Annotated in this window: 92 protein-coding genes and 5 tRNA genes (2 of these 97 cut by a window edge); 89 read left to right on the forward strand and 8 right to left on the reverse strand. The window is 58.1% G+C overall.

The window, feature by feature from the left end:
- The 30 genes from IPH10_01635 to meaB form a co-directional block, all read left to right on the forward strand.
- On the forward strand, positions 1-366 hold the 3' portion of the coding sequence (locus IPH10_01635) for a hypothetical protein (protein ID MBK6909629.1). The gene continues 156 nt to the left of window position 1, outside the view; the window shows 366 of its 522 coding nt (coding positions 157-522); its start codon lies beyond the left edge, outside the window; its stop codon occupies positions 364-366.
- 261 nt (positions 367-627) lie between these two features.
- Entirely contained in the window at positions 628-1,359 is a 732-nt protein-coding gene (locus IPH10_01640) for a hypothetical protein (protein ID MBK6909630.1), read from the forward strand.
- A gap of 64 nt (positions 1,360-1,423) precedes the next feature.
- On the forward strand, positions 1,424-2,242 hold the full coding sequence (mazG, locus tag IPH10_01645) for a nucleoside triphosphate pyrophosphohydrolase (protein MBK6909631.1): 819 nt from the start codon (positions 1,424-1,426) through the stop codon (positions 2,240-2,242).
- Between the two features lie 29 nt (positions 2,243-2,271).
- Positions 2,272-3,624 (forward strand): GTPase HflX, encoded by a 1,353-nt coding sequence (hflX, locus tag IPH10_01650; protein ID MBK6909632.1) that lies wholly within the window; start codon positions 2,272-2,274, stop codon positions 3,622-3,624.
- Positions 3,625-3,980: 356 nt separating this feature from the next.
- Entirely contained in the window at positions 3,981-4,517 is a 537-nt protein-coding gene (locus IPH10_01655; protein MBK6909633.1) for a helix-turn-helix transcriptional regulator, read from the forward strand.
- Positions 4,518-4,566: 49 nt separating this feature from the next.
- On the forward strand, positions 4,567-4,977 hold the full coding sequence (gene speD, locus IPH10_01660; protein MBK6909634.1) for an adenosylmethionine decarboxylase: 411 nt from the start codon (positions 4,567-4,569) through the stop codon (positions 4,975-4,977).
- On the forward strand, positions 4,977-5,444 hold the full coding sequence (locus IPH10_01665) for an arginine decarboxylase, pyruvoyl-dependent (GenBank protein MBK6909635.1): 468 nt from the start codon (positions 4,977-4,979) through the stop codon (positions 5,442-5,444). Before speD ends, IPH10_01665 begins: the two co-directional genes overlap by 1 nt.
- Before the next feature lie 158 nt (positions 5,445-5,602).
- Entirely contained in the window at positions 5,603-6,442 is an 840-nt protein-coding gene (gene speE, locus IPH10_01670; protein ID MBK6909636.1) for a polyamine aminopropyltransferase, read from the forward strand.
- A 58-nt stretch (positions 6,443-6,500) separates the two neighbouring features.
- On the forward strand, positions 6,501-7,325 hold the full coding sequence (gene speB / locus IPH10_01675; protein MBK6909637.1) for an agmatinase: 825 nt from the start codon (positions 6,501-6,503) through the stop codon (positions 7,323-7,325).
- A 575-nt stretch (positions 7,326-7,900) separates the two neighbouring features.
- Positions 7,901-31,120, forward strand: a complete 23,220-nt coding sequence (locus IPH10_01680; protein MBK6909638.1) for a proprotein convertase P-domain-containing protein — start codon at positions 7,901-7,903, stop codon at positions 31,118-31,120.
- Between the two features lie 106 nt (positions 31,121-31,226).
- Complete coding sequence (locus tag IPH10_01685; protein ID MBK6909639.1) at positions 31,227-32,672, forward strand: OmpA family protein; 1,446 nt, start codon at positions 31,227-31,229, stop codon at positions 32,670-32,672.
- A 99-nt stretch (positions 32,673-32,771) separates the two neighbouring features.
- Complete coding sequence (locus IPH10_01690; protein ID MBK6909640.1) at positions 32,772-34,121, forward strand: FG-GAP repeat protein; 1,350 nt, start codon at positions 32,772-32,774, stop codon at positions 34,119-34,121.
- 169 nt (positions 34,122-34,290) lie between these two features.
- Positions 34,291-34,671: a T9SS type A sorting domain-containing protein gene (locus tag IPH10_01695; GenBank protein MBK6909641.1), complete on the forward strand. Its 381-nt coding sequence runs from the start codon at positions 34,291-34,293 to the stop codon at positions 34,669-34,671.
- 331 nt (positions 34,672-35,002) lie between these two features.
- Positions 35,003-36,310: a nucleotide sugar dehydrogenase gene (locus tag IPH10_01700; protein ID MBK6909642.1), complete on the forward strand. Its 1,308-nt coding sequence runs from the start codon at positions 35,003-35,005 to the stop codon at positions 36,308-36,310.
- A gap of 12 nt (positions 36,311-36,322) precedes the next feature.
- Entirely contained in the window at positions 36,323-37,225 is a 903-nt protein-coding gene (locus IPH10_01705) for a decaprenyl-phosphate phosphoribosyltransferase (GenBank protein ID MBK6909643.1), read from the forward strand.
- A gap of 8 nt (positions 37,226-37,233) precedes the next feature.
- Positions 37,234-38,724 carry a hypothetical protein gene (locus IPH10_01710; protein MBK6909644.1) on the forward strand — a complete coding sequence of 497 codons (1,491 nt, stop codon included), beginning with the start codon at positions 37,234-37,236 and terminating at the stop codon, positions 38,722-38,724.
- A gap of 3 nt (positions 38,725-38,727) precedes the next feature.
- Positions 38,728-40,134, forward strand: a complete 1,407-nt coding sequence (locus tag IPH10_01715) for a hypothetical protein (protein ID MBK6909645.1) — start codon at positions 38,728-38,730, stop codon at positions 40,132-40,134.
- Between the two features lies 1 nt (position 40,135).
- Positions 40,136-41,083: an SDR family oxidoreductase gene (locus IPH10_01720; protein ID MBK6909646.1), complete on the forward strand. Its 948-nt coding sequence runs from the start codon at positions 40,136-40,138 to the stop codon at positions 41,081-41,083.
- Entirely contained in the window at positions 41,080-42,183 is a 1,104-nt protein-coding gene (locus IPH10_01725) for a DegT/DnrJ/EryC1/StrS family aminotransferase (GenBank protein ID MBK6909647.1), read from the forward strand. The genes IPH10_01720 and IPH10_01725 overlap by 4 nt, the downstream gene beginning before the upstream one ends.
- A 35-nt stretch (positions 42,184-42,218) precedes the next feature.
- Positions 42,219-43,649, forward strand: coding sequence for a sugar transferase (locus tag IPH10_01730; protein ID MBK6909648.1), 1,431 nt, complete (start codon positions 42,219-42,221; stop codon positions 43,647-43,649).
- A gap of 13 nt (positions 43,650-43,662) precedes the next feature.
- Positions 43,663-44,787, forward strand: coding sequence for an SDR family NAD(P)-dependent oxidoreductase (locus IPH10_01735; GenBank protein ID MBK6909649.1), 1,125 nt, complete (start codon positions 43,663-43,665; stop codon positions 44,785-44,787).
- Positions 44,787-45,731, forward strand: coding sequence for an NAD-dependent epimerase/dehydratase family protein (locus tag IPH10_01740; protein ID MBK6909650.1), 945 nt, complete (start codon positions 44,787-44,789; stop codon positions 45,729-45,731). The genes IPH10_01735 and IPH10_01740 overlap by 1 nt, the downstream gene beginning before the upstream one ends.
- Positions 45,728-46,423 carry a nucleotidyltransferase family protein gene (locus tag IPH10_01745; protein MBK6909651.1) on the forward strand — a complete coding sequence of 232 codons (696 nt, stop codon included), beginning with the start codon at positions 45,728-45,730 and terminating at the stop codon, positions 46,421-46,423. The genes IPH10_01740 and IPH10_01745 overlap by 4 nt, the downstream gene beginning before the upstream one ends.
- Positions 46,424-46,426: 3 nt before the next feature.
- Positions 46,427-47,416 (forward strand): GHMP kinase, encoded by a 990-nt coding sequence (locus IPH10_01750; GenBank protein ID MBK6909652.1) that lies wholly within the window; start codon positions 46,427-46,429, stop codon positions 47,414-47,416.
- Positions 47,413-47,988: an SIS domain-containing protein gene (locus IPH10_01755; protein ID MBK6909653.1), complete on the forward strand. Its 576-nt coding sequence runs from the start codon at positions 47,413-47,415 to the stop codon at positions 47,986-47,988. The genes IPH10_01750 and IPH10_01755 overlap by 4 nt, the downstream gene beginning before the upstream one ends.
- A 44-nt stretch (positions 47,989-48,032) precedes the next feature.
- Complete coding sequence (locus IPH10_01760; protein MBK6909654.1) at positions 48,033-49,334, forward strand: UDP-glucose/GDP-mannose dehydrogenase family protein; 1,302 nt, start codon at positions 48,033-48,035, stop codon at positions 49,332-49,334.
- A complete protein-coding gene (locus IPH10_01765) occupies positions 49,294-50,952 on the forward strand; it encodes an Ig-like domain-containing protein (protein MBK6909655.1) in 1,659 nt (552 codons plus the stop codon). The genes IPH10_01760 and IPH10_01765 overlap by 41 nt, the downstream gene beginning before the upstream one ends.
- Before the next feature lies 1 nt (position 50,953).
- Positions 50,954-52,024 carry a mannose-1-phosphate guanylyltransferase gene (locus tag IPH10_01770; protein MBK6909656.1) on the forward strand — a complete coding sequence of 357 codons (1,071 nt, stop codon included), beginning with the start codon at positions 50,954-50,956 and terminating at the stop codon, positions 52,022-52,024.
- Positions 52,024-52,329 carry a hypothetical protein gene (locus IPH10_01775; protein MBK6909657.1) on the forward strand — a complete coding sequence of 102 codons (306 nt, stop codon included), beginning with the start codon at positions 52,024-52,026 and terminating at the stop codon, positions 52,327-52,329. The genes IPH10_01770 and IPH10_01775 overlap by 1 nt, the downstream gene beginning before the upstream one ends.
- Positions 52,326-53,243 (forward strand): methylmalonyl Co-A mutase-associated GTPase MeaB, encoded by a 918-nt coding sequence (gene meaB / locus IPH10_01780; GenBank protein ID MBK6909658.1) that lies wholly within the window; start codon positions 52,326-52,328, stop codon positions 53,241-53,243. Before IPH10_01775 ends, meaB begins: the two co-directional genes overlap by 4 nt.
- Positions 53,244-53,245: 2 nt before the next feature.
- Here meaB and rlmN read toward each other — a convergent pair whose 3' ends face one another.
- The gene (gene rlmN, locus IPH10_01785) at positions 53,246-54,319 is read right to left on the reverse strand and encodes a 23S rRNA (adenine(2503)-C(2))-methyltransferase RlmN (GenBank protein MBK6909659.1); all 1,074 of its coding nucleotides are present in this window, start codon (positions 54,317-54,319) and stop codon (positions 53,246-53,248) included.
- Between the two features lie 78 nt (positions 54,320-54,397).
- On the opposite strand from rlmN, the gene IPH10_01790 reads away from it, so the two are divergent.
- The 8 genes from IPH10_01790 (at position 54,398) to IPH10_01825 (ending at position 63,614) form a co-directional block, all read left to right on the forward strand.
- Entirely contained in the window at positions 54,398-55,378 is a 981-nt protein-coding gene (locus tag IPH10_01790) for a MoxR family ATPase (GenBank protein MBK6909660.1), read from the forward strand.
- 58 nt (positions 55,379-55,436) lie between these two features.
- The gene (locus IPH10_01795; GenBank protein MBK6909661.1) at positions 55,437-56,276 is read left to right on the forward strand and encodes a DUF58 domain-containing protein; all 840 of its coding nucleotides are present in this window, start codon (positions 55,437-55,439) and stop codon (positions 56,274-56,276) included.
- 347 nt (positions 56,277-56,623) lie between these two features.
- Positions 56,624-57,337: a hypothetical protein gene (locus tag IPH10_01800; GenBank protein ID MBK6909662.1), complete on the forward strand. Its 714-nt coding sequence runs from the start codon at positions 56,624-56,626 to the stop codon at positions 57,335-57,337.
- A 23-nt stretch (positions 57,338-57,360) separates the two neighbouring features.
- Positions 57,361-58,071 (forward strand): hypothetical protein, encoded by a 711-nt coding sequence (locus IPH10_01805; GenBank protein MBK6909663.1) that lies wholly within the window; start codon positions 57,361-57,363, stop codon positions 58,069-58,071.
- A gap of 248 nt (positions 58,072-58,319) precedes the next feature.
- Positions 58,320-59,453: an aspartate--ammonia ligase gene (locus IPH10_01810; GenBank protein ID MBK6909664.1), complete on the forward strand. Its 1,134-nt coding sequence runs from the start codon at positions 58,320-58,322 to the stop codon at positions 59,451-59,453.
- A 184-nt stretch (positions 59,454-59,637) separates the two neighbouring features.
- A complete protein-coding gene (locus tag IPH10_01815) occupies positions 59,638-61,491 on the forward strand; it encodes a right-handed parallel beta-helix repeat-containing protein (GenBank protein MBK6909665.1) in 1,854 nt (617 codons plus the stop codon).
- A 54-nt stretch (positions 61,492-61,545) separates the two neighbouring features.
- A complete protein-coding gene (locus IPH10_01820) occupies positions 61,546-63,141 on the forward strand; it encodes a hypothetical protein (protein MBK6909666.1) in 1,596 nt (531 codons plus the stop codon).
- Positions 63,142-63,386: 245 nt separating this feature from the next.
- Complete coding sequence (locus IPH10_01825; protein MBK6909667.1) at positions 63,387-63,614, forward strand: helix-turn-helix transcriptional regulator; 228 nt, start codon at positions 63,387-63,389, stop codon at positions 63,612-63,614.
- Between the two features lie 49 nt (positions 63,615-63,663).
- Here IPH10_01825 and IPH10_01830 read toward each other — a convergent pair whose 3' ends face one another.
- Positions 63,664-63,942, reverse strand: a complete 279-nt coding sequence (locus tag IPH10_01830; GenBank protein MBK6909668.1) for a hypothetical protein — start codon at positions 63,940-63,942, stop codon at positions 63,664-63,666.
- A 546-nt stretch (positions 63,943-64,488) separates the two neighbouring features.
- On the opposite strand from IPH10_01830, the gene IPH10_01835 reads away from it, so the two are divergent.
- Both IPH10_01835 and mutM read left to right on the forward strand, forming a co-directional pair.
- Positions 64,489-65,772 carry a hypothetical protein gene (locus tag IPH10_01835; protein MBK6909669.1) on the forward strand — a complete coding sequence of 428 codons (1,284 nt, stop codon included), beginning with the start codon at positions 64,489-64,491 and terminating at the stop codon, positions 65,770-65,772.
- Positions 65,765-66,589 (forward strand): bifunctional DNA-formamidopyrimidine glycosylase/DNA-(apurinic or apyrimidinic site) lyase, encoded by an 825-nt coding sequence (gene mutM, locus IPH10_01840; GenBank protein ID MBK6909670.1) that lies wholly within the window; start codon positions 65,765-65,767, stop codon positions 66,587-66,589. The genes IPH10_01835 and mutM overlap by 8 nt, the downstream gene beginning before the upstream one ends.
- A 65-nt stretch (positions 66,590-66,654) precedes the next feature.
- On the opposite strand, the gene IPH10_01845 is transcribed toward mutM, so the two are convergent.
- Positions 66,655-69,564, reverse strand: coding sequence for a T9SS type A sorting domain-containing protein (locus IPH10_01845; protein MBK6909671.1), 2,910 nt, complete (start codon positions 69,562-69,564; stop codon positions 66,655-66,657).
- 14 nt (positions 69,565-69,578) lie between these two features.
- Positions 69,579-70,349 carry a hypothetical protein gene (locus IPH10_01850; protein MBK6909672.1) on the reverse strand — a complete coding sequence of 257 codons (771 nt, stop codon included), beginning with the start codon at positions 70,347-70,349 and terminating at the stop codon, positions 69,579-69,581.
- 303 nt (positions 70,350-70,652) lie between these two features.
- On the opposite strand from IPH10_01850, the gene IPH10_01855 reads away from it, so the two are divergent.
- From IPH10_01855 to IPH10_01870, 4 genes are all read left to right on the forward strand, one after another.
- Positions 70,653-73,754 (forward strand): hypothetical protein, encoded by a 3,102-nt coding sequence (locus IPH10_01855; GenBank protein ID MBK6909673.1) that lies wholly within the window; start codon positions 70,653-70,655, stop codon positions 73,752-73,754.
- A 162-nt stretch (positions 73,755-73,916) separates the two neighbouring features.
- Positions 73,917-74,150: a hypothetical protein gene (locus IPH10_01860; GenBank protein MBK6909674.1), complete on the forward strand. Its 234-nt coding sequence runs from the start codon at positions 73,917-73,919 to the stop codon at positions 74,148-74,150.
- Between the two features lie 10 nt (positions 74,151-74,160).
- The gene (locus IPH10_01865; GenBank protein MBK6909675.1) at positions 74,161-74,952 is read left to right on the forward strand and encodes a hypothetical protein; all 792 of its coding nucleotides are present in this window, start codon (positions 74,161-74,163) and stop codon (positions 74,950-74,952) included.
- Positions 74,953-75,014: 62 nt separating this feature from the next.
- Complete coding sequence (locus IPH10_01870; protein ID MBK6909676.1) at positions 75,015-75,866, forward strand: inositol monophosphatase; 852 nt, start codon at positions 75,015-75,017, stop codon at positions 75,864-75,866.
- Between the two features lie 69 nt (positions 75,867-75,935).
- Here the strand turns inward: IPH10_01870 and IPH10_01875 are convergent, their stop codons facing one another.
- The 4 genes from IPH10_01875 to IPH10_01890 form a co-directional block, all read right to left on the reverse strand.
- Positions 75,936-76,532, reverse strand: a complete 597-nt coding sequence (locus IPH10_01875) for a hypothetical protein (protein ID MBK6909677.1) — start codon at positions 76,530-76,532, stop codon at positions 75,936-75,938.
- A gap of 56 nt (positions 76,533-76,588) precedes the next feature.
- Positions 76,589-77,917 (reverse strand): MFS transporter, encoded by a 1,329-nt coding sequence (locus IPH10_01880; GenBank protein MBK6909678.1) that lies wholly within the window; start codon positions 77,915-77,917, stop codon positions 76,589-76,591.
- Position 77,918: 1 nt separating this feature from the next.
- Positions 77,919-80,570 (reverse strand): T9SS type A sorting domain-containing protein, encoded by a 2,652-nt coding sequence (locus tag IPH10_01885; protein MBK6909679.1) that lies wholly within the window; start codon positions 80,568-80,570, stop codon positions 77,919-77,921.
- Between the two features lie 112 nt (positions 80,571-80,682).
- A complete protein-coding gene (locus tag IPH10_01890; protein ID MBK6909680.1) occupies positions 80,683-81,726 on the reverse strand; it encodes an NAD(P)-dependent oxidoreductase in 1,044 nt (347 codons plus the stop codon).
- A gap of 180 nt (positions 81,727-81,906) precedes the next feature.
- Here IPH10_01890 and IPH10_01895 point away from each other — a divergent pair, with 180 nt between their 5' ends.
- The 45 genes from IPH10_01895 to map form a co-directional block, all read left to right on the forward strand.
- Positions 81,907-83,373: an amidophosphoribosyltransferase gene (locus IPH10_01895; protein MBK6909681.1), complete on the forward strand. Its 1,467-nt coding sequence runs from the start codon at positions 81,907-81,909 to the stop codon at positions 83,371-83,373.
- 3 nt (positions 83,374-83,376) lie between these two features.
- Positions 83,377-84,021, forward strand: coding sequence for a CDP-alcohol phosphatidyltransferase family protein (locus IPH10_01900; GenBank protein MBK6909682.1), 645 nt, complete (start codon positions 83,377-83,379; stop codon positions 84,019-84,021).
- Positions 84,022-84,104: 83 nt separating this feature from the next.
- Positions 84,105-85,508: a cysteine--tRNA ligase gene (locus IPH10_01905; protein MBK6909683.1), complete on the forward strand. Its 1,404-nt coding sequence runs from the start codon at positions 84,105-84,107 to the stop codon at positions 85,506-85,508.
- Between the two features lie 137 nt (positions 85,509-85,645).
- Positions 85,646-85,718: transfer RNA gene (locus IPH10_01910), tRNA-Thr, on the forward strand.
- A gap of 42 nt (positions 85,719-85,760) precedes the next feature.
- Positions 85,761-85,843: transfer RNA gene (locus IPH10_01915), tRNA-Tyr, on the forward strand.
- 113 nt (positions 85,844-85,956) lie between these two features.
- Positions 85,957-86,029 (forward strand) — tRNA-Gly (locus IPH10_01920).
- 74 nt (positions 86,030-86,103) lie between these two features.
- Positions 86,104-86,179 (forward strand) — tRNA-Thr (locus IPH10_01925).
- A gap of 83 nt (positions 86,180-86,262) precedes the next feature.
- Complete coding sequence (tuf, locus tag IPH10_01930) at positions 86,263-87,453, forward strand: elongation factor Tu (GenBank protein ID MBK6909684.1); 1,191 nt, start codon at positions 86,263-86,265, stop codon at positions 87,451-87,453.
- 95 nt (positions 87,454-87,548) lie between these two features.
- A tRNA-Trp gene (locus tag IPH10_01935) sits at positions 87,549-87,620 on the forward strand.
- Between the two features lie 33 nt (positions 87,621-87,653).
- Complete coding sequence (gene secE, locus IPH10_01940) at positions 87,654-87,836, forward strand: preprotein translocase subunit SecE (protein MBK6909685.1); 183 nt, start codon at positions 87,654-87,656, stop codon at positions 87,834-87,836.
- Between the two features lie 12 nt (positions 87,837-87,848).
- On the forward strand, positions 87,849-88,754 hold the full coding sequence (locus IPH10_01945; GenBank protein ID MBK6909686.1) for a class I SAM-dependent methyltransferase: 906 nt from the start codon (positions 87,849-87,851) through the stop codon (positions 88,752-88,754).
- 17 nt (positions 88,755-88,771) lie between these two features.
- Entirely contained in the window at positions 88,772-89,347 is a 576-nt protein-coding gene (gene nusG, locus IPH10_01950) for a transcription termination/antitermination factor NusG (protein ID MBK6909687.1), read from the forward strand.
- A gap of 109 nt (positions 89,348-89,456) precedes the next feature.
- The gene (gene rplK / locus IPH10_01955; protein MBK6909688.1) at positions 89,457-89,882 is read left to right on the forward strand and encodes a 50S ribosomal protein L11; all 426 of its coding nucleotides are present in this window, start codon (positions 89,457-89,459) and stop codon (positions 89,880-89,882) included.
- A 62-nt stretch (positions 89,883-89,944) separates the two neighbouring features.
- On the forward strand, positions 89,945-90,646 hold the full coding sequence (locus IPH10_01960) for a 50S ribosomal protein L1 (protein ID MBK6909689.1): 702 nt from the start codon (positions 89,945-89,947) through the stop codon (positions 90,644-90,646).
- 16 nt (positions 90,647-90,662) lie between these two features.
- Complete coding sequence (locus IPH10_01965) at positions 90,663-91,208, forward strand: 50S ribosomal protein L10 (GenBank protein MBK6909690.1); 546 nt, start codon at positions 90,663-90,665, stop codon at positions 91,206-91,208.
- 85 nt (positions 91,209-91,293) lie between these two features.
- Positions 91,294-91,635, forward strand: coding sequence for a 50S ribosomal protein L7/L12 (gene rplL / locus IPH10_01970; protein MBK6909691.1), 342 nt, complete (start codon positions 91,294-91,296; stop codon positions 91,633-91,635).
- Between the two features lie 254 nt (positions 91,636-91,889).
- Entirely contained in the window at positions 91,890-95,669 is a 3,780-nt protein-coding gene (rpoB, locus tag IPH10_01975) for a DNA-directed RNA polymerase subunit beta (GenBank protein ID MBK6909692.1), read from the forward strand.
- Between the two features lie 96 nt (positions 95,670-95,765).
- Positions 95,766-100,097, forward strand: coding sequence for a DNA-directed RNA polymerase subunit beta' (rpoC, locus tag IPH10_01980; protein ID MBK6909693.1), 4,332 nt, complete (start codon positions 95,766-95,768; stop codon positions 100,095-100,097).
- A gap of 146 nt (positions 100,098-100,243) precedes the next feature.
- Positions 100,244-100,645 carry a 30S ribosomal protein S12 gene (locus IPH10_01985; protein ID MBK6909694.1) on the forward strand — a complete coding sequence of 134 codons (402 nt, stop codon included), beginning with the start codon at positions 100,244-100,246 and terminating at the stop codon, positions 100,643-100,645.
- 17 nt (positions 100,646-100,662) lie between these two features.
- A complete protein-coding gene (rpsG, locus tag IPH10_01990; protein MBK6909695.1) occupies positions 100,663-101,133 on the forward strand; it encodes a 30S ribosomal protein S7 in 471 nt (156 codons plus the stop codon).
- A gap of 130 nt (positions 101,134-101,263) precedes the next feature.
- On the forward strand, positions 101,264-103,291 hold the full coding sequence (gene fusA, locus IPH10_01995) for an elongation factor G (GenBank protein ID MBK6909696.1): 2,028 nt from the start codon (positions 101,264-101,266) through the stop codon (positions 103,289-103,291).
- A gap of 36 nt (positions 103,292-103,327) precedes the next feature.
- Entirely contained in the window at positions 103,328-103,639 is a 312-nt protein-coding gene (rpsJ, locus tag IPH10_02000; GenBank protein MBK6909697.1) for a 30S ribosomal protein S10, read from the forward strand.
- Positions 103,636-104,262, forward strand: a complete 627-nt coding sequence (rplC, locus tag IPH10_02005; protein MBK6909698.1) for a 50S ribosomal protein L3 — start codon at positions 103,636-103,638, stop codon at positions 104,260-104,262. Before rpsJ ends, rplC begins: the two co-directional genes overlap by 4 nt.
- A complete protein-coding gene (gene rplD, locus IPH10_02010) occupies positions 104,259-104,894 on the forward strand; it encodes a 50S ribosomal protein L4 (GenBank protein ID MBK6909699.1) in 636 nt (211 codons plus the stop codon). The genes rplC and rplD overlap by 4 nt, the downstream gene beginning before the upstream one ends.
- Positions 104,887-105,174, forward strand: coding sequence for a 50S ribosomal protein L23 (locus tag IPH10_02015; GenBank protein MBK6909700.1), 288 nt, complete (start codon positions 104,887-104,889; stop codon positions 105,172-105,174). Before rplD ends, IPH10_02015 begins: the two co-directional genes overlap by 8 nt.
- Positions 105,175-105,189: 15 nt before the next feature.
- The gene (gene rplB / locus IPH10_02020; GenBank protein MBK6909701.1) at positions 105,190-106,035 is read left to right on the forward strand and encodes a 50S ribosomal protein L2; all 846 of its coding nucleotides are present in this window, start codon (positions 105,190-105,192) and stop codon (positions 106,033-106,035) included.
- 9 nt (positions 106,036-106,044) lie between these two features.
- Positions 106,045-106,332 carry a 30S ribosomal protein S19 gene (gene rpsS / locus IPH10_02025; GenBank protein ID MBK6909702.1) on the forward strand — a complete coding sequence of 96 codons (288 nt, stop codon included), beginning with the start codon at positions 106,045-106,047 and terminating at the stop codon, positions 106,330-106,332.
- Positions 106,333-106,341: 9 nt separating this feature from the next.
- Positions 106,342-106,806 (forward strand): 50S ribosomal protein L22, encoded by a 465-nt coding sequence (gene rplV / locus IPH10_02030; protein ID MBK6909703.1) that lies wholly within the window; start codon positions 106,342-106,344, stop codon positions 106,804-106,806.
- Between the two features lie 3 nt (positions 106,807-106,809).
- The gene (gene rpsC, locus IPH10_02035; GenBank protein MBK6909704.1) at positions 106,810-107,577 is read left to right on the forward strand and encodes a 30S ribosomal protein S3; all 768 of its coding nucleotides are present in this window, start codon (positions 106,810-106,812) and stop codon (positions 107,575-107,577) included.
- An 11-nt stretch (positions 107,578-107,588) separates the two neighbouring features.
- Positions 107,589-108,008: a 50S ribosomal protein L16 gene (rplP, locus tag IPH10_02040; protein MBK6909705.1), complete on the forward strand. Its 420-nt coding sequence runs from the start codon at positions 107,589-107,591 to the stop codon at positions 108,006-108,008.
- Between the two features lie 39 nt (positions 108,009-108,047).
- A complete protein-coding gene (rpmC, locus tag IPH10_02045; GenBank protein MBK6909706.1) occupies positions 108,048-108,257 on the forward strand; it encodes a 50S ribosomal protein L29 in 210 nt (69 codons plus the stop codon).
- Positions 108,257-108,541, forward strand: coding sequence for a 30S ribosomal protein S17 (rpsQ, locus tag IPH10_02050; GenBank protein MBK6909707.1), 285 nt, complete (start codon positions 108,257-108,259; stop codon positions 108,539-108,541). The genes rpmC and rpsQ overlap by 1 nt, the downstream gene beginning before the upstream one ends.
- A gap of 3 nt (positions 108,542-108,544) precedes the next feature.
- Positions 108,545-108,913, forward strand: coding sequence for a 50S ribosomal protein L14 (rplN, locus tag IPH10_02055; GenBank protein MBK6909708.1), 369 nt, complete (start codon positions 108,545-108,547; stop codon positions 108,911-108,913).
- A 9-nt stretch (positions 108,914-108,922) separates the two neighbouring features.
- Positions 108,923-109,246 carry a 50S ribosomal protein L24 gene (gene rplX, locus IPH10_02060; protein ID MBK6909709.1) on the forward strand — a complete coding sequence of 108 codons (324 nt, stop codon included), beginning with the start codon at positions 108,923-108,925 and terminating at the stop codon, positions 109,244-109,246.
- Complete coding sequence (gene rplE / locus IPH10_02065) at positions 109,246-109,947, forward strand: 50S ribosomal protein L5 (protein ID MBK6909710.1); 702 nt, start codon at positions 109,246-109,248, stop codon at positions 109,945-109,947. The genes rplX and rplE overlap by 1 nt, the downstream gene beginning before the upstream one ends.
- An 18-nt stretch (positions 109,948-109,965) precedes the next feature.
- On the forward strand, positions 109,966-110,151 hold the full coding sequence (locus tag IPH10_02070; GenBank protein MBK6909711.1) for a type Z 30S ribosomal protein S14: 186 nt from the start codon (positions 109,966-109,968) through the stop codon (positions 110,149-110,151).
- A gap of 12 nt (positions 110,152-110,163) precedes the next feature.
- Complete coding sequence (gene rpsH, locus IPH10_02075; protein MBK6909712.1) at positions 110,164-110,559, forward strand: 30S ribosomal protein S8; 396 nt, start codon at positions 110,164-110,166, stop codon at positions 110,557-110,559.
- 23 nt (positions 110,560-110,582) lie between these two features.
- Positions 110,583-111,119: a 50S ribosomal protein L6 gene (gene rplF / locus IPH10_02080; GenBank protein ID MBK6909713.1), complete on the forward strand. Its 537-nt coding sequence runs from the start codon at positions 110,583-110,585 to the stop codon at positions 111,117-111,119.
- Between the two features lie 3 nt (positions 111,120-111,122).
- Positions 111,123-111,494: a 50S ribosomal protein L18 gene (locus IPH10_02085; protein MBK6909714.1), complete on the forward strand. Its 372-nt coding sequence runs from the start codon at positions 111,123-111,125 to the stop codon at positions 111,492-111,494.
- 13 nt (positions 111,495-111,507) lie between these two features.
- Entirely contained in the window at positions 111,508-112,053 is a 546-nt protein-coding gene (gene rpsE / locus IPH10_02090) for a 30S ribosomal protein S5 (GenBank protein MBK6909715.1), read from the forward strand.
- Positions 111,995-112,309 (forward strand): 50S ribosomal protein L30, encoded by a 315-nt coding sequence (gene rpmD / locus IPH10_02095; protein ID MBK6909716.1) that lies wholly within the window; start codon positions 111,995-111,997, stop codon positions 112,307-112,309. Before rpsE ends, rpmD begins: the two co-directional genes overlap by 59 nt.
- Positions 112,309-112,746 (forward strand): 50S ribosomal protein L15, encoded by a 438-nt coding sequence (rplO, locus tag IPH10_02100; protein ID MBK6909717.1) that lies wholly within the window; start codon positions 112,309-112,311, stop codon positions 112,744-112,746. Before rpmD ends, rplO begins: the two co-directional genes overlap by 1 nt.
- The gene (gene secY, locus IPH10_02105; protein ID MBK6909718.1) at positions 112,746-114,074 is read left to right on the forward strand and encodes a preprotein translocase subunit SecY; all 1,329 of its coding nucleotides are present in this window, start codon (positions 112,746-112,748) and stop codon (positions 114,072-114,074) included. The genes rplO and secY overlap by 1 nt, the downstream gene beginning before the upstream one ends.
- A 7-nt stretch (positions 114,075-114,081) precedes the next feature.
- Entirely contained in the window at positions 114,082-114,774 is a 693-nt protein-coding gene (locus IPH10_02110; protein MBK6909719.1) for an adenylate kinase, read from the forward strand.
- Positions 114,771-115,343, forward strand: partial view of a type I methionyl aminopeptidase gene (gene map / locus IPH10_02115; GenBank protein ID MBK6909720.1) — the 5' portion only. 183 nt of this gene lie beyond the right edge of the window; only the first 573 of its 756 coding nucleotides appear in the window; its start codon is at positions 114,771-114,773; the stop codon falls past the right edge of the window. The genes IPH10_02110 and map overlap by 4 nt, the downstream gene beginning before the upstream one ends.

Consider the following 115,343-nt stretch of genomic DNA (forward strand, 5'->3'; position numbering starts at 1 on the left):
ATTCTGCCTGAGCTGCTGATCCGCCTGATTGACGCGAAGACGACGATCTGGGTGCGGGAAAATTTCCGCAGTTGGCTGATCATCAACGAATCGTGCACCGTGATCAACTATGATCCGGCCGATGCGACGCGGTTTGGTTTGCCGGACGCGGGGACGCTGCGGCATGCGCGGGCCCAGGAGTTCGATCTGTTGCTGGATTTATCGCTGACGCCGGACCTGTACGTCGCGGCGCTGGTCAACGAAGCGCGTGCGACGACTAAGGTCGCGCTGGCGCATCCGAACACGCAGAGCCTCTACAATCTGTTGGTCGAGAGCCAATCGGAAGACCGCGGGCGGCGAGTGCTGGCGCTGTTGAATTATTTGTAAGCAGGGGAGAGGGGGCACCCGCAGCGGGTGCCGCCGCGGGAAAACATGCGGTGCCTGTTTCGCATGCTGCGCTTATCATCTTGTTTTTGTTCGGTTTTCGGAAGATCCATGCGGTCTCTTCTTTGACGACGATTCCCAATGTTTGATCTCCTAAACTTGGCTGCCGGATTATCCAATTGGGTTCATGCCGCGACATCCACAAAAGCAAACTTTTGTTGACGCTTGTGTCGTGGGCTTCGTGATTTCGTTTACCCCTGTAAGTTGAGTACCATGGTTGGCTTAAACGATTCAATTGAAGTCCGCGCCCGCGTTGTCAACGCAAGTTCAAGCCCTCTCGTAATCACGAGTTTGAACATTGAGTCATGGTTCCGCTGTGCAGTTTTCGAAATTGGCGACAAGATTGAAACGTCCATTCCACTTGCGAGTGCGCCATTTGTCAATTGGCGCGTCCGTCGTTGGCAGGACATTGAAGGCGAATTGGGTCGCCCCGATACAATCAAAGCCGACCAAGAGTACATGATGATCCTCGACGTCTGGGACGTCCCCGAAGGAAAGTACCAACTCGGCATTCTCGGTACCGATTCGGTGCCGTCGTGGTTCGACGTCATGCCGTCGAGCGGATTCTATCATCTTTTGCCCGCGCAAGACCTCGCCGACTCGATCAATGCCTGGGCGACCATCGCCGAGCGCGTCATGGCGGATGGCAATCCCGGAGGTGCCGCGCAGTGGCTTGATTCGATCTTTACCCACGACAGCAAGTCACTGGTCGGCTACTACCAACAAGCGAAGTACTGTTGGGCCAAAGAGGACAGCGTCAACACCGTCGCCTCTTTTGATTCCGTGCTGCAACGCATCAAGAACTGGGACGACCCCGCGCTGCCAGACACAACCGACCCGATCTACGACAACATATATCTGAAGTGGAAACACTTCATGCACGACCTGACCACCCGCGAACGAGAGATCTACATCAATTGCCCGGAGTTGAGGTAGACGAGGCCGCCCTTCGTCCCCCTGATTCCGCAGCCGGACTTGGGGGATAGCAGAATAGAATGCAATGCACGACAAACTAAAACCATCACCGCTTTCTGACCAAGCCGCCGCGGAGTTCGCGCGGCTTGTGCGTATTATGGCGGCGCTGCGCGCACCCGACGGCTGTCCGTGGGATCGCGAGCAGACGCACGAATCGCTGCGGCCATATCTGATCGAAGAGACCTATGAGGTGCTCGATTCGATTGACCGGAAGGCCTATGCCGAACTCAAGAAGGAGCTGGGTGATCTGCTCTTGCATATTGTCTTTCATGCGCAGTTGGCCGACGAAGAGCAGCTGTTTAATGTTGCTGACGTGCTGCGGGAGATTTCCGAGAAGCTGATCCGGCGGCATCCGCACGTGTTCGGCGACGCGACGGTGAACTCGACAGACGACGTGAATAAGCAATGGGAGCAGATCAAGCTCAACGAAGACCATAAGCCAAACCTGCTGTCGGGCGTGCCGAAGCACCAGCCCGCGCTGAACCGGGCCTACCGGGTCCAGGAAAAGGCGGCGGCGGTGGGTTTTGACTGGCCGTCGGATGAACCGGTGTGGGCGAAACTGACCGAGGAGATTGCCGAACTCAAGCACGAACTTGAACAGGGCGATCGGGCAAAGGCGGAAGCCGAATTCGGAGACCTGTTGTTTACGATGGTCAATCTGGGCCGCAAGCTGAACATCCACCCGGAAGAAGCGCTGCGCGGCACGATTCAGAAATTTACCGACCGCTTCTTGCAAATCGAGTTACGATTGAGCGAAGCGGGTATCCCGGTTCACGAAGCCGGGTTGGAGAAGATGGACGACCTGTGGAATCAGGTCAAGGCCGAGGAGCACGCGCGCGCATGAGTCAAAGTAAGAAGAAGAGCGGACGGTCCATGGGGTTTGACCGGCTGAGCATCGAGGACGCATCGCAGGGCGCGGCTCAGGATGCGACGGCACCGAAACCCGAACGGGTGATGCTGATCGGAATCTGCAAGCCGGGCGAAAGCCCGGCGGTGGCCCAGGAGCATCTGGAAGAGCTGGCCATGCTGGCCGAAACGGCGGGGGCCGAGATCGTCGAGCGTGAACTCGTCAAACTGCGCCAGATTGACTCCGCGCTCTATATGGGGAAGGGCAAGGCCGCGGAACTGGCCGGGTATATTGCCGAATTGAATATCGAATTGGCCATTATTGACGAAGATCCGGCTCCCGCGCAGACGCGCAATCTGGAACGCGAAATGAAGTGCCGGCTGCTGGATCGGTCGGGGTTGATTCTTGACATCTTTGCCAAGCGGGCGCAGACCCGGGAAGCGCGGACACAGGTCGAGTTGGCGCAGCTTCAATATATGTTACCGCGGCTAACCGGCGCGTGGACGCACCTCGAACGGCAGCGCGGCGGTATCGGCATGCGCGGCCCCGGTGAAACGCAGATCGAAACCGACCGCCGGATTATTCGCACCCGCATCCGCAAACTGGAAGACGACTTGGGGCTGATCGAGAAGCAGCATAAGACGCAGCGCGGCAAGCGACAGGACGTATTCCGGTTTTCGCTGGCAGGGTATACGAATGTGGGCAAGTCCACGCTCATGAATGTGCTGACACAGGCCGGGGTCTACGAAGAAAACCTGCTCTTCGCGACGCTGGACTCGACGACGCGGATGCTGCCGTTAGGGCAAGGAATCCGCGCTGTGCTGTCCGACACCGTTGGGTTCATTCGTAAGCTGCCGCCGGGACTGGTCGCGAGTTTTCGCTCGACCTTGGCCGAGATTGCCGAAGCGGATTGCATTGTCCACGTTATTGATGTGGCCTCTGTCACCTATCGGGAGCAGATGGATACAGTGCAAAAGATTCTGACGGAGATGGGACTTTCTGACATACCCGTCATTGAAGTTTTTAACAAGGTGGATGCCCTCGATGATCCGTCCGTCCTGCGGTGGGTCAAGGAAGAGCGGCCCACTGCCGTGCTGATCAGCGCACGAACGGGGGTCGGTCTCGACCAATTGCGCGAGCGCATGCGGGAAGTAATGGAGCGGGGGAAGGTCGTGCTCGATATTTCGCTGGATCCGGCGGATGGCAAGCTGTGGCAGGAACTCTATAGGGTCGGGGAGGTCCAGAGTACCGAAGCAGATGGCGACCGGGTGCATGTGCGGGTCCAGCTTGACCGGGTGGATGCAGGACGGCTGGGTTTGCTGGAGCCTGCTAAGTCGGATCCGTGGCGCCGGGGTCAGGGACCGGAAGAGGGTGATTAGGGCGGACTTTGGGGGGATCTGAGTAGGCCGGTCGCGGCGCAAACCGGGTAGTTTTTCACGGTTCGCGACCCCATTCTGAGTAGTAAAAGAGGAGTTCGGCTCCTCTTTTTTTTCAAGGATTTGCGCGACGGTTTAGACCGGTAAGGTCGTTTGGAACGATTTCGTGTACCCGTTAACCTACCTAAATACCTTGATATATTAAACTTTCGCGTCCTAACATTTGATGATTAGGTGCTGGAAAGCCACGAGGTTAGCAAGTACGTGGGTTGGAACCGGTCTTGACAAGTCTTGGTTTTCTTGGTATATTTGCCACACTTTATTGAACAAGAAGTTTAATAAACTTGGAAGGCAGAGCCGTGGAAATCGGGGCAAAGATCAAGAACCTCCGACTGGCCCGGGATCTGACCCAAGAAGAGCTGGCTGAGCGCGCCGACCTCACGAAGGGGTTTATTTCACAATTAGAGCGCGACCAAACCAGTATTTCCGTGGATAGCTTGATGGCTATCCTCAAAGTCCTCGATGTCCGAATCGCGGACTTCTTCACAGAGACACAGACCGCGCAGGTCGTGTTCACGAAGGCCGAGCGGATTTCGCTCACCGATACCGGCGCTGAAAAGTTTGAGCTGCTGATACCCGGTGGAGCGGATCGCGAGATGGAAGCGGCGCTGGTGACTCTGGAAGAAGGCCAACAGACGTATCCGACCAAACCGTACCAAGGGGAAGCCTTCGGCTTCGTGTTGGCGGGAACGATCCAGATGACTTTCGGCAACGAGACCTTCTCGGCTCAGGCCGGTTCCAGTTTCTATTTTTCGGGAGACCGTGAGCACTTCATCCTGAACACAGGGAAGCGCACCGCGGAGTTTATCTGGGTTACAACGCCGCCCACGTTTTAAGTCGCGTTGGTTTTTTTACCTTTCACCCTTTTGGGTAGGAGAACCTGAATTGAAGTCTTTGGGACAGCAAATTGTGGTAGATTACCACAAGTGTAATCCTGAAATCCTCAATGACGTGGCCGCTGTCAAGCGGGCCATGCGCGAGGCAGCTCTCAAGGCCGGCGCGACGATTGTCACGGAAGCCTTCCACCTGTTCAACCCGCACGGTGTGTCGGGTGCGATCATCATTGCTGAATCGCACCTCGCCATTCACACGTGGCCCGAATTCGGCTATGCCGCGGTTGATCTGTTTACGTGCGGTGAAGATGTTGATCCGGCCGTGGCCTTTGAGCACCTGAAGCAGGCGCTGGGCGCGGACGAATTCACGGCGATGGAAATGAAGCGCGGGATCCTCGATTCGCACGGACTCCGCTTCAACTCTCACAAGCCCGTGCAGCATCTGGCGGCGGCTGTCGCCTGATGGTCATTAAGACCCCCGACAAGTATTTCCTCGTCAAAGGATTTGCCGAGGGCGACACGGAACTGAATGCCTTCGACAACGCGCTGTTGGCGGCCGGGGTCGGCAACTGCAACCTCGTGCGGATGAGTTCGATCTTGCCGCCGGCGGCACAGTTGATCGAGCCTGTCAAGCTGCCGTACGGAGCGCTGGTGCCGGTTGCCTATGCGGATGAATGCAGTTCTGTGCCGGGAACGCAGGTGTGTGCCGGAGTGGCCCTGGGTGTGCCGGATGATCCGACGCTGCCCGGAGTGATCATGGAGCACCACATGACCGGCAGTGAAGAAGAGTGTCGTAAAATCGTGATCGGCAAGGTCGAGTCGGCCTTCCGGGTCCGTGGCTGGAAACTGACCGACCTGAAGGTGGCGGTCATTTCCGGCAAAGTGGACAAGATCGGAGCCGCGTTTGCGGGCGTGATCCTCTGGACGTAGCGGTGTTATAGCGTTATAAGATTTTCGGCCTCCCGCTTGGGAGGCCGAAATCGTTTGGTTTAACACCTAAGTCTTTATTTTTTGACGAAACTCATAATAGACGGGTGTTGAGAATCTGAGAGCTGTTCAGTATCTTCTTCTTTCCCAATTGAAACATCATGGAACTCTGGCTAACAGAAACATACGGACCCATCCGGGGCGGCTGGAAGGCTGGCGGCGTGCTGTACTCGAAGCAGTCGCAGTATCAGCTCGTGGAGATCGTCGAGACTGAGCGGTGGGGCAAGACGCTCGTTCTGGACGGCTGCATGATGACCACCGAGCGCGATGAATTCGTTTACCATGAAATGCTGACCCATCCGGCGCTGGTGGCTCATCCGGAGCCGAAGAGCGTGTGCGTGGTGGGGGGGGGCGACGGCGGAACGGTGCGCGAAGTGCTGCGCCATCCGAGCGTCGAGCGGGTGGTGCTTGCGGAAATTGAGGGCGACGTGATTGACGTTTGCCGCAAATATTTTCCACATCACACGTCGAAACTTGATGATCCTCGCGTGGATATTCAGGTCGGAGACGGTTTCGCATATTTGCAGGCGCACGCCGGAGAATTCGACGTCATCTTGTCGGACTCGACGGATCCGATCGGTCCCGGTGAGGTGCTGTTCACGCAAGAATATTTTGCGCTCGCCAAGCGCGCGCTGCGCGCGGGCGGAGTGTTTGTAACGCAATCGCACAGTGCGTGGGATCCGGATTCGCGCCTCCGGCGGATTCGCGACGTCCTGCTGCAGAATTTTGTGCAGGCCTATTGGTATGGAGCCGTGATTCCGACGTACCCGTACGGGTGGTGGAGCTTCTTCTTCGCCTCGGATAAGGTGCATCCGCTCGAGTCGGCGGACCTGATGCGGCAGCAGGAGATTACACAGGGCGCGCAGTACTATACCCCTGCGGTTCACGAAGCGGCGTTCGCGGTGCCGGCCTTTCTGGCGCGCGAATTAGGCCTCTCCTGAACGGCACGAGAACGGTCAAGTGAGCCTCTCGCTACCGACGACGCGGACGCAAGTCTTCATGGGCGCGCAGACCTCCCTTGAGGGGGGAGCCAAGTTGGCACTGTTTGGATTGCCGTATGACGGGACGTGTTCGTTTAGGCCGGGGACGCGGTTTGGTCCGGCGGCGATCCGAAACGTCTCGGACGGCATCGAAACGTACTGCCCGGTGGCTGACCGGGACCTTGACGATGTGCGCTTTGCGGACCTGGGTGACCTCGTTTTGCCTCCGGGCGACAAGGACGAGGTCCTGGTGCGCATTGAAAGAGCCGCTGGCGAACTTTATAGCACCGGGGTGATTCCGGCGGCGCTCGGGGGCGAGCATTTGGTCAGCCTTCCGCTCCTTCGTGCGGCGGTAGCACGGCACCCAGACCTGGTGCTGGTGCAGTTCGATGCGCACTTGGACTTGCGTGAAGATTACCTCGGGACTCCACTTTCGCACGCGACGGTGATGCGCAGAATTATGGAATTCGTTGATCCGTCACGAATCTTGCAGGTAGGGCCTCGGTCTGGTCCTCGGGAGGAGTTCGAAATTGCTAAGAAATTTGGAACTTACCGTCCGGCGACCCTGACACCAGCCGATTTGGTCTCGTGGATTGCAAAACGGCCGGTGTACGTCACTTTGGACCTTGATGTCCTTGATCCGTCTGTACTTCCGGGTACGGGCACGCCGGAACCCGGGGGGGTCAGTTTTGCCACCTTGCAAGGCTGGATAGCGGCACTTTGTGACGTTGAGTGGGTCGGTTGGGATATGGTTGAGCTTTCGCCGGACTACGATTCAAGTCATGTATCTTCAATTGTTTCCGCTAAATTAGTCCGCTCGATGATTCTATCTTCCGTGCAATGACTTGCGAATTGGCTTGCATTTTGCCACGGCAAGCTCCATAGGCATGCAGTTTCAAGTGCTATAAGCTCTATAAGAAACATTGAGATAGACAGTTGGTAGCCCCTGAGGGTCTGTGTTCATTGCGAAGCGCTTGAGGAACAAAGACTTTCGTTTTGCCGGGGGTTGAGAATGTTAAAAATAGGCAAAACATTTTCCTTGACAAGTTGATTCTGAATGACTATATTTGGGGAACTTTGACCAGCATAAGACTTTTTTGAACTTAGGTCAGACCCAATTTTATAAGTTCTTGATTTCCAGCATAGCCAAAGCACAGCCGCTCCCGCAAGCAGATGCTATTGCATTCTGCAAAACGGGGAGCTTGTGTTTTTTTCCTCAAGCTGGTTTGATTAACGACGGATGCGTTCATGCCAGATTCTAATCCCCCTTTCGATTTGAACAATCAGTTCATGACCACGCAAGTTATCCACAATGCCCACAGGGTGAACAACCCGCTGAGTGGGCATTCGGCATGCGTATCCGACGCAGCCCCTTCCCCACGGACTAAGAAGATTTCCCATATTCAGGAGAATCACAGAATGAGGTCCAAGACTCTTTTTGTGTGGCTGGTGAGTTCCATCAGCTTGATGCTCTGCCTGCTGACGCCCCAAATGGCATCGGCGCAGATCAACGTTGACCCCGAGGTTAACGCCTTATGTATCGAAGATCCGGCCCTGCCGTCCAACGGTGTCGTTGACGAGCTGACGGATCGGTTGCAAATCACCGTCCGCGCAGCGTACTCCGATATCTATTGCGATTCGGTACGCGCCGGTTTGGATCCGAGCCCTCCGGGACTGCCGCCGGGTTTGGAAAACCTCGGTGAGCTGTTGCCGCTCGTCCCCGTCGCCATCTTTAGCTGCCCGTCCGGTGTGACGGACTTGCTCTATGAGATGACCGTCAACGTGACGCTCGGTCAAGGTCTCAATGGAGCAGCTCTTGATAGCTGCTTGGTCATTGCTACTCTTACCTTCTTCCCCGGCGGTGCCAATGTGGACGCGGGAGACGTGGTGGGTACCGGTGTGACCTGGCTCGGTTACGATGATGACGGCGAAGTCGCGATTCCAACGGTCTGTTTGGACTTCGGCTTCACGTTTATCGCGCCGTGTGACATTCGCTCCGGCTGCGCGCTGATCAACTACCGCGAAGGCGGCGGTATCGCGTTTGACGGTATTGTGGCGATCGGCGACACGGTGTGGATGGATTCGACCGTAGCCGCGTCCATTGATACGATGGCTGCCGGTGACACGCTCGTTTGGGACGGTTCGGCGCTGACCTGTGATATCGCCGACGTCAACCTGTTCTACAACGATACGATTATCGTTGCCGAATGCGCGTGGGAAAACGGATTAGTGAATGCTTGCCACAACGACACCATCTGGCTGTACTACGTGCAGTGGGATGCAGCCGGCGGCGACGACTTCTTTGACGGTACCGTGGTGGATTCGGTCCCCTGCGTGCGCCCGATTGACAACTCGCCCCCGACATTGGACCAAGCGTGCATTGACTCCTGTACGATTACTCAGAACAACTATCTCGATAACGACACCATCGCCGGCTGCGGCGACGTGTTTGTTATCTGGATGAGCACGATTCAGAACGGCTTCCCAACCCGTACCGATCCCGATTGGAACTGCGACGGTGACTCGGTGCTGGAAGACGTCTCCTTGGCGACTCCGTGGTATGTTGACTGCGATACCAATTCGCAGAACTTCGACGTATCGTGGATGGCTGTCCGCCTCCGTGACATCGTCCCGCTGGACAGCTTGTTCCCGATGAACGAAGATTCGATTGACCTGCTGTCGCTGGACAGCGTCTGGGTGTCTGCCCGATTTGGTACGACGGCTAACCCCGGTTCGGCCAACGACCTCATGTACATTGAAATTCCCATTGATACCGTTTGGTGGGATTATGTTCAAATGTGCGTTCTGGAAGGCTTGATTGACGGCGACACCATTTACGTGCACTCCATTGACGACGCCGGCAACGCCTCGAACGCGTCACCGTTTGGTGACTCGGTTGGTACCTTGGTCGGCTGTGACGCCTGTTTGGACAATGTGCCGCCGGACCTACCGGGCAGCGACATCTATTGGTCGTACGACGGCGTTGACAACTTCTGCAACCAGCGCTTCTCGCCGTACGACAGTGCGCTGGCTACGTTCTACATTAATCTGTCGCCCGACTCGATCCGCTGGTACTTGGACGCGGTGGATTCGGTCTATGACACCACGAACTATCTTGATGTCCTTGAAAACGTCTACCTGATCGGTTTTGACGTACGGCAGATTCCTGACGACGATCCGGACACCCCGACGGGCGCTCCGATCACATTGCTGGACTATTTCCACCCGATGGCCAAGCCGGATTCGATCAACTGGGATTGGCGTTCGCCGTACGTCCCGGGCATTGACTCGAGCGCCTGCTTCACCTGGTATGGTAAGGACGGTCCGGACAGTCTTGATCCTGATTTTGACTTCTTGTCTGACTACTGCCCGTGGGGTATGCTGGTCGGTATCACTGAAGCGCGTTATATGGACGCCGGTGGTTGTAACGCAGTCCTGGGCTCGGACCACGACGGCAGCACCAGCATCCTGGACGGCTACACGCAGCTGAATGCCCTGTATTCGGTTGTGGATTCCTGCTTCCCGACGACGACGATCACCTTTGATCTCGATACGCTGGAAGGCCCGGCGTTGGGCCTTGGCCCGGACTACGGTTCTGTTAATGATCCGTACCTGTGGACGAACGGCGAGAACTACCCGTTCTTGAAGTTCAAGGCGCGCCGCTTCTACACGCAGGGTATGATTGACACGTGCCTGGCTGAGCAGCTTTGCTACACCGTCAAGATTGACTCGCTGTACACGCAAGGCCCTTGGCCGTTCGCTGCGGACTCCTTCTATATTAATGAGGACGACGCGATCAATGGTGGATCGGATACCCGCACGTGCCGTCCGATCGAGTTCTTCTTTAATGACATCAACTCGGATACGATCAGCTTCGAATGGGAGTTTGACGGGCCGGGTGACACCGAGATTCCGGACGGTCTGTATTGCCTGTCGCTCGAACTTCAGGACAATGCCGGCAACGTCTTCGTCGGTGACACGATCTGCATCTGGAAGAACGGCCTGGGCCCGGCGATTGACTCCGTGGCCGTGGTCAACGACAATCTCGATTGCACAACGAACTTCTTCATTGGCGAGTCGCTGTGCGTCTGGATTCAGACGGACACGACGGCTACGGAAGTTCTGTTCGACTTCTCATGTATTCTGAACATTGACAGCGTGGCGCCGGATCAGGACACGGTCCTTGTGACGACCCCGTACGCGGCCACCAACACGTTTAAGCGTTGGTACGCTTGCCTGCTGATCCAGCCGGGTATGGTGGATTCGTCGAATACCGACCTGAACGACTACCGCATTAATCCGTACGAACCGGATTGCGAAGATGCGGGCGAGTACGGTATCATCAGTGTAATCGCCTATGACTCGGATGGCAATTCGACCGAAGCTACGCAAGATGACGGCACGTGCGTGATCGCCCTGCTCGGACCGAGCCGCTGCCCGCGCATTGTTGGCCCGATCGAGTTCTGGTACTACGATCCGGATACGGTGTTCTCGCTGGAAGCGGACATCAACGCCAACTACACCGATATTTTCAATTTCGACAATTTCGGCCCGATGCCTGATTGGAACGCATTCTCCCCGGGTTCGGTTGACTCGGCCGGTGCGTACAATTCGATGACCAATCCGGCTCATGATCAGGTCCATGACTCGATCTGGGTGCGTTTGCTGATTGACACCCTGTCCATCACGCAGGCTGACAACTTCGGCGACCCGTTCGACGATGACGTTTACCATGATACCCTGGTGGTCGAGTTCCGTAATCCGGACAACTCGCGTTCGCGTTACGTGCGCAAGCCGTTGTTCCGCCCGGGTCCGACGTGTACGAATTATGACGGCATCCCGCCCTGCCAGGATCCGCCGGACAACACGATCTACGACGGCCGTCTTGAACTGGACGAGCATGTCCAGGCCCTGGCCGAGTTCCGCTATATGTGGAACGGCACGTGGTTCGTGAATGCCGGTGCTGACAGCCAGATGCTGGTGCCGATCACTGGTCAGGACACAATCATTGTGGCCGCCTGGACGGTTGACGGCGACTCGATGGTGGATTCGATTTCGGTTGACTCGATCTTCTTCCTGGTCTGCGACACGACGTTTGCGGAGCTGGACGTTGACAACGAAAATCCGGAATTCCTCGAATGGACCGGCATTGCGGCCGGCGTTCGCGAAGAAGATACGCATAGCACAGCTACGGTAGATAATATCGGCTGGGACGGCGATTGCGGTTTCCGCTACGCAGAAGGCGACACCTTCCAGCTCGTTGTGCGTGCCAGTGAACAGGTTCACTACGATTCGTTGGCCTATCCAAATACTGACGGCTCCGACTATGGTGTCGGCGGTATCGGTGACTGGATTGAAACGGGTCAATGGCAGATCTCGCTTGTGGATAGCACGGCTGGTCTGCTGATTGAGAATCCCGACAATCCGGGTACCTACGTTACGGTCGAATTGCTCTCGGTGACGCCGGATAGTCTGGCCAACAACGAGTGGCAGTACACCTTGGTGGGTACGCTGTCGAATCTGCCGGTTGATACATTCATCTATAATGCATGTTTCGTGATCCGCGGCGCGTGGGACCAGGGTGGTAACCCGGGTCGCTACAACGAGCCGTCGTTCAGCGATGCATTTGAAGATGACAGCTTCGAAGATACAACCTTCTGTCTGCATTTGATTCCGTGTGATCCGTGGGCGGCCGGTTGTCCGGACGTCTATGGGCCGGACAATATCCTGGGTTGGATCGCGCCGGAAGATACGAACATCACGGTTTGCGCGACGATTATCGAAACGTGCGAACTGACGATGTGCACGCCGGGCGTGCGTGAGGATTCGCTGCGCGTGGTCGAAGGCGACTTCCAGCGTATCACGGACGACCCGAATCCGTGGATTCTCCCGGATTCAGTCGGCGACTGGTTCATCTACTATGGTCCGTTCGGCGACAGCCTCGGCTGGGCCCGTATGTACTATTGGCAGTTGCGCGCTGACTCCTCGGATCTGGCCACTATCTGGTGCGACGGCGACTTCCTCGACTTCGAGATTCGCTTCGTCAGCTGGGAAGGTGTTCGCGATTCGATGACGTTTGACGAATGCGTGCAGGTTGACGTGAACGAGCCGCGCTGGGTTGAGTGGAATCTGTATGACAGCACGGGCACGATCCTTGATGAATTGGACGGCGCGCTGCCGTGCGCTCAGCCTGACCAGACGATGACCCTGATGGGTTGCGTGTGGGATAGCGGTGTTGATTGCGAAGACGGTGAAGGTATCGGCGTTGACACGTCCATGATCTGGGCTGACCTGTCCCAGTTGCTGCAAGACGCGGCCGCTGACTCGGTCGAGCCGGATTGCGTGGTTGTCCAGGGTATCTACACAGGCGTCTATCCGTATGTCGGACCGCCGGTGCAGATTTTCGACAATAGCACGTCAACCGCGGAAATTAATGACCCAGATGCTGGTGACATTCTCGATGTCAATGTGACGATCGGCGATCTCCAGCATACCTACGTCGGTGACTTGGCCCTTATCCTTGAGAGCCCGAATGGAACGCAAGTAACCCTCGTGAACGATGAAGGTGGCGACGGCAATAACTTTGTCGGTGTGATCTTTGATGACGAAGCGGCTACTGATATTACGTCCATCAGCGCTTCGGATGATCCGTTTACTGGTTCGTACTATCCGGAAGGTTCGCTCAGTGACTTCGACGGTGAGAATCCCAACGGTGTTTGGACGCTCTATGTCAATGACGACACTGGTGTGGATGAAGGCTTCCTCAATAGCTGGTCGCTTGAGATCACCTATCAGAACGGACCGGAACTCAAGGTTCAGGCGTTCTGGACGTTCGTACCCGACTCGCAGTTCTTCTGTATCAATACGGTGGATCCGTGGTTCCGCTTCCATGCGGCCCATGACATCATCGGTCACCATGACCGTGAGCTGTACATGCAGGATACGCTGAACTTCTGCAGCGACTGCGTTCCGCCGTACATCTATAATGCCGAAGTCTACTGTGAATGCGACACGTTGCTCGCCGGTGTGGATCCGGAAGAGGAACAGGGCGACCTGCACTTCTTGAGCACGGGCTCAGATGTCCGCATGGTGGTCAACATCGCCGACGTGGACAGCGATTCGAGCCTCGGCTTGGCCTACGACTTCATGTGGGCAGACCTGTCGTCCATTGACACGACACTTAGCTGGGAGCAGGGTGCCTGCTTCTGGTCAACTGAGACCGAAGCTGGTGACACGACCGTCGTGATTTGGGGTGATGTGACTGACTGTGCCGCGCCGGGCTTCTGCGCGGGCAACACGCCGATCGAATTGAACGCGGTCTATAACAATGGCGAAACGATCTATGTCCGCTTTGCCTTGGCCGACAGTGCCGGCAATGTTGACACCGTGTTGTATGCGGTCGGTGTTTACGACTCGCTGCCGCCGATTGTTGACTTTATCTACACGATTGGTGATGACTCGATCCGCGGCTATGTGTCGCCGGGCGATGATCACATTCATGTCTTCGCAGACATCAACGGTTACGCCGCTGACCTCGTCAGTGCGCCGGAACATGTTTGGGCTGACTTCTCGCAGTTCCAGTGCGACTCGGCGTCGAAGTCCTGGTATGACACGGTCTATGCCAACTACGTCGAAGACCTCGGCGGCGGCAACTTCCGTGCATGGTGGGGCTGGTACCCGGGCAGCTGGACTGGCGATCCGTTCGATCTGACCTATTTGATCCCGGGCGACACGACGTCGCTGCCGTGGGATACGCTGTCGGCCTGCGAATCCTGCTCAACGTGGGAGATCGGCGCCGAAGGTACCTATGACTCGCTGTGGGTCTACGTAACTGACGCTGCTTGCAACGCCGGTCAGCACTTCAATGTCTGGGAAGCGTCGGGTTGCGACTCGACCACTCCGGGTCTGGACAGCGTCTGGGTTTGGGGTAACAACTGTGAAGTCGGCTGGATTTCGTCCACGCCGCTCGACAGTGGTCACATCGAAGTCTGGGCTTGGATGGACACAACGTTCAACGAGCTGATTGACACGTTGATGATTGACTCGCTCCAAGTAAATCTGATTCAGCTTGGTTCGCCGCGCTGGGATCACACCAACTGGTCCACGCCGGAGTTCTTCGGTGGTTGGCCGGTCTATGGCACGGATCCGACGCCGGACTCGACCAAGTGGGAGATCATTGAAGTTGACGGCCGCAACCGCCTGGTCGGGAAGTGGCTGTGGTTGACCGCGGACGGTATGGGCGACTGCGAGCAGGTTATCGTTCCGGTGAAGTCTATTCGCCAGACGGGCCTGGGCGGTTCGCACGGATATTATATGGATGTCGAATACGGCTACGCCCGTGTTGACACCACGCGTCCGGTCATCTATGATATGCGCGTCCACTCGAACACGACGACGATTGCCGAAACGACGTGGGTGACGCCGAACTATCCGCTGTGCGTGGAGTTCTGGGCTTACGATACCTCGTGCGATCCGGAAGAAACCGATCATATCGGCTTCGACCTGACGCATGGTGAAGGCGGCCCCGGACCGTGGATCTCTTTCCAGTGCGGTGGCATTCTGGATTCGCTGTGGACGTGGGACACGACCGCGTTCGAAGTGACCTGGTACAACGGCTGGAACGGCGTGGATCCGATCGACCTTGATTCGGCTTCGCGTGCGGACAGCATCTGCATTAAGTTCACGGGTCAGCCGGTCTATGACGACTCGTGCAACGCGATTGATTTGGATGATCTCGAAGGCTGCGTCACCGCGTACATCGAAGACTGTCTGTCGAACCCGGCCGTCCCGGTTACGAAGACTGTCACGACGGACGACCGTCCGCCGATGTTCGTCAACAGCTTGCCGTGGGGTGATTACACGATCGCGACGGGCTTCCCCGGCGATCCGGACATCAACGGCATTGACTCGGTGCTGGTTCTGCAGAATTCGAACTACGGTCTGGACTGGGATAGCACGATGTTCGTCTACGTCATCGTAGACAACGCTCCGGGCGACACGCTGATGTCGTGGGAGAAGACGTACATTGACTTCACGGGCTTCATGAATGACGCCCTGCAGTATCCGGACTCAATCTACTACAACATTGATGGCAACCACCGCGACTCGATCCTGTGGGTTATCCCGCTGTACGACGACATGGGCGGCGGAGCGCTGTTCAATACGAATATCGTCTCGGATCGCTACTGGTGGCATCTGTACCTGAGCGACTCGCTGTGCAACCGTGCATCGTTCTACTGCATGGACCTCGACAGCGCAGTCTCGTTCACGATCCAGAACTGGACGTCGCCGACGACCGGTATGCTGCTGCTGTGCGATTCGAATACGGTGGCCGGCTCGGACACGGACTTTGTTGACATGTTCAACATGGATCTGTGGAATAACGAAAAGGTCTCGCCGGACGAAGCGAAGGAAAATCTCTACAAGATCTGGTACAGCGATGACAGCGGCTTCTGGAACTGGTACTCGCATGAAGATGTGAACCAAACGCGCTTCTTCGTGTTTGTCGAAGACACGGTCCTCCAGAGCGACGACATTGACAACGACAACGACGGTCTCTTTGACGAAACAGGCGAAGGTGTGGACTTCTACACCGCCGACCTGCGCATCAACGAGTTCCCGCAAGTTGGCCACGTTGACTCGATGAACGTTGAAGGCGTGTGGATTAACTACCTGTGGTTCGCTGATAACTTCAGTGAAGGCCGCTATGATGTGAAGCTGTACATCAGCGACATCTATGGCCACCGCGACACGCTGGCGTGTGGCGACTTCGCACTGACGTTCTATGAAGACGAAACCTGCCCGTACGGTACCGATATCTATGCGTATGACGCGGACGAGACCGATACCAACCTCGTAACCTGGTGCTGGAACGGCGCGTTTACGGGAAGTGTGTCCCCGAATGGATTCACGGCAGACGACAGTATCTTCGTCGGTGACGACTTTGATTCGTTGGTCGTCTTCCTCTACGATCCGATAATTCTTGACCAATACGCGCGTGGTTCGGGTGTGGACTTTGACACCACGACCACCGTGGACAGCACGAACTGGAACGCCGGTCTGGCGTCTTCGGTCCGCTTGCTTGATCCGAATGGCGCAGAAGTGGCCTTCGTACAGGTCTATGACACGTCGGATGGTTTCGCTTACGACTCCAAGCCGATCTACCTGATTGACCCGACCGGCAACGCGTTGGAAGGTCATCCGGACGGCGAGTACACGATCAACGTGGTCGCCCTCGACAATATGGGCAACAGCTGCGAGTACAACTGGACATTCGTCCTTGATCGCACCTGCCCGGATATCGCCGACTTCTTTGTGACGCATCCTGGCCAGATCGTTCCGCAGGCTGACCTGTTCACTTCGTGGGACTATGTCGAGCTGCGCGCGAACGTCTTTGACTCTCTGGGCGTCTTTGAGAACGTCCGCTTTGACTATGCCTTCGACGCCAACCGTGACGGCGAGGTGGATGCCTACACCTACTGGCAGACGCGTAACATCTGGGTTAGCGGAAGCTCGTCGGAAGATGGTCATCCGGAATGGCCGTACGCGGCTTACTGGAATATCCGTAACCTGACATGGAACAGCGAAGACACGCTCGGCCTGCCGCCGGTCAATCCGGACAGCTGTCTGAACACGTGGTTCGTGCGCGTCCATGCGTGGGACAAGTTCGGTAACTACTGTGCTGACACGATTACGGTTCACATTACTGACGATATCGCCCCGCTGGCTTATATCAGCAATGTGGATGGTGACGATACTCCGCAGAGTGCATTGATTGAGTGCTTCGAGCCGAACGTTGATACCGATTCGCTCGTTGAACTGCGTGCCTTTGACTTCCAGGGTGGTCTCTATGATCCGCTGCCGGGCGACACGACGTTTGCCGTGTTCTCGTACAGCAACCCCGAAACCGACCTCTACTTTGACAGCAGTGATCCCTATGAAACGACGATTCAGGTCACCGAAGACTTCTCGCTGCTTGACGTAAACGTCGTCCTCGAGAACCTGGATGGTCCCTATCAGGGTTGCCTCTATGTCGAGTTGGAAAGCCCGAATGGTACCATTGTTACCCTGATGGACGATCAAGGTGAGTGGTACTGGGAATGGACGGAAGCTGACATCGTCCTCGACGACGAAGCGTTCATGGGTATGGAATTCTACGGCGATGAGTTTGCGGACAACGACGCATACTGGCCGTACGAAAACCTGTCTGTGTTCGATGGCGAAAGCTCCCTGGGTACGTGGACCCTCCGCGTTTGGGATGACTGTGGTTATTCGGGTGAGCTGGGTGGTTGGGGCCTTGTCCTGACCGAGCGCCCGATTGGTGGTTTGGCGACGTATCAGTGGTTCGATCTGGCCAAGGGTATGTTCCAGTTCAAGTACTTCGAAGCGCCGGGCGTTTATACGCCGGGCAATGCTGATCCGGCCACCGGCTGGGTGACCATCCAGACCCCGGGTCAGGATTCGGTGACCTACCGTCAACCGGGCAGCGAAGACTTCGTCGCGATGTGGAACATTGCCGGTCTGCAGAGCCATCAGTACAACCTGCGCTTCTTGTCCGCCGACGTTTGCGATAACGTCGACGCTCTGAACACGCCGGTGATCACGGTGCGCATCGAATGCGATACCACCGCGCCGCTTGCTCTGATTTGCTTCCCGACGCCTGATCTGTGTGTGACGAACATGCACTGTGACACCACTGCGTGGGTCCCGGTTCAGTCCACCGCCCCGATCATGTCGGATGTTGATTCGATTGCCTACTTCTTCGTCGACTCGCTTTCGGTTCCGGGCCTGGGTATCCACCAGTTCATCGGCGGAACGAATAGCGCGGACAGCGTCGTGAGCGGCTGGGCGTACTACCACTCGACGGCTTGGAACACCGACAACTTGTTGTCCGGTTGGTACTGGCTGTATGCAGTGGCCTATGATGACGCCGGCTTGTATGACACCGATCCGATTTGGACCCGCGTCTTCGTGGACAACACGGCGCCGATGGTTACCGAATGCTGGATTGGCGACTACAACAGTGGTGATATGTTCGCCTCGATTCAGACGGTGGGCGAAGGTAACTACTTCTATCTGCGCGCCAACGCTGAAGACAATATCGGCCTTGACCACAACTGTGGCATCTCGGGTGTTCAGTTCCAGTTCCTGGATCGCTTCGGCAACTGGAAGAACCTCGAATCTGCGAACGATTGGTACGAAGCTTGGGGTGCTGACGTCTATTGTGACTGGAACTACGGCTTCGTCTACGAGCCGAGCAGTAATGGTTACTACGAACTCGGCGTGTACTTCCAGGACTTCGGCAATAGCCCGCTGGACAGTGTTCGCTTCCGTGCCTACGCCATTGACAACATCGAAGGCGAAGGCTGGGGCCAGAACAATACGCAGGGTGATGCGAACCGTGACTGCAACCTGGATCGTGATCTGACCTGTGGCGAAGAAATCTGCTGCAGTGCCATCGAGATCCGTGACGCTCTGCCGGAAGGCACGAATCTGTGGTGCTTCAACCACGCGTGGTTCCAGTGGGGTCTGCCGCAGTACAGCGCGCCGACGACGCCGATCTTTGACGGCGACAAGTTCTCTGTCTGCAACTACCAGACGCCGCTTGACACGATGCTCTTCGTGGCCAATGTCCATGAAGATGTCGAAGACGAATGGCTGATGTACTTCAAGTACTGGCGTGCTGACGGCAGCACCGACACGTTCGACATCCCGAACGACTTCACCCTGAACCCGGCTCTGCCGCGCAACGCTGATGGCGCCGTCGTTCTGGAAAGCACGTGGGATAGCGTCTATGTCGTGTGGACCGGCGCGCGCGCCTGGTTGGATTCGGCTGACGCCGCTGACGGTCTTGAGTACGCGCGTTGGGACTTCGTCGCTTATGTCGAAGACCTGACGGGTAATCAGGAGCCGTGGTGGAGCCAGAACACTTGCTTCATCAACACCTTCTGCCCGCCGAACACGCCGATTACGGATGTTACCTACGTCACGAACGACGTGGCCGATCCGGAAAACCGGGTGCGCGTGACTGAAGAAGTCTCGTGGCAGGATGATGTGACGGATACGGTTGAGGTTCTCTACAACCGCACGACGGATTATGGTTCTAACGATCCAGAAGCGCTGGTCCAGTTCTATGTGGACGCCGACGCTATCCGTAACTGCCACGCTGACAGCTTCGATGTCTTCAACGTCGAACTCTGGCAGCTTGCCGACAACGGCGAACTCGAAGCGCTGTGCGATGAAGGCGAACTGGTTGACTTTGACTACTTCAGTTCCTTCAAGGCATGGGATCAGTTCCCGCCGGATATGGGTACCGAGCAGTATGAATTCGGAGTTTACTTCGACAATTCGTACGCGCCGGGCACGTATAACTTCGCGGTGGTTGTCAACTGGGTCGGCTACGACGGCGTTGAGCTTGACACGCTGAACGAAGGCGACACTGACTGCGACGGCAGCGTGGAAGAATCCGACTTCACGCGTATTGACCTTGTTGTCCGTATCGTGAACGTCAACGAGCCGCAGGTTGTGTTCTGTTACCCGAACTACGGCGATGTATGCGGTGCGCACAACACCGTTCCGCTGTCGGCTAACGACGTGTCCGATCCGAACTACTTCTCGGGCGACATTGACACCGTGTGGTTCCAGCGCTGGGATGGCGATTCGTGGGTGGCTGTCACCGACGCGATCACCGGCCGCTCGTACGACACGCAGCCGGGCACTGCCACCGTGCGCTTCGAACTCGATGAGAAGGAAGTGCCTGGTATGGCCGGCTGGTACTACAACATGAGCGGGAACAACACGGACCCGGTGTACTCATGGTACGCCGACCGCGACCTGTTCCCCGACGTGGCTGTGTATATTTGGGAACTCGACCAGTTCTTCCCGATGGCCGACGGCGGCGCGGGCTTCTGGACGGCCGACATCTACCTGAACCACGGCGACGACGCGTGTTACAACTACTCGTTCGTCATTGACGCCAACGACAATAACATCTGGGAAAATCCCGGCACCGACCGCTGGGTTGACGATCCGCGTAATCTCGATTGGGAAGACCAGGATCCGATTGCCTACGACCGCTGCTCCGATGACCAACTTGATTCGTACGAAAGCTACGAGACTGCATTCTCGACGCTGTGTCTGTGCGAATACGTTATTAACTTCAACAGTATCACCGTCGGCGACGGTCACCACGAGTTCCGCACTGTGGTCGGCTGGCACGACGATGTGGCCTACCATGTGATCGAAAACCCGGCGCCGGGCGACTCGCTGCACGTGTTCTTCGTGGATAACGATGAGCCGGGTGCGACGCACGACATCGAGTTCGATAACTTCTGGTTGAATGGTGGCCGCTGCGACACTGAAGACTTTGCCTACTTCGTGACCGACATTCAGCCGGTGGATGGCGACTACAGACTCGTGGTCGAAGACATCTGCGCGGTCATCTATCAGGTTTCGCTGACTTCGAATCCGCAGCAGGATTCGAGCTGGCGCAACGTGTACACGGTGTACTCGAATGACGACATGGGTTGGACCGAGGCTTGGCCGGGCGAATGGGAAGCCTACAACCCGCTCGAAGACGATATTGACAACGACGGCGACGGCCTCGTGGACGAAACCTACGACGTTCAGGCCGGTGATGGCCGCGGCGAAGAGAACACGCTGTTCTGGAGCCGTTCGATCGTAACCGACCATTGCGGCAACACGTACTGCACGAATGCCGAAAGTCTGTGGGTGGACGTCAGCGAGCCGCGTGCCTGCGTCGAATTGATCGGTGGTATTGAGCCCGGCGTGAACGGTAACGATGTCATCATCGTTCCGGACAGCCGTGATCTCGAAATCGTCGCGGTCAATCAGGATTATGCGGGCTTCGATCCGTCTATCCTGGGCGTCTTCCAGTACCGTACGCTGAACCCGATCGGCCCGTGGACGAACATCCAGGCTGACGAGGCGAGCAATGACACCACGCGTCACGACGGCGACACGCTGCGCGCGACGTGGGACCTGTTGACCTACTTTGAAGAGACCGGCAACGATCCGGAAGGCTGGTACCAGCTGCGCGTCATCGCCATTGACACGGTGAACAACACCGATATGTGCGATAACGACGTCTGCTACGTCACCATCCGCCTGAACGATAATCAGCCGGCTGCTCGCATCGCGATCCACCAGATCATCAGCGAAGGCGAGGAAGTAGCGAGCTCGTGCACGACTGATTCCTCTTACTACATGCAGACGGCGGATGACCCGTACTGTATCCAGGCCGTGTTCGCCCCGACGAACATTGATACCGGTTTGGCTTCGATTACCTTCCAGTATGCCGAAGTCAGCGGTGATGTGGTCTCGAACTGGCGCAACATCGAAACGATCTATGATCCGATCAATAACGGCCTTAACGGCGACACCACGCAGTGCGTGTACTTCCAGCCGCAGCCTGAAGACGTCGGTGATCAGGAGATCTTCTGGATCCGCGCCATCGTGGAAGACTACAATGGCAACGATACGTCCGACGCTGTGGTTCTGTACATTGACGCTCTGCCGCCGACCGGTGCCGGTACGGCCGTAACGACGGCTGAAGTGGCCACCGCTTGCGGCGACCGCTGCTGGCTCGACATTACGCCGGGCGCGGCCATGATCAACATGCTGTTCGACGCGGATGAACTGTCCGGCGAATTTAACGAAGACGAAGTCTGGCTGACCGCGGTACGCGAAGACAGCAACTACTGGTACAACTTCGGCGCGATGACTCGTTCCGACGACGACGAGTGGTACTTCGACTTTGGTGGTGACCTGTGTGATTACTGGCGCGACCGCCAGGGCGACGCTGGCCTTGACTACGGTTGCTACATCTTCACGGTGCACTTCACGGATTGCCAGGGCAACGAAGACAGCGTGCAAGTGTCTACGACCTGTGACGGTCAGACTACGAACCTCGTTTGCATCGATTGCTACCCGGCCGTTCCGGAGCACACTGATATTCAGTCGCTGTCCTTCCAAGGTTACGACTGTGTTGAGGAAGACTGGACGACGTTGTACGACAATATCCTTGACGGCACCACTGAAATCGGCGGCGAACAGGCTGTCTCGGTGGCCGGTGTGATTCCGTCCTACGAACAGGATATCTGGTACATGGTGCTGTATGTTGAATCGGAAGATGCCGGCGTGGCCGCCACTGCGGTGGACACGTTCTGGTGGAACCCGACCTACAACTCGCACGAATACCCGGGCTGGAATATCAGCTGGAACCTCGCTGATACGACGGATGAAGGCGCTGCCATGTACCCGAGCGGTTACTACCGTGTCTGGGCCCGTGCGCACGACGCCATCTGCCAGATCGAACCGATCGAAATGCTCGATGAATTCTGGGTGCACGTTGACCACGCTGAACCTGTGGCCGACATCACCGAAGTCAACGGCGAGCCGGTGACCGAAGAGAACACCTGGATCGAAATCAACGCCGGCGAAGACAACCCCGCCACGTTGTGGATCGAGTGGACCGATGGTCTCAACCCGGATGACTCGACGCAGACCAATAACATCGTCGAACTCTGGTGCAAGAATATCTGGCACCCGAACCAAGCTGACGCGTGGACGCAGTGCGGCACCATTCCGAGCCCGTGCAACCCGCATTATGCCGAGCTTGACCTGACCAACATCACTTGCGGCGATTCCCTGCACGTCATTGCGATTGCCCAGGATCGTTGGGAGAACGGTGACCTTGACGTCGAACGCGTCATGAGCGCCTTTGATGAAGGTCACGCGATTAATATCTACATCTTCGATACGACCCCGCCGTCCTCGATGGTTTGGTCGGTCGGTCTCACCGAAGAACCGTGGTGTGATGATGACCGCGACCAGGGCGTTAACGGCCTGTGGATCGTGGATCAGCAGACCAACACGGTCAGCGTCGGCGCACTGGGTGACATTCATGACATCTGGCTGCAGGCCTTCACGACGATCGGTGACGATTGGCCGAGCATCAACGGCGACGTCGAGCGCGTGTACTTCGAGTACAGCTTCGACGGGACGACGTGGTTTGAAATCGGTGTTGACGAGGAAGACAGCGAACCGTGCGCGTGGGAAGGCGAACAGCCGAACCCGTGGTGGGACGGTGTTGACCATGACATCTTCTGGTCTGTGGTCTGGGATGTTTCCGGCATGGCCGGCGACGTCTGGGTCCGCAGCTGGGCGCAGGACGAGTGCGGCAATTCGGAGGAAATGGAAAGCTACATCGTGTCGTTCGACGTGATGGCTCCGATGGCCCAAGTCTTCGTCTGGGAAAATGGCGTCAACGTTGATCAGCTGGAAACCTGTGATAACTGGACCGAGCCGCAGATTGGCGACAGCGTCGAACGCTTCACCATGCTGACGGTGGGTGCTTGTGCCGATGAAGTCGAAGGCGACGCCTACGGTGCGCATTGGTTCATCAAGCGCGCTGAAGATCACCCGCTCGAAATGTGGAGCTGGTGCTACTTCGGCGACGATTCGACCGGTCCGTTCTCGGTGAACAATGTTGACCTGTGGCACAACGACTGCCCGGCGCCGCAACCCGGCCTGTGGTATGACGTTGCAGTGCTGACAACCGATCAGGCCGGCAACGAGCTGACCTGGACGCAGTTCCTGAACTACGGTCAGGGCATGACGGTCGAAGAAAAGTGGGCGTGGTTGATGGCCAACGGTTATGTCAAGCGCTTCTATGTTGCTGACACGCAGGCCCCGACCGCTCACGACCTGCAGGCCACGCCGGATTGCACGCCTGATTCTTCGGTTATCTTCCTCCACGGCGACATTACGCTGACGGCGGAAGTGGATGACGAAGATGTCGAAGCCGTTACGTTTGCCTTCCTCGAAGTCGGTTCGAACGGCCCGTGGACGGTGATCGAACGCGCATCGCGTGAACATGGCATCCAGTCCATCCAAGGTCCGAACGGCGAGTTTGTACTGGCCGAAGGCACTTGGAATACGGAACTGCTGAATGGTACCTACTGGCTCGGCGCGTTCGCGGAAGACAACTTCGGTAACATGGACGGTGATCTGTCCATGGGTGCTGAAGGTCGCCCGGCGCAGGCCCTGTGGCAGGTGAACATTGATAACGAAGCTCCGGAAGCCCTGATCGTCGAAGTCTGGCGTGACGGCGTCCCGGTGACGAATATTGAACGCGGCGCTGAACACACCTTTGTGATCAACGCTTCCGATAACTTCGGTCTGCGTCAGGTCCAGCTCTACTACCGTGCACAAAACGGTGAACCTGCAGCTCTGGCCCTGATTGACACCGATGGAAACTTCCCGTACAGCTTCAACTGGACGGCGCCGACCACGATGGTGGTGACCTGGCAGTACGACTTCCTCGCCGTGGCGACTGACCTCTGCGAATGGACGGACATGTACGATGCCCAGGGCAGCTACCTGGTGGATTGGACCGCGACGGTGGTGGATGAAGAGGCTAACCTGTCGATCACCACGATCGGCGGCTACCCGGCCGAAGAAACCCCGCACGTCAACGGTGAAAATGTTTGCATCGAAGTGTCGAGCGAGCCGAACCTTGATTACGTTCGCTTCGTCTGGATCCGCGGTGGCGACACTACGGAAATCGAGACGATTCAAAACCCGGTTGGCACGATCTACTGGAACCTGTGCGGTTGGGATGTGACGACGATTGACGAAGGTCCTGCGCAGCTGTGCGCGATCGGTTCCGCCGACCTCGGCGGTGACCTGGTCACCATGGCCCAAGACTGCCGCAACATCGTCATTGATCACAGTCTGACCTGGACGTTGACGGACAATATGCCGGATTCGCATGGCTTGGTGGGCGGCTACTGCTCGCTTACCCGACCGCTGGCGATTGACGGTAATCCGGATGACATCTGGGTGCGTTTCAACAACCAGCTTACCGATGCTGGTCTTGACACGGTGTGGTTCGAATGGAAGAACGCTGCTGATCCGAACGACGATACGTTCTGGTCAGGAATCGGCTACGCCTATCAGGATGCCGGTGTGACAGGCAATTGGATCTACTCGTGGGATGCCTACGACTACTTCGAAGGTTCCTGCCTTACGATCAGCCTGCGCGCGGTCCTGAGCGACAACGCCGTCCCGACCTCGAACCTTGCCTACGTGCTGTTTGCTGACAGCGTCCGCGTAGATAACTGCCCGCCGGATGTCCAGTTCACCAACGTGAACGGTGACATGTCACCGGAAGGTACGGTTGTCCCGTGGGGCGAAATTGTCAACATGGTCGCTACGGCCCAAGACATCTTTGGTAACGGCGGCAACAGTGATGTGGACAGCGTCTGCTTCTACGGCGGCAATACCGTTGACGAAGTTGACCTGATTTCGTGCGACACGCAAGGCCCGCTGTGGTCGGCGCAAGTGGCGACGACCGATATCGGCCCGAACAACAACTACTACCTCCGTGTGGTGGCTTGGGACGAGGCCGGAAACTGCAGCGAACATGCGATCACGATCTATGTGGAAGACTCGCAGTTCCAGCGCGCTTGCATCGTTGGCTTCGACGCCGACAATGAATTCGCTTGCAACGACTACCTGTACGCCGTGACCGACGACTGCGATACGAACTGGACCGCTCAGGTGCAGTTCCAGATCTCGCTGAACCAGGGCGGATCGTGGATCCCGCTGGCTGACGCGGTGAACACCCGTGTTGACCAGTGCAACGAATGGCTCGGTTGGCACCTGTGGCAGATCACCCTCGAATTCGACGAATACCCGGCCAATGCATGGTTCCGTGCCGTCGCCTGGGATGAAAGCGGCAACGTGGATCCGAACGCGGCGATCTGGCGTCGTCAAGACGTCACCGTCACGGAAGAAGTCCAGATCTGGACGCCGGACTGGGTGCGTGTCCCGAGCAACGGTGAACAGCAGCCGTGGGTCCTGACCACGTTGGAAGACTATACCGAAAACTGCCTGATCGAGGCTGGTGTGGTGTGCATCGAGCCGGAGGCTGGTTCCAGCTTCTACGCCGGTGAACTGCCGCTGAACACCAGACCGTGCCAGCTGGAAGACGAAGATGGTCAAATCACGGTCTTCACCTCGAACAAGGTGCAGCAGGGTGATAACATCTTCACGCAGATCACGACCTACTCCATGGATATCCATGAAGCCAATTACCAGGGTGGTTCGAACGGCACGCTCGTCAGCGAAGACGGCGCCCTCGAAGTGACCATCCCGGCATGGGGCACCGGCTGGGCCGGCTCCCTGTGGTTCGAGTCGTATCTGCCGTCGCAGTCGCACAGCCTCGTGCCGGCTTACCAGTACTACTACACTCTGATCTCGAACGTTGTGGAAATCCAGAGCGACGACCTTGACGATCTGGATATCGTCCAGCCCGCGTCGTCCTTCCGTATGCACTTCGACAACAGCCTGCTTCCGGAAAATGCGGAAGAATGGCAGGTGGTCGTGGCCTACTGGAACTGGGATGATGAAGATGAATCCGGCCAGTACAACGGTATGTGGCAGGAGTGGGGCATCACCTACAACGACCGCGATCTTGAAAACGGCATCGTTGACTTCCAGTGGACGCCGGATTGGGATGTATCCGATCTGACGAGCGTTTGCCCGGATCGTGCGCGCTTTGCGGTGTTCATCACCTCGATTCGCCCGATCAGTGAAAACGTCCATCTGAACAACGGTGGCGACTGCGACCCGTCCTACGACGAATCCGGTCTCAACTACTACAACGGCGTGCCGGTCACTGACTGCAACCCGCAGTGGTGGGTGGTCCTCGGCCAGGGCGAATACCCGCCGACGCCGGACCGTGTGGACGTGTGGCTTGATGGTATCCGCATCGTGAACGATGGCGAGCCGGCGTACACGGAAGGCTGGTACGAAGAGAATCAGTGCGACGGCTATGACGTCTTCATCATCGACTACGACGAAATCACGGGCATCATGGCCGTGTCGTTCAACCCCGATGCGAATTCGTGCGGCCCGTGGTTCGGTTGCCTGACGCAAGGCACCCACACCATCCAGTACTACCTGGATGACCGCCCGACTAACGTGACGCCGTTCTACGTGGATCTTACGCCGCCGACCGCGCATACCGAACCGACCTACATTGGTGATGTCAGCATCACGCTGTGGGCCGACCTGGTGGACCGCGAATCCGGTATTGATACCGTGAGCGTTTACCTTGACCTCGCCAACTGCGGCGTCGAGAACAGCCAATACGTGCACGAAGTGACAGCTGAAGCCATGACCTTCGAGCCCATCTATGAAGACGAAGCCCTGATCGGTTACCGCGCCTCTGTGACTGTGCAGTGGGACGGCCTGATTGACAACATCTTCTACGATTGGTACGACGAAGAGACAGGCTACTACTTCGGTACGGATTGCCCGCTGACGCTGTGCGCTCACTGGCACGTCTACAACAACGTCTGCAACTACAACGATGAGACCCAGGATTATCGTTACACGGTGGACATCGTGCCGCCGGTCATCACGCCTGTGTCGCCGATTGGCGCCGCAATTGACGATGACGGCGACGGTACGCCGAACGAAGATCCGGTGGACTGCTCGAATAATGACGGCGACTTCTTCTGGACCCATGATTGGGGCTGGTCGGATCGCTACGACGAAGATCCGATCAACTTCGCGGCTGACACGTTCAACTGTGGCGAGCGTCTGCCGATCCAGGGTTCGATCAGCGATTGGGGCCGCTGCTGCTACGGAGCCGCCGGCGTCAACCTGAGTGGTGTCCAGTTCGTCATTGACGGTGTCGCCTTCACGGCCGCCGACACGACGAATGAAGGCCTGAACTTCTTCATCAACTCGCCTGGCCAGAATGACTTCGTCTTCAACTTCGGCGGTCCGACCTCCGGTGAAGCCGCGGACATGTTCTACACGCCTGGACCGCACAGTGTCGCGATGTTTGTCCCGGATAACGCGGGTAACATCGGTACGACGGACGCCCAGTCCATCACGTGGAACTACTACGTGGCCTGCCCGGGACCGGCTGTTGACTTCAACGAAGGTGCCTGTGGTACGTGGTTCAATCCGGAATACGATTCGGAGAACCCGGTCGAGTTCAACTTCATCGTGACGACGGTGGCGAGCGCCCCGATCGCGCCGAACGGTATTAGCTACACGGTCTCGACTGTTCCTGATGGCATCGTCGTCAGCGGTCCGACCACGGTTGATCCGGCCGGTGAAGACACGGTGGAAGTCGAAGTGATGTTGGACGGTTCGTTCCCGGATGGTCAGACCGGCTTGGCCGTGACCGTCGAGACGCGTAATATTCACTTCGTTGCCGGCGGCGACAATAACGGTTACAACATGTCGGCCCAGACCTATACGGCAGACGGTTGCGAGCCGGTTGAGACCGCGCACTTCCCGGCCACTGACGACAGTGTCCAGAATGAAGGCAACGTGGTGGTCGAAGTTCAATACAACGATGATTGCAACGGCGTGCTGTTCAACATCGGCGATGGCAACCAGACCCTGACCAAGGGTATGTCCGCCGCGTCGCGTGTAACGGGCAAGGGCAACGTTGCTTCCAAGAATGAAGCCTCGATCGGCCGCGATGAGCGCGAGACGCTGGACGACAACGGTTCAGGTATCATTACCGACCGCGTGTGGTTCGTCGTCGTCCCGCCGCGTGGCGAGGTCCTGCGCTACGAAGACGAAGAAGACTTCATCGAACGTACACGCTCCAGCGCCAAGGTCGTCCTTGTGGATCCGATCGCCGGCGTGTGGACTGTGAACGCGTACGCTGAAGACTGCGTGGGCAACCTGGCCACGTGGACCTGGACATTCCGCGTCCTGAGCACCGGCCCGATCGTTGAGTTCGGCACGGTGGAAGACGGCAGCTGCCAGTACAATGGCTTCTGGAACCCCGACTTCCCGCTGGACTTCACGGCCACGGTTCAGGAGAACGACGGCGCCAACGTCCGCAACGGCGACATCGCCGCGCACTTCGTCGGCCTCTATGACAATGACGGTCAGATCACCGAATACGATCTGACGGCGAACGTATCGCTCGACATCAACCCGGCGTACGACAACGGTAATACGAACCAGACGTTCACGGTGAACGGCACAGCGACCTTCGGTGACTTCGGCGGTCATGGTACCCCGAATGACATCCGCATCGTCCTGACCGCCGGTGACCAGTACGGCATGGTTACGGAAATCGTGCAGACGTGGGTCGTGGACGAGACGGCCCCGGTGGTTCAGGTCATCAGCCCGCTGGATAGCAGCGTGGTCAACGGTGATCTGCCTGTGACGATCAGTGCCCACTTCTTCGACGACGAAGAATTCAGCGCCGTCGGCATGCCGGGCAACGACATGCTGCTCGATAAGAACGTCACTCCGGCGACGGGCTTCATCGGTACCGGCAACAAGGGTGAGAAGGGCGATAAGGTCAGCACGATCAGCACCACCAAGCTAGACCTTGGCGCCTGGCGTGATGCGCTGTCCCGCGGCTTCTCGAGCCTTGACGGCAACAGCGGCGTGGATCCGCAGTGTATCGAGATGTTCCTCCACAATCACTCGACGGGTGTTCGCACTGAGCTGACGCCGGAATCGGTGATCAATGGCGGCATCATTACCTGGTCTGGCAACCTTGAAGACGGTGCCTACAGCGTCATCCTGACGGTCTGTGACTACGTCTGCAACACGAGCAGCAAGGTCTGGAGCTTCCAGGTCGTTGGCTTCGAAGGCTGCCTGAGCGAAATCTACTTCCTCGAACCGTTCCATGTGTCGGCCATGCCGCATTGCTTCGAAGCCAGCTTCGAATGTGATCAGGTTGACCGCAGCACGGTGACGATGACGCTGGAAGGTGCCATGCTGGTGGACGACCAGCTTGTCTGGGCCCCGATCGTGGTGGAAGCGCCGGTCACCTTCAGTGAAGGCGTCGCTTCCTACTGCGCTAACTTTGACCTCACTGGTCTGCAGAGCATCCGCGCCACGTTGAACGGTTCGTTCAGCGGTGGTGCCCCGATGGCGCCGATCACACAGGTCTATACGGTAGACACCGGTGCCCCGATCTTCACGAATGTTGATCCGGCTTCCGATCCGGATAACCCGCTGGCCATTGGTGAAGCCCTCAACTTCCGAGTTGACTTTGCTGAAGTCGGTACGGTTGGTCTGGATCCGGAAAGCATCCGCATCTGGTGGACGACTGAAGATGGTGGCGCGATTGAGGGTACGTCGAACGTCAGCATCGCCGGCAACGGCCTGACGGGCTACGCAACCCTGGCCCTCGGCCCGCAGACAGCTGGCGTGTACTACCTGCACGCAGACGTGAGCGACCTGGCCGGCAACCGTGCGACCGAGCAGTGGATGTACCGTGTCGGTCACGAGCAGATCAATCTTGGTGGCGAAACGTACAACTATCCGAATCCGTTCACGAAGGAAGACGGTCACACGACCTTCGTCCTGCCGATCGAACCGGGTTCCGGTGACGGTGCGTACGTCAGCATCATGATCTACGACTTCTCGGGCCGCTTCGTCGCGAAGGTGTTCGATGGCGTACTTGCCGATAACAACGCGTCCATTACGTGGGCCGGTACCAACGACAAGGGCGAAGAAGTCGCCAACGGCGTGTACCTTGCCAACGTTAAGGTCACGGGCGATGGCGTCACCTTGAACAACATCGTGAAGGTCGCCTACAAAAAGGCGAGCAACTAATCAATAACCCGGTGGGTGGGGAAGGGCAACCTTCCCCACCCCTGAGTTTTCCCAATTCCGGAAGATGAAATACTTGAGAATAGCCGATAGGACAGGAGGAAGGGATATGACATCCCGAATTCGCAATACGGCGCTGGGCCTGTGCATGCTGATGCTGTTCGGTGTCTCTGCCGCCAACGCGCAAAACTACGCCGCACCGTTCCTGCGGATGGGCGTCGGGGCGCGAGCGATGGCGATGGGTACCGCCCAAACCGCCGTTGCCAAGGACGCGACCGCGGCTTACTGGAACCCGGCGGCGCTACATTGGCTCCACAAATTTGAAGTGGCGCTGATGTACACTGGCGGTCTGGAAGCCGATCGAAACTACAATTACATCGGTGCATCGCTGTGCGCGGAGAAGATTGGTACCTTCGGCCTTTCTTGGCTCAACGCAGGCATCACCGGAATCGGTCAGTATGACGAAACCGGGGCCAAGACCGGCAGCTTCGACGTGGGCGAAAACGCCTTCCAGTTGAGCTACGCACGTGGCCTCGGCAAGGGCTTCTCGCTCGGTTTGAGCGCGAAGTACTTGCAGGAAGACCTTGCCGATAACGACGGCTGGGGTCTCGATGCAGGCTTGCTGTTCCGCGCGTACGACGAACTGCAGTTCGGTTTTATGATGCGTGACGCCGCCGGTGAATACGGCGACGACAACGTGCCTTATGAAGCCCGCTTCGGTGTCGGCGTGAACCCGTGGAAGGGTGTGACTCTGACGAGTGACATCAACAAGATCGAAGACGAAGACGCTTCGCTCGACCTCGGAGGCGCGTACGATTTCGAAGTCAGCGACAACGTGAGCTTCTATCTGGCCGCCGGTGTCAACGATATCGTTGAGACGGATCAGGCCAATAGCGGTATCACAGCCGGCTTCGGTTTCGGATTCAAGAGCTTCGGCATTCAGTATGCCTACGTGGAAGAGCCGCAGGCGTTCTTGAATGAGAATCACCGCATCTCGCTGAATTTCTTCTTCCAGGAGTGCAACGAGCTGACGAGCGCGATGGGTACGCTGAAGCGCGCCCGCCGCGAAGAAGCTATGGTGTGCAAGAACGACGGCCCGAAGGAATTCGTGCATCGTTACATCTTCGAAGGCAATCCGTCGCTGAAGCTCTCGCTTGAGCTGCTGCGTCCGGAACAGAAGGATTCGATGGAAACCGTGTGGATGGAAACGGGCGGCGTCGTTAGCTTCCCGGGTATCAATTTCGCCACGGGTTCCGCGGAAATCACCGACGAGTTCGCACGCGTGCTCGACGGTGCTTCCAAGCTCATCAACGAGCATCCTGAAATCCAGCTTCTCGAAGTCCAAGGCCACACTGATAACACCGGTTCGGATGCGATCAACAATCCGTTGTCGCAGGCCCGTGCCGATGCGGTGCGCAACTACTTGATCTCGCGCGGTGTTGATCCCAGCCGACTGGTGGCCAAGGGATATGGTTCGACCAAGCCTGTTGCCAGCAATGCCAACGAGCAGGGCCGTTACCAGAACCGCCGTATTGACCTCGTGCGCATTCGGTAAGCGTTACTACCTTTGATACTGTGTCGAGGAGTGTTGCGGAAACCGTCCGCCACTCCTCGACTCACTCCATGAGTTCTCGTTTTAACCTGTGAGCAGGCCATGAAGAGAATCGGTTATGTGTTAATCTCCGCTGTCGCGGTGCTGGCGGTTTATGCACTGTCACTTGCGCAGTTGGAATCACGCAATGCTTCGGCTAAGTATCTCTTGCGTGTCATGGACGGCCCTGATGCGCGGGCTTACTTTGGTTCCGCGGTTGAAGGCGCCTATGCCTGGACCGGCGGCAACAAGCTGTATGCTGTGTCGTACACGGGCGAAAACGCCGGACCCGTGTCGCGCGGCGCCGTGCATTTCTATGACGGTCTGCTGGCCAATGATCCCGTGCTGACCATCCGCGGACAGGAAGACGGCGAACTGTTCGGCTCTTCGATGTCCACCGGCGATTTCAACGGTGACGGTACTCCCGACTTGGCGATTGCCGCTGAGGGTGGCCAGGGCACCGGGAGCAAGCCGGCCGGTAAAGTCTATCTTTATCTTGGCGGCGCGAACTTCGGATCGGCTGCCGCGGTCATCACCGTCGGCGAGAGCAAAGACTCGTTCGGCCGTTCGATTGACATGACGCGCGACGTGAACGGCGACAGCTTTGCCGACCTCGTCGTGGGAGCTCCGCACTCCGCCAAGAACGGTGCGACTGCGGGTCGGGTCTACGTGTATTTCGGCAATGCGAACGGCACGGCCAAGAGCCCCGATCTCGAAAGCAAGCTTGGTACGCTGAATGATCTTTATGGGACCTCGGTCTCAAGCGGTGATATTACCGGCGATGGCCAAGCTGATATCGTTGTTGGCGCTCCGCATTACGGCACGGAAGCGACGTATTACGGCGCTGTGTACGTTTTCAAGGGCGGCAAGGGCATAGATGTATCCAAGCCTACAAGGCTCTACAAGGGCGAACTGACCAGCTTCCAGGACCAGTATGGTTGGTCCACGGCAATCGTCGCGGATCAGACCGGTGACGGCGTGGCGGAATTGGTCGTGGGCGCGCCTCAGTTCACCAGCGGTGGCAAGCAGTTGGGAAAAGTCTACGTGTATCACGGTGGCGCGACTCTGCCGGACAACGCCAACGCGACATTCACAGGTGGGGTAGAAGCCGGGCGCTATGGCGAACGCGTGTTTGCGCTGGGCGACCTGAACGGCGACGGGAAGGGTGACTGGGCGGCGCAGGCGGCGAATGCTAATCAGGCACGCGGCGTGGTCTATTTCTACTATGGTGGCTGGGAGACGGACTTCTACCAGTTCTCGGGTGAGAACATCGCTGATGCGGCCGGGAATAGCGTCTCGTCGTTCGGCGACTTAGACGGCAATGGAGCGCCCGATCTGGGCGTTGGGGGCCGCTGGTGGGATCAGGATGTCATGGAAAATGTCGGGCGTGTTTATCTGCTTAGCGTTCAGTAGGCGGCCTGCTGGAATACGAAGTCCGAATTTAGAATTTGGATATTGGCGCGGCTCCTCGGGGTCGCGCTTTTCTATTGTAGAATTTTGGGCTGGAAGGTGGGAATGACGAACGCGGGAACGGCTGGCGGTTCTCGTAGCTCGAACCGTCGCTACCCTTCGTTCGATTAGAGTGCGCGCGACACGAGCTTGCAAATTTGGTCAGTTGATTCACGTTGATCACTTGCAAGGCGGATCGCGCTACTTCCGCTGGAATCCGCTCGATGCAGAAGAAGATCATCCGAGTGTACCTGAGAAATTCTCCCTCTCCGCCTACCCCAACCCCTTCAACCCCACAACTACCCTCTCCTTCACGCTGCCGCGCAGCGCGGAGGTGGCGCTGACGATTCGCAATGTGCTGGGGCAAGAGGTTGAGAGCGTGAGCATGGGAAGAATGAACGCAGGCGAACACCGTTGTGCCGTCAACGCCGAGCGCTGGGCCTCGGGCATCTACTTTGCCTCCGTCGCGGCGGGGGAGTGGGTGCAAACGGTCAAGGTAGTCGTGCTGAAATGACAGGTGATTAATACGGGACGATTCGGATTGTCAGGCCGGACTTGACGCATATTCTCCCCAGCAAGCTGAGCGCTCCGGCGAAAAGCGAGGAGGTACCGGCCACAGAAACGCGACCCCGTCGTCGTTTCGATGGCCACTTGTTCAGAAACTTCCGAGGGTCTCTTCTGTTGAACATGTTGAAGTGCGTATAACTTGTCATATCGCAAATACAGGTATAACAATTGCAAAGCATCTTACAGGGGGCAACGGGCAGCCCCTTTTTCATTGCTTTTCTGCCCTCCTCTTTGTATATTTAGAGTCACCGATTTTCGGTAAGGACACCAAGAACTTTATGATTCTGAACGAGTTAAAAAAGAAGGCCCAGGACCGGACGCTGAAAGTCGGCGTCGTAGGACTGGGTTACGTCGGGCTACCGCTCGCCGTTCAGTTCGCCGCCAAGGGCATTTCTGTCACCGGCATTGATATCACCCAGGGTAAGGTTGACCGGATCAATGCGGGCGACAATTACATCCTTGACGTGGATAGCAAGGTGCTGGCCGAGTGCGTCAAAAAAGGCACGCTCAAGGCCACCAGCGATTACGCCGTTATCCGCGAGCTCGATGCTATTTCGATCTGCGTGCCGACGCCGCTGCGCAAAACGGGCGATCCGGATATCTCGTACATTCTCGCCGCGCGCGACGAGATTCTCAAGTACGCGCATCCCGGTCTCTTGATCGTGCTGGAGAGCACGACCTATCCCGGCACCACCGACGAATTGATGGTCCCCGCATTCGAGGAAATGGGCCTCAAGGTCGGACAGGACGTGTTCATCGCGTTCTCGCCCGAGCGCGTTGATCCGGGCAACGAGAAATACGGCACGCACAATACGCCGAAAGTTATCGGCGGGTCCACACCCGCCTGCATGGAAGTGGCTGAAGCGATTTACGGGCTGGTCATCGAACAGATCGTGCCCGTGTCGAGTACACAGGCCGCCGAAATGGTCAAGCTGCTTGAAAACACGTTCCGCTCGATTAACATCGGACTCGTGAACGAGCTCGCAATCATGTGCAAGATTCTCGGCGTGGACGTGTGGGAAGTGATTCGCGCAGCCTCCACGAAGCCGTTCGGCTTCATGCCGTTCTATCCGGGACCTGGTCTCGGCGGTCACTGCATCCCGATTGATCCGATCTACCTTTCGTGGAAGCTCAAGACGCTGAAATACCGCGCGCGTTTCATCGAATTAGCCGACGACATCAACACCAAGATGCCGGATTACGTCACGGAACGCGTGGCCGAAGCGCTGAATGATCTCGGGAAGTCGGTCAAGGGCACGAAAATCCTGGTGATGGGCGTGGCCTATAAGCGCGACATTGACGACGTACGCGAATCGCCGTCGCTCGACATCATTGAACTGTTTATCAAACGCGGCGCGACCGTGGATTATCACGATCCGTTCATCGCCGAGGTAGAGACGGCCAATCACAAGCATAAGTCGGTGCCGTTCACACCGGAACAGCTCAAAAAGTATGACGCCGCCGTGATCTGCACGGATCACCGCGTTATTGACTACGACATGTTGACGAACAGTGTGCCGCTGGTGTTCGATGCGCGCAACGCGACGGCCAAATTGGGCCGCCGTGACAACGTGGTCAAACTCTAAACGCGGGCGTACGTGAACCGCCTGTCCGCCATTATCGAATTGCTGCGCCCGGCGCAGTGGTCGAAGAACATGATTCTCTTCGCCGCGGTGCTGTTCTCGCCCGCGCGCGTTGTGCTCAGTAATCCTGAAGTGATCCTGCAGGCGCTGGAGGGCTTTGCGGTCTTCTGCATGCTCTCGAGCGCGGTCTATGCGCTGAACGATCTGCTCGACTTACAGGCTGATCGCGAGCATCCCAAGAAAAAGAACAGACCGATCGCCTCCGGGCGCGTGTCGCCGGCGATGGCCGGAGCATTGTCGGTGGCGTTAGGCGGGATCGCCGTTGCGTGGGCGTTCTATCTTGACAAGTTCTTCGGCATGGTCGGCATCGCCTACCTGGCCGCGAATCTCGCATACTCGCTGGGATTGAAGCGCGCCGTGATTCTTGACGTGCTCATCTTGTCACTCGGCTTCGTGCTGCGCGCAGTTGGCGGTGTGGCGATTGTTCGCGCGATATTGCCCGAAGTGTATCTTTCCTACTGGCTGATTCTGTGCGCGTTCCTGCTCTCCCTGTTTCTGGCGTTGGCCAAACGGCGGCATGAAATCGCGCTGTTGGGCGAAGCTGCGGCGTCGCATCGCCCGAGTTTGGCGGCCTATAACCTGCACTTCATTGACCAGATGATCGCCGCGCTGTCCGCGGCGACGCTGGTGGCCTACAGCCTCTACACGATTTCCGACGACACGGTGAGCCGCTACGGCACGCACGCGCTGTTTTGGACGCTGCCGTTCGTCGTCTATGGCATCTTTCGCTACCTCTACCTGATCTACACACGCGGCGAAGGCGGCGATCCGTCCAAGCTGCTCGTGCGGGATCGCGCCACCTTGCTGAATGTGGCCATGTGGGCGTTGACCACGGCCGCGATCGTCTATTGGAATTGAAAGCAAGAATGAAGAGCGATTTTCGTCTGACGGCACTCCTGAGCATTTTGATTTACGCTCTGCTGCTCATCTCCTGCAAAGGAGAGGACGACAGCCAGAGCGGTATCGTGGGCCGTGTGACCGCAGCAGAAGGCGGCGGCGGTGGTGCGATCGTAAAGCTGATCAAGGCACCCAATCCGGAAGACGACTCGTCCATCTGGTCGGTGAACGACGACGAACCGCAATTGGGTTTTCCGTATGCCCTCGAATTCACATTTGACCATCGCCCGTTGACCACGGAACAGGTTGATACGGCCAACGGCAGCGGTGAATTTCGCTTTGAACAGGTGGTCGCCGGCGACTACGTCATAATCGCCGAGAAACCCGGTCATGGCTGGTCGGTTCCGAAAAAACTCTCTACGTCCGGCGGCGACGTGGATGTCGGCGAGTTACGATTGCCGCTCGAAGTCGTGATCGAAGAGCAATTCGTCATCACTGAGAACACGACGTGGGAATCCGGCGTACATTACGTCGTGAAAGATAACTTTCTGGTCGTAGACGATGGCGTGACGCTAACGATCGAACCGGGCGCAATTGTACGCATCGTCGGCGCCGGATCAATTGAGGTAGACGGCACGTTAATCGCCCGCGGCGAGCCTGACAACTTCGTACGGTTCATGGCCAATGAGTATGTCGGACGCCGCGCGGATCGCTGGATATACGTGAAGTTCAACGATGGCGCAACGCCGCCCGATCTCGAGTACTGCGCGTTCCGCGACGGTTCGACGGCACTCGACCTTGAAACGAACGGCGGCACGGTAGACCATTGCTACTTCAATGGCATTACTGCGGAGGGCGTCAACGCGCGATTCCAACCGCCGACGGTGACGAATTGTGTGTTTGAAGGCGTCGGCACGGGCGTGTTCAATTCGTCCACGACGGGATTGGAGGTGCAGCGTTCGATATTCCAGGGATGTGACCCGTTTGCGATCGTGCTGAAAAGCATGACGGACGTAGACATCTACTGCAACTGGTTTCGCGACTGCGGCGGAACGGACACCAGCGGCAGCGGAGACCGCGGCGTTATAAAGCTTGACATCGTCAACACGTCGCAATTCCGCAATAACGTGTTCGAGACCTCGTGGTACGCCTTTCAGATCGGCTCGTTCGTGGACTCGACGACGCGAATTCATCACAACAACTTCGCCCGCATGAACTCGGTGATGAACATCGGCGTCACTGAAGACGAACGTGGCCCGTCGTTTCCGAATCTAATTTACAACTGTTTCTCCAGCGTAGACTTTTTCGTGGTCTTCTTTAACTGCAATCAGCACAACACCGAAGACATGAACGCCACGCGCAATTCCTGGGGAACATCCAGTCTATTTGAAATCTATGACAGATATGTTCATGATCGCGACGACGACGGCACGTGCCCGACTGTTAACGTCTCACCGATCATGACTAGCTGCTCAGCCATCCAGACCGAAACCGGCGTACCGGCCGGCATCTGCCCATAATCCTTGCAATACGTCGGTAAAGACATTGTTACGCGCGGCTCGCTGCTGCACCTCAATCGCGAGGTGGCGTGGCGCGAGTTGCGCTCGCGCGCTAAGCAGGGTATCCGCAAAGCGCAGAACGCGGGCATCCGCGTTGAAGAGAGCCGCGACCTGTCGCTCATGGCGCAGCTTTGGTATGATCCCGAAACGCTCACGCCCGCGCTTGAGGCGGAGCAGCATCTCTATCTTGCCTATGTCGGCGAGGAATTGGTGGGCGGGATTATCGTCACGCCGGTCACTCCGAACACACTGTTCTATCACTACGGCGGCACAAATGAAAAAGGGCGCGAGATAGAAGCGAACGCCTATTTGTTCTGGCATGTCGTGTGTGTGTTTGAGAACAGCGAGTTTCAGTACCTGGACGTCGGCGTCAGTTTCCGTAACGAGTTGCAGCACTACTTCCAGAAGTACTGCACGCAGCCCTACCCGATTCTGTTTCGCAGCCCGCCTGAAGAAGCCCGGCCCCGGATTCGCATTGAGCCGTTCGGCGGTGAGGATTTCGATGCGCCCGAAGAGCAGGTGATCGCGATTAACACCCAGCTCGCGGAGTTTCTCGAAGCCGAGTTCACATACATGCCGTCGTGGCCCTTTGCGCTGCAATCCGCGTTGCGCGCGGCGGATGTTGCAAAAGGCGCGCACGTGGGAGTTTGGGCGGCGATTGGTGAAGCGTCCTACATTGAGCAGTTGCGCGAACTATTCGGCGATCAGTGGCAATTCAGTGCGCGTCCTGAGACATGCGCGGCCCGGATCGCCTGTCATCGGTGGGGCTACTATTGCCCCGAGGCCGAAGAGCTCAGTCTAAGACCTGAACCGCTGATTGAAGACTGCCGCGATGTGATGCTCACGAATGATCATTCGCCGCGCTGCGGCGCCTTTGGGGCGTTCGCGGTGTTCGATTTCGCCCGATGGCTGCCGCTGCCGTTCGGCGCGGTGCTGGCCGGCGCGCACTTCGCGGACAAGCAAGTGTGGGATAAGTTTCATTGCCTTGACGTAACGAAACGCAATCGCGTGCGCGAAGGCCTGCAAGTGCATTGGCGGAGGCGCGGCGATGAACATTCACGGCGCACTGGCAACTTGAACGAACTCAAGCGGCTGTTCGGTCTGACAGGTATGCATGCCGCGCAGTCGGGGCAAATTGCACCGGCGTGCTATGTGTTCAGATCGGCCGAGCCGTATGGCGTGCGCGCGATTCATGAGCGCCTGCTGACGTTCGGCGTCGCGACGGAATGCGATGAAGCATCGTCATTGTTGGCCCTGCCATGTCACGCGCGACTCGGGAACGGCCAGTTGGAATATATGTTCGCCGCGATCCGCGGCATGATTAACCCGTGTTATACATTCGTGCGGCCCGATCCGGACAAGAAAGCCTAACGTGAGTTCTCGCTATCTCATCACCGGCGGCGCCGGATTTATCGGTTCAAATCTCGTTGAAGAACTGCTGCGCCGCGGTCAGAACGTGCGTGTGTTTGATAACCTCGCGACTGGCAGGCGCTCGAATCTCAAAGAGTTTGAACACGATATCGAGTTCATTGAAGGCGATTTACGCGACGAGGCGGCGATCCGCGCCGCGACGCAAGGCTGTGAGTTTGTGCTCCATCAGGCCGCATTGGGCTCGGTACCGCGCTCAATTGACGATCCAATCACGACGAATGAAGTCAATATTCGCGGCACATTAAATGCTCTGATGGCGGCGCGCGACGCTGGCGTGCGGCGATTCGTCGCGGCGTCGAGTTCATCCGTCTACGGCAACACGCCTGTGCTGCCGAAAGTCGAAAGCATGACGATGCTGCCGCGTTCGCCGTATGCCGTAAGCAAGTTGGCGACGGAGAAATACTGTCAGGCGTTTCACGCGGTGTATGGGCTGGAAACGGTCGCACTGCGCTACTTCAATATCTTCGGGCCTCGGCAGGATCCGCAGTCACAGTACGCGGCCGTCGTTCCGCTGTTCATTACGCGCGCAATGGCGGGCGTGCCGCCCATCGTGCACGGTGACGGTTTGCAGTCGCGCGATTTCACATACGTGGAAAATGCCATCAGCGCAAATCTATTGGCTTGCGAAGCGCCCGCCGAGCAAGTGGCCGGCGAGTTCTTCAACGTCGCCTGCGGTGCGCGCTACTCGCTGCTCGATATATTGAAAGGCGTCGGGAAGGCGCTGGGAAAAGAGATCGCGCTTCAGCATGAGCCGACGCGGGCGGGAGACGTCCGCGACTCTCTGGCCGACATCAACAAGATACAATCCGCCATGGGCTATCAGGTGCTTGTCCCCATGGAAGAAGGTTTACGACGCACCGTCGAATATTATTTACGGGTGGCCGCATGAGTGTCGGCATGTTGAATCTGCAAAAGCAGTTCAAACAAATCGGTTCGGAAGTTCTGGCCGATATACAGAATATTTTTGAAACACAGGCGTTTATTTTGGGCAGCCGCGGCAAGGCGCTGGAAGAAGCGATGGCCAAGTTGTCCGGTGTGAAGCACGGCATCGGCGTATCGTCCGGCACGGACGCGTTGCTGTTGTCGGTCATGGCGTTGAAACCCAAGCCCGGCGATGAAGTCATTACTACGCCGTACACGTTCTTCGCGACGGCAAGTTCAATTGTACGCGGCGGCGCGCGGGCGGTGTTCGTGGACGTTGATGAAAATACGTTTAACGCCCGCGCTGATTTGCTTGAAGCCGCAATAACGCCGCGGACGAGAGCGCTAATGCCTGTGCATCTGTTTGGTCAGATGGTGAACCCGGCGGCCTGGATGGCCGTGGCGAAGAAACACAACCTGTTGATCATCGAGGATGCCGCACAGGCCGTTGGGGCGCGCTACAACGATGTTGTTTCCGGCGGATTCGGTGATTTGAATTGCTTCTCGTTTTATCCGACCAAGAACCTCGGCGGTGCGGGAGACGGAGGCATGGTGCTGGCCAACGATGATGCGTTGGCGCACGATGTTCGCATTAACCGTGTGCATGGCGGCAAGGATCGTTATTTCCATGATCAAATCGGCATCTGCGGGCGCTTAGATGAATTGCAAGCGGCGGTGCTGGTGATCAAGTTCAAGCACCTCAACGAGTGGAATGAACGGCGCCGCGACTTGGCCCGGCAGTATAATGAGCAGTTGGCCGGTACGCCTGTGACCACGCCGGTCGAAGTGCCGGGCGCGTATCACACCTATCATCAGTATTGTCTGCGGGCGCCGCGCCGCGACGAGTTGATGGAGCACCTGAAAAGTAAGGGCATTGGCAGCATGATCTACTACCCTGTGCCACTGCATTTGCAGAAGTGTTTTGATTTCCTCGGCTATAAAGCAGGCGATTTCCCGGTGGCCGAGCGGCTGGCCAAGGAGGCCGTTGCACTGCCGATGTCCGCGGAATTGACGAATGATGAAGTGGCGGAAGTCTGTGATGCGATCCGCGGTTTCTACGGCGCATAGATCCGTCTTTTGATGAACTGAATTAGCGAACCCGTATGCCGAAGAGTATCGAACGAAATTTGTGGCTGCGCATTTTCCACCTGATGGTGGATTTGCTCATGACTGCCGCGTCGTTTGTTGTGGCTTTTGCGTTGCGTACGGAGATCCGCAAATTTTATTTCTTCGGCAGTGCGCAGTCCGTGCACAGCTACTACGAGGTCGGCTTCCTTGTGGTGCTCATCTGGTGGCTGCTGCTGGATTTACAGCGCGCTCACCACGATATGGTGCCGAGCAGCGTGTGGCATGATTTCAAGCTCTCGGCACGGACGGCCATTTTCGGCACGGTCTGCCTCTTTGCCGCAGCCTACGTTCTGCGTATTGAATTGCCGCCGCGTTCAACGATTACGTTGTTCGCGGTGACCAACGCCGCGCTCCTGACGATCAATCGCGTCTTTTTCCGCAGCCTGCGTGAGCATATGCGCAGCGGCGGCGGAATGAGTAAACGGTTTCTCGTGATCGGCACGACGGAAAAAGCGCAGCGTTTCCTGACGACTATCGGCGAACATCCGTTGTGGGCTTTGTCGCTTGTCGGGTTTGTGGACACGGATCGCAAGGAAGCGGCGGCGATGCCCGCTGAACTGCAATATCTTGGAACACCCGATGACCTCGCGAGCATTCTGCATACGCACACGATTGACGAAGTTGTGTTCGCAGTCCCGACGCGGCAAATCGCCGACTGCACGGACATGCTGGCCTTATGCGAGCAGGAGGGCGTGCGGGCCGTGATCCTGTCGAACTGGTTTTCAAGTCTCGTGGCCCATGTGTCCACAGACATCCAGTACGATCAGCCAGTTCTGATCTACACGTCGCTGCGGCACAAGGAGTGGCAGATTCTTGTCAAGCGGCTGTTCGATATCGGCTTCTCCGCGGGACTGCTGCTGGTGCTCGGGCCCATGCTTCTTCTGATCGCCTTTCTGATCAAGATTCACGATCGCGGACCGATTTTTTACCGCTGGAAGGTTGTGGGCTTCAACAAAGAGAAGTTTACAGGCTACAAATTCCGGACGATGGTTGTTGATGCGGACCGCTTGAAAGCGCAGCTTGAAGCGCAAAATGAGATGAAGGGCGCCGTCTTCAAGATTCGTAACGATCCGCGCATCACACCGATTGGCCGCCTGCTGCGCAAATTCAGTTTGGATGAGTTGCCGCAACTATGGAGCGTGCTCAAGGGCGATATGTCCATCGTCGGTCCGCGTCCGCCGCTCGAAACGGAGTTGCCGCGTTTTGACAGTTGGCATCGTCGCAAACTGTCGGTGAAGCCAGGCCTCACGTGTCTGTGGCAGATCTCAGGCCGCAGCAATATTACCGATTTTGACGAGTGGGTGAAGCTCGATTTGGCCTACATTGACAACTGGACCTTGTGGCTGGATTTCAAAATCTTGATGAAGACCATTCCCGCCGTGCTGCTCGGGCGCGGCGCACATTAACAGGAAATCACTCTTGCGCGTTCTTGTCACCGGCGGCGCCGGTTTTATCGGATCACATACGACGGATGAATTGCTGCGTCGCGGATACGATGTGACAATTCTTGACAGTCTCGAAAAGCCGGTGCACCTCAAGGGCAAACCGTCCTACATTCCCGCCAAAGTGCGTTTCATTGAAGGCGATGTTCGTGACCGCGCGAAAATGCTCGAAGCGCTGGAGGGCGTCGAGGCGGTCTATCACTTTGCCGCCTATCAAGACTACTTGCCGGATTTTTCGAAGTTCTTTCACGTGAACAGCGTCGGCACAGCGCTGATCTATGAATTGATTGTCGAGAAGAAGCTGCCGGTAAAGAAAGTCGTCGTGGCATCGTCACAAGCGGTGGCCGGCGAAGGACGCTACGCGGCCGCCGACGGGACTATCTACCATCCTGAACTGCGTCCGCTGCCGCAGCTTGATTCGGGACAGTGGGAGTTCCGCGATCCGCGCACGAATGCTGTGCTGAGTTGGCAGCCGACGCCGGAGACGGACGCCAAGCCGCTCAATCAATACGCGTTGTCGAAGTACTCGCAGGAGATGATGACGCTGGCTTTCGGCAAGCGTTACGACATCCCGTCCGTGGCTATGCGCTTCTCGATTGTGCAGGGTCCGCGCCAGAGCTTCTACAACAATTACTCGGGCGCGTGCCGTATTTTCTCACTGAGCTACTTTTTTAACCGCGCGCCGCTGATCTACGAAGACGGCGAACAGGTGCGCGACTTCGTGAATATTCACGACGTTGTGCAAGCGAACCTAAAGGTACTCGAAGATGATCGCGCCAACTATGAGATGTTTAACGTTGGCGGCGGCCGAGCCTATACGGTTACAGAGTTTTGCGAAATAGTGGCCAAGGTGTTCGGCAAAGACGGGCTGGCGCCGCGCATTCCGGGACTCTACCGCTTTGGCGACACACGCCACATCATATCTGACATATCAAAACTGAAGTCATTGGGTTGGTCGCCGACGCGCACCGCTGAAGATTCCGTGCGTGAATATCGCGGCTATCTTGAAGAGCAAACTGACATTGACGACATCATGGATTTCGCCGAGCAGAAAATGCAGAGCTTGAACGTGGTGCGTCCGGCCAAGGGAGCAACGGCATAATGCGTATTCTCGTTACGGGTGGAGCGGGGTTTGTCGGATCACATGTCGCGGACGGGTTTATCGCGGCGGGACATGAAGTTGCCGTGCTGGACAATTTGGCCACGGGATTCAGACATAACATCCCCAAAGACGCGACGTTTTTCGAAGTGGATGTGCGCGACGCGGCCGCAATTGAGAAGATCTTCACGGCGTTCCGCCCCGACGTGATTGATCATCACGCGGCGCAGATGGACGTACGCAAGTCCCTGCTGGATCCGGTGTTCGACGCCGAGTGCAATATCATTGGCTCGATTAACCTCATCGCCGCCGCCCAGCGGCACGGCGTCAAGAAGTTCATCTACATCTCGACCGGCGGCGCGGTCTACGGCGAGGCGCCGGTGCTGCCCGCTAACGAGCAGACGCCCGTTCATCCCGAGTGCGCGTATGGCATATCGAAACACACCGTAGAGCATTATCTTGAACTCTACCGGCTGCTCTACGGTCAGCGGTACACAGTCCTGCGCTATCCTAATGTGTTCGGACCGCGCCAGAATCCGCACGGCGAAGCCGGTGTCATAGCGATTTTCGCGGGGCTGATGCTGGATGGCAAAACGCCGACGATTTACGGTGACGGCGAGCAGTTGCGCGATTACGTTTATGTTTCGGACTGCGTGCGTGCCAATATTCTGGCCCTCGATGCTGGTGACGGAGAGATCATCAACATCGGTTCGGGAATGGGAACATCGGTGAACACACTGTATAAGTACCTTGCTGAGTTTGCCGATTTCCCGAATGAGCCGATTTACGCCGCGGAGCGCACGGGCGAAATTCAGGCAATCTACCTCGATGCTACACGAGCCGGCGCGATCCTTAAGTGGAAGCAGGAAGTGACGCTGGCCGACGGATTGCGCAAGACGTTTGATTGGAATCGCGCGCAGCGCGAGCGGAGCACGGCGACGGCGTGAAAGCTCTTGTGCTGGCTGCGGGCATTGGCAGCCGTTTGGGTGATCTGACGCGGGACACGCCGAAGTGCTTGTTACCTGTAGCGGGGCGACCGTTGTTGGACTATTGGTGCGAGACGCTGGCACAGGCGGCGGTCACGGACGTGTATATCAACACGCATCATCACGCCGATCAAGTACGCGAGTTCATCGGCACGCGTCCGCACGGCTTGCAGTTCGTGGAAGGCTATGAGAAGACGTTGCTGGGCAGCGCGGGAACTCTGCGCATGGCCCACAATTTTCTCTGCGAGGAGCAGAGTTTCTTCATTATCTATGCCGACAATTACGTCGAGTTGAATTTAGGCCGGCTGAAGGACTTTCATGACGCCAGCGGCCGACCGCCCTTGGCGCTGGTCGCTTATCCGACGGATCAGCCGCAGCGTTGCGGAATTCTCGAACTCGCCCCGGATGGCCGCGTGACTTCGTTTGAAGAAAAGCCCGCGCAGCCTCGGACAAACTTTGCCAATTCAGGTATTCACGTCGCGACGCCGGAGTTGTTTCGCTGGGTTCCCGAACTTGCGCCTTCGGATATCGGATTTCACGTGCTGCCGCGGCTGGTCGGCACAATGTATGGGTATGTAACGAACGAGTACATTCAAGACATCGGAACTCCTGATGCGTACGCGGCTGTCCGCGCGCGGCGGGAACGCAACTAACGCATGGTCATTACGCAGACACCCTTGCGGCTGAGCTTCGCCGGCGGCGGCAGTGATTTGGCCGATTACTATTTGCACGGTGACGGGCAAGTTATCTCGACCGCGATTGACAAGTATATCTTTGTCATCATCAAGGAGCGTTTTGATAACAAGATTGTCCTGAATTACTCGCGCAATGAAACCGTCGAAGACATTACCGAGATCAAGCACGAACTGATTCGCTCCGCGATGGAGATGACGGGGCTCGGACGAGGAGTGGAGATTTCCACGCTCGCCGATATTCCGTCGGAAGGCAGCGGCCTTGGATCGTCGTCGTCGCTTGTTGTTGGTCTGCTCAATGCCATGTATTCGTATATCGGCGAGCAGGTGACAGCGGAGCGGTTGGCGCGGGAGGCGTGTGAGATTGAAATCAATCGCTGCGGCCGCCCGATCGGGAAACAAGATCAATACATCGCGGCGTTCGGCGGATTGCGGCGCTTCGTGTTTCACGCCAATGACACGGTCTCTGAACGACGCGTCGAATTGCCCGCACAGTCGCTGCGGCTGTTCGGGTCGTATCTGATGCTGTTCTTCACCAACCGCACGCGTAAGTCTGCGGAGATTCTCACCGAACAGAAGTCGCAGACGACGTCCAAACGCGATGTGCTCGAAGCGATGATGCCGCTTGTTGACCAGATCGAGAACGCCCTCGCGGCCCAGGAATTTGAGGAGGTCGGTCGCCTGCTGCACGTGGGTTGGGAGCTGAAGAAACGCATGGCCGCGAAAATATCCGACGGCGAGATAGATCACATGTACGAGCGCGCGCTGCGGGCCGGCGCTTTGGGCGGTAAGATCGCGGGTGCGGGCGGCGGCGGTTTCCTGTTACTCTACGTTCCGCCGTCACACCAGGAAGCCGTGCGGCATGCGCTTGGCGAACTCTACGAGTTGCCGTTCATGCCAGAGCGCGACGGCAGCAAGATCATTTTCAATATCAAGCGTTATCCGTTTAAATGATTCCTGACAAGTCTACCCATATTCGATCGTATTTCGATCGCCTTAGAGCCGTTCTGGACAGCGTCAATGTCGCCGACGTCGAACGTCTGATCGCGATTTTCGAGGATGCGTACAATCGCGATGCCGCCGTCTACGTCTGCGGGAACGGCGGATCGTGGAGCACTGCGTCGCATTGGGTGTGCGACTTTGCCAAGGGCGCCAGCTCGCCGGGCAAACGCCGCCTGCGGATGTTCGCGCCCGGCGATAATGTGCCGATGCTCACGGCGTACGGCAATGACGTCAGCTACAACGCGATTTTCGCCGAGCCCCTGCGCGCCTATGCGCGGCCCGGTGACGTCGTCATCTTGATTACCGCTTCGGGCAATTCACCGAACATACTTGAGGCCGCGACCGTCGCGCGCGAGATCGGCGCGACCATCGTTGGGTTGATCGGCTTCGGCGGCGGCAAACTCGCCGCGATGACCGACCATAACGTCGTCGTGGCATCCCGCGAATACGGACCCGTCGAAGACCTGCATCTCATTTTGGATCACATCGTCAGTACCTTCCTAAAGGAATTCATCGCGCAATGACGCGATATATTCTGTTTCTTACTACATAACTTCCGACAACACTCATGAAAGTTACCGTTATTGGGACCGGCTACGTGGGCCTCGTCACCGGTACCTGCCTTGCCGAAACTGGCAACACCGTCGCGTGTGTGGACACCGATGCGCGCAAAGTTGATATGCTCAAGCGCGGCATCGTGCCCATTTACGAACCCGGCCTGAAAGACTATCTTGATCGTAACGTGGCTGCGGGCCGCCTGAGCTTCACCACTGATTTGTATTCGGTGATGGACGACTCCGAAGTGCTGATGATTGCCGTCGGCACGCCGCCCGGCGAAGACGGATCCGCCGATCTGCGCTACGTCCTGCAAGTTGCCGAGCAGATCGGAAAGAACCTTAAGTCGTATAAGGTCATTGTTAACAAGTCCACTGTGCCTATCGGTTCGGGCGACCTTGTTCGCGAGACGATTGCCAAGCACACCACTGTCGAATTCGATGTCGTATCAAATCCGGAGTTTCTCAAAGAGGGCGACGCTGTCAGTGACTTCATGAAGCCCGACAGAATCGTAATCGGCGTGTCGAGCAAGCGCGCCGAGGAGATCATGAAGCATTTATACGCGCCGTTTCATCGCACGGGCTATCGCGTCGTTTCCATGGACGTTCGGTCGGCGGAAATGACCAAGTACGCGGCCAACGCGATGCTTGCGACCAAGATCACGTTCATGAATGAAATCGCAAATTTGTGCGAAGCGTGCGGGGCTGACATCAACAATGTGCGCTACGGCATCGGCAGTGACAAACGTATCGGACCGCATTTCCTGTTCGCGGGTATCGGCTACGGCGGTTCGTGTTTTCCCAAAGATGTGTCGGCGTTGATTCGCATCGGCCGCCAGTATGACAATGAACTGAAGATCCTCAACGCGGTTGACGAGGTTAACGTGCGCCAGCGCACGCGGCTTGTGGACAAGGTCGTCAAGCGCTTCGGTGAAGATCTGACGGGTAAACGCTTCGGCATCTGGGGCTTGTCATTCAAACCGCGCACGGACGATATGCGCGAGGCTCCTTCGATCTACACGATTGAAGCGCTGCACGAACGCGGTGCTAAACTGCAAGTGTACGATCCGCAGGCGATGGAGAATGCGCGTCCGATTTTCGGCGACAAGGCGCATTTCCACGATGACTACTACTCTTTGCTGAAGGATTGTGACGCGCTGCTGATCTGCACGGAATGGCAAGAGTTCCGCGAACCGGATTTTGCCCGCATCAAGGGGCTGCTTAAGCAGCCGATCATCTTCGACGGACGTAATCTTTTCGAACCGGATCATATGCGTGAACTCGGTTACGAGTATCACTGTATTGGCCGCCATTAAGTCCGTACTGCTCGCCGCGGCGCTCATGCTCGCACTCGGATCGTGTGCGCGCATGGCGCCGCCGCCGGGCGGACCCGAGGATAAGACAGCGCCCGAGATTGCACGCAGCGCTCCCGCACATGATGCGGTAAACGTGGCACGCGAGTCGGATGTCTTTATCGAGTTTTCCGAGCCGGTCAATCGTCCGTCCGTGGAAGCGTCACTCTACATGTCGCCTGAACCCGGGCGGCGTTTGCGTTATCGGTGGTCGGGCAAACGACTGACGCTCGACTATCTTGATCCGCTGCCTGAAAATCGCACTGTGGTCGTGACCGTCGGAGCGCAGGCGAAGGACATGCAGGGTAATCCGCTCGAGAGCAGTCAAACTGTGGCCTTCAGCACGGGTGATCACATTGATCGCGGCAAAGTGGAAGGCCGCGCGCAATTGCCCGAAGGCACACGCACGCTGACAATCACGGCTTATCTATTCAGCGATTCGCTGCCGGATCCGATGCGCGATGCGCCGGACTATCGCATGCAGACGTCGCCTGATGGCAGTTTCGAGTTAGGCTATCTTGCACCCGGACGCTATCGGTTGTTTGCGCTGGATGATCGCAACTTGGACGGATTGTGGATGCCAGCCGGCGAGTGGATCGGGAGCGCCAATCAGGATGTCACGGTATCTGAGCTGACCGGACCACGCGTGACATTTGTTCCGACAGAGCAGGATACTAGTCCGGCGATGTTCCTGCGCGCACGACAGGTGCATGCAAGCATGCTTGAAGTGCGGCTGAACCGTGACGATGCGCCGATGATGTTTAGCGTGTCGGATAGCGCGGGCGCACAGACCGCGCTTTATCATGTTGAAGACACGACAGCGAGCGGCAGTTGGCGGCTCTATCTGGATCGCGAACTATTCGGCGACAGCGCCGTGGCAGTCGCCGAATTGCTAAACGGTGAGCGGCCGGGGCTGCGGTTTGCCGTACAGACGAAGCCCGACACATCGCGGCCACACCTGCGTGAAACGCTCCCCGGGCATCGTTCAATAACGCGCGAAATCCCGCGGGAGCTTGTGATAATTTTTGACGAGCCGATCATGCTGCGCGACGATACGCTGCAAGCGGATCTGCGCGAAGACACGACGCACATCGATTTCACGCTTGAGCAGACGGATCCCGCCGCCCTCACCGTGATTCCTGCGAGGCCGCTTCGCACAGGTGCCAAGTACAACTTCACCCTGCCGAATTCCCGAGTCTCCGACCGGGCGGGAAATCTGTTCGCTGATTCGCTCTTGACAGTTTCCTGGAGCAGTTTTCCGCCAGACTCGCTCGGTAATATTCACGGTGTGATTCGCGCACCCGACAGTGGGCCGTGGCTCGTCGAATTGTATCGCGTGAAGGATAGGAAGCCGACGGCGACTGCCTTTGCGAGCGCGCAATTTGACTTCATGGGCTATCCGCAAGGCGACTATCTTGTGCGTGTCATTCGCGATGCCAACGCCAATCAACGGTTTGACGCCGGCAGCGTGAATCCCTTCACCTTTTCCGAACCCTTCCAATGGCATCCCGATACGCTCACGATACGCGCCCGCTGGACCGCCGACGTTGATTTTCTCTGGACGACTGTAACCCAACAATAATATGCTCCATGCAGTGATTATGGCCGGCGGTGTCGGCGCGCGCTTCTGGCCGCTGTCGCGCCGGAATCGTCCGAAACAGTTGATTGACCTCACGGGCGAAGGGACGATGCTTGAACAGACAATGCTGCGCCTCGATGGACTGGTCGGGCGCGACAATGTGTGGATCGTGACCAATGCCGATCAAGCCGCCTTGATTCGCGAGATCATGCCGGACTTCCGCCAGGACCGGTTCATCATCGAACCGCTCGGCCGCAACACCGCACCCGCGATCGGTTTGGCCGCCGTGCACCTGCACAAACAGGATCCCGACGCGGTGATGATTGTGCTGCCCGCCGACCATCGCATTACGAATCTTGAGCAGTTCCATTTCTGCTTGCATTCCGCGGTGGAAGTTGTGCACGACTCGGAGCTGCTGGCCACAATCGGAATCGAACCCACGCGGCCCGAGACGGGCTATGGCTACATTCAGATGGACACAAGCGGCATTCGCCTGCGCGACAATGTCTATCCGGTCAAGACGTTTGCCGAGAAACCGAACTTGGGCACGGCCCGGCTGTTCCTGCAAAGCGGAGAGTTTTTGTGGAATAGCGGCATGTTCGTGTGGCGCGCGGATTCAATCTTGAAACAGATCGTCGAGCAGCTCCCGCTGTGGGGCGTCGCCTTCAAGGAGATCGAAGCGGCAATCGGAACGCCCACTGAACAGGCGGTAACGCGCCGCGTGTTTGAAGCGGGCAAAGGGATTTCGATCGACTACGGCGTGATGGAAAAAGCACCGCGCGTCGGCGTCGTGCGCGGTACGTTCGACTGGAACGATGTCGGCAGCTGGGACGAAGTGTGGCGGCTGATGCCGCACGACGAGCATGGCAACGTCACGCGCGGCAACGTCGTGCTCACGCATACGCATCACACCTGCGTGCTGGGCGGCAAAAAGCTGATCGCAGCGGTGGGCGTGAGCAATCTGATTATCGTGGAAACGGATGACGCGCTGATGATCTGCCCGCTCGACCGTTCCCAAGAGGTCAAGGACCTGGTGGAAAGCCTGAAAGCGCAGGGAAAGGATGAGGTGCTCTGATGAAGGCGGCCAAGCTCGCGCAACTGCTTAGTGAAGCGCTCGAAAAGCAGGGCTATCGCATTCGCAACGAAAAAGGCAATTTTCGCGGCGGACGTTGCATCTTTGAAGAAGAGCGGCTGGTCATCATGAACAAACGCTTCGGTGACGAAGAACGCGCCGAAATTCTGGCGCGCGCGCTGGCTCGCGAGAATCTGGATGCGCTTTATCTGCTGCCGGAAGTGCGCGATTATGTTGAGCGCTACAGCGATTCGCCGCGCGTCGTGGTGGATCTGACGACAAGCGATACGGAGACCGCGCCGAAGTGACTGTCGTGGCGTTGACGAATGATATGCTGAGCGGTTCGCGTGCGGCGTTGGCGCGAGTGCTGTCACGGGTCGAAAATTCACCGACGGGCGCGGATGAGGCGCTGCGGGCGATCGGGAATCGCATTGGCAAGGCCGTGCGTATCGGTTTCACCGGACCGCCCGGCGCGGGGAAGAGTTCGCTGGTGACATGCTACACGAAACTCTTGCGCAAGCAGGGCAAGCAGGTGGCGATCCTGGCCGTTGATCCGACATCGCCGTTTTCCGGCGGCGCCCTCTTGGGCGACCGTGTGCGCATGAACTCGATCGGGTTGGATCCCGGCGTGTTCGTGCGTTCGTTGGCGACGCGCGGTGATTTGGGCGGGCTGTCGCAAGCGGCAGGGGACATGGCGGATGTGATGGACGCCGCGGGCTTTGACTTCATCTTGTTTGAAACGGTTGGCGTGGGGCAATCCGAACTCGAAGTGGTGCAATATGCCGACACGGTGGTCGTCGTGCTCGTGCCGGAGTCCGGCGACGCGATTCAGGGCATGAAGGCCGGTTTAATGGAAGCCGCCGACGTGTTTTGCGTCAACAAATCCGACCGCGAAGGCGCCGACCGTTTCATCGGTGATTTGCAGGGCGCGATGGGGCTGAAGATGTGGGACACGTGGACGCCGCCGGTCGTTACGACCGTGGCCACCCGCGATCAGGGAACACCTGAGCTCGCCGAGCAGATCGAAGCGCATTTGGACACATTGCGCAAGACCGGCGAATTCGAGAAACGCCGTCACGCGCACGCCCGCCGCAGGATTCAGCGCATGCTCGAGAAGCGCCTTCTGGCGCAATTCTGGACCAAAGAAAAAGCCGCACTAATGGATGCGGCTCTGGCAAACGGGGAAAGCCCGTACGGGGTGTTGGGGAAGCTCGTCGGTTAGCGCTACTCGGTGTCCTTTTCCCAGGCCTTCGCTTTGTTTGGCTTGAACGGTTCCTGAGTAAACAGCATCCCGCACGCCGCTTCGTCTTCCACGCCGCGCGACTCGCGCAATGTGCAGCGGATGCCGGCGTCCGTGAGCCAGCCCATGAACCGATCTATCGCCGCGTCGCTCGAGGGTTTGAGGCCTGATCCCGTAGGATGCAGGCGAATCAAATTCACTTTAGCGGGAATGTTCTTCAGCCAATCTTCAAGGTTGTCCACATCCTGGCCGCGGTCGTTGAAATCCGCGATCATGATATATTCGAACGTGACATGATCCCTCGTGTAATGCGCGAATCGGCGCAGCGATTTGAACAGCATGTCGAGCGGATAGGCCTTGTTGACCGGCATGATCTGCGCGCGGCGTTCGTCGGTCGTCGCATGTAGCGAGATCGCCAACTTGGCCGGAGGATCGTCCTGCATCCAGCGTTCAATGCCCGGCACCAGCCCAACCGTTGAAACTGTGATGCGCCGAGCGGATAGCCCGACTCCGTTGGGATCGGCCAGCAACCTGACTGCCGCCACGACGTTCTCATAGTTATGCAGCGGCTCGCCCATGCCCATAAACACCACGTTCGTGAGCTTGGTCTCGGCGCGCCGCTCGACCTCCAGAACCTGCCCGACGATTTCGCCCACCGTCAGATTCCGGAACAGCCCCATCTTGGCCGTGGCGCAAAACTGACAGCCCAGCGCACAGCCCACCTGACTCGAAATGCACACCGTTTCCCCCGGCGAATCGGGTAGATAGACCGATTCCACCCGCAGGCCGTCAGCCAACGTAAACAGGAATTTCTGCGACCGATCCTGCGTTAGCTTGACAGGACGGGCCAATTCAAGACCGCCCACTTCCGCCAGTTCGGGCAGTTTAAGCCGCCACGCGGCGGGTAGATCGGTCATCTGGTCAAAGCTCGTTGCACGCTTCTGGTAGATCCAGGTGTAAAGCTGGCGCCCGCGGAACTTGGGCTCGCCCTGTTCAACCGCGAAACTTTCCAGTTCCTCGCGCGTTAACCCGATAAGTATTTTCTTTTTCAATAACATGTGGCCTCGTGTCCGGTTGCTTCAATCTACGAAGCCAAACACCGCCGCGCAAGCCCAACTCGAAGGAATCCCTCCGCTATGGCGTCCGATCTTGACGCGTTGAAACAGCTCAAAGACTCCCGCGACGTAATGCTCAAAGAGGTCGGCAAAGTGATTGTCGGTCAGGAGCAGATTATTGAGCAACTTATGATGACCCTCCTCGCCCGCGGGCATTGCCTGCTCGTCGGTGTGCCGGGCCTGGCCAAGACGCTCTTGATCTCGACGATGGCGCGGATGCTCGATCTCAAGTTCAGCCGCATCCAGTTTACGCCCGACCTGATGCCGTCGGATATCACCGGCACCGAAATCGCCGAGGAAGACCGTGCCACGGGCCGCCGCAGCTTCAAGTTCATCAAAGGCCCCGTGTTCGCTAATATCGTGCTGGCAGACGAAATCAACCGCACGCCGCCCAAGACGCAGGCCGCGCTCCTTCAGGCCATGCAGGAGCACGAGGTCACGGCGGCAGGGGAGACCTATAGGCTTGAAGAGCCGTTCTTCGTGTTGGCCACGCAGAACCCGATTGAGCAGGAGGGCACCTACCCGTTACCCGAAGCACAGCTCGACCGCTTCATGTTCAATCTGTGGGTGGATTACCCGTCGTTCAAGGAAGAAGAGCAGATCGTCAAGAGCACAACCTCGGCCGCCACGCACACCGTGACCAAGGTGCTCAATGCGCAGCAGATCGCTACGCTGCAGGACCTGGTGCGCCGCGTGCCCGTGGCGGATAATGTCGTCGAGTACGCCGTCAGGCTCGTGCGCAAAACTCGCCCGAACAGCGACGAAGCACCGAAGTTCATCAAGGATTACGTGAGCTGGGGCTGCGGCCCGCGCGCTTCGCAATACTTGATTCTCGGCGCCAAAACTCGCGCCGCGCTGCACGGTCGCCCGACGCCCGACATTGACGACGTCCGCGCCGTCGCGCTGCCCGTCCTGCGCCACCGTATCGTCGCGAACTTCACCGCCGAAGCCGATGGCATGAAGGCCGAGCATTTGGTGGATCGCCTGTTGAACGAGAAGTAGTTCCTTGTCTTCCCCTCTTTCCTATCTCGACCCCGCCTTCGTCTCGCGGCTGAAGAACATGCAGCTGCGCGCGCGCATGGTCGTCGAAGGGTTCATGGTCGGCTTACACAAGTCGCCCTATCACGGCTTCTCCGTTGAATTCGCCGAGCATCGTCCCTACATGGACGGTGATCCGCTGCGCAATCTCGACTGGAAGGTCTATGCCAAGACCGACCGCATGTACGTCAAGCAGTACGAAGAAGAGACCAATCTCAAATCGTACATTCTGCTCGACGTATCGAATTCGATGAACTATGGCTCGGGCAAGATCACGAAGTTCCAATATGCGTCATATCTCGCCGCCGCGTTATCGTTCCTGATGATTCAGCAGCGCGATGCCGTCGGATTGGCCGCCTACGACACGGAGCTCAAGACCTATCTGCCGCCGCGTTCGGTACACACGTACCTGAACGTGATTCTGGCGCAGCTCGAGAAGCTCCAGCCCAACGCGCAAACGGACATCGGCAAAAATTTGCACCGCGTCGCCGAACGAATTTCGCGGCGCGGCTTGATTATCGTCTTGTCTGATTTGATGGATGAGCCGGAACAGATTCTCTCAGGCCTGCGCCACTTCCGCCACAACGGCCATGAAGTGCTCGTCCTGCAAATCCTGGATCCGCGCGAAGTGGACTTCGCATTCAGCGGCGACGTCAAATTCAAAGATCTCGAAACTGGCGTCGAGCTGCCGACCCAACCCTGGCATATCCGCAAAGAATACCAGAAGATGATGCACGATTTTGTCGAACGCATCCGCCGCGGCTGTCAGGAAGACAAGATTGACCACACGCTGCTGCAGACCGATACAACGTACGATCAAGCCCTGATCTCATATCTCACCAAGCGCCGGGCGCTGCGCTGACATTCGGCGCATGAGGTTGGTTGAAACGACTTACGAGGCAGGCTGCGGTCTGCCTCGCGTTTGTTTAGTCCTTTTCGTATCTGAGCACCCCGATGCCGAAGCCAATTGCAAAGAAGACCGTTGCCCACTGGCGAAGCCCCATATTACCCAAGGGCAAGCCGGTCCTTCCCGCAACGAGAAGACGCCCAATGCGAGTCCGGGCGATGAAAGCCCATTTCGGAAGTGTCCCGCAAGACCTTGACTTTCCACGAAATCATGACAATATTTGACATATTAACAGTAGTGGCCCGTTTTGTCTCGACAGGGCGGCGTAAGAAATTGAAACAATTGAATTAAGGGGAAAGTGAATGTCACGAAGTGCTCTGATTCTGTGTGCCATCGCGATGATCGTGTGCCTCCAAGGGACCGCGCAAGCGGCCGGGCAGTCGGCCGTGAAGTTCGGCAAGTCCTCGCCGCAGGAGATTCTCGATGCGGCGCTGGCGCATATCCAGCAGCTTGAAGCAGATGGCTGGGACATCGGCGATGATACGTATGAATTCTACTTCCGGGGCGAACGCCTGCTGCATCCTGAGTTCTACGCCACCCGCCATGACCGCTCGGAGTCCATGGACCAGTTTCTGGACACCTGTCCCGGTGGTTTGATTGTCGGACCCGAATGGGAGGACGACGCGGCTCGCGGCTTTGGTGGTACGTATATCGTCTCGACTTGCGGCCAAACCACGACCGCCCGCAACGACTGCTCCTACCCGCGCTGCCGGTTCGGACGCGATGTGGTGGTTACCCTCGAAGTCCCGTCGTTCACGGGCCTGTACATCCGTACGGCGGGTTCGTCATTCGACACGTACCTGTGCCTGTATGAAGACGAGTGCTGCTCCAGCGACAACGACTATCTGGTCGAAAGCAATAACAACTTCCCGGAATTGAACTACGGCCAACCCTTGGCCGCCGGTATCGCTACCTGTCTGCCCCCCGGCACCTATTATCTGATCCTCGACGGCGCGACCACCGCCGCCCGCGGCAGCTATTGTGTGCAGTTTGAATTCACGGAATTCTGCTTTTAGTAGTTTTCTAATAAGGGTTTGAAATGAATTCATACCTTTTTCGCACGTGTTCGATCGTCGTGCTTTTCTTGGTCGTGCTGGCCGGGAACGTATGGGCGGCTGGACCTGTTCGCGGCGTAGCGTTTGGCAAATCTACGCCTCAAGAAATTCTGGACGCCGCCTTGGCCAAGATTAACCAATATGATACGGATGGCACGGACGTGCCGGACGATGTCTACGCGTTTTACTTCCGGGCCGAAGCGTTGCTACATCCCGAGTACTACAGCGAGCGCAATCCGAACTCCCAGGCCTTGGATCAGTTCTTGGACGTCTGTCCCGGTGGCACAATTACCGTGCCCGATTGGGAAGACTCTGATGACGACGAGTACCATATCACGTCGTGCGGCCAGACATTCAATGCAACGAACAATTGTACCTACCCGACGTGCCGCCTTGGCCGCGATGTTGTGGTGACGCTGGAGATTCAGGATTATACCGGCGCCCTGATCTATACGCGGGGTTCGATGTTTGATACCTACCTCTGCCTGTATGCGGAATCGTGCTGCGGTAGCACGGATGACCTCTTCGCTTGGAATAACAACGCGCCGTGGATGAACAACGGGCAGCCGCTGGCGGCAGGTCTGATCGAGTGCCTCGAGCCCGGGACCTACTACCTCATACTGGACGGAGCATCCGTTGCCGCGCGCGGTTCGTACTGCGTCCACTTCGATTTCTACCAGGACTGCGACGGTTGACCGGCGTCTGCGAGTTTGTCACAGAACGTGAAGAAGCCCTGAGTTCGCTCAGGGCTTCTTTATTGAACTATTGTAAACACAATTGCTAAGATAATCGGTGCAATCGCGCAGAATTTGACCAACAGATTGTCTATCTGTATCTTTACGAAACAACGCGCAGGCGCAGCAATGCGCCTTTTTCGGCTTGAAGTTTGTGAAGTAATTCACAAACGTGTTTGTTCACCTACAGAAAGCTCTGGAGATCACTCATGTCCAACAAAGTCGCTGATCTGGCCGGACCGGGCATTGGCACGTATGAAGAGGTCGAGAAAGTTCTCCCGACCGATTACGCCTCGCTGCTGACGCCTAAAGAAACACAGCTGGCACTGGCCAAGCTGAAACGCTTCATCGAAGACGGTATGTGCAAGTCGCTGAATCTGTTCCGCGTCGAATGTCCGCTGATCGTGGACACCACAAGCGGCGTCAATGACTATCTCGACCGCGACGGCTCGCGCACGCCGATTGACTTCCACATCAACAACGACTACAACAAACATCCGATTGATGCGCAGGTCGTACAAGCGGCTACGAAGTGGAAACGAGTCGCGCTGAAGCAGTTTGATTGCGCCGTCGGCGAAGGTATCATCACGGATATGCGCGCCGTACGCAAAGACTATTTCCTCGATCATGATCACAGCGCGTACGTAGATCAGTGGGACTGGGAGCGCGTTATCACGGCTAAGGACCGCAATCTCGACTTCTTGATGGACATCGTCAAGAAGGAGTGGAAGGTCCTCACCGACGCCGAGGATTTCGTTCAGAGTGAATTCCCCAAGCTGAAAAACTCGAAGTGGCCGAACCTGCCCAAAGAACTGGTGTTCCTGCATGCCGAAGAGATTCTCGATATGTATCCCGATCTGCCCCGCAAGCAGCGCGAGACCAAGATTCTGTCCGAGAAATATCCCGCAGTCTTCATTATTGGCATCGGCTGGACGCTCAAGGACGGCTATCCGCACGAAATGCGCGCCGCGGATTACGATGATTGGGTGACCCCGACGATTACCAAGAACGGTCAACTCATGCACGGCCTGAATGGCGACATTCTCGTCTGGAATCACGTCACCAAGCGCCGTCACGAATTGACTTCGATGGGCGTGCGCGTCACCAAGGAAACGCTTAAGCAGCAGCTCGAAGCGACCAAGCAGATGCACTTCCTCGACTTGCCGTATCACAAAGCGATTCTGAATGACGAAATCCCGCTGTCCATTGGCGGCGGCATCGGCCAAGCTCGTACTTGCATGAGCATTCTCAAAAAGGCGCACTTGGGCGAGGTCAGCGTCACCGTTTGGCCGCAGCGGCTGAAAGATATGTGCGCCGCGCGTAGAATTCACGTGCTCAACTAAACATAGCTAAGACCATAATTTCGGAACTGGTGCGGCGGTCCATTCGGGCCGCCGCGCTCAGGTTCGCCCGACTCCCAGGCGGTCCGTAGTCGCTTGTACATCTTGGGAATTCGCCCTACCTTCAATCATCGGACAATCCGTTTACCAGACGAATCAGGGGTGTCTTATGCTTCGAACCATCGTTTTGCTTGCTCTAATTATGATAAGCGTGGGCCATGCGGAAATTCATGTCTGCGGTTCCGTCACAGGAGTGTGGACCCTCGCCGACTCGCCGGTTTATGTTGATTGCGATATTGACGTACCTGTCGCGCAGGCGCTCACAATCATGCCGGGTGTTGAGGTACTGTTCACCGGTCACTTTTCGCTGACAGTCTACGGTGAATTGCAGGCGGTCGGCGCGCCGACAGACTCGATTCTATTTTCCCGGGCCGAGCCCACCGAGCAAAGCAATTGGGCGGGGATTCGCTTCTGGGATACGGCCAATGACGACAGCCGCTTAGAGTACTGTATCCTCGAATATTCTCAGAAGGGAGCAGGTAACGACGAACATACGAACGGCGGCGCGGTGTACGCGTGGGCGTCGTCGCCGACGGTAACCCGCTGCACCTTGCGCTACAACGAAGCGTCCCGCGGTTCCGCGATTTGTGCTTTCGATTTCTCGAACATGCACATTGACCACTGTCTGTTCTATGGCAACGTGTCGCCTGCTGGCATGCGCACCGTGTGGTTTTCCATTAGCTCGGGTGAGATGGACCGCTGCACCCTTACGGACAATGAGGGCGGCGACCTGCACAGCTACTCGACCGCTGTTCATGCCACGAATTGTATCATCTGGAGCGGAACGGAGGGCATTGATGGGCCGGTCGTTCGTTACAGTTGTGTGCAGGGCGGCTATGCTGGCACGGGAAACATCTCGAGCAATCCGCTCTTCGTGGATGCCGCGCAGCTCGATTTTCATCTTCAACCGGATTCACCGTGTATTGATACCGGAGACCCCACAGCCGATCCTGACGATGACGGATCGCGGGCGGACATGGGTGCAATTCCCTATGGTGAACTGCCTCCAATGGGTATTCGCATTGACAATCCGGCCGGCGGCGACACGCTGGTGATCGGGGCGACAGCTTCGATCAATTGGATCACACAGGGATTCGCGGGCGGAGTATCCATTGAGCTGAACCGAACCTATCCCGGCGGGACGTGGGAGACGTTGACGGCCCTGACGCCAAATGACGGACAGTTCCCGTGGACGGTGAGCGCACCGCCAAGCGCAAACTGCCGTCTGCGAATCTGCTCGGTTCAACAGGCTGATGTCTGCGGTGAATCGAGCGCGGACTTCGCAATACAGTCGGGGCAGGGTTTTGTCGCGTTGGTGCGGGCAAGTGAACCGGAAACCGCGCTCCTAACGTGGAACCCCGGCAACATCGAATGCCCCGATGCGGCGGACGAGTGGTTCCGCATCAAGAACTTCGGCAATGCGGCGGCGCTGGTCTATCGTCCGCAGGAACCGTCTTCGGCTGAGTTCTCAAGAGGATCAAACTGCCCGCCGCTATTCGCGCTGGGAACAGGTGAGATGAGCGCGTGCTCTGTGCAATTGGCGTTTCTATCTCAAGTGGATGGCCTGTTCAGCGACGTTTTGCGAATTCAAAGTGATGCTGGAAACGCCGTGAATGGCTATGTGCAAATAGCGCTAACGGCGCAGCGGCTAACGACACCGATGGCGCCTGACCTGGCGGCGACGGCAGTCGGCGAAGATGTGCGATTGTCGTGGCAGCCCGTGACCCAGTCGGTCGGAGGCTGCGCGGTCAATGTCACGCGCTATCTGGTCTTCTATTCGCCGACGACCGACGGTCCGTTCTACTACCACGGCTGGACAAACCACTCGCCGTATTTCCATCTCGGCGTCATTACCTTTGCGCCGACGCAATACTACCGCGTCGTGGCCGTGGACGCGCCTGCGGCGGCGCTGGCCGAATTGCGACTGGATACGGAGATGCTGCAACTTCTCAAGACACTGCGTCACCGTTCGACGAATTAACGACTCGACCGGATTTGGCGTCTCACCTTCACGATCATAGCATGAGGTTTAGTGATGCGCGGTTTCCTTGTCTCGCTACTCACCATTCTCTATACCTCCCTGGCGGTCATTGCTCAAGACGTGGCGCCGCTTGTGTGCCCGGATGGCTTCAACCAGTCAAAATTGCCCGTAAATCCCCTCGCGGATGCTCAGCCTGACACGCTGCTTTACGACAACAACGTCCCGGCCATTCTAAGCACCATGTCTAACGCCTGGCACCGCGTCCGGTTCACTCCGCCGGCCGACTTCACGATTCGGAGTGTCTACGGCTTCGTGATAGATGGAGTGGCCTCACCTGCGGCTTGCTCGCTCTTTGTCTTTACAGCTCCACCTGCGCCGGGAACCGAGCGGGCCTTTGCGTACGAGCCAGCGCCATTACCCAATTTGGGTTGGTTCGACGCCAACTTCAATACTCCTGTCGACATCCCGGGCGGTACGGACTTCTGGATTATTATTGGTCCGATTCCCGGCGGCCCGCAAGGGGACGCCAACTGGAATTTGATTGCCGATAACGGCACGACTACCAGCCGGAGTACGGTCTCCACGTCGAAATTCGGCTCGCAAACTGCATTTAACTACGATCTGATGCTGCGCGTCGGCGGCACTTTAGGTGACTTCCATCAATGCGCTGAGGGCGAGCAGCTATGCATGTTATCCCCGAACGGCGACGAGACGTATTCGGTCAGCGATGCCGTGACGATTGAATGGCTGGCGGATATTCCGGACAGCTATGTTAGCCTGCAAATCAACCGGAATTCTCCGGCTGGCGAGTGGGAGACAATTTCCGACTCCGTTCCCAATACGGGGAGCTATTCATGGGGCGTGACCGATCCGCTGTCGGACAATTGCCGCATGCGAGTTTGCACCAGTCTTGATCAAGTATGCGATGAATCCGATAATAGCTTCTCCGTCTATTCCGAACTGCCGTACATCGCTTTGGTGCGTCCCGCCGCGCAGAATGTCCCTGTACTCGGTTGGGACCTCGGGCAGCTTGAATGCCCGGCCTTTGAACAAGAAATATTTCATTGGAAAAACTTCGGACGGTCCCCCGGATCGGTCTTTGACTTCGATTTCGATACGGCGGAACCACCGTTCGACTTCGCCTGGGACTGCGGGGCGGTGATAGACCTGGACCCCAACGAAATGAGCACGTGCCCGGTCACCCTGTCCTTCAATCCGTCTGTGAACGGCGCTTATGCCGATGACTATGACATTCTGGCGGCGGCTGTCAATGGCTGGAATACGGATGGCTACATCTTTCCGCTCCGCGCCGAGCAAGTGGCCATTTTGACGACTCCCGAGCTTGTGGTGTCGCCCCGACTGGAGGACATCCGGTTAGACTGGGCGGTAGTAGACTCTTCCATTGGCGGTTGCGCCGTTTCCGTGGACCGCTATCTTGTGTTTTATTCGGAGTACACTGAAGGTCCGTTCTTCTTCCACGGGTGGACGCCTGACACGACTTACCTGCATACCGGTGTAGTGACCTACGCCGAAGCGCAGTTCTATCGCGTGGTCGGTGTAGATCTTTCGCCCACGCTGCTGGCTGACCTCGAACCCGGTACCGAGATGACCGAACTACTGGCGGGCTTGCGGAACCGGCATTCCGAATAGTCCGTACCCATTATCACGCACGCAAACAGCCCCGGGCACATCGCCCGGGGCTGTTTGCTATCGGCAACTTTTTTCCCGCGCCGTCGCGATCCGGAGCGGGCCACTCTCCAAAAACACCAAAAATTCAAACATTTAAGCGACATATTAGGACCAAAATTTCGTGGCATACGGCTTGCTAACTGTTATAGCACAACCTTTCAGAACCCCGGAGAAATGGCATGGACGCCACCACGATTGCCCGCAACATGATTCGCTCGGCGCGACCCAATTCCGATGACTTCGACGGAGGGCGCATCAAACGCCTCCGCGAAGAACTCAATATGACCCAGGAAAACTTCGCGCACGAAATCGGCGTGACCTTCGCCACCGTTAACCGCTGGGAAAACGGCCGGACGACCCCCAACAAGGTCGCACAAAAGGTGCTGCTGCTCTTGGAGCGCAAATTGCGCAAGACAAAGAAGCTGGACTCATAAAAAAGCCGGCTCACGCGAGCCGGCTTCTTTCCAATTGTTTCGGGTCTGCTTAAGCGGACGCCGCGCCGCCGCCGGTCGCGCGCTGAATGTCCAGCATCTTGCACAGACTGTCGAGTTCTTTCTCAGCGCCTTCTTCCAAGTCCTTGCCGTCGGCGTAGTCCCGCAGTTGCTTGGCGAGCAGTTCAATTCCCGTGGTGACAAAACTCATCGCCTTGGGATCCGCACCACGCTCCGCCAGAATCTGCGCGGACTTCCCCAGCATCGTCATGGCCAAACTGTAAGTCAGAAAGATCCGGCTGTTTTCCATAGTCTCTTCAAACGTGGACATCGGCTGCTCCTTACTTATTCGAAAAATCCATATGCATTTTGCGGACCCCGTCGGTCCCGTGAATTGCCCATCAAGCTGTAATAAATATACTGCTCATTACGGGTCCATGCAAGCGGAACCGGGTGACAACCAACAAAAGTATTCGGGTCTCTGAAAATGAAACCGCAACCTGAATTTGACCAGTGGACCGACCAGAATCACGTGCCGTTTTGCCGCTCGGTGGACGAGAAAAGCCCCGTGATATCAACAAGCTCCCATATTAGAAATTCCTTAAGCATGATATGGCATAGCGTAGTGCGCTGGTTTACTCCCGCGCCTACGTCCGGCTTCCATGCCGGTGCGAAAAAGCCGCGCACCTCCGCTTAAGCCTCTCCCACCCTGAACGCGTGCAGCCTGCACGCCCCCTGCGCAAGTTGCCCGTGCGCAACGCCGCCGCACTCCGTCTTTAAACTTCTCCTTTAAGTTCCAATTGCAGGTCACTCTGCTTTTGCGTATCTTTCGCCGTGTTTCAAACTCTCAACCAATACTCGAAGTTTGCCCACACGCGTGAATACCTTCTCTGATGTAGAGCGCTTCCTGGACTCGCTGATCAACTACGAGGTAGACACACCCCTTGGCAGCGGTCGCGATGCGCCCAAGCTCGAACCCGTGCGCGCCGCCGTCCGCGGAATGGGACTCTCAGTGGCCTTGCCGAACTGCCTGCACATCGCGGGCACCGTCGGCAAAGGTTCGACCGCCGCCTTTGCGCAGGTGCTGCTAAGTCTGAGGCATCGCACTTTGACCTTCACCAGTCCGCACCTCATATCGGCCCGTGAACGCGTGCAGCTCGATGGCCGGAATCTGCCCGACGAGGCCTGGTGCCGTGGCATGACTGCCCTGCGCGACGCGCACGCTGGCGGACGAACGCCCAAGCTCACTTATTTTGAAACAATATGGTTGTTCTATCTCTGGTGCGCGCGTGAACTCGGCACGACCGCGCATGTCGTCGAAACTGGATTAGGCGGCAGCTTTGACGCCACCAACGTGATTGACTATTCCACGGCCGTGCTGACGCGCGTTCATTTCGATCATACGCATATCCTTGGCAAGACGCTGACAGAGATCGCGCGCGATAAGAGCGGAATCATCAAGCCCGGCTGTCGCTGCGTCAGCGTCGCCCAGGAACCTGAGGCCCTCGCGCAAATCGAGGCGTCGGCGGGCCGCGCCAAAGCGCAGCTGCTGCTCGAGGACCGCGACTTCACGTGCACAATCGCGGGTGAACAAGTTCATCATTACAAGTTTGGTTCACGCGCCATCGAATCGCTTGACAATCCGCTGCGCGGCGAATTCCAGCGTCACAACCTTGGCGTTGCGCTGACGGCGGTGTTGGCGATTGAACCGGAATTGCATGACGATGAGATTCGCGCCGCCATCGCGGGATTGCATTTGCCCGGGCGCATGCAGACTGTGCCACGGCATCCCAATCTGCTGCTCGACGTCTGCCACAACCCGGCGTCATTTGAAGAGCTTGGAATTGTTTTGCGGCGCGAACGTCAATACTCCAAGCGCGTCGCTCTGCTGGCGATGATGAAAGACAAGGACGCGCGCGAATCGCTGGCGGGGCTGGCAGGCGTGGCCGATGAACTGTGGATAACGCAAGCGCCGACGCCGCGCAGCGCACAACCCGATGATCTCGTCGAATCCGCGCGCGAGATTGGCTTTCTGGCGCGGACGATTGACCGCGAGACGGCCTATCGCGAGTTGCTCCACTTGCCGCTCACTTCGCAAGGCGTTGTCTGCGGATCTTTCTATCTGGTCGGCGACTTCATGCGGTGGCTTGAACATGCCTGAACTTCCCGAAGTTGAAACATGCGTTCGCGAGTTGCGGCCGCGCTTGATCGGGCGCACCCTGCGCAGAGCGTGGGCGGCGGTGCCGCGTCAACTGGGCACGCAAACGCCGCAGCAATTGGCGCGCGCGATCAAGGATCAATCGGTGATTGCCGTCGAACGCCGCGGCAAATATATTCTCCTGCGGCTTGAACGCGGTATGCTGCTCGTGCATCTGCGCATGACCGGAAGATTGTACGTGGACGCAACAACGACGCCGCCGCCCGACTATGCCCGGGCCGGATTCACACTCGACGACGGTCGCGAATCACTCTATTTCCGGGATGTGCGCACGCTGGGCACGTTGCACTACTATCGGAATGCGGATCATGTTCGTGAACTGGCCGGACTCGGGTGGGAACCGCTCGACGTTCCCGTCACGCCCGCTCAACTCAAGGAGCGGCTGGCGGCACGGGCGCAGGCCATCAAAGTCGTGCTGCTTGATCAGAACTTATACGCCGGGATTGGAAACATCTATGCCAGCGAAGCCTGCTGGGTGGCCCGGATTGATCCGCGCACAAGCGCGAACAGACTTTCGCGCGCGCAATGCGAACGACTCTGCGCTGCGGTGCCGGATGTCTTGCGCACGGCCCTCGATCGCGGCGGGTCGTCGTTGCGCGACTTTATGAGTCCGGACGGTAACTATGGCTCATACCAAAAAGAGTTTCGCGTGTATGATCGCGAGAACGAAGAGTGCCTGCGCTGCAACGGAGCAATAAGTAAGATCGTGCAGGCTCAGCGATCAACCTACTTCTGCCCAAAGTGCCAAAAGAAGCGTTGATCGTAACGACCATGAGAAAAAAAAGGAGCCATGCGGCTCCTTTTCTTGTTCTTGATCATCTCGTTCTAACGCACGAGCAGCAGCTTCAGCGGACGTGATGATCGCTGATCACTCTGGAGTACCGCGAAGTAGACGCCGGAAGACTGTAACGGCTGCCAACTATACTCGCCCATCCCGTTACTCAACGCCGCACGATGCACCTCTCGGCCGAGCACGTCGTAGATGACCAGCGCGGCCTGCGTCGCTTGACCCACGGAGTAGTGAATGCGCACGCTGCTATTGAACGGATTGGGATAGGCAGTGTGCAAGTCAAAAGCCGTGGGCTGCACTGGCTGAAGGCGCCCGTCCTCGGCGGCCGATGTAGGCAGACCAGCCCACGCAAGCACATGCGCCAAAAACTCGGTGCGCGACTCGTTGCCGATGGGATCGTTATCGGCAATTGCCTCCATACCGAAGCCAAGGGTCAACGTTCGGCCGTTCGGACCAACGACTCCCGCGTAACTTGTTCCGGCAGGGCCATAACGCAGCACGGGCGTCGCGCCTGCCAACGGAGTCAACTTGGTCATACTATCCTGATTGGCAGCGCCACCGGATCCTGTCAATAGATAGGTGGCGCCCTCAACGAATGGATCGGTCAACGCGGAAGCCATACGCAGGCGCGTATATCCTTGCGGCTCGATGCCCAAGGTCTGCGCGGCGAAAGTCATGTTTGTGCCGGCCAAAATGCTCTTGCCCGACAAGACTACGTGACCACCGCTTGCGAGCAGATCATCGAGCTGTGCAATATCCGGAGAGCTTAAGTGCGACTGAGTGGCATCACCGGATAGCCAGATAACCAAGCCCGTATCCGGCAGCGCCGACAAGTCAAGTGCATCACCTTCGGCAATCCGCTCAAACTCATAAATCTTGTCCATGTCCCGCAATGCTGTGGTAACGTACTCATGCACGTCCGACTCCAACGAGCGCGTCACGACGCGGAGTTTCGGCAGGCCCACCGTAAACTCGATGGGAACGTAGAGCGGTTCGACGAGTTGGTCGGCATGGACTTCGAGATGCAGCACGCCCCAATGGTCCGTCGCGTTGGGCATGACCGCGATCTGCACAGGGCCCAACTCAAACTGCTCGCGCGGTCCCAGCGATCCGACGACGTACTCGCCGTTATCAATCACCAGTGTCGGATCGTCAGTTGTCAAGGTCAAAACGACGCCTGTCGCGGCGGGTGGAAACAACAACACATCATTGACGAGGCGAAACGACAACAACAGGCCTTCGCCGGCTTCAGCATAGCCATTGTTGTTGCCGGACTCGTCACTAATGTCAAGATTCTCGATCATGAAATTCGGCGCGGTACCCGGCCCGATGCCATGGATACCAAACGATGCGTAGATCTGTTCGCCGTGCGGCGTGCCGTTGGCGAGGTTTCCGTCCGTGTCGTCGGTTTCGAGTACTGAGACAAAATAGTCAAAGAACAACTCAGCCAGAGCGTAACGAGCGTAATGCGCGAGCGAGTCCGTATAGCCAATGCCCAGTTGGCCGCGCAATCGCCAGAGTGGCGCGGAAATGAATGGACTGTCGCTGTGCACTTCGCCTGTCCAGTTGCGCGGAAAGACCATGATGCTCTCGAGATTGCGCAGCGCCTGATGTGCGCTGCCCGTCAACCATTCTCCCATCAAGGCATCGCCGTTGATGGTGCAGCCGAAATAGTCCGACCACGCTTCGTTCATCGCGCCCGGTTGACTAACGTATGGGAGCATGTCGTCGGGATAGATGCCGTCGGTCGCGCCGTGCGTGTACTCGTGGTAAATGACGTCTGAGTACATGCCGAAGTTGTTGTAGTTCAATCCTGAACCATAGTACGTGCCGAAACCGTTCCAGAAGGCGTTGTCATATGCCGAGCCGTAGTTCGCCACCGCCGGCATCGCATAGTCGAGCGCGTTATAACTCGGATCAATGACCTTGTACCAGTCGTGGATAAACGTCGTATGGTAGTAGAGATTGTACTCGGCAGGCGAGGCTTGCTCCAGCGGCCAGGCAAACTGTTCGTCATTGAACGGCGCATCGAAATGTACGCCGTGGATAGCCTGTTCACCGTTGTCGTCGTTGGTCACTTCAACATATGTACCGACAAGCGTCGCCACGACGTCTGCCTGCGTGCCTGCTTCGACTGAAAGCCCGCCTGTTACCGAGGTGACATGTTGCGCGGCATTCACGTCCACGTTCTGATGCGCACAGGGGGCGCTGACCGGCTCCTCGTGTTCATACATGGGCCACTCCGGCTGAGTCACGCTCAAGTCGAGCACCTCGTGCGCGATGCCCGACCATTGCAGGAGCACGGCACCGGTTTCCGCGTCCACGATTCCATTGTATCGCTGGTGCGGGCGAGGTCCGGCGATACGGAGCCAATATGCCGCGCGCAATTCGTGCGACTCGACATCGGGGTACCAACAGGGGAAGCTCTGTTCGTCGGCAATCTGCCAATCGGCCGCTTCAAGTCCGCGGCTCAGGTGCATCCCTGCCACGTATTTCGTCAACGTGAACGCGCCGATCGCGGGCCACTTGGCGAAGCTTGTCTGCGAGATGCGCGTCACCTGATCAAACTTGTTGAGCACGACGTCCGTGCGCCCACTCACGACGGGTAAATTGTCGCGTAGTTCGCGATAGATGAGATAGTCCCGCGTCGGGGTAGTATTCCGTTGCCGAAATTGTAACGGAACGGCCGTGCCCAACTCACGCTGCACCGCTTCGCCGATCACCTGCGGATCCAGGGCGTCGCCCAAACTCACCGGCGTGCCCCACAGCATGCGGTAGCCGTCGAAGTCCGGCGCTTGCAATGTCTGCCAGCCAGCCAATTTGCCCGATAATACCGGTTCGCCGCCGACGCGCTCCGCGAGCAGCGCTTCTACCGGATAGGTTGCGGCCTGAGCGAAGAGCGCACAAGCACAGATCATGGTCACAGTAAGAAGATGCGTTCGCATCAGGCACTCCGATTTCAAAAGTAGGTAAACAGTGACACCCGCAGAGTTGTCGCGTCCGCATTCTGGCCAGTCGAACGCACTTCCTCGGCTACCGCAACGTCAGGAGTCCATGTGTAATAAGCATGCCGAACTTCGGCCCGCAATCCAAGTCCGTTCCAACCGGACTTTACACCAATGCCGACGTCTATCAAACTGCGCGCGTCGTCGCTGGTGGTTTCCACCAGACCGGCGCGCGGAACTTCCAAGGCACCACCGCCGCCGACGTAGGCGAACGGTATCCACGACGATCCCATGTCCAGCGTGCCAACGACATGCAGGGCGACCTGATACCCGAAGCGCAAGGCGTCGTAGTCCTTGTCCGTCTTGTGGGCGAACGGGGCGGAGAAATCCGCTGCAATCTCGGTACCGAGATACTTCGTGATCGCATAGCCGCTTTGTACCGAGAACTGCATCAGGTAGCGACGCTCGTGAACGCTCGCCGCCCACGTTTGAAAACTGAGACCGCCGCCAATTTCAAGCAGACCCGAGTGCAAAGTATAGGGACGCGCGGCACTTTCGTGCGGCGGGGCGCCGAGCCAAACAGATTCAACCTCTGAGCGCCCGAACACTTCCATATCAGGTTGGCGAAGATGGCGTTGATCCCACGGAGCAAGATAGACCGCCAATGTGTCTTGGCGAATCACCGCGCCTTCGACGACGCGACCGTCGCGGAGACGCACGAAATCCATCCCGGTCGCGGGAAGTACGACCAGGATGTTGACGAGCAGGATGAGAATTACGTGCATGCGGGTCAGTCAAGTTGTATCGCCGGGATCCTGCTTATGTTACGGATTTTTCAAACAAGTCTCTACTGTTTCACGTGAAATTGCCCTGTTGAGTGGTTTGCGAGAGGCAACATCCCTCTGGTCATCTTGATTATTACAGGCAAACTTTTTCAAAACAACGTGATAATCAATTCCGTTGTACGTGCATTTATGCGATTCGTGGTCGGTATAGAATTAGAATCCTTGTGTTTACGCCGGGCACGAAGTATATTACTTGATATAGTTAGTAGAACCATCGCTGCAACTTTGGCTTTCTCCTCAGTAATGTTCGAATCGTCCCGCGCCCTACATCCCTTCACACTGCAACTGGTGCAACTCACCGGGAACCCGGCGCTCCTCGGAGCCGAGCAGGTTGCCTGGCGTTTCATGGGGGGAGGCGTGCACGTGGTGGCCGGAGGCAACGGGAGCGGAAAGTCGCTGCTGTGCGCCGCCGTACGAGCCGCGGCGACCCCGACGCATACCCGGGAATTGCAGGAGAGTTTGCGCGAGGCCGGATTGACGGAAATTGCTCTGCTTGGCCAAATGGGTGAGGCGCGCGTCGAGTGGTCTTTAGATCTGATGACCGGCCTGACGACATGGCGACCCGCAGCGAACGGCAACGGACTGCCCAGCACGCCCTTTGAAACACTCCATGAAGACGCAGCGGCCGTCGGACCGACGCCGCATCTTGTCGTCAACGGCGACTGGTTGATTCCCGGCACTGCGCAGTTGGCGTGGGCGGAGCGCATGGTGTGCCAGCCGCTGCTGCGCGAGCGCGATGCGTGGCAATTGCGGCGCGAGCAATTGGAGGCAGGCGTCGAGGGGCGGCCCGGCCGAGTGGCGATGCATGAAGCGCTCGACGAGCTGGATGCAAGACTCGATATGGTCCGCGAGAGCAAGATGGAACTCGAGCAGATGGAAGCGCGCGCGCTTGAGCTGCGCAGTCAAATCGGCGAGGCAGAAATGGCGCGGCAGATCGCAGCCGCCGAAGAGACCGAACTTGTCGCCAAGGTTGAACTGGCCGAGCGAGTGGTCCATCTGGAGAACTGGGCGGCCGAGCTGGGTCAATCGTGGACCGCCGCGGAAGGCGTGCGCGAACGCTTCGCCGAATTGCAGGAACGGTTGGAAGAGTTGCAGCAGCAGACGCGCGGATTGCCGGATCAGGCCATCGCGCTGGCCCAGGAATACGCGCAGCTTGAGCAGCAGCGAGCCATCGCCGAGGCGCAGGCACGTGATCTGCATGACCGGGTCCTGCGCCTGACCGAAGAGAAGAACGCACTCGCTGGGCGTTTGTCGGAGATTGAAACGACCATCGAAGCGAGTGAGGCGGCTCCGGCGGAGCAGGAAGCTCGCACGGGCATCGAGCGCTGTGAGCGCGAGCTAACTGACCTATCACGGCGCCGGATTGATCTCGTGCGACGACGCGAGGGCATTGAATTGCAGCGGCAGGAGCGCTTCCGCGAATTGCTGCAATTGAGTCCGGATGAGTGGAACGCGTTAGAGAGCTATCTGAATTCCGCCGCACAGGCCGCCCAGCCGGATTCAGGCGAGCACGAGGCCCGGCGCCAGGAACGGGCACGCATCGCCGAACGATTAGGGCATGACTTCGTAGGCTTCGACCACTTGGGCCGCAATACGCGTGAACGGCTGGACCGGCTGTTCGCTATTCGTGAAACGGTTGCCGCGCGAGAGGCCGAACTCGCTCAACTACGCAGTCGCATCGTCGCGCTGCAAACGCGGCCCCGTGGCAATGGGTTGAAGAGCGTGCTCGCGGTCGTCGGAGCCGGCGCGGCTGGTTTCCCCGTGGGCGCACTTCTGGGCAAGGACATCGGTTTCTTCGCGGCGGTTATCGGGGGCGGATTGGGCTACGGTCTGGCCGCGTTGATGTTACCGAGCCAGGACGCTGATACGTCGTCTGTATTGAAGTCACGGCTTGAATCACTGATGCCGATGCAGCAAGAGGACCTGCACAAACGGGAAGTGCTGCGCTTGGAGGTTGGGCCCCTCGGCGAGTGCCTAACGCTTGAGGCTGCGGTGGACCGTTGGCAGGAGTTTCAACTGCTCGCCGGTAGGTTGCGGTCATTGGACGAGGAGTTATCCAAGGCCCCCGTGGAACATGAGCCCGTACAGGTGCCCGCTATTCTGCGCCGATTGGAACGCGATGAAATGCGGCGGCGTGTAGATGAATTCCGCGAACTGTCACGGCAACTGACCGAAGCTGATCGGGAGTGGGAGCACTTCACGAATGAACACGGGAGTGCGGATCGCGTCGCCGCGCTGGAAGCACAACTGGGTGAATTGCGCGCTGCGTTAGGTCAGGCCGAACTGCAGCGGCAGCAAGCGGCACGGCAGGCCAACGCGACCGCCGCCACGGTGCGCGGCGACATCGGACGGCTTGAACAAGAGTTACGCAGCGTCAGCGACGGCAGCGCGGAGCTTGCGACGTTGAACGATCTGACAGACCGCATGTCGCGGCTGGATGCGCAAGTTCAGCAGGCCTTCTCCATGCGCGGTGCACAGTCCGTCGTGGATGCATTGACAGAGCGCGCGGAATTGCAGCGTGATTTGCGCGAAACAAAGTCGCGCCTTAGTTCCGAACACCCGCCGCAGGAGCTGGCCATCCGCACGCGGGTCATTGAAGAAGAATTGCGGCAGCTCACCGAGCGGTTGCAGGAGATTGACCCGTTGTTCGCGACGTTGGAGTCCCGCGCGGAAGGGCTCGAAAAATACCGTGAACAGATGCAAGTGCTCTTTCAGATGGCAACCAACCACGAACAGCGCGCCGCTGAGCTTAAACATGAATTGGCCGCGTTGGGGACGGAGGATCGCCGGGCTGCGCTGGCTGATTTGCCGGATGAAGACACACTGACCCGTGAACGTTCTGAGGTGCAAGGGCGGCTCGACGAGCTGGACCGCAGCATTCACGCGGCGCGGAATATGGCGGATGCCCTGACCGTTGAACTGGCCGAGTTGCACGGCAGCGCGCGCGAGCGGGTCATGGGCGCAATCCAAACGACCCTTACCGATGCGATCGGCGAGCGCTTTGCCGGAATTGAATGGACTGACGGCGAGTGGCGAGTCGTGCAAGAGGACGGACAGCGACGCGGACTCAACACGCTCTCCCGCGGTATCGCCGAATTGGTCATCTTGTGCATTAATGCCGGACTGCTGGTCGCCAGCACCGAAGCGGAAGGCTGTCCTGTGCTATGGGACGACGTTCTGGCACAGTTGGACGACCACTACCTAAGCGTGGCACGCGGAGTCATTGAGAAACTCGCGCGATCGCGGCAGGTGGTGCTCCTGACGCGAGATGCGCGGATGCGCGCTTGGGGTCGGCCGGTTGAGGTGTTAGCCGGGCGCTATCGGCCTGACGCGCTGATCAGCTAATTCAAGCAGCACAGAAAAATGAACGGGCCGTCCATGCGACGGCCCGTTTGCGCTCCGGGCCGGTGATGGACATTCACGACGTGTGGTTGAATTCCCCAAGCGGTGTGTGGATATGTCGAACGCCTGCACCCGCGCCGCAACGACGTAGGCACAAACTGTCAATTGCGTACGGAATCATTTCGCCGCTCCGCATTGCCGCTCATTGTGGCGAAGTGCACGAATTCCGTTGCATCTGCGCAAACGACCCGCCATGTTGGGCAAGTTGCCAATCTCGTGTTCGGGACCGGCAACGCCAAGCGCCGCGACCTGCACGACCGGTGGTTCAACAATGCTTCGGAACTGGATTTGCAATTGTCGGCAACGACGCGAGAGACGATGCGCGGTCTGAAAAACTGAGCGAGAAGGAATGAACGTGGAGTTGAAAGAGACTCATCAGCAACAGCAAACTGAAGCGACCCCCGGCAACGTCGCGGGAGCGCCTGATTTCGAAGCATTGGAGCGCGAGTTCCTCGGCAGCATGCTGCCGGGCATCGTGCATAATCTGGCCACTCCGCTATCGGGCGTCATCGGCGCGACTCAACTTCTGGAAATGCGCGTGGGCGAGCAGGACCGTCTGCTTGGCGAACTCGAACGCGGCGTCTCACAATCGGCTGAGGCGTTGCGCACACAGCATCATAAGAGCCGCAGCAATTTGGATATCATGTCCCGCAATGCGCGACATCTGACTGAGTTGCTGCAGGTGATCATCCGGAGATTTCACCGCGCCGCGCAGGAAACCACCGGGCCAATGTCGCTTTTCGAATTGGTCTCAAATGAATTGCAGTTTCTGGACGCGAATCTGACGTACAAACACAAAGTGCGCAAACGGTTCGATCTGGCCAAGGATCAATATACCGTGTTCGGCGTCTTCCGCCATGTCGTAGCCGTGATAGACGAATTCGTGCTGTGCACACTGGCCGTCCATGATTTCTCGCGCGGACTGGTGGAAATGAACGTGACGACAAACTTCGCCAATAGCTCGGGCGAGCTTGAGCTGGAGGCCAAATACTTCGAAACGGACGAAGAGCCGCTGCATATCACTGCCCTCGAAATGTACTTGGCACGCACGGCCGAAAACGGCGCCACTTACGAAATCGAACAGCACAAGGGTTCCCTGCGCGTCAAGCTCACGCTGCCGCGTAATGCCAACCGGACTTGATTGTCTCCCCGCGAAGTCGTATTGTTAGGAGGAAACAGACAATACGAAAGCGGTGAGTTCCGATGTATCTGACCGAACAACACGACGACGCGCGCGCGTTGGTGCGAGACACCGACGAGTGCGCGTCGTTAGCATTCGAGGCCTGCCAACTGGCCGGAGGCGTTCTGATGCGCTACTGGCAGGCGCTGAACGAGGCCGACGTGCGCGAAAAATCGAAGGGCGATCTGGTGACCAGCGCCGATCTCGAAGCGGAACGCGTTGTTTCCGAATTCCTGCTGCGCGAGATGCCCGAGGCCGGAATCGTCTGCGAAGAGGGCACGGCCCGGGCCGGAAACGGGCTGGTGTGGTTTCTTGATCCGTTGGACGGAACAACGAATTTTGTGCAGCGCTTCCCGGCGTTTGCTGTCAGCTTGGGTTTGGCCCGGTTGCGGGATGCCGCAGCGCCTGAGCTGTTGTGCGGCGTGGTATTCAATCCGCTGTCAGGACAGCTATTCTGGGGCGCCAAAGACAAAGGCGCATTTTTGGGCACGCAGCGCCTTAGTGTCGCGCGGAAAGAGAAGCTCAGCGAGGCGATGCTGGCCACCGGGTTTCCGCGCCGCTACCATGACGAACTGCCGGCGTTTTTGCGCGAGTTTGCCCTCATCTTTCCACGCTGCCGGGCGATCCGCCGCGCAGGTTCGGCGGCCCTCGATCTGTGCTGGACTGCCCAGGGGATCTTCGATGGATTCTGGGAGCACAAGCTGTCGCCGTGGGATATCGCGGCGGGCGCCCTAATTGTGCAGGAGGCCGGCGGTGTTTGCAGCGACTTCATGGGCGACGATGCGTTTCTCAACAGCGGCAACATCGTGGGGGCGGCGCCGGTGATTCATCAACACATATTGGCCTGCATCGCCGAGGCGCGGCAGCAAGGTTAGCTTTGGAAGTTACGAATGCAAAAGAGCCACTCACGGGAGTGGCTCTTCTCATTCTGGCGCTGTCCAAAGTCAGCGCAGCGGCCAACTGACCGTCTGTTCGAACGACGGACCGATTGTGACTTTGAAGGTCTGTGCGGGACCCGTCGAGTTGATCTCAAAGACGCCCGCCGAAAGTGTGTCGTCAATGAGGACTTTCGCGTCGGGCAAAGTGCGCTCCAACTTGATGTGCCCGGACTTGCGCACGTAAAGTCGCATGTTCTTGCCGGGCAAGACGAGCGCCGGTGAATCTTTGGACTGGCCGCCCAACACGCCCGCCAGCGGCAATCCCGCGGAGATCACTACAGGGAAAACCGACTCGTTCAATTGTCCCTGTGCCGCCAGCTTGTAGTAGTAGGTCACGCCGGGGATTGCCGAAGAATCGTTCAACAGGTACTCGGCGCTGCCCGCGTGAAACGGCACCTCCGTCAGCACGGAGAAGGCGCCCAGTTCTTCATAGCCGCGATAGATGCGGAACTTGACCACGGCGGGCGACTGTTGGTCCAGAGACCAGTTTAGCCGGATGTTGCCATCGTCGGTTGCGTTGGCGCTGAACAGCGATAACAGCGTCGCCAGTTCGGGCATGTCGTCCGCCTGTGCACTGGACCAACCACAAAGAAGCATAGCCACCAAAACAATTCGCGCAATGTGCATGAAGACTCCCGGGAATAATATACGATGGCGGATTAGTCGGACGAGGGTTCAAAGGCCAGTGCTTCGGCGCGTCCCCGCTCTTCAGAAACGCTCCATAAGAGCCACGCACCCAAAACAAAGAAGATTAGCAGCGAGAGCATGCCCGTGCGCAAACTGCCTGTGATCCAGACGGCCAGTCCGAAGATCGCGGGACCGACGGCGCTGGCAAATTTACCGGAAATAGCGAAGAAACTGAAGAACTCCGCGGATTGCCGCGGCGGGATCAAAACGGCTTGCAGCGACCGCGATGCGGCTTGCGTTCCCCCCATCACCAATCCCGCCAGCACGCCAAGGTACCAATATTCGAGGCGCGCATTGCCCAGCCATCCCAATTGCCAGCCCCATAACGACACGATGCTCCAAATCGAAATCCCAATGAGAATCGCGCGCCGATTGTCAAAGCGATTGGCAAGCCAGCCGAAGACCAGGGAACCCAGGAAGGCCACGCCCTGGACCATCAAGAAGAACAGCACGAGCTCGCCCGTCGCGAGTTTGAGCTCTTGGTCGCCAAAGATCGAGGCCATGACAATTACCGTCTCCACACCATCGTTGTAGAGCAGATACGCGAAGAAGAAACGGGCGAAATTGGGCAGCTTCTTCAGTCCCTTCACGCTCCGGGATAGCGCTCGGAACGCATCGGCGATGCGCACCGCGCGCCGCTCAACGGGCGCTCGATAGCTGAACGCCAACGGCAGGGTGAACACGCCCCACCATACTGCGGCGGTCAAGAAACAATGCTGCACAGTAAACGTGCCCGGCGCTGCGCCGAGCAGTTGCGGATACTGCAGCATGACTAGGTTCAGCGCGAGCAGCAAACCGCCGCCGAGGTAGCCCCAGGCCCAGCCGACGCTCGATACTTTGGCGTAGTCTACCGGGTCCGCGATGTCCAGCAGCATCGCGTTATAGAAGATATTCCCGCCTGCGAAACCAAACTGCGCGAACATGAACCACAGGCCGCCGATGAGCCAATCGCCGGCATAGAGTGTGGCGAGCATCCCTGTGGCGGCAATACCAACGGCGGCGTGTATCAGCAGCATCCGCCGCTTCAACTGACCCAGATCAGAAAGCGCCGATAGGATCGGTCCAAAGAGCGCGACCAGAATCATACTGGCCGAAACAAAAAAACTGAAGATCGTCGCGCCGGGTACGCGCGCCCCGAAAAGTTCGATTCCGGCTGCTCCGCCCGCGATCACACCGGCGTAATACTTGTTGAAGATGACGGCGAGAATCGTCGTCGCAAAGGCCGAGTTACCGAAGTCGTAGGTGGCCCATGCGGCAACCTGACCAGGATTGCGGCGGCTAAACGAAAAAAGTCCGGCCACGCTACTTGATGAACTGAAGCGGCTGCGTGAGAGAAACTCCCGGCGCCGTCAGCCGAACAAAGTACGGACCACCGGCGACGACGATGCCTGCATCGGAACGCGCATCCCATAAAGTGCGCTGCGCGCCCCCGTGTGCCCGACCGGAGAACAGGGTGCGCACCGCGCGGCCCAGGACATCATAGACGCGCAGTTGCACATCAGCACTGCCATCCGGTGCCAGCCAGCGAATCTCCACCGAACCGTTAAACGGGTTCGGGAACGCCGGCAACAATTCAAACGACGTCACTTGCTGCGGCGCAGCAGGTTCTACGGAACTCGTCTCCAACAGCCACGAGGCAGCGGAGTCGAGAAAGGCGGCCCGTGACGTGCTGCCGGCCATTCCCGATACGGCTTCCAAACCGAAACTTATGAACATGAAACGGCCGCCTTGATACTCACCGGCAATGCCGCAAACTTCTTCGTCAGTCGTGTCGTTGATGCAAAAGGCCGTGCCGTTGTCAAGCGGCAAGAGCGACGATGGACTGGTTTGATTCCCCGCGCCGCCTGAGCCAAGCAAGAGCAGAAACATGCCGTCCACGTTGGGTGCGCCGCCGAGCCCATAAGCCCACGGGCGATCCGAATCGTGCCGGTTCACGCCGGAGCGCAGGACCGTTTCCAGAAAAGTCGTTGTATTCTCGTCTTCCGTGATATTCTGGCCCGTCAAGAGCAAACCACCGCCCTGCGCCATGTAGTTTGTCAAAGTCGTCTGATCGGCGGCGGTCAGCGTCGTCGCGCTGTCATCTCCGGTCATCCACAGTATCCACGGTACGTCACGAAGTTCGCTAACCGCGCCGGAATCGCGATTCCAGACGCGCACCTCGTCGCCGTTCTGTGTGAGCGAAGCGAGTGCATACGTCTCGTAGTCTTCGCCCAGATCGTCGTCAACGAGCAGTACTTCGGTCGCGGTCAACCAGATGTCGAACGGATCGGCGTTTTCTTCGGGCGGGAGCGGGAAGAAGCTGCGTTCATCAAGGACATAGCGCAGCGGGCCGTGGATCACCATGCGATTGCCGCCCGCGAGCAGTCGGCGATTACCGTTAGTGTACACCTGCCCGGCGGCCACGTCTACGCTCGTCCAGAGTGAATCGGGATACTCGTCAGAATAAAATTCGATATGACAGGGCGGCGCGAAAAACGCATCGTATTCGCCGAGGATTGTGCCGCTGACAACCGCACCGCGGCGAATGTCAAAGAGCGTTGAGTCGAGGCGCCAAAGGGTATCATCTTCGACGACGACGCGCACGCGTTGATAGAGTCGCGGTTGGGCTGGCAAATCGGGAGCATCCGGCAGCGTCCAGAGGGCGGCGAGTGGTATCTCCACACTCGATCCGGGTTCGGCCGTGAAATCCGCGCTATCGGCATAAGCAGGCCCCCAGACCCAGACGCGGCCCGAGAGCGCTTCGGTGCCGGCATTGTTGACCACTGCCACCACGGCCAGCGGATCTCCGGCAAGGTGCGCGCGTTCCGGATCCGGCGAGGCAAAACCACCCGCGGAGAAATCCACAATCGGTCCCGCACTGATGATGCGTTCGAGACCCATCCAGCCCAGATACGCGCTTACCCACGAGTGATCGTTATCGTTGGCAATGCAACACGTGCCCGGCGGAATGCCCCCGTCATTGTCGTCGTCAAAACCCACCAATGAGTCGGCGAAGAAAACTCCGCGATGCCAATAAAGCGAATCGCCGGTAATCTCCCAACACCGAAAGGTAGCGTTGGAGTACCATGTGTTGAAGGCATTGTACCAGCTTGACGGAGCCTCCCAGGTTTCAAGCTGCGTGCCGTATTGATTGATCCACGTCGCGCCGCTGTCCGGGTAGGCTATCCATAGCGAATTGCATACGCCCCAGAGCGCTGTGCCGCCGCACAACGCCCACTCGGTGGCGTTGTTGAGGCGCGCCGGATTGGCTTCGAACCAGTTGCGGATTAGCCGGGCGCGGGACAGAGCGTGGTCGCTCCAATCCGTGCGATTGCGGTAGACCGCATGCGGATACAGCCCGCCGATGCCCAAACCTTGTGCGGCGTAGTTCAGTGTGCTGTTGAGCGCCAGCGGATGCGCCACAACCCAAATTGCGCAACTGTCCGCGTACCAGTTCATGCTCGTGTCGCCGTAGGCTTCGCGAAATTTCCAGGCCGCTTCAAAACCCCAGCCGCTGTTGTGCATGGCGTAGTAGCCGCCGCCTTCCTCGTCCCACGCGGGCCACTCCGCGCAGTACACCCACGCGTCGCGAATGTTCTGCGCGTAACGCGCCGTGTCGCCTGTCCAAAGGGCATATTGCGACCACACGCGGATCGCTTCCTGCGTGTTGTCGGTCTGGATGATGGTGAAATCGCTGCCGACCTCGCCCTCGCGCATGCCGCCGAAATTCACCCCGGGCGTCTGCACCTGCAAGCCCGCCAGAAAATCGCAAAGCTGGCGGTACTTCAGGAAGTACTCAATCTCGTCAAGCGAGCGCCGCGATGTGCGCAGCCCGGTCTCGACGTTCCGCTGAGCGTCCGGGTAGAATCCGCTTGTTCGCGCCGCAAGAATCTCCTCTTCCGTCCAGTAGGGAGTCGCCAATGCTGTGTGCAACGCGAACAGCGTCAGCAGCAGAATGTGCGGAAAATGGCGCATGCGGCCCTCAGTGGAAGCGTTGAAGGAAAAGGTGAAATCGGAATGAACGGAAGGTGCGGAAGCGGCCGCCGGTTCTCCCCCGCGATGGAACGGGGGAGAACCGCAAGTGTACTTACATGAAGCGCTTGAAGAACTTCAGAATGCCCTGGTTCCACGCAATGCGGTGCGTGATGCCCGAGCCTTGCGGAATCGTGTGCTTGTTGTCGAGATACCACTGGTAGCTGCGAATCAGCGCCTGCGCATTGGAATATTTGGGCTTCCAACCGAGTTCGCGTTTGGCCTTCTCAATCGAAACGAAGCTGTCCTGATCGGCCGTGCCGTACACCCACTTGTAGAGCGGCGAAAGGCCCATCGCTTCAAACGTCATCAAGGCGAGCTTGACCGGTCCGGCCGGCGTGCCCCACGGACGCGCGCCGTTGCCGGCGTACTGACACATGGCGCCCATGTCCTCGCGTACGGTCTTGAACTCTTCGGCGCCCACGTTAAACGTGTCGTTAGCGCGCTTGGCTTCAACCGTCGCGCCTAAATAGATCGCATCGGCCAGGTCGTCCACTTCCAAAAGCTGATAGCGATTCTTCCCGTTGCCGATCATCGGAATGCGCTTGCCGCTTTCCACCCAATCGTAGAGAATTTGGAAGACGCCCAGCCGATGAGTGCCGATGAACGTCTTCGGGCGGATCACCGGGACGCAGAATTCCGGCGTGCGGAATTCGACGCAGACCTGCTCCGCCTGGATCTTGCTCTCGCCATAGGGGCCGACGCCGTGTACGCGGTCGGTCTCAAATAGCGGATGGTGATCAGGAATACCGTAAACTGCCGTCGAGGAGACAAACACCACGCGGTCCACGCCCGCCTGCTTGGCGGCTTCCAGCACTCGACGCGTGCCATCCACGTTAATCTCGTAAATATCCTTGGGTTTCCACAACGGCAGGGCGGCCGCGCCGTGGACGATAACATCAATCTTGTGCTCGGACAGTATCTTGTCCAATCCGGCCTTGTCGCGGACATCGTGCTGGACGAACACGGAGCCCGCCGGGTATTCAGAGGTCTCGAACGGGGCAATATCGGTCAGGACGAGGTCCCAACCCTTTTCGGCAAAGCAAAGCGCGGTGTGCAATCCGAGGAAGCCCGCGCCGCCTGTAATCAGTACTTTCACAAAAACAGCTCCTGCTTGGTTCTATGTACGGCCCGGCCCGGGAGGGCTGGGCAACGATTAGCTTACTTCAAGATTTCTAAGATATAAAACTCGGGCGGGAGTTTCAAGCCGGGGAACGATTCCCCGATTTCTGCCCTCCGAGTTGACAACGCCGTCTAAGCGGGTTATATTACAAGTCTTATGTCACACCATACCGACTTTTTCGATGACAAGCCCCGCGATAAATGCGGGGTCATGGCCGTAACTGGCCACCCGCGGGCCGCAGAATTGACCTATTTGGGTCTTTATGCCTTGCAACATCGCGGCCAAGAGTCGGCGGGAGTCGTCAGCGCTGACGGCCAAAAACTGTTCGCGCACCGCGGAATGGGCCTCCTCGCGGACGTCTTCCGGGACCAGGGGAAGTTCAAGGACCTCGCCGGAGCCAGCGCCATCGGGCACGTGCGCTACTCTACGACTGGCTCCTCATCGCTCGCTAACGTGCAGCCCATCATGGTTAACACCAAGGACGGGCCGTTGGCAGTCGGGCATAACGGCAATATCACCAACGAACGGGCGCTGCGCTACCGGCTGGAGCAAGAGGGCGCAATCTTTCAGACGACCTCGGATTCCGAGTTGTTTGTCCACCTCATCGCCCGCTCCAAGGCCACGACCAATTCTGGACGGCTGGCGGACGCCGTGCGTGAGTTAGAAGGGGCGTTCTCGGTAGTCCTGATTACGAAAGACGAGCTTCTGGTCGCGCGCGACCCGCACGGCTTCAGGCCGCTCGCGATGGGCAGACTGGGCGACAGTTTCGTCTTTGCGTCCGAAACCTGCGCCTTTGATCTGATCGGAGCAACCTACGAGCGCGACGTGGATGCGGGTGAGATTATTACAATCTCGGCGCGGGGCCGCGAGTCGCTGCGTTATGCGCCCGCGCAGCTCAATATGTGCATTTTTGAGCTGATCTATTTCGCCCGGCCAGATAGTATGATCTACGGCACTTCGGTGGACAAAGTGCGGCGCAAACTCGGTAAGATCCTGGCCGACGAGTCGCCGGTGGACGCCGACGTCGTGATCTCGGTCCCGGATTCGTCAAACACCTCGGCAATCGGCTATGCGCGGCGCACGGGGATAAAGTTTGAAATCGGGCTGATTCGCAACCACTACATCGGCCGTACGTTCATCAATCCGTCGCAGTTCATGCGCTCATACAACTCGCGCATCAAATACAATCCGGTCCGCGGGGTACTCGAGGGGCGGCGCGTGGTCCTAGTGGATGACTCGATTGTGCGCGGCACGACTCTGAAGAAGCTGACCACCATTGTGCGCGATGCCGGAGCGACCGAAGTGCACGTGCGCATCGCGTCACCGCCGGTACGCTGGCCCTGCTTCTACGGGATGGACTATCCGACGCGCAAAGAGCTGATTGCGGCCTTCGCGTCGCCGACCGAGATACAAAACTACCTCGGTGTTGAGTCGTTGCGCTATCTTTCGCAAGAGGGCATGCTCTCCGCGACGCGCGACGCACCGTCGAACTATTGCACCGCCTGCTTCTCGGGTAACTATCCGGTTGCCCTGAAAGATCCGGCCCAATTGGCGGAGTTGGCCGAGCCCGACAAAGAGTGGGCGCGCGCCGAACTAGAGCGCGTTCTGCGCACGATGGAGTAACGCTTGACCGAACCGCGCCGACAAGAGTCCGCGCCCATGCAGACCTCGAAGTTCGTCTTCGCGCCAAAGCCACGACCGCGCAAGTTCCTGACTGTGCCCAACCTGATGAGCATCGGACGGATCTTGTTGCTCATTCCACTATTCTACTTCCTGGAGCGGGGACCGCGCGACAACGGGAATTTCTGGGCGCTCGTGGTGATGGCGATTGCGCTGGTCAGTGACATGGTGGACGGTTTGATCGCGCGCTGGTTTCATGTCGAGACCGATTGGGGCCGCGTCCTCGATCCGCTGGCCGACAAAGTCTGGCTGGGGGCACTCGCGGTATTTCTGGCGTTGCCTACGCGCGCGAATCCGCTGCCGCTGCCGTTTCTGCTGATGCTCTTGGTGCGCGATGCCGCGATTGTCTGCGGATCGTTCTATGTGTTTCGCAAGCGCGGATTGGTCGTCACGTCGAATTATATCGGCAAACTGACCATGTTCGTTGTGGCACTGACGCTGATCAGCTACACAATCAACTGGGCGCCGCCGCTATTCGGCTGGCTCACACCGCTGACGCTCTTGTGGCTTGCCACGGGCTTCGTTGTCATTTCGAGCGCCCAGTATCTGCTGCGCTTCGTGCATTACAGCGCGATGAAGCGCACCGGCTGACAGACGGCCGGCGCCGGAGCTGTCCGCACTGGTTTTCTGACCATCAATAATCCCCCCGGGAGCACCGAGGGGACATTCTATCTATGCCACTGCAACTTTACAACACACTGTCCCGCAAAGTCGAGCCGTTTATTCCGCGCGATTCCGGCAAGGCCACGATGTATACCTGCGGTCCGACCGTTTACGCGCGCGCCCATATCGGCAATTTCCGCACTTTTCTGGTCTCGGATCTGCTGCGCCGCTATCTGGAATACTCGGGCTTCGAGGTGAAGTGGGTGATGAACCTGACGGACATTGACGATAAGACGATCAAGGGCGCGAATGCCGAAGGAATTTCGCTGCGCGACTACACGGATCGCTATATCGCTTCATTTCACGACGACCGCAAGACGCTGCGGATCGTGGATGCGGACCTCTATCCGCGGGCGACGGAGCATATCGGCGAAATGGTGCAGATGGTCGAGGACCTGATCGAGCGCAAGCATGCTTACGTTGTCGAAGGTTCCGCCTACTACAAGATTGATTCGTTCAAGACCTACGGCCAGCTCGCGCGGTTGAATCCTGAAGAACTGCGCGTCGGCGAGCGCGTTGCCAGTGACGAGTACGAGAAGGAGGACGTCCGCGACTTCGCTCTGTGGAAGGCGTGGGACACGGTGGACGGACCGGTCGCGTGGGAAACCAGTTTAGGCAAGGGGCGGCCCGGTTGGCACCTCGAGTGTTCCGCGATGTCCTTGAAATATCTCGGGAAGAATTTCGACTTGCATCTGGGCGGCGTGGACCTGATCTTCCCGCACCATCAGAACGAAATCGCGCAGACCGAAGGCGTGACCGATTCTCCCTTGGCGCGCTATTGGGTGCATTCTGAGCATCTGCTCGTGGACGGCCAGAAGATGTCGAAGTCGCTTGGGAATTTTTACACGGTGACCGATCTGCTGGATATGGGATGGAAGCCGCGCGAGATTCGGTTCGGTCTGCTCGCCGGACATTACCGCCAGCGCACGAATTTCCAAGCGAGCGGTCTCGAGGGGATCAAGCAATCGCTGGCCCGATTTGAAGCTTGCGCGGTCAACATGCAGCATGCGGAAGGGCAGGGGGGGCTGGCGCAGTTGCAGGCCATCGTGGCGCAGCGCGAACAGGAGTTCCGCACTGCCCTCGATGATGACCTAAACTTTCCGGAAGCGCTCGCGGCTGTTTTCAATTTTGTCCGCGATGCGAACACGCTCTGCCAAGAGCGGAAGATTGGCGCCGCTGAACGCGAACTCGGTCTCGAGACGATGCGCAAATTCGACCGAGTGCTCGGCTTTCTCGATTTGGATGCCGAGGCCACCGACCCCGAAGCCGCCGAGATCGAGGCGCTTATCGAAACCCGCAACTCGGCTCGCAAATCCAAGAATTGGGCGGAAGCCGACCGCGCCCGCGACGAGCTCACCGCCCGGGGCATCATCCTCGAGGACCGGGCCGGGAAGACGGTGTGGCGGAGGAAGTAGGAGAGGCGTTTCGAGGAGGGAGGAGGCTGCAAAATCGCCAAAATGCCCCAAATCGGCCAAAACGGGGCCTCGTGACCCTTGACAGCCAGAAAACAAGTTCTTAACTTTGGGTCTTGGGTTTTCGGCGGTACCTAACTGCTGGCGTAGCTCAACTGGTAGAGCAGTTGATTTGTAATCAACCGGTTGCGGGTTCAAGTCCTGTCGCCAGCTCTATTCCCACCAGATGAGCGGCCCCAATACACATTTCCTCCTGGTGGCATGCCCGAGCGGCTAAAGGGGGCAGACTGTAAATCTGCTGGCAGACGCCTACGGTGGTTCGAATCCATCTGCCACCACCCGGTATCCCCCCGACTGAGACAATCTTAGTCCTTGTTCTTAGTGGCTTTAAGAATGGTCGCCCGTGCGGGGTGTACCCTTTTTTGAGCTGTTTACCCATTTCTGTTCGTATGCGGGCGTAGCTCAGTTGGTAGAGCATCAGCCTTCCAAGCTGAGGGTCGCGGGTTCGAGTCTCGTCGCCCGCTCGCAGTATATCCCGAATTCCGAGGTCAAATCCAAACCTGGAATGGTCCGCCCGGGATGGTGACACGCAACCGCTGCTCGTGTAGCTCAGATGGTAGAGCGCGTCCTTGGTAAGGACGAGGTCAGCGGTTCAATCCCGCTCACGAGCTCCATATCGCCACCCCCGAGTGGCCCCCGCACCGCACAAGATTGACATGAACATATAATGCTGCACCCTTAAGGAGGTTGTCCGGCAATGGCAAAGGCCAAATTCGAACGTACGAAACCGCACGTCAACATCGGCACCATCGGTCACGTGGACCATGGCAAGACCACGCTCACGGCGGCTATCACGCAAGTGCTCGCCCAGAAGGGTCTGGCGCAAGCGCGTAACTATGACGAAATCGACAACGCGCCCGAAGAAAAAGAACGCGGCGTTACGATTAACGTCCACCACGCTGAGTACGAAACCGAGAAGCGCCACTACGCGCACGTGGACTGCCCGGGCCACGCCGACTACATCAAGAACATGGTCACCGGCGCCGCGCAGATGGACGGCGCGATCCTGGTCGTGTCCGCCGCCGACGGCCCCATGCCGCAGACGCGTGAACACGTGCTGCTGGCCCGTCAGGTGAACGTGCCCGCCCTCGTCGTGTTCCTCAACAAGTGCGACCAGGTTGACGATCCGGAATTGCTGGACCTCGTCGAATTGGAAGTGCGCGAACTCCTGTCGTCCTACGAATTCCCCGGCGATACCTGCCCGGTCATTCGCGGCAGCGCTCTCGACGCGCTCTCGAACCTGACCGACGCGGACAAGACCAAGTGCATCCACGAACTTATGACCGCCGTGGACAACTTCATTCCGGAACCGGAACGCGCGCTCGACAAGCCGTTCCTGATGCCGATTGAAGACGTGTTCTCGATCACCGGTCGCGGTACCGTGGGCACGGGTCGTATCGAGCGCGGCAAAATCAAGGTCGGCGAAGAAATCGAAATCGTCGGTCTGGGCCAGCACAAGAAGACCGTCGTCACCGGCGTGGAAATGTTCCGCAAATTGCTCGACGAAGGTTTCGCCGGCGACAACGCGGGTCTGCTTCTGCGCGGCGTGGAAAAAGACGAACTCGAGCGCGGCATGGTGCTGTGCAAAATCGGTTCGATCAAGCCGCATAAGAAGTTCGAAGCGCAGGTCTACGTGTTGTCGAAGGAAGAAGGCGGCCGTCACACGCCGTTCTTCAACAACTACCGTCCGCAGTTCTTCTTCCGTACCACCGACGTGACGGGCGCCATTCAAATGCAGGGCGGCGCTGAAATGATTATGCCGGGCGACAACACGACCATCACGGTCGAGCTGATCACCGACATCGCCATGGACGAAGGTCTGCGCTTCGCTATTCGTGAAGGCGGCAAGACCGTCGGCGCGGGTCGCGTGACCAAGATCATCGAGTAAGTATCTCGCATTCACGGAACGGCCGGGGTTGCTCGCGGAACCCCGGCCTTGTGTTCCCTTTCGCTGCCGTCGCGCGAGTCGTTACGGCCGCCCATACGGCAGTAGCTCAACGGTAGAGTCCTGGTCTCCAAAACCAGTTGTTGGGGGTTCGAATCCCTCCTGCCGTGCCTGACTGGGGAAATCCTCACTCTCATTGCACTATGCTTAAGAAATTTGCGGACTATTTTGTTGACGTGCGTGCCGAGATGTCCAAGGTCACTTGGCCGACGCGCCCCGAAGTCGTGGAAAGCACCTGGATCGTCCTGGGCTTTGCCTTCGCGTTCGGTATCGCCGTGTTCGCCGTTGACCGGATCCTCAGCCTTGGTCTGCAGCAATTGCTGTAGGCTCGAGGGCGCGTGAACTTCGAAACCATCCCCTGTCCGGTGTGTACCCACACCGAACATTCACCGGAACGTATCGTCAGCGATCGCTTCCGGGTGCTTGGGGAACGAACCTACGCGCTGGTCCGCTGCCAAAAGTGTAAACTGGTCTTTCTGAATCCCCGTCCGGACGTCGGTTCGATCGGCGCATTCTACGACGTGCCCGGTTATGATCCGTTCGGATCCGCCGGCGAAGAGCCGCAGACGCTGTCCGCCAAGCTCTATAAAAAGCTGCGGCCCCTGTCCATCCGCAAAAAAGCCGCGCGCGTGGTGGCCGGACTAAAACCCGCGGACCGCTGCCTGGACGTGGGCTGCGCGACCGGCGAGTTCATTGTTGAATTGAAACGGCGCGGACTCGAAGCCGATGGCTGTGAGCCCAGCGCCAAAGCCGCCGATTACGCGCGTGACCATTACGGTCTGCGAGTGTGGACGGGCGGCATCGAAAGCGTGCCGACGCACGCCGGTCCGTATAAATTGATTACGATGTGGCATGTGCTCGAACATGTCCACAAACTTCGCGATACGCTCGAGACGGCGCGGCAACTGCTCGCACCGCGCGGGAAAATCGCCATCGCCGTGCCTAATCCGCAATCGCTCGACGCCAAGGCTTACGGCGACCGCTGGGTGGGATGGGACACGCCGCGGCATCTTTATCACTTCGATCCGCCCGTGATGTTAGACCTCTTGATTCGTGCCGGGTTCGACCCGCGCAGTCTGGGGGCGGTGGCCTTCGATGCGTTCTATCATAGTATTCTGTCGGAACCGCGCGGAGTCGCCGGGCTTCTGCGCGGCGGTACACGCGGCATGCTGAGCTACGCGAGCGGAGTCTTCGGCGGGCCAGGCTCGTCCGAGCTGTATTTGGGAATCAAACGACCGACCTGACGGTCTTACGAGAGGGCATGGCGCAAGTAACTGACGCTCCGATCCGCGAAGGAGAACTGGGATGGTATGTCATCCATGTGTTCACCGGGCAGGAAGAAAAGATCAAGGGCTTCCTCGAAGAAGAGTCCAAGCGGCTGGGCATTGCTGACCAGATCACGCAGGTGCTCATCCCCAAGGAAGACGTGATCGAAATGCGCGACGGCAAGAAAAAAGCCAAAACGCGCACGTTCTTTCCCGGCTATATGCTGGTCGAGATGATTCTCAACAAGACGACCGAGCATTTGATCCTCAATACACCGCAGGTCATCAATTTCGTCGGCCCCAAGAATCGTCCCGTGCCGCTGCGCCGTCACGAAGTCGAACGGATTCTCGGCCAACAAGACAAGGCCGCCGATACCGAGCTGATCGAACTGCCGTTCCAAGTGGGCGACACGATCAAAGTTATTGACGGACCGTTTAAGGATTTCACCGGCGTCGTGCGCGAAATCAATATGCCCAAGCGCAAGGCCAAGGTCATGGTGTCCATCTTCGGACGCTCCACGCCGATCGAACTCGACTTCCTGCAGATCTCGACGGAACTCGGCACCAGTTAAGTCCCCCTGTGCGACCGGAAGCCTCACCGGTTGCGTCACTTCAAATAGCAATTAGCGTATATCCTCCACTTCCGGCACAGGCGGCGGGGGAAATCAGAAGAGATACATCATGGCAAAGCAGATTACCGGATTCATTCGTTTGCAAATTCCCGCCGCCGCCGCGACCCCCGCGCCGCCGATTGGTCCTGCGCTTGGTCAGAAGCAGGTCAATATTATGGAATTCTGCAAGCAGTTCAATGCCCGCACCGAAAAGGACAAGGGAATGATTATTCCCGTCGTCATCACGGTGTACAAGGACAAGAGCTTCAGTTTCATCACGAAGACTCCGCCCGCCGCCATTCTGATCAAGAAGGCGATCAAGGTCGAACGCGGCTCGGGCGAACCCAACCGTAACAAGGTTGGCACGATCACGCAGGGCGCTATCCGCGAGATCGCCGAGATCAAGATGAAAGACCTGAATGCCAACACTGTCGAAATGGCCATGCGGATGGTCGAAGGCACCTGCCGCTCGATGGGCGTCAACGTTTCCAACTGATTCTTTTTTCATAACGGGTGGGAGTGCGGACGCCGCACGAACGAACCACCAAAGGAGCACATTTGCCCTATTCAAAACGCGTCAAGAAAAATCGCGGGCTGGTCAACCGCACGGCGGAGTTGCCTCTAACTGCCGCCATTGACACGCTCAAGAAATCCGCACCGGCAAAGTTCAACGAAACGGTTGAAGTTGCGGTGCGCTTGGGAGTGGATCCCAAAAAGGCCGATCAGATCGTTCGCGGGACGGTGACGCTGCCCCACGGCACGGGTAAGACCGTGCGCGTCGTGGCCGTGTCCAAGACCAAAATCGCTGAAGCGCAGGAAGCCGGCGCCGACCATGCGGGCTTCGAGGATATCCTCGAACGCATCAAAGGCGGTTGGACCGACTTCGACGTACTCGTTGCGTCGCCCGAGGTCATGGCCGACCTTGGTAAGCTCGGTAAGATTTTGGGTCCGCGCGGATTGATGCCGAACCCGAAAGCCGGAACCGTGACCCCGAACCTTGGCAACGCCGTGCGCGAAGTCAAGAGCGGTAAAGTCGAGTTCCGTGTGGACAAGTACGGCATCCTGCATCTCGGCGTCGGCCGCATCAATTTCACCGCGCAGCAGCTCTTCGACAACATCGAAGAGTTCTTCAAGAATATTATGCGCGCCAAGCCCGCCACGGCCAAGGGGGTTTACGTCAAGTCGGTGTTCCTGACTTCCACGATGGGACCGGGTATCCGCGTCCAGCGTACCGAAGTCGAGAACGCGAAGCTCCACTAAGCCCTGAGGAATTACGATGTCTTTAGCTGAACTCGAAAACCGAACGATACGACCCGAGAAGATCGCCAAGGTCGCGGATTTCCGCGATCGCGTCGGTCGCGCTGCGGGTATCTACCTGACTGACAACCTTGGGTTGTCGGTCGAACACATGACCGAGCTGCGCCGCGAGTGCTTCAAAAATCAGGTTGATTTCATGATCATCAAGAACACCTTCTCCCGCCGTGTGCTGGAAGAAAAGGGGTTCGCTGAGATCCTGCCGCACCTGAACGGACCGACCGCCATCGCGATCGGCTACGAAGACGGAGCCACGCCCGCCCGCATCCTTGATAAATTTATGAGCACGCATGACAAGCTCAAGATCAAGGGTCTGATCTTTGACGGTAAGGTGCTGCCTGCGTCCGAAATGGCCGCCATCAAGGACCTGCCGACGCGCGAACAGGCGCTGTCGGGATTGGTCGGCGCGATCTACGGACCGGTGCAGGGCTTCTACAATGTTATCAACGGCATCTTGCGCGATTTCGTGTCCGTCGTGGACCAGATCGCCACCAAGAAGCAGGGTTGAAACAAGTCACTTTTTCCTTTCTGAGATTTTAACAAAACCATAACGGAGACTAACCGTGCAGCAGATTATCGAAGCCATCGAAAAAATGACCGTGCTTGAGTTGGTGGAACTCAAGAAGGCGCTCGAAGAAAAATTTGGCGTAACCGCCGCCGCCCCCATGATGATGGGTATGCCCATGATGGGTGGAGCCGCGCCGGCCGCCGCTGTCGAAGAGAAGACCGAGTTTGACGTCGTGCTCCTGGAAGCCGGCTCCAATAAGATTCAGGTCATCAAGGTCGTGCGCGAATTGACCGGCCTCGGTCTGAAGGAAGCCAAAGACCTCGTGGACGGCGCGCCCAAGACCGTGAAAGAAGCCGTCTCGAAGGACGAAGCGGCTAAGGTCAAGGCCAAGCTCGAAGAGCAGGGCGCCAAAATCGACATCAAGTAAAGCGGTTGCTGGTTTTAGCAACCCCGCGCTGTCCCGACACACAGTAGTCGGGTTGCCGAGTCCCTTCTGAGTCCGTTTGTGACCCGGAAGTCAGACTTGGCAATTTGCGTTTAATAAGCCCCGTCCATCTGTCCCCAATTTCCCGGTATTTGACGCCCGCGAACGCCGCGCAACATCGCAGTTGCACGCGAGCAACGGCGTAACCATCCCGGGCCGGTACGAGCATCCACGCGGTCATTCCAAGGGAGCCTTTCGTGCGCGATACGCAGCGAACCATCCAGCGCATTAACTTTTCGAAAATTCCCGAAGTTCATGAGATGCCTGACCTCCTCGAGGTCCAGCTCAAGAGCTTCCGGGACTTTTTGCAGGCCGATGTGCCGCCCAATCGCAGACGGGCCGTCGGCCTCGAAGCGGTGTTCCGCAATATTTTCCCGATTATTGACAATCGGGAAACGCACATTCTCGAATACGTCGAATACCAGGTCGAACGGCCCAAGTACGAAGAAGACGAGTGCCGCGAGCGCGGCGTCACGTATCAGGCGGCGCTGAAAGCCAAGCTGCGCCTGTCATCACGCGACGAAACCAGCGAAGCCGGCGCCTTCGATTCAACCATCGAAAGCGACGTCTATCTCGGCAACCTGCCGCTCATGACCTCGTCGGGCACGTTCATCATTAACGGCGCTGAACGCGTCATCGTGTCGCAGCTGCACCGCAGCCCGGGTGTGTTCTTCGGCGAAGATACGCACCCCAACGGCAAGAAGATCTACTCGGCGCGCATCATTCCATTCCGCGGTTCTTGGATCGAAATCTCCACGGACATCAATGACGTCCTGAACGTCTATGTGGACCGCCGCAAGAAGTTCCCCGCGACGACGCTGCTGCGCGCCATGGGCTATCAGAATAACCGCGACATCCTCGATCTGTTCGGATTCGTGGAAACGCTGCCGACCAACCGCAAAGATTTGAACAAGGAAGTTGGCCGCCGCCTCGTGAGCGACGCGCTGAACGCTTCCACGGGCGAAGTCGTCGCCACCGCGGGCGCGGAACTCAGCGACGAATTGATCGCCAAGCTGATCGAAGCCGGCGTGCAGATGGTTGACCTGGCTAAGCCCAAGAAGAAAGATACCTCGTACGACATCCTGATCAATACGATCAATAAGGACAAGTCGCAATCGAGCGATCACGCGCTGGAAGTCATATACCGCGAATTGCGCAGTGGTGACGCTCCCGACATCGAAACCGCCCGCAAATTCCTCGAACGACTGCTGTTCGATGAGAAGCGTTACGACCTCGGTGCCGTGGGCCGCTACCGCCTGAACAACAAACTCGAACTGAACGTGCCGCCGGATTGCGCCGTACTGACCGTGGACGACATTGTCGCCATCATGAAGCACGTGCTCAAGCTGCGCGTGGGCCGCGCCGCGCCGGACGACATTGACCACCTCGGCAACCGCCGCGTGCGTACGGTAGGTGAGCAGCTCGCCAACCAGTTCAGCGTCGCGCTCTCCCGCATGGCGCGCACGATCAAGGAACGCATGAATCTGCGCGACTCAAACGCGCTGACGCCGCAAGACCTGATCAACGTGCGTACGATCACGTCCGTGATCAACAGCTTCTTCGGAACCAATCAGCTTTCGCAGTTCCTCGACATGGTGAACCCGCTGACCGAATTGACGCACAAGCGCCGCTTGTCCGCGCTCGGCCCCGGCGGTCTGACCCGCGAACGCGCCGGCTTCGAAGTCCGCGACGTGCATTACACGCACTACGGCCGCCTGTGCCCGATCGAAACGCCGGAAGGTCCGAACATCGGTTTGATCTCGTCGCTGTGCACCTATGCGCGCATCAACGAGATGGGCTTCGTCGAAACGCCGTACCGCGTCGTGAAAAACGCCAAGGTGTCCAAGTCCATCAAGTTCCTGTCCGCCGACGAAGAAGACCGCGTGACCATCGCGCAGGCCAACACGCCGATCAACCCGAAGGGTGAGTTCCAGACGGAACGCGTGAAGTGCCGTAACCGAGCCGACTTCCCGATCGCGCATCCGGACAACATCGAATACATGGACGTGGCGCCGTCGCAAATCGTCTCAGTCGCCGCGGCCTTGATTCCGTTCCTCGAGCACGACGACGCCAACCGCGCGTTGATGGGCTCGAACATGCAGCGCCAGGCCGTCCCGCTGCTGCGTCCCGAAACGCCGTACGTGGGTACCGGCATGGAGCGCAAGGCGGCGATTGATTCGCGCACCATGATCGTCGCGCCGAGTGACGGCGTCGTCGAATACGTGGATAGTGACAGAATCATCTTCCGCCCGAACCCGACGCTCGACGAAGAAGGAAACATCGTCGCGAACGGCGAGTCGGTGTCGTACCGGCTGAAGAAGTTCGTGCGCACGAACCAGGACACTTGCATCAACCAGAAGCCATCGGTTTACGAAGGCGAAGAAGTCAAAGCCGGCACGACGCTCGCTGACGGCTGCGCGACTGACCGCGGTGAATTGGCGCTCGGCCGCAATACGCTGGTGGCCTTCATGCCGTGGCACGGTTACAACTTCGAAGACTCGATCATCGTCTCTGAACGCATCGTTTACGACGACATCTACACCTCGATCAATATCGAAGAGCTCGAGCTGCAGGTGCGCGAAACGAAACGCGGCGAGGAAGAGCTGACCCGCGAAATTCCCAACGTGTCCGAAGAGGCCGTCAAGAACCTCGACGAGATCGGCGTGATTCGCATCGGCGCAATCGTGCGACCGGGCGACATTCTGGTCGGTAAGGTAACACCGAAGGGCGAGACCGACCTGACGCCGGAAGACAAACTGCTCAAGGCGATCTTCGGCGACAAGGCCGGCGACGTCAAGGACGCGAGCCTTAAGGCGCACACCGGTATGTACGGCATCGTCATCAACACGAAGCTGTTCAGCCGCAAGAAAAAAGACGCCAAGACGCGCAAGGAAGACAAAAAGCTGATCGAAGATCTCGAGGCGCGTTTTGACCGCGAACGGCAGCGTTTGCGCAAGCAGCTCGCTGAAGAGCTCTACGCGGTTCTGCGCGGCCACAAGGCCCGCGAAATCCGCGACCGCGATCAGACCGAAATCCTCGTTGCCGAAGGCGCAGCGTTCAGCGAATCACTTCTGCAGAACGTCAATATCGAACGCATCGAGTCGGGCTTCGATTGGACGCACAACGAAGGCATCAACGAGATGATCGCCCAGTCGTTCGATAAGTACCGCGAACGCCTGTTCGAGCACGAGACTGAACTGAAGAACGAAAAGTACCGCATTGAAGTCGGCGATGAGTTACCCCCGGGTATCGTGCAGCTTGTGCGCGTTTATGTCGCGCAAAAGCGCAAGCTGTCGGTCGGTGACAAGATGGCCGGTCGTCACGGTAACAAGGGCGTCGTCGGTAAGGTCGTGCCCGTCGAAGACATGCCGTTCCTGTCCGACGGCACGCCGGTTGACATCATTCTGAATCCGCTGTCCGTGCCGTCCCGTATGAACATCGGCCAGCTGTTCGAAACGACGCTCGGCTGGGCGGCGCACCGTTTGGGTGTGCATTTCGCGACGCCGGTGTTTGACGGCGCAAAAACGGCCGACGTCGAGGAGTGGCTCGACCGCGCCGGTCTGCCGAATACCGGCAAGACATATCTGTTCGATGGACGCACCGGCGACCGCTTCAAAGAAGAGACCGCCGTTGGCTTCATGTATGTACTTAAACTCTCGCACTTGGTGGATGACAAGATTCACGCGCGCTCGATTGGACCGTACAGCTTAATTACGCAGCAGCCGCTTGGCGGCAAGGCGCAATTCGGCGGTCAGCGCTTCGGTGAAATGGAAGTCTGGGCGCTCGAAGCCTACGGCGCGTCGCACATCCTGCAAGAGATCCTCACCATCAAATCGGACGACGTCAACGGCCGCGCGCGGACCTATGAAGCGATCGTCAAGGGCGATAACCTGCCCGCGCCCGGCATTCCCGAGTCGTTCCACGTGCTCGTCAATGAGTTGCGTGGCCTGGGTATTGACGTGGACTTGCGCGAATAACGCAGCGCTACGCCTCGATCGTTCGTCGTTCGTCCCTTTTAGTGTGTAGTTTTCCGGTCGCGGTTACGCGGCCTTCATCGAAATAAGGAGCCATGCATGCTGCATTTCGCTGCTGCAACCGAGCACGAACCCCGCAGGTACTCCGAAATTTCCGTAAGTCTGGCTTCCCCCGACACGATTCTATCGTGGTCCCATGGTGAAGTCACCAAGCCCGAAACGATCAACTATCGCAGCTACAAGCCGGAAAAAGACGGCCTGTTCTGCGAGAAAATCTTCGGTCCCGTCAAGGACTGGGAATGCCATTGCGGTAAATACCGTGGCATCCGCTACAAAGGTATCGTGTGCGACCGCTGCGGCGTGGAGGTCACCAAGAAAGACGTCCGCCGCAAGCGCATGGGCCATATCGCGCTGGCGGTGCCCGTCGTGCACATCTGGTACTTCCGCAGTCTGCCGTCGAAGATCAGCTACGTGCTCAATATGAGCACGCGCGAACTCGAGCAGGTTATCTACTACGAATCGTATTGCGTCATCCAGCCGGGCCGCGCGGACTTGCGCCGCAAGGACCTGCTGTCCGAAAACGAATACCTCGAAGTGATGCAGCAGCTCGGACCGCAGGAAGCGCTGCCGCCGGAAGAACGGTTCATCGCCAAAATGGGCGGCGACGCAATCCGGGATCTGCTTTCGACTGAAGAAATTAACAACCTGTCCGATGAACTGCGCGCGCAGATCAAAGTCGAAACCAGCGCCCAGCGCAAGGCCGACGCGATCAAGAAGCTGCGAGTAATCGAGTCGTTCAAGCACGCCGAGAATGGCAAATTGAACCGTCCCGATTGGATGGTCATGTCGGTCGTGCCGGTCGTGCCGCCCGATCTGCGTCCGCTGGTGCCGCTCGAAGGCGGCCGCTTCGCGACGTCTGACTTGAATGACCTGTATCGCCGCGTCATCATTCGCAACAACCGCCTCAAGCGCCTGATCGAAATTCGCGCACCTGAGGTGATTCTGCGCAATGAAAAGCGCATGCTGCAAGAAGCTGTGGATTCGCTGTTCGACAACGGCCGCAAGTCCGTCGCCGTGCGCTCCGACGGCAACCGTCCGCTCAAGAGCTTGTCCGACAACCTCAAGGGCAAGCAGGGCCGCTTCCGTCAGAATCTGCTCGGCAAGCGCGTGGACTATTCGGGTCGTTCCGTCATCGTCGTCGGTCCGGAACTCAAACTGCATGAGTGCGGTCTGCCCAAGGAAATGGCGGTTGAGCTGTTCAAACCGTTCATTATCCGCAAGCTGATTGAATACGAATATGCAAAAACGGTGAAGTCGGCCAAGCGGTTGGTCGAGCGCAAAACGGACGAAGTCTGGGCGATTCTCGAAGAGATCATTCAGGATCACCCGGTGCTCTTGAACCGCGCGCCGACGCTGCACCGACTCGGTATTCAGGCGTTCCAGCCGCTCTTGATTGAAGGCAAGGCGATTCGTCTGCACCCGCTCGTCTGTCAGGCGTTCAACGCCGACTTCGACGGCGACCAGATGGCCGTGCACGTGCCGCTCTCGTTCGAAGCTCAGGTGGAAGCGCGCTTGTTGATGCTCGCGAGCAACAACATTCTGCATCCGGCCAGTGGACGACCGATTACCGTGCCCCATCAGGACATGGTGCTCGGACTGTACTACCTGACCAAGCGCAGACTCGGCGAGCCGTTCCAAGGCAAAGTCTTTGTCAGCCCGGGCGAAGTCGTCTCGGCGCGCAACGACGGCCGTATCGGAACGCATACCGTGATCTTCCTCCGTGTGGAGGGCCGCCTGATTGAAACGACGATCGGACGCGTCATCTTCAATCAGATTCTGCCGCCGCGCGTACGCGCCAAGCGCTATTTCAACGAAATGCTCTCGAAGAAGCGCATTGAAGAGATCATTCACTATTGTGTGCAGACGGTCGGCATCGCCGATACGTCCGTGTTCCTTGACAACCTGAAGAAACTCGGCTTCGAGAGCGCGACCGCGTCGGGTATCTCTATCGGCCTCGATGACATCGAGATTCCACCCGAAAAGGACCGTCTGATTCAGGCCGCCTACAAAAAGGTGGATGAGGTCCAGACACAGTACGAAGACGGTATCATCACCGACGGTGAGCGCTACAACAAGATCATTGATATCTGGACGCACACCTCGACCGACATCGCGGAAGTGATGTTTGCCAAGCTGCGCGATTCCAAAGACGGATTCAATTCCGTGTTCATGATGGCGGATTCGGGAGCTCGTGGTTCGAAGGAGCAGATTCGCCAGCTCGCCGGTATGCGCGGACTGATGGCCAAGCCGCAGAAGTCGCTGACCGGACAGAAGGGTGAGATCATCGAAAGCCCGATCACGGCAAACTTCAAAGAAGGTTTGACCGTGCTCGAGTACTTCATTTCCACGCACGGTGCCCGCAAGGGTCTGGCCGATACGGCGCTCAAGACCGCCGACGCGGGTTACCTGACCCGCCGTCTGGTGGACGTGGCGCAGGACGTGATCATCCGTGAGTTCGACTGCGGCACGCTGCGCGGGATCACGCTTGAAGAGGTGCAGGAGGGTGAAGAGGTCACCGAGCAGCTCCATGAACGTGTGATGGGCCGCGTACTGGCCGACGATGTGTTCGATCCGGTGTCGGGCGAGAAAATTCTGGACGCCAACACGCTCGTGCGTGAGGCCGAAGCGAATCATCTGGCCAAAGCCGGCGTCACCAAGCTGCGCATTCGATCGGTGTTGACCTGCGAATCGCCGCGCGGTGTTTGTGCACGGTGTTACGGTATTAACCTGGCCACGGGCCGCATGGTGGATCAGGGCGAAGCCGTCGGCGTCATGGCCGCCCAGTCGGTAGGTGAGCCGGGCACGCAGTTGACGCTCCGCACGTTCCACATCGGCGGCGCAGCGTCGCGCGACGTGTCTGAATCGCAGCGTATCGCTAAGAAGTCAGGCCGAGTTGTCTTCGAAAACGTGGACTTCATCGTCCGCGAAGACGGCACGCGCATCTCGATTCGTCGTTCCGGTACCATTAAACTGCTTGATGAGAACAACCGTCAGGTCGCTCGCTACAAGCTGCCGTATGGTGCTTACGTCTATGTCGAAGAAGGTGAAATCGTCGCGTCGGGACATCTCCTGTTTGAGTGGGACCCCTATGCCGATTCGATCCTCGCGTCCAAGTCCGGTAAGATTCACTTCATTGACATCAAGCAGGACCAGACGTTCCACGAAGACGTGGACGAAGCGACGGGCATGAAGCACAAGGTGATCACGGAAGCCCGTGATCGCAAGATGAATCCGCATATTCTCATCGTGGATCCGGACGGCAATCGTCTGGCCAACCATGTGCTCCCCATCGGCGCGCACTTGCTCGTGGAAGACGGCCAGAGCGTGAAGGTCGGCGACCCGCTCGCTAAGATGCCGCGTAAATCCCAGGCGATCCGCGACATTACCGGTGGTCTGCCGCGTGTGACCGAGCTGTTTGAAGCCCGGCGCCCGAAGGATCCGGCGATTGTGACCGAGATTGACGGCGTTGTCCGCTTCGGCGGTATGAAGCGCGGCGTGCGTATTGTGACTGTGACGTCGGAAGACGGTTCCATGGTCAAGAACTATGCGATCCCCTACGGTAAGCACATTCTCGTCCACGACCACGACCGCGTGTCGGCGGGTGAAAAGATCACGGAAGGGTCCGTCGCGCCGCAGGACATTCTGGCAATCCAAGGCCCGAACCGCGTGCAGGAATATCTGGCCAAGGAAATTCAGGAGGTCTATCGTTCGCAGGGCGTTTCGATCAACGACAAGCACATTGAAGTGATCGTGCGGCAGATGCTGCAGAAAGTGCGCATTGACGATCCGGGTGATACGCGCTATCTCGAAGGCGATCACGTGGACCGAATCAAGTTCACGCGTGAAAACGAGCAGCTTGTCACGAAGATCGTTGTGGAAGAGATTGGTGATTCTGCTCTGCGAGTGGGTCAGATTCTCGAGAAGAACGAATTCAACCGCACGAACCGCCAGATCAAGGCGGACAGCGGGACGCCGGCCAAGTCGCGCGGTGCGCGTCCGGCGACATATTCTCCGGTTCTCTTGGGCATCACGCAGGCCAGCTTGTCTACGGACAGTTTCATTTCTGCAGCGAGCTTCCAGCAGACGACCAGTGTGTTGACCGATGCGGCTATTGCCAATAAGACTGACATGCTGTCAGGTCTGAAGGAGAACGTGATTCTCGGCCATCTGATTCCGGCGGGAACGGGTTTGACCAAGTATACTAAGCTCGAGGTCGTCCGACCGGTGGAAGAGGATGAGGAGCTGGCCCGCGATTTCCGGATTGAAATGTCGGAGCTTATGCAGAGCCTCGAACGCCGGGCGGGAGGCGCACAGGAGGACTTGGGCGCTGAAGATCCGCAGGGCGCAAACCCTGTCGTTCCGCAGGAATAATCCCAACCGTTTGTTTTTCTTGGTCTTTTGACGTACATTAGACCCCGGGCGGTGTAAAAGCCGCCCGGGGGCTGTTTTCCCGGTACTTGACATTACAATGGCGGTTGATTAGATTAGCTAATCTACGCCCCAATTTTTTTACTCCCTTGCCAACGATACAACAACTCATCCGGTCCGGCCGGGAAGCGGTCCAGTTTAAGTCCTCCGCTCCCGCCCTGATGAACTGCCCGCAGCGCCGCGGCGTCTGCACGCGCGTCTATACCACGACCCCGAAAAAGCCCAACTCGGCCCTCCGCAAGGTGGCCCGCGTCAAGCTGACCAACGGCGTGGTGGTCACGGCCTATATCCCGGGCGAAGGCCACAATCTGCAAGAGCACTCGTTGGTCATGATTCGCGGCGGCCGCGTCAAAGACCTGCCGGGCGTTCGCTATCACATCATCCGCGGTATTCTGGATACGGCCGGTGTTGACGGTCGTAAGCAAGGACGGTCTAAATACGGCACCAAGAAGAAGCAGGCCGTACAGACCAAGGGCGGCAAGAAGAAGTAGTCTCAACCTGAGTTCCCATGCCTCGTCGTAAACGCATATTCAAACGCGAAATCCCCGCCGACCCGAAATTCGGTTCGTTGCAGGTAGCGCAATTCATCAACGGCCTGCTCAAGCGCGGCAAGCGCTCGACCGCCGAACGCATGTTCTATGGCGCGTTCGATATCATCGAAGCTAAAGCCAAGTCCGATCCCCTGGACGTCTTTAACAAAGCGATGAAAAACGTGGCGCCGGTCGTTGAAGTCAAGAGCCGCCGCGTCGGCGGTGCCACCTACCAGGTGCCCGTCGAAGTCAATCCCTCGCGCCGCCAAGCACTGGCGATCCGCTGGATTATCGGCTACGCCACCTCACGCGGCGAAAAGACGATGGCCGAAAAGCTGGCCGGCGAAATGATCGCCGCCGCTAAAGGCGAAGGCAACTCGGTTAAGAAACGTGACGATACGCACAAAATGGCCGAAGCCAACAAGGCCTTCGCCCATTTTAGATGGTAGACGCAGCACTCTATGAATTTGAACTGTACCCGGTGAACCAATTTTGAGCACGAACGCTTCCACACCCTCCACCACGTCTAAAGCGAATCCCGCCGCCGAGTTTCTCGCCCGGACGCGCAATATCGGCATTATGGCCCATATTGACGCGGGCAAGACCACGACGACGGAGCGCATTCTATTCTATACGGGCCGACTGCACCGCATGGGCGAAGTCCATGAAGGCGGCGCCACGATGGACTGGATGGAGCAGGAAAAAGAGCGCGGCATCACGATTACTTCCGCCGCCACTACCTGTGACTGGCGCGAACACCGGATCAATATCATTGATACGCCGGGACACGTGGACTTCACCGTTGAAGTCGAACGCAGCCTGCGCGTCCTCGACGGAGCCGTCGCGCTGTTCTGCGCCGTCGGCGGCGTCGAACCGCAGTCCGAAACGGTTTGGCGCCAAGCCAACCGCTATAAAGTTCCGCGCATCTGCTTCGTGAACAAGATGGATCGCTCGGGCGCCGATTTCTTCCGCGCCGTTGAGATGATTCGCACCCAGCTTCACGCCAACCCCGTCCCGATTACGATTCCGATGGGCGCATCGGATATGTTCCAAGGCATTATTGACTTGATTTCCTTCAAGTCCATCGTGTGGGTCGAAGATTCGCACGGCATGCACTTTGAAGAATATGACGTGCCCAAGGACATGTTCGACGTGGCTAACCACTGGCGCGAAAAACTGCTCGAGTCGGTGGCCGAATTTGACGACCATCTGCTTGAGAAGTTCCTCGCCGGCGAGCCGTTGCTGCCCGAAGAGATCATGGCCGCGCTGCGCAAGGCAACCATCGCCCTGAAGTGCTTCCCCGTCCTCTGCGGCGCGTCGTTCAAGAATAAGGGCGTGCAGCGCCTGCTCGACGCAATCGTCGAACTGCTGCCGTCGCCGCTGGACAAAGACGTAACCGTCGGTATCAACCCGACCACCGAAGAAGAAATCACGCGCGAACCGAACTCAACCGAGCCGTTCGCCGCGCTGGCGTTCAAGATCATGACCGACCCCTATGTGGGCCGTCTGACTTTCTGCCGCGTCTATTCGGGCAAGCTCGATGCTGGTTCCGCTGTCTACAACTCGTCGCGCGATAAACGCGACCGCATTTCGCGTATCGTGCGGATGTTCGCTGATAAGCGCGAAGAAATGTCCGCGGTGGAAGCCGGTGACATCTGCGCCGTCGTCGGCCTTAAGGATGTTCGCACCGGTGATACGCTGTGCGACCCGAAGTCGCCGATTCTGCTTGAGAAGATGGAGTTCCCGACGCCTGTGATCGAGATCGCCATCGAGCCCAAGACTCGCGCCGATCAGGACCGCATTTCGGAATCGCTGGGCCGCCTGGCTGAGGAAGATCCGACCTTCCATGTGAAGTTCAATGAAGAGACGGGCCAAACGGTCATCGCCGGTATGGGCGAGCTGCATCTTGAAATCATCGTGGATCGGCTGATGCGCGAGTTCAAGGTCGAAGCTGTCGTCGGCGCGCCGCAGGTGTCCTATAAAGAGTGCATCCGCAAGGCGGCCACGGTCAATCACAAGTTTGTCAAGCAGTCGGGTGGCCGCGGCCAGTACGCGCATGTTGTCATTAACATCGAGCCTGCCCAGCCCGGAACTGGTTTGACTTTTGAGAATAAGATCGTCGGTGGCACGATTCCCAAGGAATATGTCCCGGCGGTGCACAAAGGTATGGAAGAGGCCATGAACAACGGACCGCTCGCCGGATTCCCGATCATGGACGTGAAAGTTGAGTTGGTTGACGGTTCGTACCACGAAGTGGACTCGAACGAAATGGCGTTCAAGATTTGCGGTTCAATGGCGCTGAAAGAGGCCGTGCAGAAGGCCAATCCCGCGCTGATGGAACCCATCATGAAGGTCGAAGCCGTCACCCCGGATTCGTATCTCGGCGGCGTGGTAGGCGATATTAATTCGCGCCGCGGCCGTATTCAGGATATGCACCCCCGAGCGGACGGGCAGGTGGTTAATGCAATGGTTCCGCTGTCTGAGATGTTCGGCTATGCGACGAGCCTGCGTTCGTTGACGCAGGGTCGAGCCATCTTCTCGATGCAATTCGACCACTTCCAGGAAGTGCCGAAGTCCATCTCTGAGAAGATCCTCGAAAAGAAGTAGTCCCCCGCCGATCCGCACCCAATTCCCACCTCAGGTATGGCACAACAATCCTCCATTCGGATCCGTTTGAAAAGCTACGATCATAATCTGATCGATAAGTCAACGGAGAAGATCATCCAGACGGCTAAGCAGACGGGCGCGGTCATTTCCGGTCCGATCCCGTTGCCGACGCGCCGCAGTGTCTATACGGTGAACCGCTCACCGCATTCGGACAAAAAATCACGTGAACAGTTCGAGACGCGTATTCATAAGCGTCTGATTGACATTCATAATTCCTCGCCGCGTACCATTGATGCGCTCATTCGCATCGAGTTGCCGGCGGGTGTGGACATTGAGATCAAGACATGACCGGGCTGATAGGCAAAAAAGTGGGCATGACGAGAGTCTTCGATGAGAAGGGCGCCGTAATTCCGGTGACCGTAATCGAACTCGGCCCCAATCAAATTACGAATATCCGCACCGTTGATAAGAACGGCTACGCGGCCATGTGCCTCGGATTTGGTCAAAAGCGCGATAAGCTCGTGACCAAACCGCAAAAGGGACACTACAAGAGTCTCGGCATTACGGCGCCGCGCGTGGAACGCGAATTCCGCGACATGGTCGTCGAAGGCAAGAAGGTTGGCGATTCGCTCTTGTGCGATCTGTTCGTCACTGGCGAAAAGGTGCAGGTGACTGCTACGTCCAAAGGACAAGGCTTCGCCGGCGTGATCAAGCGTCACAACTTCAACCGCCAGACCATGACCCACGGTACCCACGAGTTCTTCCGCCATGGCGGTTCGATCGGTTCGAACACCTTCCCGGGCCGCACCCTGCCGGGTCTGCGTATGCCGGGCCGTATGGGCGCGGATCGCGTGACCGTCAAAAATCTGAAAGTGATCCGCGTGGATGCCGACGCTAACCTCATCATGGTCTGCGGCGCGATTCCCGGACCCAACCATGGTATCGTGATCGTGGGGAAGCAGGCGCGATGAATCTGAAAATTTATAAGCGCGACGGATCGCTGTCTACGGACACGATCGAGTTGCCGGATACGCTGGTGGCACAGGAGCCGAACGAGCACGCCATTTGGCTGGCTGTACGCGCCGAAGAGGCCGCCGCTCGTCAAGGTACCCACAAGACCAAGAACCGCATGTTCGTGCGCGGTGGCGGTAAGAAGCCGTTCAAGCAAAAAGGCCGCGGTGTCGCCCGTCAGGGTACCAGCCGTTCGCCGTTGCATCCGGGCGGTGGTACGATCTTCGGACCGATGCCGCACAAGTATTCGGTCGGCGTGCCGCAGAAGGTGAAAGTGCTGGCCCGTCGCAGCGCGGTGATTCTCAAAGTCCGCGAAGACCGTTTGCGCGTCGTCGAAGATTTCAATATCGAGACACCCAAGACTCGCGACATGGCTAAGATGGTCGCCAATATGGCGCTGGGTGATCAGAAAATTCTGTTCCTGACGCCGGACTTCAACGACTCGATTTCGCGCAGCGTGCGCAATCTGCCCGGAGCGGGCGCGACTAAGGCCGAAGCGGCTTCGACGCGCGATCTGCTCAACTGCTCGACGATTCTGATTCAGAAGAGTGCAGTTGCGGGCTTCGTGAAAGGACTGACTCATGCTGCATAAGCGGAGTGTGTTGCGCAAGCCGCTCTTGACCGAGAAGGTCGCCGCGGCGCAGGATGCGCATAATCAGTATGCATTCGTCGTGGATCCGGCCGCCAACAAGGTCGAGATCAAGCGTGCCGTTGAGAAGAAGTATGAAGTGAGCGTCGTCGGCGTCCAGACGATGAACGTGCGCGGTAAGGTGAAGCGACTCGGTCGTTTTGCGGGCCGCCGTCCCAATTGGAAAAAGGCGATTGTGACCCTGAAGAAGGGGCAATCCATCGAACTGGCGCAAAACGTCTAAGCGATTTACCCTACAATGCCGGTAAAGAAATTTCGCCCACTAACTCCCACATTGCGCTACCGCACGGTCCTCGTGCGCGAAGGCCTGTGGCAAGGTGAGCCTGAGAAGAGCCTGCTTGCCCCGCTGAGTAAAACCGGCGGCCGCAACAACCTCGGACGGGCCACCAATATCAACACCGGCGGCGGACATAAGCGCCGTTACCGCGTGATTGACTTCAAGCGTGACAAGTTTGACATCGCGGGCCGCGTCGAGCGCCTCGAATATGATCCGAACCGCTCGGCTAATATCGCGCTGGTATTCTACCCTGACGGCGAGAAGCGTTATATCCTCGCGCCCGACGGTCTGAAGGCTGGTGACAAGGTCACTTCGTCACGCAAAGAAGCGGACATCCGCGTGGGCAACGCGCTGCCGCTTAACAAGATTCCGCTGGCAACCTTCGTCCACAATGTGGAAATGCGAGTCGGCAAAGGCGGTCAAATCAGCCGCAGCGCCGGCGCCGCCTGCCAGTTGATGGCCTTCGACGAGAAGTATGCGCTGCTCAAAATGCCGTCCGGCGAAGTCCGCCGCGTCCCGGCAGGATGTTTGGCCACGATCGGCCAGGTTGGAAATCTCGATCACGAGACCGTCGTGTCGGGTAAGGCCGGTCGCACGCGCTGGCTGGGTCGCCGCGGTCACGTCCGCGGTGTCGTGAAGAATCCGGTGGACCACCCGATGGGTGGTGGTGAAGGCCGCAGCTCGGGTGGACGCCATCCGTGCACGCCATGGGGCAAGATTACCAAGGGTCTGAAGACGCGTAACCCGCGTAAGCAATCGAATAAACTGATCGTCCGTCGCAAGCGCGATAAGACGCAACTTTCATAACCTCCGCCAATGGCCCGTTCGCTTAAAAAAGGTCCCTTCATCGATGCGCGTCTCGAAATGCGCATTCAGACGATGAACGACCGCAATGAAAAGAAGGTCCTCAAAACCTGGTCGCGCCGCAGCGTGATTTCACCGGATTTCGTGGGACATACGTTGGCCGTGCATAACGGTCGCAAGTTCCTGCCGGTATACATCACCGAAAACATGGTGGGCCACAAGCTCGGCGAGTTTGCGCCGACGCGCACCTTCAAGGGTCACACGGAAAAGAAGGCGGAATCAGCCGCCAAGAAGAAGTAGGGTCATCTGATGGAAGCTCGTTGCGTAGCTCGTTATATTCGCGTCACTCCGCGCAAAATGCGGCTGGTAGCCGATCTCGTACGCGGCAAGAACGTGAACGATGCGATCAATATTCTCAAGTTCACTCCGCGCTCGGCCTCCGGGCCGACGCTCAAGGCGATTCAATCCGCCGTGGCCAACTACGCGCAATTGCACAGCGCCACGTCGGTGGAGATTGACTCGCTGCACGTCCGTACGATCTTTGCCGACGAAGGTCCGACGATGCACCGCTTCATGCCCCGCGCTCAAGGCCGCGCCACGCCGATCAAGAAGCGCATGACGCACCTCACCGTGATCGTCAGCGCCCCGGCCGCCGTCGCAACCAGCGAACCGGCCGCTGAGACCACCGCCGATGCAGCGCCCAAGGCTGATAAGAAGACCGCGGCTAAGAAGAGCGCGGCGAAGAAGTCCACCAAAAAAACGAAGCCGGAATAATCCGTGGGCCAGAAAGTTAATCCTATCGGTTTTCGCGTCGGCGTCATTCGCACCTGGAATAGTCACTGGTTCGATGAACGCAATTTCGCCGACAAGCTTGAAGAAGATCTGTACCTGCGCAAGTATCTCATGCAGCGTCTCAAGGGCGCGTCGGTCGCAGGGATTACCTTCGAACGTACGCCTAAGATGCTCACGCTGACGATCCGCACGGCACGCCCGGGCATCGTCATCGGCCGCAAAGGCGCGGAGGTGGACAAGCTGAAGGCCGAGCTGAAGAAGCTGACCAAGCGCGAAGTTCAGGTCAATATCTACGAAATTAAGCGGCCGGAACTCGAAGCCAAGCTCGTCGCTGATATGATCGCCCAGCAGCTCGAAGGCCGCGTGTCCTTCCGCCGCGCGATGAAGAAGGCGATCCAGACCACGATGCGCATGGGAGCCGAAGGCATCAAGGTTCTGGTCTCGGGACGATTGGGCGGCGCGGAAATGTCGCGTACGGAAGGTTACAAAGAAGGTCGTACGCCGCTCCACACGCTGCGAGCGGATATTGATTATGCGTGCTCGGTCGCCCGCACGACCTACGGCACCATCGGTTGCAAGGTTTGGATTTGCCGCGGCGAAGTCATCGGGAAGGGTAAAGTCAATATGCCCGGCGGTGAAATGCGCCACGAAACGCTGGGCGATGCGCCCGAGCGCCGCGATCACGGCCACGGCCGTGGCGATCGCGACCGCGATCATGGCCGCGGTGACCGCCGCCCGCATCATAAAAATTGATCTGATTTAACATGCTGACCCCGAAACGACTCAAATTCCGCAAGCAGCAGCGCCGCCGCCGTAAAGGCTACGACTACTGCGGTTGCGACATCTCCTTCGGCGAATACGGCCTGAAGGCGATGGATGATTGCTGGATGACGTCGCGCCAGATCGAAGCCGCGCGTATCGCGCTCACCCGCCATATCAAGCGCGGTGGAAAAGTCTGGATTCGCGTCTTCCCCGATAAACCCGTCTCCAAGAAGCCGCTCGAAGTCCGTCAGGGCAAGGGCAAAGGCGCTACGGAGTTCTACGCGGCGGTGATTCGTCCGGGCCGCATTCTGTTTGAAGTCGAAGGAGTCAGCCGCGAGCTGGCCCAGGAAGCCATGCGTCTTGCAGCGCAGAAGCTGCCCATCAAAACCAAGTTCGTTGAACGCGACGTCGTTCACGCCTAAAGTAAAGACATGGCCAAGGGATCCGCAAAACCCACTAAGATGCTCGAGCTGCGCGAATTAACCGAGCTCGAACTCAAAAACCGGCTGATCGAAGCCGAGGATAATCTCGAAGCGCTGCGCTTCCAGCTCGATGCCGGACAGCTGCCGAGCACGTCGCGCGTGCGCACTGTGCGCCGCGACATCGCTCGCATCCGCACAATGCAGCGCGAATTTGAACTCGGTCTACGCACCCGGAAAGGCGGCCAATAATGACCCAGATCGCGACAGCCGCCGCCGCTGAAACCCGCGGACTGCGTAAGACGCGCGTCGGCGTGGTGGTGTCCAACAAGATGCAGAAGACGATCGTCGTTAAAGTCGAACGCCGCGTCAAGCATCCTCTGTTCGGCAAGTATATCAAGCTCTCCAAGAAGTTCATGGCCGAAGACAGCCAGAACGAGTGCAACGTCGGCGATAAGGTGCGCATCATGGAGACGCGCCCGATTTCCAAACTGAAGCGCTGGCGTCTGCTCGAAATCATCGAGAAAAAGAAGTAAGCCATGATTCAGGAATATACTGTTCTTAACGTGGCCGATAATACCGGCGCCAAGAAAGTTCGCTGCTTCCGCATCTACGGCGGAACCGGTCGCCGCTCGGCTTCCCTCGGCGATATCATCATGGTTTCCGTGCGTACCGCCATTCCCAATTCGAATATGAAGAAGGGCTCGAAGGCCCGCGCCGTCATCGTCCGCACGACTAAAGAAGTGCGCCGCCCCGATGGATCGTACATCCGCTTCGACGAGAACGCGGCTGTGCTGATCAATAAGGACAACGAGCCGATCGGAACGCGCATCTTCGGACCGGTCGCCCGTGAATTGCGTGAAAAGCAGTTCATGAAGATCGTGTCGCTGGCGCCCGAGGTCATATAAGGAAACGCCATGAAAATCCATAAGAATGATTTGGTGCAGGTCGTCGCCGGCAATGACCGCGGCAAGCGCGGAAAAGTCCTCAAGGTCTTTCCCGACAAACAGCGCGTCATCGTTGAAGGCGTCAACTTCATTCTGCGCCATACCAAGCCCAACCAGCGCAATCAGCAGGGCGGTATCGTGAAGCGCGAAGGCACAATTCACGTTTCCAATGTAATGCTGATTGATCCCAAGAGCGGCAAGCCGACGCGCATCGGTCATACGGTCCTTAAGACCGCGGATGGCAACAAGCGCGTGCGCGTCGCGAGAATCTCTAACGAAATGATCGCCGAGTAATGAGCGCAGATAAGGCTAAACCGAAGGGCGGAGCACCCAAAGCGGGCGCGCCGCAAACCAAGACGGCCAAGCCCGGAAAGGGCGGCGGACTCAATGTCGCGGGCGAACGTCCCGCACTGCCGAAGGGCTACGAGCCGCGCATGGTCAAGCACTACAAAGAAGTTGTCGTTCCCGGCCTGACCAAGGCGTTCGGGTACGAGAACCCGATGGAGCTGCCGCGCCTGAAGAAAATCACCATTAACGTGGGCTGTGGCGACGCCACGCAAAACCCGCGTGTCGTGGAGAGCATCGTCAAGGAAGTCGCGATGATCACCGGCCAGAAGCCCTCCGTGGCCAAGGCGCGTAAATCCATCTCGAACTTCAAGCTGCGTGAAGGCATGCCCGTCGGTGTGTTCGTTACGCTGCGCCGCACCACGATGTGGGAATTCCTCGATCGCTTCATCGCACTGGCCACACCGCGCATCCGCGACTTCCGTGGCCTGCCTGATCGCGGTTTCGACGGCCGCGGAAATTTCTCCCTCGGATTGCGCGAACAGATTCTGTTCCCGGAAATTGACCTCGATAAGGTCGAGAAAATTCGCGGCATGGACATCACGTTCGTCACGAGCGCCAAGTCGGATAAAGAAGCCTACGAGCTGCTCAAACTGCTCGGTCTGCCGTTCCGCAAGCGCGAAGATAAGAAAGTCGCCGCCGCGGCGTAATCCCACGATCAATTCATCATGGCCAAAGCCTGTTTAATCGCGAAAGCGAAAAAGACCCCGAAATTCAAAGTGCGTGCCTACACGCGCTGCCGCCGTTGCGGCCGCCCGCGTTCGGTCTATCGCAAATTCGGCGTGTGCCGCCTCTGCCTGCGCGAACTGGCGCACGCGGGAGATATTCCGGGTCTTGTCAAATCCAGCTGGTAGCAAAGTACACTCATGCCGACGACCGATCCGATTGCTGATTTCCTGACTCGCGTGCGCAACGCCCTCATGGCGCGTAAAACGTACTGCGACGTCCCCTTCTCGCGCATCAAGCTCGACCTGGCGCGCGTGCTCCTCGAAGCCTATTACATTCGTGACTTCGTGCAGGTGGACGAAGGCCCGCAAGGCTTCATTCGTGTCTATTTGAAGTACACCAACGGCCGACCCGCTATTCAGGGATTGCGCCGTGTGTCCACGCCCGGCCTGCGGCAATATGTCGGCAGCCGCGATATCCCGCGCGTGCGGAACGGACTGGGTACCGCCATTCTCACAACGCCGAAGGGATTGCTCACCGGCAATCAGGCCCGACGCGCTGGGGTTGGCGGCGAAATCCTCGCCGAAATCTGGTAAGTTAAGTTTACGGAGTAATTGACGTGTCGCGCGTTGGCCGTGCACCTATTAAGCTGCCTAAAGGCGTTGAGCTGAAGCTCAACGGTCCCGATGTGTCCGTCAAAGGACCTAAAGGGCAACTCTCGCGGACGTTCCACCGCGATATCGAAATCAAGCTCGAAGACGGTACGGTGACGTGCCATCGCCCGAGCGACCGCAAAGAGCACCGTGAACTTCACGGGCTTACGCGCGCCCTGCTCAATAGCATGGTCGTCGGTGTCACCGACGGCTTCAAAAAAGAACTGCAAATCGTCGGCGTCGGCTTCAAAGTCGAAGCCAAGAAGCGCGGCGTGCTGCTCTCCGTGGGATACAGCCACCCGGTGTTCGTGTCCATGCCCGACGATGTGAAGGCCGAAGTTACCGGCCCTACCACGATCGTCATTACCGGCGCGGACAAAGAAGCTGTCGGGCAGGTTGCCGCCACGATACGATCGGTGCGCAAACCCGAGCCGTACAAGGGCAAGGGCATCATGTACACCGGTGAGCGCATTCACCGCAAAGCCGGCAAGACGGGTAAGTAAGCCATGTCCAGAATCATTGCCATTCGTAAGCGCGCGCGCCAGCGCCGCAAGTATCACATTCGCAAGGTCGTCAACGGAACCGCGGAACGTCCGCGTATGGTCATCTATCGCAGCGTGGGACATATGTATGCCCAGCTCGTGGATGACAAGTCCGGTCAGACCCTGCTCGGAGTCTCGTCGCTGTCGCCCGACCTGAAGTCGGCTATAACCGGCAAGAACCCGACGCAAATCGCCGAGCTCGTTGGCGAATTGTGTGCGCAGAAAGCTCGTGCTAAGTCTATTGAAGCGGTCGTCTTCGACCGCAACGGCTTCCCCTATCACGGCCGCGTGAAGGCCGTCGCGGAAGGCGCTCGCAAAGGCGGATTGAAATTCTAAACCAAGCGAATTGATGAACGGCAGCAGTCCACGCCGCGGTCGCGACCGCGATGATCGTCCCGCCGAATATTCCGGCGGCGAAACACTACTCGAAAAACTGGTCGCGGTCAACCGCGTCGCCAAGGTCGTCAAGGGCGGCCGCAACTTCTCGTTCAATGCCATCGTCATCGTTGGCGATGGACACGGTCGTGCCGGCTTCGGCCTCGGCAAGGCCAACGAAGTTGCCGATGCGATCCGCAAGGGTACCGAGGCGGCCAAGCGTTCGATGAAACGCTACCCGCTGCTCGGACAGACCCTGCCACATGCCTCGCACGGCAAGTTCGGCGCTGGCAAAGTCTTCCTGCGTCCTGCCTCGGCTGGTACCGGCGTCATCGCCGGCGGCTCGGTGCGCATGGTTATGGAATGCCTCGGTGTGCGCGACGTGCTGACCAAAGTCATGGGCACGAATAATCCGCACAACGTTGTGAAAGCCGTGTTCCGCGCTCTCGAAGATCTTAACGATGCGCGCATGGTGGCGGCTCGCCGCGGCATCACCGTTCAAGAAGTATTCACCCTCTAACGACAACGAATCGCTCGGGCACGGCACCGGCCGCGCACGCGCAACCGTTCGCAATATGGCAAAGCAGCTTCAAGTTACTTTAGTTCGCAGCACCGCCACGCGGCCGCACTTCCATCGCAAGATAGTTGAGGCCCTGGGCTTGCGTCGCTTGCACCACACGCGCCTGATACCGGATAACGCGGCCATGCGCGGCATGATCGCCAAGATTCCGCACATGCTCGAGTGGAAGGAAGTCCAGGAAGGAGCCTCCAGCTAATGGGTATGCATAAACTCACGCCCGCGCCGGGCTCCACGTTCACCAAGAAGCGCTTGGGCCGCGGCCCGGGTTCGGGTACCGGTGGTACAGCCGGTCGTGGTGAAAAGGGCTACTATTCGCGCTCGGGTTCCGTCGTCAGACGCGGTTTTGAAGGTGGTCAGATGCCGCTCTATCGTCGTCTGCCCAAACGCGGCTTCACCAATGTTTGGGCGACCGACAATGAAGTGGTCAATCTGCGGGACCTCAAAGCGCTACCCGATACCACGGTTACGCCCGATGCACTGAAGCAGGCCGGCTTGATCCGCCACGCGGATTCAGCGGTCAAAATTCTTGCCACCGGCGACTGTGACCGCGCCTACGAAATTTCCATGTGCGCTGTCTCCGAGGCGGCCGCGCAGAAGATCACCGCCGCCGGCGGCAAAGTGGTTGCCGCCTGATGCTCGACCGTTTCGCAAATATTTTCAAGATCCCTGAGCTGCGTGACCGCATCCTGTTCACGTTGCTCATCTTGTTGGTGTACCGGATCGGCGGCCACGTTCCGCTGGCCGGCATCAATGCGCAAGCGCTCGGCGAGTTCATGGATCAGAACCGCACGACGCTCTTCGGACTCTACGACATGTTCGTCGGTGGCGCATTTGAACGCGCCACGGTGTTTGCGCTGGGTATCATGCCCTATATTTCGGCCTCGATTATCTTCCAGCTCATGGGAACGGTTATCCCGTATTTCCAGAAGCTCCAAAAGGAAGGCGAAGAGGGCCGCAAAAAGATCACGCAGTTGACCCGCTATGGCACCGTCATCCTGGCTGCAATGCAGGCCGGTGGTGTGTCGGTCTTCCTCACGCGCCTGGTCTCGCCGTCGGGATTGGCCGTCGTGCCGGAACCGGGACTCGGGTTCAATTTGCTGACCATGATCACGCTCGCCGCCGGAACCACGTTCATCATGTGGTTGGGTGAACAGATAACAGAGCGCGGCATCGGAAACGGTATTTCGCTGATCATCATGGTCGGGATTATCAATACGCTGCCCTCGGCGATTCTTGAAGAGTACCAGATGGTCGCGACCGGCCAACGGCATATCGTCATGGAGGCCGTCTTCCTGATCCTGCTGTTCGCCGTAACCGCGATGGTCGTGCTGCTGACGCAGGGCGTGCGTAAGATTCCGGTCCAGTACGCGAAGCGCAACGTCGGCCGCAAGCAATACGGCGGCGTCTCGACGCACATTCCGCTGCGCGTCAACTCGGCCGGCGTGATGCCGATCATCTTCGCCCAGTCCATTATGTTCATCCCGTCCTCGATCGCGACTTTCCTGCCGGAAGGCGGCTTACGGGATGCGGTGACCAATGCTTTCGGTGTGCAGAGCTTCGTCTATTCGACGTTGACCTTCATGCTCATCGTCTTCTTCACGTACTTCTACACGGCCATCATTCTGAACCCGGTGGACCTGGCGGATAACATGAAGAAGAACGGCGGCTTCATTCCCGGTATCCGTCCGGGTAAGCAAACCTCAGATTTCATTGACAACATTCTGTCGCGTGTGACCCTGCCCGGCGCGATTTTCCTTGGCGTGATCGCCATGCTGCCCACAATCTTCATCCGCCAGTTCGGGGTGTCGTATAACGTGGCCCAGTTCTTTGGCGGCACCGGCCTGCTGATTGTCGTCGGCGTTGCGCTTGATACGCTGCAACAGATCGAATCACACCTCGTGATGAGGCACTACGACGGACTGATGAAGTCCGGTCGAATCCGCGGCCGCCGCCGCATGTAATTTAGCTATGGCCGCCCGCAGCCTGCTGTCCGTGAATCGCTATTCGATTATTTTGCTTGGTGCCGTCGGAGTCGGAAAGGGCACGCAGGCCATTAAACTGGTCGAAGCGCTCGAAGTGCCGCAAATTAGCACAGGCGACATTTTGCGCGCTGAAGTGCAGGCGCAGACGCCGCTGGGCAAGCAGGTACAGGATACGATGAATCGCGGCGACTTGGTCGCGGACGATCTGCTCATTGAATTAGTACGCGTGCGATTGACCAAGCCTGATACGGCCCGCGGCGCGATCTTCGACGGATTCCCACGAACCGTGCCCCAAGCAGATGCGCTGGAGAAGCTGCTGGCCGACGAGGGCATGCCTACGGCAGTGGTCGTCTCTATTGAAGTGCCTGACAATGAAATCGTCGAGCGATTGGCCTCGCGGCGAGTCTGCCTGACGTGCGGCGCGACGTTCAATCTTACCCTGGACGAGAAAGCCATCGCCGCACACAAGTGCCCGGGCGGTGGACTTCCGAATATCGTGCAGCGCGAAGACGACAAGCCGGAGACGGTTCAGAAACGTCTCCAAGTCTACCGCGACAAGACCGCCCCGCTGTTGGACTACTATCGCCGTAAACGCGCCCTGCGCGTGGTGTCCGGCACCGGAACGGCCAACGAAGTCTTTGCCCGTGTGCTGATTGAGCTGGATAGCGCGAACGAATGATTCATATTAAGTCGGACGCCGAAATCCGGCTGATGCGCAAGGCCGGCGGAATTCTCGCCAGCGCCTTCCGCGCCGCCGAACCACTGATGATCGCGGGCACAAATGCCGATGAAGTGGACCGCGTCGTTGAAGAAACGATTCGTTCGCAGAATGCCATACCCGCCTTCAAGAACCATCCCAACGGCGACGGCGTCAAGTTCCCCTACTCAGTTTGTTTTTCGATTGACGCGGAAGTCGTACACGGCATGCCGCGCGGCCGCATCATCCAGAACGGTCAGATAATCGGACTGGATATCGGTGTGATCTATGAAGGCTACTATTCAGACAGCGCCAAGACCTTCGCTATTGGACAGGTCGGCACACGCGAAGCAGAATTGATCCGCGTGACGCGCGAATGCCTGGAGAAAGCGATTATTGAAGCCACGGCTGGCGCCCGCCTGTCCAACATCGGACACGCTGTGCAGACGCACGCCGAAGCACATGGATTCTCCGTCATCCGCGAATTGGTTGGTCACGGCATCGGCCGCAATCTGTGGGAAGACCCGCAGGTGCCGAACTACGGACTGCCC

It is taken from the genome of bacterium (assembly GCA_016702305.1).
Taxonomy (GTDB): domain Bacteria; phylum Electryoneota; class RPQS01; order RPQS01; family RPQS01; genus JABWCQ01.

Bases quoted from the DNA above. Each gene is read 5' to 3' on its own strand.
- IPH10_01690 (MBK6909640.1), top strand. From the start codon at position 32,772: ATGAAGAGAATCGGTTATGTGTTAATCTCCGCTGTCGCGGTGCTGGCG.
- IPH10_01755 (MBK6909653.1), top strand. From the start codon at position 47,413: ATGATTCCTGACAAGTCTACCCATATTCGATCGTATTTCGATCGCCTT.
- rpsJ (MBK6909697.1), top strand. From the start codon at position 103,328: ATGGCACAACAATCCTCCATTCGGATCCGTTTGAAAAGCTACGATCAT.
- IPH10_01775 (MBK6909657.1), top strand. From the start codon at position 52,024: ATGAAGGCGGCCAAGCTCGCGCAACTGCTTAGTGAAGCGCTCGAAAAG.
- IPH10_01870 (MBK6909676.1), top strand. From the start codon at position 75,015: ATGTATCTGACCGAACAACACGACGACGCGCGCGCGTTGGTGCGAGAC.
- IPH10_01725 (MBK6909647.1), top strand. From the start codon at position 41,080: ATGAGTGTCGGCATGTTGAATCTGCAAAAGCAGTTCAAACAAATCGGT.
- IPH10_01790 (MBK6909660.1), top strand. From the start codon at position 54,398: ATGGCGTCCGATCTTGACGCGTTGAAACAGCTCAAAGACTCCCGCGAC.
- IPH10_01830 (MBK6909668.1), bottom strand. From the start codon at position 63,942: ATGTCCACGTTTGAAGAGACTATGGAAAACAGCCGGATCTTTCTGACT.
- nusG (MBK6909687.1), top strand. From the start codon at position 88,772: ATGGCGCAAGTAACTGACGCTCCGATCCGCGAAGGAGAACTGGGATGG.
- rplO (MBK6909717.1), top strand. From the start codon at position 112,309: ATGGGTATGCATAAACTCACGCCCGCGCCGGGCTCCACGTTCACCAAG.
- IPH10_01770 (MBK6909656.1), top strand. From the start codon at position 50,954: ATGCTCCATGCAGTGATTATGGCCGGCGGTGTCGGCGCGCGCTTCTGG.
- secE (MBK6909685.1), top strand. From the start codon at position 87,654: ATGCTTAAGAAATTTGCGGACTATTTTGTTGACGTGCGTGCCGAGATG.
- rplE (MBK6909710.1), top strand. From the start codon at position 109,246: ATGAGCGCAGATAAGGCTAAACCGAAGGGCGGAGCACCCAAAGCGGGC.
- IPH10_01795 (MBK6909661.1), top strand. From the start codon at position 55,437: ATGCAGCTGCGCGCGCGCATGGTCGTCGAAGGGTTCATGGTCGGCTTA.
- rplK (MBK6909688.1), top strand. From the start codon at position 89,457: ATGGCAAAGCAGATTACCGGATTCATTCGTTTGCAAATTCCCGCCGCC.
- rplD (MBK6909699.1), top strand. From the start codon at position 104,259: ATGAATCTGAAAATTTATAAGCGCGACGGATCGCTGTCTACGGACACG.
- speB (MBK6909637.1), top strand. From the start codon at position 6,501: ATGGGCGCGCAGACCTCCCTTGAGGGGGGAGCCAAGTTGGCACTGTTT.
- rpsS (MBK6909702.1), top strand. From the start codon at position 106,045: ATGGCCCGTTCGCTTAAAAAAGGTCCCTTCATCGATGCGCGTCTCGAA.
- IPH10_01895 (MBK6909681.1), top strand. From the start codon at position 81,907: ATGTCACACCATACCGACTTTTTCGATGACAAGCCCCGCGATAAATGC.
- rplN (MBK6909708.1), top strand. From the start codon at position 108,545: ATGATTCAGGAATATACTGTTCTTAACGTGGCCGATAATACCGGCGCC.
- IPH10_01760 (MBK6909654.1), top strand. From the start codon at position 48,033: ATGAAAGTTACCGTTATTGGGACCGGCTACGTGGGCCTCGTCACCGGT.
- rplC (MBK6909698.1), top strand. From the start codon at position 103,636: ATGACCGGGCTGATAGGCAAAAAAGTGGGCATGACGAGAGTCTTCGAT.
- IPH10_01855 (MBK6909673.1), top strand. From the start codon at position 70,653: ATGTTCGAATCGTCCCGCGCCCTACATCCCTTCACACTGCAACTGGTG.
- IPH10_02070 (MBK6909711.1), top strand. From the start codon at position 109,966: ATGGCCAAAGCCTGTTTAATCGCGAAAGCGAAAAAGACCCCGAAATTC.
- IPH10_01905 (MBK6909683.1), top strand. From the start codon at position 84,105: ATGCCACTGCAACTTTACAACACACTGTCCCGCAAAGTCGAGCCGTTT.
- rplB (MBK6909701.1), top strand. From the start codon at position 105,190: ATGCCGGTAAAGAAATTTCGCCCACTAACTCCCACATTGCGCTACCGC.
- IPH10_01965 (MBK6909690.1), top strand. From the start codon at position 90,663: ATGTCTTTAGCTGAACTCGAAAACCGAACGATACGACCCGAGAAGATC.
- IPH10_01865 (MBK6909675.1), top strand. From the start codon at position 74,161: ATGAACGTGGAGTTGAAAGAGACTCATCAGCAACAGCAAACTGAAGCG.
- IPH10_01730 (MBK6909648.1), top strand. From the start codon at position 42,219: ATGCCGAAGAGTATCGAACGAAATTTGTGGCTGCGCATTTTCCACCTG.
- IPH10_01800 (MBK6909662.1), top strand. From the start codon at position 56,624: ATGTCACGAAGTGCTCTGATTCTGTGTGCCATCGCGATGATCGTGTGC.
- rpmC (MBK6909706.1), top strand. From the start codon at position 108,048: ATGCTCGAGCTGCGCGAATTAACCGAGCTCGAACTCAAAAACCGGCTG.
- IPH10_01685 (MBK6909639.1), top strand. From the start codon at position 31,227: ATGACATCCCGAATTCGCAATACGGCGCTGGGCCTGTGCATGCTGATG.
- IPH10_01810 (MBK6909664.1), top strand. From the start codon at position 58,320: ATGTCCAACAAAGTCGCTGATCTGGCCGGACCGGGCATTGGCACGTAT.
- IPH10_01680 (MBK6909638.1), top strand. From the start codon at position 7,901: ATGAGGTCCAAGACTCTTTTTGTGTGGCTGGTGAGTTCCATCAGCTTG.
- rpsG (MBK6909695.1), top strand. From the start codon at position 100,663: ATGCCTCGTCGTAAACGCATATTCAAACGCGAAATCCCCGCCGACCCG.
- speE (MBK6909636.1), top strand. From the start codon at position 5,603: ATGGAACTCTGGCTAACAGAAACATACGGACCCATCCGGGGCGGCTGG.
- IPH10_02085 (MBK6909714.1), top strand. From the start codon at position 111,123: ATGTCCAGAATCATTGCCATTCGTAAGCGCGCGCGCCAGCGCCGCAAG.
- IPH10_01740 (MBK6909650.1), top strand. From the start codon at position 44,787: ATGCGTATTCTCGTTACGGGTGGAGCGGGGTTTGTCGGATCACATGTC.
- IPH10_01850 (MBK6909672.1), bottom strand. From the start codon at position 70,349: ATGCACGTAATTCTCATCCTGCTCGTCAACATCCTGGTCGTACTTCCC.
- IPH10_01710 (MBK6909644.1), top strand. From the start codon at position 37,234: ATGAAGAGCGATTTTCGTCTGACGGCACTCCTGAGCATTTTGATTTAC.
- rplX (MBK6909709.1), top strand. From the start codon at position 108,923: ATGAAAATCCATAAGAATGATTTGGTGCAGGTCGTCGCCGGCAATGAC.
- tuf (MBK6909684.1), top strand. From the start codon at position 86,263: ATGGCAAAGGCCAAATTCGAACGTACGAAACCGCACGTCAACATCGGC.
- rpsE (MBK6909715.1), top strand. From the start codon at position 111,508: ATGAACGGCAGCAGTCCACGCCGCGGTCGCGACCGCGATGATCGTCCC.
- IPH10_01820 (MBK6909666.1), top strand. From the start codon at position 61,546: ATGCGCGGTTTCCTTGTCTCGCTACTCACCATTCTCTATACCTCCCTG.
- IPH10_01805 (MBK6909663.1), top strand. From the start codon at position 57,361: ATGAATTCATACCTTTTTCGCACGTGTTCGATCGTCGTGCTTTTCTTG.
- rlmN (MBK6909659.1), bottom strand. From the start codon at position 54,319: ATGTTATTGAAAAAGAAAATACTTATCGGGTTAACGCGCGAGGAACTG.
- hflX (MBK6909632.1), top strand. From the start codon at position 2,272: ATGGGGTTTGACCGGCTGAGCATCGAGGACGCATCGCAGGGCGCGGCT.
- IPH10_01665 (MBK6909635.1), top strand. From the start codon at position 4,977: ATGGTCATTAAGACCCCCGACAAGTATTTCCTCGTCAAAGGATTTGCC.
- IPH10_01885 (MBK6909679.1), bottom strand. From the start codon at position 80,570: ATGCGCCATTTTCCGCACATTCTGCTGCTGACGCTGTTCGCGTTGCAC.
- IPH10_01700 (MBK6909642.1), top strand. From the start codon at position 35,003: ATGATTCTGAACGAGTTAAAAAAGAAGGCCCAGGACCGGACGCTGAAA.
- rplP (MBK6909705.1), top strand. From the start codon at position 107,589: ATGCTGACCCCGAAACGACTCAAATTCCGCAAGCAGCAGCGCCGCCGC.
- rplL (MBK6909691.1), top strand. From the start codon at position 91,294: ATGACCGTGCTTGAGTTGGTGGAACTCAAGAAGGCGCTCGAAGAAAAA.
- rpsQ (MBK6909707.1), top strand. From the start codon at position 108,257: ATGACCCAGATCGCGACAGCCGCCGCCGCTGAAACCCGCGGACTGCGT.
- IPH10_02110 (MBK6909719.1), top strand. From the start codon at position 114,082: ATGGCCGCCCGCAGCCTGCTGTCCGTGAATCGCTATTCGATTATTTTG.
- rpsH (MBK6909712.1), top strand. From the start codon at position 110,164: ATGCCGACGACCGATCCGATTGCTGATTTCCTGACTCGCGTGCGCAAC.
- fusA (MBK6909696.1), top strand. From the start codon at position 101,264: ATGGCCCATATTGACGCGGGCAAGACCACGACGACGGAGCGCATTCTA.
- secY (MBK6909718.1), top strand. From the start codon at position 112,746: ATGCTCGACCGTTTCGCAAATATTTTCAAGATCCCTGAGCTGCGTGAC.
- rpoC (MBK6909693.1), top strand. From the start codon at position 95,766: ATGCTGCATTTCGCTGCTGCAACCGAGCACGAACCCCGCAGGTACTCC.
- IPH10_01750 (MBK6909652.1), top strand. From the start codon at position 46,427: ATGGTCATTACGCAGACACCCTTGCGGCTGAGCTTCGCCGGCGGCGGC.
- IPH10_01845 (MBK6909671.1), bottom strand. From the start codon at position 69,564: ATGCGAACGCATCTTCTTACTGTGACCATGATCTGTGCTTGTGCGCTC.
- mutM (MBK6909670.1), top strand. From the start codon at position 65,765: ATGCCTGAACTTCCCGAAGTTGAAACATGCGTTCGCGAGTTGCGGCCG.
- rpmD (MBK6909716.1), top strand. From the start codon at position 111,995: ATGCGCGCATGGTGGCGGCTCGCCGCGGCATCACCGTTCAAGAAGTAT.
- IPH10_01825 (MBK6909667.1), top strand. From the start codon at position 63,387: ATGATTCGCTCGGCGCGACCCAATTCCGATGACTTCGACGGAGGGCGC.
- mazG (MBK6909631.1), top strand. From the start codon at position 1,424: ATGCACGACAAACTAAAACCATCACCGCTTTCTGACCAAGCCGCCGCG.
- rplV (MBK6909703.1), top strand. From the start codon at position 106,342: ATGGAAGCTCGTTGCGTAGCTCGTTATATTCGCGTCACTCCGCGCAAA.